Source organism: Sphingobium sp. TomMM7A, from assembly GCF_055397305.1.
This window is the reverse complement of the sequence record NZ_AP027311.1, coordinates 1,171,341-1,280,709: the sequence shown is the minus strand read 5'-3', so window position 1 is coordinate 1,280,709 and position 109,369 is coordinate 1,171,341. Positions and strand designations below refer to the sequence as shown.

Genomic DNA, 109,369 nt, shown 5'->3' with positions numbered 1-109,369 from the left:
ATTCCACGGCGCCACCGTCAGGACATGAGCAAATACTCCAGGACGGAATGCGACCGTTTCCGCCTCTTGACCCTTATTTAGCAGATTCGTAACAAAATTGCCACCCCCAGACGCAAAATCCGGGAGTGAGCCTCATGCCGAAACGCTAGGGGTAGTTCGTCAAGGACGATCTGGCATCAATATGATGATCGGAAACGATGGACTTTCAGCGTCTGGACACGCCGCCCTGCTCGTCACCGAAGCGTTCGATCAGCTGCCAGAGCCGGGTTCGGGCGAAAAGAACTTCTCCAGCTTGTTCTCGACGCCCTTCATATCATCAGCGTCGGCAGGGGCGTCGCCCTTGACGGTGATGTTGGGCCATTCAGCCGAGAATTTGGTGTTGAGTTCCAGCCACTTCTCCAGGCCATTCTCCGTATCGGGCAGAATGGCTTCGGCAGGGCATTCAGGTTCGCACACGCCGCAATCGATGCATTCGTTGGGATTGATGACCAACATGTTCTCGCCCTCGTAGAAACAATCGACGGGGCAGACCTCGACGCAATCCATATATTTGCAGCGGATGCAGTTGTCGGTCACGACATAGGTCATGGATCAGCACTCTATAGGGGTTCGACAGCGGCGGCCCTGCTATGCTCGGCGCGCGCGAAGGTCAATGAGGATATTTTTGTCTCCCTAATCGCCCAGCTTCAGTTCCTCATAACATGTCTGAGCTTCTGGCGCTGGCCCCCTGCGTCCCGGAAGCTCCACGACACGGACCACGCGTACCCCGCTGGGGTGGGGAAATGTGATGAGATCGCCCGCGCGCACGGGCGAATGGGCGCGCTCGATGCGGCGGCCATTCAGGCGGATATGACCCTCTTCGGCCAATTTCTGCGCCACCGACCTGCTTTTGGCGAGCCGGGCGAACCACAGGAATTTGTCGATGCGCAGGCTCGGTCCATGATTGCCGAGGGGCGCGCCTTCAGCCATTGCGGCCAAGAAGCTCCGCCAGGCCCGCAAAGGCATTGTTGCCCACTGGCGCCGCCGCTCCAGTCGAAGCGGGGCGGGAAGGCGCGCCACGCGCAGGTGCGTTGCGCCGGTTAGGCCCACGGGCATGCTGCTGATCCGGCCGCGCCTTCTGCCGCCCACGGAAGGTCCAGTTCGCGCCGCCTTCCGTGGCTGCCTCGACAGGGCGGAATCCAGCCAGGCGCATCAATTGCAGGAAAGCAGGTTCGTTGAGGCCGAGCGAGACGATCTGTGGGCTTTGCGCGGTGAAGGCCTCGCCCTTCGCGATCGCTTCATGGGCGGCGCGGGCCATGCGTTCCGCCATGTCGATTCGCAGCATCTGATCGTCGAAGCCGCGGAAGCCAGCTATGCGGGCACCCATCTGTTCCGCCTTTTCGCCCGTCGGGATGAGCGTCAGGCCGGGCAGGGGCAGGGGAAGGCATGGTTTGGCGATGCGTGCCGCCAGCAGCGCCGCGCGCCATCGTGCCGCTCCGGGCTTCAGAAGTCCCGGATGATAGATGTCGAGTACCCCAATATCGATGCCTGCACGACGCAGAAGATGACGCTGGTCCTTGTCCAGATGGTTGAGCGCCGAATCGAGATCGATCCTCGCCATGACGCCGCCAGCGTCGGCCAGTTGAGCGAACACCGCCCGTACCACCGCAGGAACTGCCGGATCGGCCGCGCTGGCCGCCATCTTCACGAGGGGCAGAAGATGCTTTTCCTTTTGCGCCTCCACCCAGCTTGCGAGGCGCGCGGTCACCTGCTTCTGCACATCCTGGCCAAGCGCCAGAAGGCCGCGATCAAGCCGTATTTCCGGCGCCAGCAGCGACGGGCCAACGAGCAGCGCCGCCACGGCATTGCCCTGCCAACCGATACCCGGCGCCTGTCCCGGCTCGTCCATCAGCACGAAATCAGTGTCGGGCGCGCCCAGCAATTCGTCAGCCTTCACTCGTAATATCCTTCCAAGACGGCGTTCCGCCGCCGCCAGCAGCATCTTTCTATCCTGATGCCGCGTAGCCGGATCGACCGAGAAACGAAATCCGTCAAGTCGCCCGATCGTCTCACCATCGACGCAGACCGTCCCGTCCTGCTCCACATCGACGGGCAAATTGCTGGCGTCCTGCCCCATGTCGCGCAACAGTATAGCGGTGCGGCGGTCGACAAAACGCTGTGTCAGCGCCGTATGCAAGGCGTCGGAAAGCCTTTCCTCCAGAGCGCGCGTCCGCTCTGCCATCTCCGCCGGATGGGCCAGCCAGTCGGGGCGGTGCGCGATATAGGACCAGGTGCGGGCGGCGGCGATCCGTCCCGATAGCGTGTCGATGTCGCCCTGCACCGAATCGAGCCGCGCCAGTTGCTGAGCAAACCAGTCGCGCGGGATGTGGCCCTGACCCTCGGACAGGAACCGCCAAATACGGCCTACGGTGCGCGCATGATGTTCCGCGCCCAGCTTCTGGAAATCGGGCAGCCCGCATGCGGCCCACAGCCTTTCGACGGCCTTCTTCCCCTTAACCCGGTCGATGACCAGCGGATCGTCGGACAGCCGCCGGAGCACCGCCAGGTCCACCGCTTCAGGCGCCGCCCGCAACTCGTCGCGATCAGGCCGCGTCTCCAACTCCATGATGAGGCGGCTGACGCTGTCCATGCGCGGCTGCCCTTCGCGCCAGAAGAGTTGCTCGACGGGCGGGAAGCGATGCGCTTCGATCGCCTCTATCTCTTCGGGCGTGAAGGCCGCGTCGCCATCTTCATGGCCAAGGCTACCGAAGGTGCCGTCCTTATGATGACGCCCAGCCCGACCCGCGATCTGGGCCATTTCCGATACGGTCAGCCGCCGCGTCCGCCGCCCGTCGAACTTGCGCAGCGATGCGAAGGCGACATGCGCCACGTCCAGATTGAGCCCCATGCCGATCGCGTCGGTCGCGACCAGATAATCGACCTCGCCATTCAGGAACATCTGCACCTGAGCATTGCGGGTGCGGGGCGAGAGCGCCCCCATCACGACGGCAGCGCCGCCACGAAAACGCCGCAGCATCTCCGCCACGGCATAGACTTCCTCCGCCGAGAAAGCGACGACAGCCGATCGCTTCGGCAGGCGCGACAGCTTCTTCGCCCCGCCATAGGACAGCGTGGAAAAGCGCGGGCGGCTGACGATCTCCACACCCGGCACCAGTGCTTTCACCACCCGGCCGATGCTGGCGGACCCCAGAATCATCGTTTCTTCCCGACCACGCGCCCGCAGCAGTCGGTCCGTAAATATATGCCCACGCTCAGGATCGGAACCCAGCTGCGCCTCGTCCAGCGCGACAAAGGCATAGTCACCATCCAGCGGCATCGATTCGGCCGTGCAGAGATAATAAAGCGCGCCCGGAGGGACGATCTTCTCTTCCCCCGTGATCAGCGCGACCTGACCGGGGCCTTTGATGGCGACAACCCGATCGTACACTTCGCGCGCCAGCAAACGGAGCGGAAAGCCCATCATCCCGCTGGAATGACCGCACATGCGCTCGACGGCCAAATGCGTCTTGCCGGTATTGGTGGGACCCAGCACGGCTGTGACGGGCGATCGGGCAAATTGAGCCATGATCCTCTCTATGTCGGGGATGAGTGCAGCGAGAGCAAGGGGAAGGGCGCGATTCTCCTTTGGGCTATGCAGCTTGCGTTGTTCAACGGCTGAAGGGCACGTTTCGTCGCGTGAATATGGTTAAAAAATCCGTCTTTATTTGACTTTAACCCTATGCGTTCACAACAATGCCCATGAACGCGCGGCGGGGGTCGGGCGAAATTTCAGCCCGTGGGGGGCTTTTTCAAGTGTTTCACGGTAGCCAGTTCAGTCCTCAGCAGGGGGGCGCATCCGCTTCCCTTTGGGTGACCGACGCCATCGGCAAGGGGGCGTTCGCGACCGCCGATGCGCGTGACTGGCGCACCCGCCTGCGCGACTGGGCTGATGAGGTCGAACTGGTCCCCGATCTTGGCCAGCGAGTGGGCAGCCGTACATGGTTTCGCGGGCTTGCTACCTGTTTTGGGCTTTGCGCATCGGCGCTTTACCTCTCCCCCGGCTTTCAGCCTCTGCCTGGCGAACCGGAGCCACTGCTCGCTCAGCCGCAGTTCGAGGAAGTGCGCAGCCAGATGATCACGCCGCTCGCCATGGGCGCGGACAGCGGACGGCGCATGGGGCCGACCGACGCCGTCCAACCTCTGCGCGAAACGCCCGAACGTCCGCAGATCGAATTGCGCGCGCAGATAGGTGGAAGTGATTCGCTTGGCCGGGCCTTGGCGAGGGCGGGGGTCAGCAATGCGGACGCCGCTCAGGTCATGGCGCTTGCCAGCGGCGATATAGCCAAGGGCCTGAAACCGGGCACGCCGCTCGACATCGTGCTTGGCCGCCGCGCCAGCCGCGACATGCCCCGGCCGCTGGATCATCTCGCCTTCCGCGCCCGGCTCGACCTGGCGCTGGAGATCAATCGCGTGGGCGGGCTGCTGCAAGTGAAGCGCACGGCCATCCATGTCGATGACACGCCGCTGCGCATTCAGGGCGTGATTGGCGACAGCATCTATCAATCCGCGCGCGCGGCTGGCGCACCGCCCAAGGCGATCCAGAGCTTCCTGCGCGTCATTGCGCAGCAAGTCGATCTGGGGTCGATCCACAGCGGCGACCGCTACGACATCATCACCGAATATCGCCGGGCGGCAACCGGGGATGTCGAAGTAGGCGACCTGTTGTTCGCTGGCCTCCACCGTGCGAGCGGCCGGGGCATCGACATGCTCAAATGGACCACCGACGGCCGCAGCCAATGGTTCGAAGCGTCCGGCGTCGGGGAACGGCGCGGCGTGCTGTCCGCGCCGGTGCAAGGCCGCATGTCCTCTGGCTTTGGCATGCGCCGCCACCCCATCCTTGGCTATACGCGCATGCATGCGGGCATCGACTTCGCCGCCGCCTATGGCTCGCCCATCTATGCGGCGACCGATGGCGTCGTGTCCTATTCGGGACGTCATGGCGGTCATGGCAATTATGTCCGGCTGGAACATGGCAACGGCCTTGCCACCGGATACGCCCATATGAGCCGCATCGCCGCGCGCTATGGACAGCGCGTCCGTCAGGGGCAGGTCATCGGCTATGTCGGTTCAAGCGGCCTTTCGACTGGCCCGCATCTCCATTACGAACTGTATCGCAGCGGCCGAACGGTGAACCCGCTTTCGGTCAAATTCACCACGACGGCTCAGCTTGCCGGGGGAGAACTGGCGGCTTTCCGGAACCGGCTGAGGCAGTTGAAGAGCCTACGCGTCGGCGTGCCGGTTACCATCGCGCAAAGCAAGCCGCAGGCTGCTGCGCCCACCCTATAAGCATTTAGCTGCTTCCCGTAATTGGGCCGCTTCGCTAACCCGCCTCCATGACCAAGATCACCGCCCTGCTGCTCGCCGGATCGCGCCCCGGTTCCGATCCTCTGGCGCAGGCAGCCGGGGTCGCGGTAAAGCCTCTCGCGCCTGTGGCGGGCGAGCCGATGATCAATTACCCCGCGCGGGCGCTGCTCGCGCATCCATCGGTCGGACAGGTCGTCATTCTCACGCAGACGCCGGAGCTATATCGCGCCGATCCCGCCACAGCCTGGCTTGGCGAAGACCCGCGCGTCCGCTTCGAACAAAGCGGCAGCGGTATAGCGTCCACATTGCTGGGCCTCCTGCAACGGCCAGACCTCCCTTTTCCGCTGCTCGTCACCACGGCGGATCATGTTCTGCTCGACGCCGACATGCTCGACCAATTTGTGGCCGAGGCAGAAGGGGCCGACATCGCGGTGGCGATGGTCGAACGGGCGACCTTGCTTGCTCGCCACCCCTCGTCGCGGCGGACCTGGCTCAAATTCAGGGACGGCTGGTGGTCTGGCGCCAACCTCTTCTGGTTGGGCAGCGCCAAGGCGCGCGCCGTCATCGCCCTCTGGCAAGAGGTTGAGCAGGACCGCAAAAAGGGTTGGAAGATATTGGCCGCATTCGGGCCGATCGCCTTGCTCGGTGCGGGGCTGCGCCTCTCAACGCTGCGCGGGGGCATAGCGCGCATCGGCCGCCGCTTTGGCCTCGTCGCCCGACTGGTGCCGATGCGCAAGGCGGAAGCCTGCATCGACGCGGACAAGGTTGAGGATGTCGTGCTTATCGAACAGATATTGAGCGGCCGTGCTTAATTCGTGCTTTTATACCGCCACCTCTCCTCTCATCCGTTCGCCCTGAGCCTGTCGAAGGGCTTCACTTATCTTTTCAGAAAGGAAAGGGCTTCGACGGGCTCAGCCCGAACGGGTCGAGAGATTCAGATTGAACGCTCTCTACTCTAACCGTCAAAAATCGCTTCATGCTTTTGCTGCTTTGATGGGTAGCAAATGGCGGAACGAGGCGCTAAGGGCCTCTGGCGCGCGCCCCCATATAATTATCGGCGCGGACGGAGGACATCTTAAACCATGGCCGAATTCACCCTGCCCAAGAACAGCAAGATTTCCGGTAAGGGCGTGACCCACAAGGCGCCTGACGGTGCAAGCAACGTCAAGAGCTTCAAGGTCTATCGCTACGATCCCGACTCGGGTCAGAATCCGCGCTATGACACGTTCGAGATCGACCTCGACAATTGCGGTCCGATGGTCCTCGACGCGCTGCTGAAGATCAAGAATGAATATGATCCGACGCTGACCTTCCGCCGTTCGTGCCGCGAAGGCATTTGCGGTTCCTGTTCGATGAACATGAACGGCAAGAACGGCCTTGCCTGCACCACCTCGATCGAGGAGTGCGCGGGCAAGGAAGTGCGCGTCACGCCGCTGCCGCATATGGACGTGATCAAGGACCTGGTGCCTGACTTCACCCACTTCTATGCGCAGTACAATTCGATCAAGCCCTGGCTGCAAACCGTCAGCCCCGCGCCCAGCGGCAAGGAACGTCTCCAGTCGCCCGCAGACCGCGAAAAGCTCGACGGCCTGTATGAGTGCATTCTGTGCGCCTGCTGCTCGACCAGCTGCCCCAGCTACTGGTGGAACTCCGACAAGTTTCTCGGCCCCGCCATCCTGCTTCAGGCCTATCGCTGGCTGGCTGACAGCCGTGACGAATTTACCGGCGAGCGCCTCGATGAGCTGGAAGATCCCTTCCGCCTCTATCGCTGCCACACCATCATGAACTGCGCGAATGTCTGCCCCAAGGGTCTCAGCCCGGCCAAGGCGATCGCGGAGACCAAGAAGATGATGGTCGAACGGCAGCTTTAATCCAGTGGACGATAATGCTGGTCCTGTAAGCCTGGTGCTGGAAGGTCCGTGGGCTGACTGGCTGCGTTGGAGCGATCCGGTTCCGGAGACGTTCCTCAGCACATCGGTCGGCCCCAGCTATTCGCAAGGTGCGGGTGATCGCCGCGCCACTGTGATGCTGGAAACCCGTCCGTCGCACGCCAATCGCAACGGCGCGCTGCATGGCGGCTTTCTCGCGGCCTTTGCCGACCATGCTTATTTTGCGGCGCTGGCGGCCATGGGGCGTCCCGAGCAGGCTGCTGCCGTCACTGTCGATCTTTCCATGCAATATTGCGGCTCCGGTAAAGTCGGCCAGCCGTTGCGCGCCGATGTTGAGGTTTTGCAGGAAACCGGGCGATTGTTCTTCATGCGGCTGACCCTGCATCAGGATGACGGGCTGGTCGCTTCCTCGACCGCCACGGTGCGAAAGGTGCCGGTCCCCAAATGAGCAGCGTAATCGAGCGTTATCGCGCGCTCGTCGCGGCTGGGGAATTGCGTCGTGATCCGGATCAGCAGGCCGCAGCGGCGCGGCTGAACGCGCTTCAGCAGGAATTGGAAGCGGCTCCCCCTCGCGGATCGACCTTGTGGAAATTGCTGCGAAAGGCGCCCGAACCGCCACGCGGGCTCTACATGTGGGGTGGCGTCGGCCGGGGCAAGTCGATGCTGATGGACCTGTTCTTCGACACCGTGCAGGTCAAGCGCAAGAAGCGCGCCCATTTCCATGAATTCATGCTCGACGTGCATGCGCGGCTGGCGGAGGTTCGCAAGGCGGAGAAGGGCGATCCCATCCCTCCGGTCGTGGACTCGCTCGCCGAAGAGGCGCGGCTGCTCTGCTTTGACGAGATGGTCGTGAATAACATGGCCGACGCCGCCATCATGTCACGCCTGTTCACCGGGCTGCTGGACAAGCGGGTGACGGTGGTCACGACCTCCAACCGCGCGCCGGATGAACTCTATAAGGACGGCCTCAATCGTCAGCTTTTCCTGCCGTTCATCGACCTCATCAAGGATCGTCTGGACGTCCTGACCCTCGATGGACCGACTGACTACCGGCTCGACCGTTTGGGCGACGCGCAGCTTTGGCATTCGCCCAATGGTCCAGCGGCGACCAAGGCGCTTTCCGAAGCGTTCTTCCGCCTTACCGATTATCCGGTGGAGGATCGGGCAAAGGTTCCTGTGGAGGACATAAAGGTGCAGGGTGGGCGCACCTTGCATGTGCCAAAGAGCCTGAAGGGTGTGGCAGTCTTTTCCTTCAAGCGCCTATGTGCTGAGGCGCGCGGCGCGCCGGATTATCTGGCGATCGCGCGGCGCTTTCATACCGTCATCCTCGTCGGCATCCCGGTGCTGGGGCCTGAGAACCGCAACGAAGCCGCCCGCTTCGTCACGCTGATCGACGCCTTGTACGAATATAAGGTCAAGCTGCTCGCATCGGCCGATGCGGAACCCGCGCAGCTCTATCCTCGTGGCGACGGAGCGTTCGAATTCGAACGCACGGTTTCGCGCCTGATGGAAATGCAGTCGGACGACTATCTCGCCCTCGGGCACGGCCCGAAATAGTGCCGGTCGGCGCTGCGGGGCACTCATTCATCACATTGAAAATGGCCCGGACGCTTCCTTATGAGAGGAAGCGCCCGGTAGGTGGCCGCTGCGGGACAAGTCAGCGCCAGGGTAGAAGCGCGTAACGAACAGGGGCAAAAAACTCTTAATGAAACTGCGAATGAATTGCAAAGATAAATGTCTCAAACCCCGTTTAGTTGGTTGAATCATTAATGAGATCGGCTTAAGCGGGCGGGCAATCCCAATTTCCGTGCTTGGAGGATGATTGCATATGGCCCGTAAGAAGATCGCGCTGATCGGCGCTGGCAATATCGGTGGTACGCTCGCGCATCTCGCCGCTCTCAAGGGTCTGGGCGACATCGTCCTCTTCGACGTGGTCGAAGGCGTTCCTCAGGGCAAGGCGCTCGACCTGTCGCAGTGCGGCCCGGTCGAAGGTTTCGACTCGAAGATCATCGGCACCAACGACTATGCCGACATCAAGGACGCCGACGTCATCATCGTTACCGCCGGTGTCGCCCGCAAGCCGGGCATGAGCCGCGACGATCTTCTGGGCATCAACCTAAAGGTCATGAAGTCCGTGGGCGAGGGCATCAAGAATAACGCCCCCAACGCCTTCGTCATCTGCATCACCAATCCGCTCGACGCGATGGTGTGGGCGCTGCGCGAATTCTCCGGCCTGCCGCACAACAAGGTCGTCGGCATGGCAGGCGTTCTCGACTCCGCACGCTTCAGCCACTTCCTCGCTGAAGAATTCCAGGTGTCGGTGAAGGAAGTGACCAGCTTCGTTCTCGGCGGTCATGGCGACACCATGGTGCCCGTCGTCGAATATTCGACCGTCGCCGGCATCCCCATCCCCGACCTCATCAAGCAGGGTCGCTCCACCAAGGAGCGCATCGACGCCATCGTTCAGCGCACCCGTTCGGGCGGCGGCGAGATCGTCGGCCTGCTCAAGACTGGTTCCGCTTTCTACGCGCCCGCCACCAGCGGCATCGCGATGGCTGAAGCCTATCTGTTCGATCAGAAGCGCCTGCTGCCCTGCGCGGCGAACCTGACTGGTCAGTATGGCGTCGACAACCTCTATGTGGGCGTGCCCGTGATCATCGGCAAGGATGGCGTCGAGCAGGTCATCGAGATCGAGCTGGACGATGAGGCCAAGGCGAACCTTCAGGTGTCGGTGGACGCGGTCAAGGAACTGCTGGAAGCCTGCAAGGGTATCGACCCTTCGCTCGCCTGATCTGACAAGCTGCACCGACATGCCCCAGGTGAGTGAGCAGCCTGGGGTATGACGCCTTCACTTGAAGTGCCACCTCCACAGAATGCAAAGGGACTGACATGTCCATTCTGGTGAACAAGAACACCAAGGTCATTACGCAGGGTATGACCGGCGCTACCGGCACCTTCCACACCGAACAGGCGCTGGCCTATGGCACGCAAATGGTCGGCGGCGTTACGCCGGGCAAGGGCGGCACGACCCATATCGGCCTGCCCATGTTCGACACCGTCGCGGAAGCCAAGACGAAGACCGGCGCCGATGCATCCGTCATCTACGTTCCGCCGCCATTCGCAGCTGATTCGATCCTGGAAGCGATCGATGCGGAAATCCCCCTGATCGTTTGCATCACGGAAGGTATTCCGGTGCTGGACATGGTTCGCGTGAAGCGTGCCCTGTCGGGTTCGAAGTCGCGTCTGATCGGTCCGAACTGCCCCGGCGTCCTGACCCCCAATGAATGCAAGATCGGCATCATGCCCGGTTCGATCTTCTCCAAGGGTTCGGTTGGCGTCGTATCGCGTTCCGGCACGCTGACCTATGAAGCCGTGTTCCAGACCACCAATGCGGGCCTGGGCCAGACCACGGCTGTCGGCATCGGCGGCGATCCGGTCAACGGCACCAACTTCATCGACGTGCTGGAGCTGTTCCTGGCCGATGACGCGACCGAATCGATCATCATGATCGGCGAAATCGGCGGCGACGCGGAAGAGCAGGCTGCCCAGTTCCTGATCGACGAAGCCAAGAAGGGCCGCAAGAAGCCGATGGCTGGTTTCATCGCGGGCCGCACGGCGCCTCCGGGCCGCCGCATGGGCCATGCCGGTGCGATCGTGTCGGGTGGCAAGGGCGACGCGGAAAGCAAGATCGCGGCGATGGAAGCAGCCGGGATCAAGGTTGCCGCCAGCCCGTCCGAACTGGGCTCGACGCTTGTCGAAGTCCTGAAGGGCTAAGCAAAGGCAGACAAGGTGGCCGGGCTGCACCCCGGCCGTCTTGATACCCGCTTCGCGACTGCACGCGGTCGGTATGGGACTTAAGGCATGGGTTACGAGAACCAGGACTTTGAAACGGAACGCGGGCCGAGCTGGGCACGCCCCAATTGGCCGCTGTCGGACACCGATGATCTGACCGGTGCGCTCGATCCGACGCAGATGCAGGTGGCGGTGAAGGCTGCCGCCAAGGCTGCGGGCAAGTCAGTCTCTGACGCCGACGCAGTCAGCGCCGCTGACGATGCGATCCGTGCGCAGTTGCTGATCCGCACCTATCGCGTGCGGGGCCATCTCGCGGCCAATCTCGATCCCCTGGGGCTTACTCAGCGTGAACTGCCCGCAGACCTGACCCCGGAATATCATGGTCTCACCGACCTTGAGCGGAAGATATATCTGGGCGGCACACTGGGCCTGCAATATGCCACAGTGCGCGAGATCGTCGCGATCCTGCGTGCCAATTATTGCGGCAATGTCGGCCTGGAATATATGCACATCGCCGATGTCGAGGAACGCGTGTTCCTCCAGGACCGGTTGGAGGGCAAGGACAAGGAGATTCACTTCACGCCTGAAGGCAAGAAGGCGATCCTGTCCAAGGTGATCCAGGGCGAGCAGTACGAGAAATTCCTTGGCCGCAAATATGTCGGCACCAAGCGCTTCGGTCTGGATGGTGGCGAGTCCATGATCCCCGCGCTTGAAGCCATCATCAAACATGGTGGTGCGCTGGGCGTGCGCGAAATCGTTTACGGCATGGCCCATCGCGGCCGCCTGAACGTACTCGCCAACGTGATGGCCAAGGGCTTCCGCGTCATCTTCCACGAATTTTCGGGCGGCACTGCGAACCCCGAGGATGTCGGCGGATCGGGGGACGTGAAATATCATCTCGGCACCTCCACCGACCGCGAATTTGACGGCATCAAGGTGCACATGTCGCTGGTGCCCAACCCGTCGCACCTCGAAACCGTCGATCCGGTGGTTCTGGGCAAGGTCCGCGCGCAGCAGACTTTCCGCGATGATCTGGAGAAGCATGAGCAGGTCCTGCCTGTGCTGATCCACGGCGACGCGGCCTTTGCTGGTCAGGGCATCGTCTGGGAATGCCTCGGCTTCTCCGGCGTTTCCGGTTACAATACTGGCGGCTGCATCCACTTCATCGTCAACAACCAGATCGGCTTCACGACGAGCCCGCAATTCTCGCGCGGTTCGCCCTATCCGAGCGATGTGGCGAAGGGTGTTCAGGCGCCGATCCTGCACGTCAATGGCGACGATCCGGAAGCTGTGACCTTCGCGTGCAAGCTGGCGATCGAATATCGCCAGACCTTCCATCGCGACATCGTGATCGACATGTGGTGCTATCGCCGCTTCGGTCACAACGAAGGTGATGAACCGAGCTTCACGCAACCGCAGATGTACGCGAAGATTCGTCAGCATCCCCCCGTGAGCGACGTCTATTCGGCGCGGCTGAAGGCGGAAGGCGTGGTGGACGATGATTTCGTCAACAAGGTGACGGGCGACTTCGTCAACCATCTGGAAGAAGAGTTTGAAGCGGCCAAGAGCTACAAGGCCAATAAGGCCGACTGGTTCGCTGGCCGCTGGTCGGGTTTGCACAAGCCGGCCGACGCCGAAACATCGCGCCAGAATGTCGAAAGCGCGATCAGCCAGAAGCTGTTCGATAGCCTGGGCAAAACGCTAAGCACGGTTCCGGAAGGTCTGAACGTCCACAAGACGCTCAAGCGCGTGATCGACGCCAAGGCGGAGATGTTCAAGTCGGGCCAGAATTTCGATTGGGCGACTGGTGAGGCGCTCGCTTTCGGTTCGCTTCTGTCCGAAGGCTATGGCGTCCGCTTGTCGGGTCAGGATTCGGGACGCGGTACGTTCAGCCAGCGTCACGCGGTCTGGGTCGATCAGGATAGCGAGAGGAAATATGTCCCGCTTTCGACCGTGCCGCATGGCCGGTTTGAGGTGCTGGATTCGCCGCTGTCTGAATATGGCGTGCTCGGCTTTGAATATGGTTTTGCGCTGGCTGACCCCAAGAGTCTGGTGTTGTGGGAAGCGCAATTCGGCGACTTCGCTAACGGCGCGCAGATCGTGTTCGACCAATATATCGCCTCGTCCGAGACGAAGTGGCTGCGTTCGAACGGTCTCGTCTGCCTGCTGCCCCACGGCTATGAGGGGCAGGGGCCAGAGCATAGCTCGGCGCGTCTGGAACGCTTCCTTCAGCTGTGTGCGGAAGGAAATATTCAGGTCGCCAACATCACGACGCCGGCCAATTATTTCCACGTCCTGCGCCGTCAGATGCTGCGCCCCTTCCGCAAGCCGCTCATCATCATGGCGCCGAAGTCGCTGCTGCGGCACAAGCTGGCGGTGAGCAAGGCCGAGGATTTTGTGGGGGAGACGCATTTCAAGCGCATCCTGTCCGATCCGCATGCAGCGGCGGACGCTGACACGAAGCGGCTGGTCCTGTGCTCCGGCAAGGTCTTCTATGATCTGCTCGAAGCGCGCGACGCGGCGGGTGACAAGGATGTTCAGATCGTTCGTATCGAGCAGATCTATCCTTTCGCCACCGAAGCGTTGGCCACGCGCATCAAGCGCATGACCAACCTGGAAGAGGTGGTCTGGTGCCAGGAAGAGCCGCGTAACAATGGCGCATGGTTCTTCGTCGAACCTTATGTCGAGGAAGCGCTGGGCCTTGCCGGCAAGGCGCCGATGCGTGCGCGATACGCGGGCCGCAAGGCTGCTGCTTCGCCTGCGACGGGCCTCGCCAAGCGCCATGTCGCCGAACAGGGCGCCCTTGTAGCCGATGCGCTGGGTCACAGCGTTCGTGAAGAAATCCGCCGCCAGAAGAAAGGCTGACACAGCTCATGGCAACTGAAGTCAAAGTCCCCACGCTGGGCGAATCCGTTACCGAAGCGACCGTTGGTCAGTGGCTGAAGAAGCCCGGCGAGGCGGTGAAGGCCGATGAGCCGATCGTCAGCCTGGAAACCGACAAGGTGGCGGTGGATGTGCCCGCACCGGTCGCGGGAACCTTGGGCGACATCATCGCCAAGGAAGGCGACACGGTGAACGTCGGCGCGCTGTTGGCGATGATCAACGAAGGCGGGGCTGCTGCTGCGACGCCCGCAGCTGCCCCGGCTTCCGCTCCGGCTGCCAAGGCGGAGGTTGCGATGCCTGCTCCTGCGGCTTCGGCGCCTGCTGATGAGGATGAGGGCGGCAATCTGACGCTGTCTCCAGCGGTTCGCCGCTTAGTGCTGGAGCATGGACTCGACCCGAGCAAGATCAAGGGCACCGGCAAGGACGGCCGCCTGACGAAGGATGACGTGATGGCCGCCGTGGCTGCGGGCACGGCCAAGGCGACGGCGTCAGCACCGGCTGCCGCGCCTGCTGCCGAGGCGCCTGCTGCTGGCCCGAGCCGTCGTCAGGAGCGCGTCAAGATGACGCGCCTGCGCCAGACGGTCGCCAAACGCCTGAAGGAAGCGCAGAATAACGCGGCGCTGCTGACCACCTATAATGACGTCGATATGACAAATGTCATCGAAGCGCGGGCGAAGTATAAGGACCTGTTCGAAAAGAAGCATGGTGTCCGTTTGGGCTTCATGGGCTTCTTCACCAAAGCCGTCTGCATGGCGCTGCGCGACATTCCGGGCGTCAACGCGCAGATCGAAGGCGATGAGATCGTCTATAACGACTTCGCCGATATTTCGGTGGCCGTGTCGGCCCCGAACGGCCTGGTCGTGCCGGTGATCCGCAACGCTGAAAGCCTTAGCGTCGCTGACATCGAAAAGACGATTGGCGGCTTTGGCAAGAAGGCCAAGGAAGGCACGCTGACCATGGAAGATATGAAGGGCGGAACCTTCACCATCTCCAATGGCGGCGTCTTTGGTTCTCTCCTGTCGAGCCCCATCATCAACCCGCCGCAGTCGGCTGTTCTGGGCCTTCACCGGATCGAAGATCGTCCTGTCGTCCGCGACGGTCAGATCGTCATCCGTCCGATGATGTATCTGGCGCTCAGCTACGACCATCGCCTGATCGATGGTCGTGAAGCGGTGACCTTCCTGGTCGCGGTCAAGAACGCGATCGAGGATCCGACCCGTCTGCTGATCGACCTGTAAGATCAACCTTTAATTCCGTTCGGGCTGAGCCTGTCGAAGCCCTGTCCTTTCTAGGGGACGAAAGAAAAAGTAATGCCCTTTGACAGGTTGGGACGAGACAAGCGGCTCGGAACAAGGGCGAACGGAGATTGAGATGGCTGACTTCGATTATGACGTCCTGGTGATCGGCGCGGGTCCGGGGGGCTATGTCGCTGCCATCCGCGCGGCTCAACTGGGTCTCAAGACCGCGTGCGCCGAGAGCCGTGAAACGCTGGGCGGCACCTGCTTGAATGTCGGCTGCATTCCGTCGAAGGCGCTGCTGCACGCATCGGAGCTTTACGAGGAGGCCGCAGGCGGCGCGCTCGCAAAGCTTGGCGTCAAGATCGACAAGATGAGCCTTGATCTGGATACCATGCAGGGCCAGCGCAAGGATGCCGTGAAGGGCCTGACGGGCGGCATCGAATTCCTGTTCAAAAAGAACAAGGTCGACTGGTTGAAGGGGCGTGCGAGCTTTACCGGCGCGAACACGGTCGATGTCGCGGGCAAGGCCGTGACCGCGAAAAATATCATTATCGCGACGGGTTCCTCCGTGACGCCGCTGCCGGGCGTCGAAGTGGAAAATGACAAGGGCCTGATCGTCGATTCAACCGGCGCTCTGGAACTGGACAAGGTTCCGGATCACCTCGTCGTCATCGGCGGGGGCGTCATCGGGCTGGAACTGGGGTCGGTCTGGCGCCGTCTGGGCTCGAAGGTGACGGTCGTCGAATTTCTCGACCAGATCCTGCCGGGCATGGATGGCGAGGTTCGCAAGGAAGCGAACAAGATCTTCAAGAAGCAGGGCTTCGAATATAAGCTCGGCACCAAGGTCACGGGCGCTAAGGCACATAAGAAGGGCGTCAGCCTGACGGTTGAGCCTGCCGCAGGCGGGGCTTCGGAGACGATCGAGGCTGATGTCGTGCTGGTGTCGATCGGCCGCCGTCCCAATACAGATGGACTGGGTCTCGACAAGATCGGCCTTGAGCTGAATGCGCGCGGGCAGATCGAAACCGATCATGACTTTGCAACCAAGGTCCCCGGTGTTTGGGCCGTCGGCGATGTGATCCCCGGCCCGATGCTCGCGCATAAGGCTGAGGACGAGGGCATTGCCGTCGCCGAGAATATCGCCGGGCTGACGGGGATCGTGAACCATGCGGTGATCCCGTCGGTGGTCTATACCAAGCCTGAGATTGCAGGCGTCGGCCTTACCGAGGAAGCCGCCAAGGAGCGCGGTGCGGTCAAGGTCGGCAAGTTCCCGATGATGGCGAATAGCCGCGCCAAGACCAATCATGAGCCTGATGGCTTTGTGAAGGTGATCGCCGATGCGGAAACCGACAGGGTCCTGGGCGTGTGGATCATCGCGACCGTGGCTGGCACGATGATCGCGCAAGCGGCACAGGCGATGGAATTCGGCGCATCGAGCGAGGATATCGCCTATACCTGCCACGCGCATCCGACGCATAGCGAAGCGATCAAGGAAGCGGCAATGGCAGTCATGGGCAAGCCGATCCACATGTGATCGGCGCCTTTGGCGAAGTTGGAAAGGGCCGCCGCTGTGCGGCCCTTCTGCTTTTCAGGCGCTGGCGATGCGGGGCGTGGACGCCGCCGCTATGGTTGGTGAGGATAGCGCGCGCCGGATGCAGACCCGGTTCCGGCCACGAGCCTTTGCGTCATAGAGTGCCTCATCCGCGCGAGCGATGGTGTCGTGGATTGACGTGTCGCTGCGTTGAGTGGTCGATAGGCCAAAGCTGGCAGTCAATGGACGGCTGAGCCGTAGTTGCTTTGCAATCGTCGCGGTGAAGCCTTCGCGCAGCTTGTTCGCGATCTCCGCCGCATGTGCTGCATTGATGCCCGGTAGGAATAGGACAAATTCCTCTCCACCGAAGCGGGCCACGACCGCGCCCTCCGGAGCCAATGTGGTTAGAAGACGAGAAAGCGCCCTGATCACCTGGTCGCCGGATGCGTGACCATATTCGTCGTTGATGGTCTTGAAATGGTCGATGTCACAGACAATGAGACTTCCTGCGGGCAGCCCATCCGATTGCCTACGCTGGATGGCGTCATCGAATCCCCGACGATTGAAGAGGCCGGATAACGGATCGACCATGGCTTCCCGCTGATAGCGACCCAGTATGTCGATCACCTGCGTCGCAAGAGCAGCGAACGCGAGAAACAAGCCAAATATGCATGCAAGCGCCTGCATCAAAAAAGCATATTCGCTGGTGAGGAAGTCGCCATTCTCCGACAGCGTGAGCGGGACAGTGGTGCCGCGAACGAAATTATCCAATGCGACGAGCGATGCAGCGGCGAACAACGTCCGATCGGCCCCTGTACGCAAGTGATCCTTCGCCGCGACAAGGGGAAGTCCGATCAGGAGAAAGCAGCCAAAGTCCGAGGCGACCAGCTCGAGCGGTAGATTGTCCATCGCATAGGCGAGGATGCACAGCAGGATCGAGCCGCCCCAGATCATCAGCCGCGCCGTCAGAAGCCAGGACGGTCGCCAGCGTTGCAACAGGGCCTGACCGAAAAGCAGAAACCCGGTGGCAAACAGCAGATCAGCAATAATGCTCCAGACAGGGTCAGGCATCGCGGCAAAACCGACGGGTGCCGCAAATCCTGCGGCGACGCAGAAGAAGGCCGCGCTCCACCAGGCAGCGGCCCGCACATGCCAGTTACAGATGATCAGGAACGCGATACCAAAGCTGGCCATCATGATCGGCAGGAAGAAAGCGAAATTTTCTCCCATGCTGACTGCCTTTACCTGATGTTACCCGGAGGATCGGCAGGCACGAAGCCGCCGTTGGGGCGGCGGTATAAGCCTTTGTTTAAAAAATACTTCCAAAATCGACGAGATGTTCATCCGCTATGGATCAAACGGCCAACGATCAGCCTGGCCAACCTTCAAGAAGCGGCATCAGTTCATCGAAATGATCTATGACCGCGTCTGCTTCCAGTTGTTCGACGGGGCCGTCGAGGAAGCCGAAGCTGACCGCTATGCTTGGTACTCCCGCGTTACGAGCGCCCGCGATGTCGTTGATCGTGTCGCCGAGGAATATCGTGCGGCCGCCGCCAGCGCGCGCGATCATCTCGTGGATCGGCGCCGGGTCCGGCTTTGCTACGCCAAGTGTGTCGCCGCCGATGACGCTGACGAAACGTTCGGAAAGGCCGATCTGATGGAGCAGGGGAATAGTGAAGCGTTCAGCCTTGTTCGTGCAGATCGCAAGCTTCGCGCCCGCTTTGTCCAAAGCCTCCATCGCGTCCATGAGGCCGGGATAGGGGACCGAATGGATGGCGAGATTCTGCTCATAATAATCGAGCAATGTCGGCAGCATCCGAGCCAGCAGGGCGTCATCATAGCCGCCCGATGCGGTTAGCGCTCGTTCCAGCATGACTTTCGCGCCCTTGCCCACGAACGGGCGGATGGCATCGACGGGAAAGGGCGGGCGGCCATCGGTCGCGATCGCGTAATTGACTGCCGCGGCGAGGTCGCCGCTCGTGTCGAGCAAGGTGCCGTCGAGGTCGAAGCCCACTATATCGAAGGGAATGCTGGTCATGCGCGGCTCATGCTGCCTCTCCGGTGGCAAAGGCAAGGCAAACGTGGCAGAGAGCGATCAGATTCATAACCTTCCTGCTAAGAGGACGCGTTCCGCCGTGACCGCCACCCGCCCACTCGCCGTCATCATCCTTGCCGCCGGGCAGGGTACGCGCATGAAGTCAGCCAAGCACAAGGTGCTCCATCCGGTCGCGGGTCGGCCAATGTTGCTGCATCTGTTGGCCAGTGTCGCGGAGCTTCAGCCCGAGCGGCAGGTCGTCGTGGTTGGCGCGGGCCGTGAGCAAGTGGAAGCCGCCGTCGCCGGAACTGGCGCGGTGATCGCCGTGCAGGAGCAGCAGTTGGGTACTGGCCACGCGGTTGCCCAGGCGCATGACGCGCTTGCCGGTTTTGCGGGTGACATTTTGATCCTGTATGGCGATGTGCCGCTTGTGCGGGCGGAAACCATGCGGGCCATGCTGGACCGGCTGAACCTGGGAGATGACCTGCGCGCGGTGGTGCTGGGCTTCAGACCCGAGGACGCGGGCGCCTATGGGCGGATCATTACCAACGGCCAAGGCATCATCGGCAAGATGGTCGAATATAAGGATGCCGACGCGGCGGAACGGGCGGTGACGCTGTGCAACTCCGGCCTGATGGCTGTACGATCCACGGATCTTTTTGTCCTGCTCGACAAGATCGGCAACGACAATGCGGCGGGCGAATATTATCTGCCCGACATCATCATGTTGCCCGGCGCTCAAAGTGCCGTCATCGAAACCGAGGCGTGGGAAGTGGCTGGCGTGAACAGCCGCGCGGAACAGGCGGTGATCGAGGCTGCTTGGCAGGACCGGCGGCGTAGCGAGGCGATGCGTGATGGCGTGACGCTGGTAGCGCCGGAAACCGTATTCTTCGCGCATGACACCGAACTTGGCCGCGATGTCATGGTCGAGCCGAATGTCGTATTTGGGCCGGGCGTGACGGTGGCCGACGATGTGGTCATCCACGCCTTCTCGCACATTGAGGGCGCAACCATCTCTAAGGGTGCCGAGATCGGCCCCTATGCGCGACTGCGTCCCGGTGCCCAAATTGGCGCGAAGGCTAAGGTCGGCAATTTCGTCGAAGTCAAAAAGGCGGAGCTGGGCGAAGGCGCGAAGGTCAATCACCTGTCCTATATTGGCGATGCCACCATCGGGGCAGGCGCCAATGTCGGCGCGGGTACGATCACCTGCAACTATGATGGCTTTTTCAAATATAAGACGGAAATCGGCGCGGGGGCGTTCATCGGCTCCAACAGCGCGCTAGTCGCTCCGGTCAAGATCGGGGCAGGCGCGATCGTCGGCGCAGGGAGTGTGGTGACTAAGGAGGTGGAGGCGGACGCTCTTTGCCTCGTCCGGCCCGCGCAGGAGGGCAAGCCCGGATGGGCGGCGCGGTTCCGCGCTGGAATGCAGGCGCGCAAAGCGGCCAAGTGAAATCCCCATCTGGTCGTAGAGGGTGCCTTTGGGCGCTGCTGATGCTGGGCCTGATTGCGGCAGGCTCTTGCATCTGGCTTATCGCTAATGCGCGGGCCACGCCGGTGGTGCGCCGGATGGAGATCGCGCTACCATTTCCGGAAGGCGCGCCGCGACGGTCGTTGACGGTCGCGCTGATGACCGATTCTCATTTGTCGGGACCGGATAACAGTCCCGATAGGATGGCGCGGATCGTGCGTCAGGTGAACGGTCTGAAGCCCGATCTTATCCTGCTGGGCGGGGACTATATCGGCGATCATAAGGGCGGTGCGGTTTATGATCCGGTCGCGAGTATCGCGCCCTTTTCAGCTCTTCGTGCGCCGATGGGTGTACTGGCGGTGCTCGGTAATCACGACGCGCGCCGTTACGCGAAGATCAGCCGCACCCAATGGCGCGCCCTCTTTCGGCGGATCGGGATCACCCTTTTGACCGATCAGGCCGTGCGCCGGGGGCCGCTGGTGATCGGCGGGTTGCGCGATATTTACACTGACCGCCCGGATGTCCCCGGCGTGTTGCAGGAGATGGAGGATATGGGCGGCGCTCAGATACTCCTTTCCCACGGGCCTGACGTTTTCCCTTCCCTGCCCGACAGGTCGTTGCTGGCGATGGTGGGGCACACGCATTGTGGTCAGGTGGCGCTGCCCTTTGCTGGGATTGTCTATGTGCCGTCCCGCTTCGGCACCCGCTATGCTTGCGGCGTCTATCGTGACGATGCGAAATCCATGGTCGTGTCGGCGGGGATCGGCACCAGTGGCCTGCCGATCAGGCTGCGTTCGCCGCCAGATGTCTGGCTGGTTACAATTCGTCCAGAATGACTGTCTACCCTGTCGCTGATCCGTCGATCATGGCATAGGTGGGCGCGAAACGGGTTGGTCGTTTGTTTGCATAGCTTTGAGGCTCAGGATTCATGTGCGGTATCATCGGGATCATCGGTAAGGACGACGTTGCGGAGCGGCTCGCCGAGGGGCTCAAGCGGCTGGAATATCGCGGCTATGACAGCGCGGGCGTTGCGACAGTCTATGAAGGCGCAATCGAGCGGCGGCGGGCCGAGGGCAAGCTTGCCAATCTCGTGAAGGAATTGTCGAATAAACCGCTGCCGGGAACGACGGGGATCGCGCATACCCGCTGGGCGACGCATGGGGCGCCGACGACCAGCAACGCGCATCCGCATGCCACGAAGGAAGTGGCATTGGTGCACAATGGGATCATCGAGAATTTCAAGCCGCTTCGCGAGGAATTGATGGCGCGCGGACGGCGTTTCGATAGCGAAACGGATACGGAAGTTGTCGCGCATCTGGTGAGCGAATTGGTGGAGCAGGGCACTTCGCCAAAGGACGCGGTGGCGCAAGTGCTGCCCCGCCTGCATGGCGCCTTTGCGCTGGCTATCCTGTTTCGCAGCCATCCCGGCATGCTGATCGGCGCGCGGCTGGGGTCGCCGTTGGTCGTGGGTTATGGCGAGGGTGAGACCTATCTGGGTTCCGACGCGCTGGCGCTGGCGCCGCTGACGCAGCGCATTTCCTATCTGGAGGAGGGCGACTGGGTCGTCATCACCGCAGAGGGCGCGGAGATTTTTGACAAGGACAACAATCCTGTCGAGCGGCCGATCACCATTTCAGGGGTGACCGGCGAGCTGATCTCCAAGGGCAATCACCGCCACTACATGCTCAAGGAGATTTACGAGCAGCCGGTGGTCGTCGCGCAGACGCTGAAATCCTATCTCCAGCGGATGGAAGACCGGGTGTCGCTGCCCATTCCGGATTTCGACCTGGGCGCGATCCGCCGCGTTACGATCGTTGCGTGCGGCACCAGCTATTATGCCGGGATGGTCGCCAAATATTGGGTTGAGCAATTCGCCCGCGTGCCCGTCGATATCGATGTGGCAAGCGAGTTCCGCTACCGCGCTCCGGTGATGGAGGATGGCGGGTTGATGATCGTCATCAGCCAATCGGGCGAAACCGCTGATACGCTGGCCGCGCTCCGCCATGCCCGGAGCGAGGGGCAGAAGATCGCGGCGGTCGTCAATGTGCCCACCAGCACCATGGCGCGGGAGGCTGACTTGCTGCTGCCGACCCATGCCGGGCCGGAAATCGGTGTCGCGTCGACCAAGGCCTTTACCTGCCAGCTGGCGGTGCTGGCGGCATTCGCGGCGAATCTGGCGCGGGCCAAGGGTAGGCTCGACGCGAAGGCCGAGAAGGAACTTGTGCGCCACCTCGCCGAAGCGCCCGCCGCGCTGAACGGCGCGCTGGCCTATGATGAGTCGATTGAGGGCATGGCGCACCTGATCGCGGGCGCGCGGGACGTGCTGTATCTCGGCCGAGGTCCGGACTATCCGCTGGCGCTGGAAGGCGCGCTGAAGCTCAAGGAAATTAGCTATATCCATGCCGAGGGCTATGCCGCCGGTGAGATGAAGCATGGGCCGATCGCGCTGATCGACGACAAGGTGCCGGTGATCGTCCTCGCGCCGAGTGGGCGGCTGTTCGAGAAGACCGTCAGCAACATGCAGGAAGTGCAGGCGCGCGGCGGCAAAGTGGTGCTGATTTCCGACTATGACGGCGTGAAGGCGGCGGGCGAGGGCTGCATCGCTACGATCACCATGCCCAAGGTTCACCCACTGATCGCACCGATGGTCTATGCCGTGCCGGTGCAGTTGCTGGCCTATCATGTGGCGGTGGCAAAGGGGACCGATGTCGATCAGCCGCGCAATCTGGCGAAGTCCGTCACTGTCGAATGAAGGGAAAGCGGTCGCGGATGTGGTGGTTGAAAAAGCCGCCCTTCGAGGTCGCTTTGGCCATCTCTCCAGCCAGATTTTCCGGCACATCGAAATAGCTGTAACGCTTTCCGCTGATGAACTGGACGTCCAGCCGGTGTTCGGCCGCGTTATAGTGAAATTCGCGAATGGCTGTGGATGGCACGGCTTATGTAATGATCGATGGCCTAAGATGTTTCATGTTCGAGCGGTGGCATGGTTTCGGTCCCGTACAGCTGTCCTTTCTCCGTCATCCCAGCGGCAAGCTGGGATCTCGTGAGCGAGGTCGAGCGCCATCGACCGAGATGCCAGCATGCGCTGGCATGACGAAATGAGGAGGGTAGGCTTTCGACCATTTGTTGCCGCTCCGTGGTCAATTTCCCGTTCCAATGAGCCTACGTTCCGTTAAGGGATAATCCATGTCGATGGATTGGAATCCTCTGGGCGTAAGATCCCAAGGCGTAGAATGGCCTTTGGACGATTCAAAAAGTAGCCGCATTTTTCCTCGTTGGCGCAGAATCGGCGAAGTTCACTTCCACGCCCCCCTTATTCCAAGCCAATTCATGGCTTTGACGTTTATGAGGTGGATGTTCACGGCCGAACTGCGCGCTTCGCAGCAGGGGAGGCGTCTCCGGGGGCATATGATTTCTACATTCCAGATAATTTCCAAACCATGCGCCAGCTTATTCGTATCCCACTGACCGGCAAACATATCGCTGCCGTCCATAGCCGGTTGGCTGCCGTTGCAGGCGCCATCATACTCGGTCTGGCGGCTATTGTTTTTGCTCGGATGGGTGAGGTTTCTCAGAATATTTTTCTGCAAGTGGTGACGATCTCGCGCTATGCGCCTCTCATCGTCACGCCCTTGGTCTTCGCGGCAGTCGCCTATGCCACGCTGCGCTTCTTTCCAGCTGCTCGCGGGTCTGGCATCCCGCAGGTGATGGCTGCCAGTCATAACCCAGACCTGCATGCAGGGGGGGACTTGTTGTCGCTGAAGACGGCTGGGGCCAAGTTATGCGGCACGATCAGCATGTTACTCGTCGGTGGATCGGCAGGACGCGAAGGTCCAACCGTACAAATCAGCGCGGCACTCATGGTCGCGGTTCATCGCTGGCTTCGGGTGCCCGTCTCGAGCGGTATCATTATCGCGGGGGGCGCGGCAGGCGTGGCGGCAGCTTTCAACACCCCGCTTGCCGGGGTTGCGTTTGCGATCGAGGAGCTGGCATCTGCGTTTGAGCAGAAAGTGGCCCTTATGGTGATGGCCGCAGTGATGATCTCGGGATTGGTGAGCCTCGGTCTGGCGGGAGACTATGTGTATTTCGGGGCGATGAACGGAAATCTGCCGCTCCGGGCTATGCTTCTCATTGCGCCGATAGCGGGAGTGCTTGGAGGCTTTTTCGGCGGTATTTTCTCCCGCATTCTTATCGCGGCTACATGGCCGCGCCACCCAGTGCTGATCCGTATTCGGTCTCGCCCCGTCATGTTCGCGGCGGGATGTGGGCTAGTCGTCGCCATCACGGGCTGCGTCACGAATGGCCTTACATGGGGCACCGGCTATGAAACCACCAAACTTCTCCTCGTTGGCCACGGTTCGACCATGAGCTTTGGCCCGGCGAAGTTTATCTCCACCCTTGCTACAGCGCTCAGTAGCGCTCCTGGCGGCATATTTGCCCCGTCGCTGTCGGTCGGAGCTGGTCTTGGTCAGTTGATTTCCTCCGTTTTCCCCAACAGCCCTTCAGGCGCCGTGGTACTGCTTGGTATGGTTGGATATTTTACGGGTGTTGTTCGGGCGCCGATGACTGCTGTGATCATCATGATGGAGATGACGGCCGACCGGACCATGATTTTACCCTTGTTCGCGACGGCGTTGATCGCGGATGCCGTCAGCACCATGATTTGTCGCCAAAAACTTTATCACGCTCTGTCCGGGCAGTTCCGCTCCACTTCACACGAGGCGAAGCGGGCTTAGATAATGTCCATCTTGCCCAGGCGCCTTCCGCAGGTGGATGAGGTGGATGGCTCCCGCTCACGGCATCTAGGTGCCAAGATGGGTTTGCTGTCATGCAACCCGAGCCACCCGCCATGGAGATTAGCATGATCGGCCTGGATTTGGCCAAGAACGTTTTTCAGGTTCACGGTATCAGCGCGACCGGTGAGGTCGTCATTCGCAAGGCGCTGCGGCGATCCCAGATGCTGCCGTCTTCCAGAAGTTGCCGTCTTGCTTGGTAGGCGCAGAGGCCTGCGGGACGTCGCATCACTGCGCGCGCGAACTGACTAGGCTGGGTCACGAGGTGCGGCTGATGCCGGCGGTGTACGTGAAGCCTTATGTAAAGCGCGGCAAGAACGATGCCGCCGACGCCGAGGCGATCTGCGAAGCGGTCACACGCCAGACAATGCGGTTTGTGCCCATCAAGTCGCGCGAGCAGCAGGCGGCGTTGTCGCTGCACCGTGTGCGTAGCCTGTTGATCAAGCAGCGCACGCAGTTGGTCAACATGATGCGCAGCGTGCTTGCCGACCGAAGCGGCGAATGTCGTCGTAGTGCTGGCAGGGCAACTGCTCCAGCTTCATGTCCAGTTGCGCAAGCTCGACCTGCGTCTCGCCGCCTTACAGCGGACCGACGACAGGGCCCGACGCCTAGCGACGATCCGTGGTATCGGACCGATCGGCGCGACCGCGCTCGCCGCGTCGGTGACCGATCCAGGCCAGTTCTCGTCAGGGCGCCAGTTCGCTGCCTGGCTGGGGCTGACCCCACGGCAGAGCTCCAGTGGCGGCAAGGAACGTTTAGGGCGCATTACCAAGATGGGCGACAGATATCTGCGGTAGCTCCTGGTCGTCGGCGCAATCGCGCTGATCCGATACGCCAAGGAGAAACCCGGCACGGTCGATCCGCGTTTCGTCGCTCTGCTCGCCAGAAAGCCCGCGCGCGTCGCCTCGGTCGCCATTGCCAACAAAATGGCGCGGATCGCATGGGCGGTCATGGCGCGCGGCGGCGTGTTCGAACGCGGGCATGCGCCTATGCTGGCGGCAGCATAGATCAAGAACTTAGCTGAGGAGATCAGCTTCACGAGGTTGTGAGAGCGAAGGATGTGATGGCAAAACCGATAGGACCTTGTTCGCGGACACCATCAGGGCCAGCAGTCTACACCGACTGCATCAACAGGCCGGACAGACGACTGCACCTGACGGAACGCCAGTCATCACTTTACGCTTGCAACGCGGGAGCCATCCACAGAAGACCGTCTGCCTTCGACAGGCTCACGGCGAACGGTGATGTAATTTACACGGAAAGAAGCTGAGCCCCTAACCGTCCTTCCGAAAAGACGTCGGCGAACGCCCAAATTCTTGTGCGAAACAGCGGGCGAGATAGCCCGGATCATTGAAGCCGCACGCATAAGCGATCTCGCTGACGGTCAGGCTGCGGCACGCCCTGTCCTCCAGCATCGCGCGGACGCGGCCCAAGCGGATCGTGCGCAGTTCGCGCCCGACGCTGCTGCCCGTCGCGGCGAACAGGCTGTGGAGATAGCGGACCGAAATGCCGTGCTGCGCGGCGATGGCCGCAGGCGTCAGGTCCGGGTCCGCGAAGCCGCTGGTCAGCGTCCGTCGGATCTGGTGCATCAGGCGGCGGCGATGTGTGGTTTCCTCGCCCGCCATCCCATCGCACATCAGCGCCAGGCAGCCGCCAAGCTGGTCAGCGATCAGGTGAGCGGGCAGGGGCCGTCCTTCCTCCACGGCATGGGCGACGCTGTGCAACAGCCCGTCGATCGCAGCGCCCCATGGCGATGATCCGATCAGCGGGCGGATGGTGCAGGCATAGGGATCGGCGAGCCAGCGTTCGATCCAGGCGCTGGGCAGGGCGACCAGATAGGCTTCCGAAAATGCCGATGTGACAAAGCTGAAATTATCGAGATGGCTGAACAACAGGGCCTCGCCCGCGCCCAGCGTGGCTTCGCGCCCGTTCTGGCGCAGGGTGATGCCGCCGCTGCGCATATAGACAAGGTCGAAGCGCGGCGAGGCGCCGTGGCGTCCGCTGGCGTCGTGCACGCCTTCCTGGCTGGTCGCGTTGATGACGGAGAATTGCACGTCGCCGATATGCTGCTGCCGCAACTCGCCGCGGAATGTAGTGCGATCCGGCACGCGAATGTCGATGGGCGTCACATGCGCCTGCACCTGCCCGTGCCAATGGTCAAAGGCGGGCGCGCCGTCCAGCGCGGCGGTCGATACGTGATAGCCGGGGCCATTCACCCGCAGTCCGTCTCCTTCCCGCGCCGTAGATCGCACGTTCGGTCGCGACGATAGCGGGAAAGGCGGGGACGCGCCACAAGGACGTTAGGTTAGAGGTCGAGAAGCAACAGCGGCGATAGCGCCCGCGAGCAGCAGGGGGTGAAGAGCTTTCCTTCGTCCCGTTCCTCGTCGGTCAGATAGCTGTCGCGATGATCCGGCACCCCTTCCAGCACGCCGGTGACGCAGGTGCCGCACACGCCTTGTTCGCAACTGATCGGCACGTCGACCCCCGCATCGGCCAGAATGCTGGCAACCGACGTGCCGGGTGCGATCGTAAAGGTCGCGCCCGTGCTGGCAATGCGCACATCGAAGGGCTTGTCGCCTGCTTGTACCAGCGGTTCGGCGGCTTCGAACAGTTCGCGATGGATGTTGGCATCCGCCCAGCCAAGTCGCTGAGCCTCGTCCCGCACGGCGTTCATGAAGCCTGCCGGGCCGCACACATAAATATGGGTGCCTGGGCCGGGCGACCCAAGCGCTGCCGCCGGATCGAAGCGAGGCGATTCGTCATGCCGACTGAAATAGATGCGTCCGCCCGCCGCGTCCACGGCGCTGCCGAAGGCGGCGCTTGCCGGGCTCCGGCAGCAATAATGCAAGTCGAAAGACTTCCCTCCGCTCGCCAGTGCCGCTGCCATGGACATGATCGGGGTGATGCCAATGCCCCCGCCGATCAATATATGGCGGCTACCTCCTTCGGCCAGCGCGAACAGGTTGCGCGGCGTGCCGACATTTACCTGCCGCCCCGGATGGAAGGCGTCATGCACCCGAGCCGATCCGCCGCGCGATTGCCGTTCGCGCAGCACCGCAATCTGGTAGCGGTGTCGCTCGGCCGGGTTGTTGCACAGCGAATATTGCCGCACCAATCCTTCATCCAGCAGGACGTCGATATGTGCCCCTGCCGCGAAGGGCGGCAGCTCGCCGCCGTCAGCCCGCGCGAGGTCGATCTGCACGATATCTGGAGCCAGCAGCATGCGTCCGGTGATTTCGAGCGTCAGCCCGTCAGCCAGCTTTGCCATGACCTGCCTCAGACCACAGGTTCGACCGGCAGTCGCGTGCCAGCCTTTCGCCTCAGCAGGTCGAGCGGCGATTCCGCGCCGGGCTGCGGCAAGGCGCCTTCAGCCTCGTCGGCGATGAGCTTCTTCATGATCCGGCGGGCGCGGGTTGCCGCGACGTCGGCTGACGCCATGACCGGTCCCATCTCATCGAGCGTCCGGGTCCCCATCATGCGCTGCTGTTCTTCCAGGATCGGCTTGTCCTGCCCGACGAAGGCGATCTCGATCGCGGCGCGCCACATCTCGTCGACCGACGGATCGTCCACCTTGTAGTTGCGGGCGAAGGACCAGAAATACCAGCTGGAGGTCGCATCCTTGGGCGTCAACAGGTCGCACCCATAGAGCCAGACGCCCTCATCTCGCGTCTTGCCCACCGGGGTTACGCCGACGTCGAGCAGCAGGTTGCCCGGCGGGTCCCAGCGCATATAGGCCCAGTGATCGACATTCCCGGCGTAATTGTCGAAAGCGGCGCCCCAGGCGGGCGGCGCCGCGCCGTCATGCGCCCAGCGGTTGGACCAGACCGTGGTGCCGCTTTGGAGTGTCTCCAACTTGCTGCGGGTGAGTGCCTCGCTGTTCAAAACGCCCTCATGCACAAACTCGGCATGGGTCAGGTCGAGCAGGTTGTCGCTGATCAGCTCGTAGTTGGCCGCGACCTCCATCATGCCTTCGATCCGGCGGAAGGACGGGTGATTGTTGCAGGAAAAATCGGGGATCGTGCTTTCGTCGGCGTGATCCGCATCGCCGAGCCACAGCCAGATCATGTCGTAGCGTTCAACCACGGCATAGCGCTTCACCCGCATCTTCGCCGGGATGATGCCATCGATTAGCGGCGTTCTGGTGCAGCCGCCGGAGGTGCCGAAACGGAAGCCATGATAACCGCACTGGACATCATCGCCGATCAGCTTTCCGGCGCTTAGCGGGGCAAAGCGGTGCGGGCAGACATTGCCGAGAGCGACCGGATCGCCATTTTCCGTGCGGTAGAAGACGATCGATTCATTGCAGATCTGACGTTCCAGCAGGGTGCGCCCGATCTCGCTGCTCCAAGCGGCTACATACCAGCAATTCTTAAGGAACATCTGCCTCTCCGCATTATTTCAGCCTGTCGTCGGGCCGTTTTTCGCTGTCAGGATAGATCGGCGCGTCCGGGCTTGCGCGGACAGGAGAGCACAAAAGTTGGGACTAGGAAGCAGCGCCGTAAGGGGTACGCGCATGGAGGCTTCCATGGATCAAGACTGCGATTTCGAGAACCCGCTCCGATCGAGCATTTCGGCTGTAAACTAATCGTCAGCTACTTCCTCGGGCCAGTAAAGCCGGGCGGGATTGGCGACGAGCAGACTATGCTGGAGGCTGGCGGTGGGCGCGATGCGCGGGATCATATCGACCAGCGCTCCGTCGTCGGGAATTGCCTTTTCCATGTTCGGGTGTGGCCAATCGGTGCCCCAGAGCACGCGGGTTGGATAATCCGTGACCAGAGGGGCGACGGTCCTTGCGAAATCGTCCCACGGCGGGCCTTGCGGGTCTAACCGATCGGGACATGTGACCTTGGTCCAGATGTCGTCCCTGCTGTCGAGCAGGGCGCGAAAAGCGCGCATGTCGATGCCGTCCGGCCCTTGGGTGACGTCCGGACGGCCCATATGATCGATGACGATGAGGGTGGGAATGGCGTCCAGGAAAGGGCGCAGTTCTTCCAGAAGGTCGGGTTCAAAATAGACAACTACATGCCATCCAAGCGGCTGGATGCGGCGAGCGATTTGGAGGAATTTATCCTTCGGCGCGTCATCGACAAGACGCTTGAGGAAGTTGAAGCGTACTCCGCGAATGCCGCCTTCGTGCAGCGTTTCAAGTTCTGCGTCGCTGATTTCCGGATCGACCACCGCGACGCCGCGCGCCTTGCCGTTTGACTGCGCTATGGCGTCCAAAGTCGCGGCATTATCCGTTCCGTGGCAACTCGCCTGGACGATGACGTTGCGGGAGAAGCCCAGCCGGTCCCGAAGCGCGAAGAGCATATCCGGCCCTGCGTCATCTGGAAGATATTTCGCCTTGGGACTGAATGGAAACCGCGCCATTGGTCCAAAGACATGGCAATGCGCATCGACCGCGCCCGGGGGTGGCCTGAAACCAGGGGCTGACGGAGTGGAGTGCCAGCTAACAACACGATTCGTCATGCAAAAATCTCTCCGTCCATCAGCTTTCGGGCGGTGCGCAGCAAGGCGGCGCTGACGACCCTGTCCTGATCGTCCAGTTCCATGACACAGGTGGTTTCGCCCGTGGGATGCTCTACCGAAAGGCTTTTGATCCTGCCATCGGGGATGGCGGCAAGCTCTGCCGCTGGCGTGCCTTCAATGAGGCAGGTGGTGGCGACGCTGACTGCGCCCAGCACGCCAATGGAGGCGTGGGCGCGATGGGGAATGAAGCTGCGCACGGTGATCGCGCCGCCGTGGCGCGGGGGTGCTACCAGCATCATCTTGGGCACCGACTTTTCCTTTACATCGCCAAGGTTCATGCGCTCTCCAACGGCGAGACGGATTTTCTCGATGCGAGCCTTCAGGGCGGTGTCTTTGTCCAACGCGTCGCGATCTTCATAGCCGGTTATGCCCAAGTCCTGCGCCTTCATGACGACGCAAGGCATCCCGTTATCGATCAGGGTGACGCGAACGCCTTCGATCTCGTCAAAGACATTGCCGGTTGGGAGCAAAGCGCCGCAGGAAGAACCGGCGGTGTCGCGGAATTCCAGCGGGATAGGGGCAGCGGTGCCGGGGACTCCGTCGATCTTCGCGTCGCCGTCATAGCGGACGATACGGCTCGGGGTTTGCACGGTCGCGATCGCGGTCTGGCCGGTATTTTCCATGTAGATGGCGACGCGGGTCTCCCCATCCCGTGCCTCGACGAGGCCGCGCTCGATAGCGAAGGGGCCAACGCCAGCGAGAATGTTGCCGCAATTCTGCGCGTCGGTGACGATGGCTTGATCAACGAAGACCTGGAGAAAGAGATAGTCGATATCCACGCCGGGCCGCGCCGACTTTTTGACCACGGCAACCTTGCTCGTCAGCGGGTCGGCGCCGCCCATGCCGTCGATCTGACGGGGATCGGGTGAACCCATGATGCGCAGAAGGAAGCTGTCGCGAATGGCGGGGTCGGCGGGCAAGTCTTTGGCGAGGAAATAGCCGCCCTTTGACGTGCCGCCGCGCATCCACATGACACGGGCGGAGTCAGACATATTTGAGGCCCATTTCTTCAAGGCGCGGCCGCATGTTGTAGATGTCGAGACCGAGTTCGCCAGCAGCCAGGCGAACACGCTTGGCTTCTTCGGCGGCTTCGCGGGCCTGGGCCTTTTCGAGGACAGCGGCGGCGTTGGCGCGTGGGACGATGCAGACGCCGTCATCGTCGGCGATGATGATGTCACCGGGATTGACGAGGGCGTTGGCGCAGACGACGGGGATGTTCACGCTGCCGAGCGTCGCCTTTATCGTGCCCTGGGCATGGACTGCCTTCGACCAGACGGGGAAGTTCATTTGCGTGAGGTCGCGGACGTCGCGCACGCCTGCGTCGATGACGAGGCCGCGACAGCCGCGCGCCTGGGCTGAGGTTGCCAGGAGATCGCCGAAATAGCCGTCGGTGCAGGGGCTGGTGGGCGCGAGGAGGAGGATGTCGCCTTCGCGGAGCTGTTCGATCGCGACGTGGATCATCCAGTTGTCGCCGGGAGGGGCGGAAATGGTGACGGCGCTGCCGGCAATGCGGGCGCCGGGATAGATCGGGCGCATGTACGGCGCGAGGAGTCCGGTGCGGCCCTGGGATTCGTGGACGGTGGCGACGCCGCAATGGGCGAGGGCGTCGATGATGGAAAGGTCCGCCCGGTCGATATTCTGGACGACGATGCCGGACATGCGATTTGCTCCTTTGGCGAAAGCATGAAGGAAGTGGCGAAAAGAAACGGGTTGCTCAAATTTAAACTGTGTCGTTGGCATTAGTTTTTGCTAAGTGTTCGTGATGGCACCTGATCAGTTCAATATCCGTCACCTGTCCGCCGTCGCCGCCGTGGTCGCGCAAGGGACCGTTAGCCTGGCGGCGCGTGCCGTCAATCTGACGCAGCCTGCGGTGACGCAGGGGATCGCCAAGCTGGAGGCGCAGCTGGGCCTGCCGCTGTTCGAGCGGCATCCGGGCGGCATGACGCCGACGGAAGCGGCGACAAGGCTTGCCCCGCGTCTGGAGGCGGCGTTGCGGCTGATTGGTAGCAACCGGGCGACGGCGGCGCAGATACGGGCCTTTGTCGCGCTTGCGCGGGCGGGGAGCTATGCGGCGGCGGCGGTCGAGGCAGGGGTGACGGAGCCGTCGCTGCATAGGGCGGTGGGCGACCTTGGCCTCGCGATGGGATACAGGCTGGCGGAGCGGCGTGGGCGGGGCGTAGCGCTGACGAATGCGGGGGCAGCGCTGGCGCGGCGGTTGCGGCTGGCGCTGGCGGAATTGCGGTCGGGGCTGGAAGAGATCGAGGCGCTGAAAGGGCAGGAGAGCGGGCGGGTCGTGGTGGGCGCAATGCCGCTGTCGCGCGCAAGGCTGCTGCCCCGCGTGATCAGCCGGTTTCGGCGCGAGTTCCCGCAGGTGCATATCAGCGTCCATGAAGGATCACATGCCGAACTGGTCGGTCCCTTACGCGACGGCGAGGTGGACATGATGATCGGCGCGCTGCGTGATGCGTCGGTCGGGCAGGACCTTGTGCAAAAGCCGCTGTTCGAGGATCGGCCGACGATCATGGCGCGGGCCGGGCATCCGCTGGCCGGAGGATGGGACGCGGATGCTCTGCGGCGTTTCCCATGGATATTGCCGCCGGAAGGGACGCCGTTGCGGCAGTTGTGGCGGGAGATGGTGGAGACGCTGGGCGGCGAATTGCCTGCCGTGCCGATCGAATGCGGATCGGTGATGACGATCCGCGAGCTGCTGGTGAACGGCGATTATCTGACGATGCTGTCGGTCGATCAACTGGCGCTGGAACTGAACGCCGGGATGGTGATCGACATCGGTCCCGCGCCCGGCGCGATCAGCCGCATGATCGGGCTGACCACCAGAACGGACTGGCGGCCGACCCGCTTGCAACACTGTTTCATGGCGGCGATCGATCAGGAAGTTGAAGGCATAAGTTCGTAAAAACTTATGAGGATGCCGGGGATTCGATTGGCGACGCCGATAGGGATGGGCCATCCCTTGGCGCATGGAGCAGGAAGTCGGTCTGATCGGATTTGGCGAGGCGGGTTCGACCTTTGCATTGGCAGGGGGCTGGGCCGCGCGGGCGCATGTATTCGATAGCAAGACCGAAGATGCGGCGGCGCGCGACGCGATGATCGCCAGCTATGCGGACGCCCATGTGCTGGGCGCGCGCTTTCTGGAAGATGCGCTTTCCGGCGTGGCATTGGTGATTTCGCTGGTGACGGCCGATCAGGCATTGGCGGTGGCCGAGGCGGCGGCGGAGTGCATCGCGCCGGGCACCATCTATTGCGACATGAACAGCGTGGCGCCGCAGACGAAGCAGGAAGCGGCGGGGACGATCGAGGCGGCGGGTGGGCGATATGTCGACGTGGCCGTCATGGCGCCGGTTCGTCCGGCGGCGCTGTCCGTCCCGTTGCTGTTGAGCGGCGGTGCGGCGGAAGAGGCCGCAACGCGGTTGCAGGCGCTGGGCTTTGCCAATGTGCGCGTGGTTGGAGACGCGGTGGGCCGTGCATCCGCGATCAAGATGATCCGGTCGGTGATGGTCAAGGGACTGGAGGCGCTGACGGCGGAATGCGTGCTGGCGGCGGAGGCGGCGGGCGTGCGTGATGAGGTGCTGGCGTCGCTGGATGCGAGCGAGAAGGCGCGGCCTTGGGGCGAGCGGGCGGATTATAATCTGGAGCGGATGCTGGTTCATGGGCTGCGCCGTGCTGCCGAGATGGAAGAGGTGGTGAAGACGCTGGATGCGCTGGGCACCGGGGCTGCGATGACGCGTGGTGCGGTGGAGCGGCAGCGGGCGATCGGGGCGCTGGGCGTGACGGATGTGCCGGATGGGTTGAGCGGGAAGCTGGAGGTGGTTTTGGCGCGGGGTGAGGATGCGGGGGGTGATGGTTGTGGGATTGCGGCTTGAGGGAGTTTCGTCATCCCAGCGAAAGCTGGGATCTCAGGCGGGCGGGGTTCGGCCTGGAGGCACGAGATCCCAGCTTTCGCTGGGATGACGGAAGATGCTGGGATGACGGAAGATGCTGGGATGACGGGAGTTAGGCGAGGGCGCTTCCCCCCTTCGTCACCCCGGACTTGATCCGGGGTCTCGCTGGCTGAGTGCGCGGGGATGGAGAAGCGGGACCCCGGGTCGAGCCCGGGGTGACGAGCTTGGTGGGGGCAGTGGAAGGCATGAGATGACTGGCCGATGACGGCGATGTGTGAATGCTGTGATTGAAGGACTGAGAGACGAATGAGCCTGATTATCGACTGCCATGGCCATTATACGGTGCTCCCCAAGGGGCATGATGGCTGGCGGGAGGAGCAGAAGGCGGCGTTCAAGGCGGGCGTTGCTGCGCCGCCTTATCCGGACATCAGCGATGATGAAATTCGCGACACGATCGAGTCCAACCAGTTGCGCCTGATCAAGGAGCGGGGCGCGGACCTGACGATCTTTTCTCCGCGTGCTTCGGCGATGGCGCCGCATGTCGGGGATGCGGAGGTCGCCCGGGAGTGGGCGATGCGGTGCAATGACCTGATTGCGCGGGTGGTGGGGCTGTATCCCGAGACGTTTGCGGGCGTGTGCATGTTGCCGCAGTCGCCAAAGGCCGACATGGGCAACAGCATTGCCGAGCTGGAACGGTGCGTGACGGAGCTGGGCTTTATTGGCTGCAACCTCAATCCCGATCCGGGTGGCGGGCATTTTCAGCATCCGCCGCTGACGGATCGTTACTGGTATTCCTTTTACGAGAAGATGGTCGAGCTGGACGTTCCGGCGATGATCCATGTGTCGGGCAGCTGCAACCCGGCGATGCATGCGACCGGCGGCTATTATATCGCGGCGGACACGATCGCCTTCATGCAGTTGCTGGAGGGGGATTTGTTCGCGGATTTCCCGACGCTGCGCTTCATCATTCCGCATGGCGGCGGCGCGGTGCCCTATCATTGGGGGCGGTATCGGGGGCTGGCGGACATGCTGAAGAAGCCGAACCTCGACACGCATCTGATGAACAACATCTTTTTCGATACCTGCGTCTATCATCAGCCGGGCGTCGATTTGCTGGCCGATGTGATCGACAACAAGAATATCCTGTTCGGATCGGAAATGGTCGGCGCGGTGCGCGGGATCGATCCGACCACCGGCCATTATTTCGATGATACCAAGCGCTATGTCGATGCGCTGGATATCAGCGATGCGGAACGGCACGCCATATTCGAGGGCAATGCCCGTCGTGTCTTCCCCCGTCTGGACGCGCAACTGAAGGCGCGCGGCCTGTGAGCTTCCACACCCCCCATTTATCCCTGTGGGGGGTGGTTCCATCTCCCGTCCTTGCTGTGGAAGGACGGGGCGGGAGATGGATTTTTCTTTGTCTGGAGAACCGCCGATGAGCGTTGATATCCATGAATATCTGGCCGAATTCGATGATATCCCCGGTACGCGCGTCTATACCGGAAAGCGCGCGCGGCAGGGATATTGGATGAACCAGTTCGCGATGAGCCTGATGAAAGGCGACAATCGCGAACGGTGGAAGGCGGACGAGCGCGCCTATCTGAACGAATGGCCGATGACCGAAGATCAGCGGCAGGCGATTTTGGATCGCGACTATAATCGTTGCCTGGATCTGGGGGGCAATATCTATTTCCTGGCCAAGGTATTTTCGACCGACGGCATGTCCTTTTTGCAGGCGGTGGGAACCATGACCGGCATGAGCACGGAAGAGTATCAGGCCATGATGGTCGCCGGAGGGCGATCACCCGAAGGCCAGCGTTCGATAAGGGAGAAACGTTGATGGCCCGCATTACCGCTGGCGTAGGGACCAGCCATGTGCCGGCGATCGGCGCGGCGATGGACAATGGAAAGGTGGGAGAGCCCTATTGGGCGCCGCTGTTCGCCGGATATGACTGGTCGCGGCAATGGATCGCGCAGGAAAAGCCGGATGTCGTGATACTGGTTTATAATGACCATGCGTCGGCGTTCGACATGAAGATCATTCCGACCTTCGCGATTGGTTGTGCGGATCGCTATGGCATTTGCGACGAGGGATGGGGGCCGCGGCCGGTGCCGGACGTGGAGGGGCATGCGGACCTGGCCTGGCACATCGCGCAGAGCCTGATCCTGGATGAGTTCGACATGACCATCATCAATGAGATGGATGTCGATCATGGGCTGACCGTGCCGATGAGCCTGATGTTCAATCAGCCAGACAAGTGGCCAGTGAAGGTCGTTCCGCTGGCCGTCAATGTCGTCACCTATCCGCCGCCGTCGGGCAATCGCTGTTGGATGCTGGGCGAGGCGATCGCGCGGGCGGTGGAGAGTTTCCCCGAGGATCTGAACGTGCAGGTGTGGGGCACGGGCGGGATGAGCCACCAGTTGCAGGGGCCGCGCGCGGGTTTGATCAATGCGGAGTGGGACAATCGCTTCCTAGACCTGTTAAGTGCCGAAGATAATGGGCAGTTGCGCGCCATCCCGCATATCGAATATCTGCGGGAAACCGGATCGGAGGGGATCGAGATGGTGATGTGGCTGATCATGCGCGGTGCGCTGGGCAAGAAGGTCACGCCGCTGCATCGTCATTATCATGTTCCCGCATCCAATACGGCGGTCGGGCATCTGGTGTTGAAACCCGACGATTCATAACGACAATCGAAGGGATGGATGATGGCGCGCGCCGACATCGAGGATGCCTTGGTCAGGCTGGAGCAGGTGCATAAGCAGCTGGGGGAGCTATCCACCGGTGCGGAGCCGGGTTGGGAAAAGCAATATCTGCAGGCCCGGCGCACGTTGCAGGAACAGATCAACCGATTGTGCCAGGCGGATGCGCAGCTGAACCTGTCCGATGAGGATAGACGTCGGTTCCGCGATGCCTTTGGCAAGTTCCGGACGGCGACAGCGTTGCATCAGGCGGATTGGCCGGTCGTCGATATCGACCGGCAGAACCCGGGATATAGTCAGTCTGCCGCCAATGTGGGGCAGACCTATCAGCAATTCATGACGGTGATGCGCGCGCTCATGCAGCGATAGCCAGAGTGCGCGGCCAGTAAGATGAGGAGTTGGTTTATGAGAATCGCGCTGGCCGGTGCGGGGGCTTTTGGTGAAAAGCATCTGGATGGCCTGAAGACTATCGACGGCGTGACCGTCACCTCGCTGGTTGGGCGCAATCTGGAGCCGACGCAGGCGATCGCGGCAAAATATGGGATCGGGCATGTGACGACTGAGCTGGCCGAGACGCTGGCGCGCGATGATGTCGATGCGGTGATCCTGTGCACGCCGACGCAGATGCATGCGGGACAGGCGATTGCCTGCATGGATGCGGGCAAGCATGTTCAGGTTGAGATACCGCTGGCCGATAGTTGGGCCGATGCGCAGGCGGTATTGCGCAAGCAGGAAGAGACGGGACTGACCTGCATGGTCGGGCATACGCGGCGCTTCAACCCGAGCCATCAATGGGTGCATCGGCAGATCAAGGCAGGCGCGTTCAACGTTCAGCAGATGGATGTGCAGACCTATTTCTTCCGGCGCAAGAATATCAATGCGAAGGGCGAGGCGCGGTCATGGACCGACCATCTGCTGTGGCACCATGCGGCGCATACGGTGGACCTGTTCGCCTATCAGGCGGGGCGGATCGTGGACGCGCATGCGATGCAGGGGCCGATCCATCCCGAACTGGGCATCGCGATGGACATGTCGATCCAGCTGAAGAGCGAGAGCGGGGCGATCTGTACCCTGTCGCTGAGCTTCAACAATGATGGGCCGCTGGGGACGTTCTTTCGCTATATCGGCGACACGGGGACCTATATCGCGCGCTATGATGATCTGGTGAACGGCAAGGAAGAGCCGATCGACGTGTCGAAGGTGGACGTGTCGATGAACGGGATCGAGTTGCAGGACCGCGAATTTGTGAGCGCCATCCGCGAGGGGCGGGAGCCTAATTCGAGCGTGGCGAGGGTGTTCGATTGCTATCGGGTGCTGGGGGAGCTGGAGAAGCAGCTGGGGTGAGCGCGCCAGTCGCGGGGTGAGCGGCCCGTGTGGCGGGCGAAGAAGCGGGAGAAGTAGGCGGGGTCCTCAAAACCCACGGCATAGCCGACCTCCGCGACCGACAGGTTGGAATAAAGGAGCAGGCGGCGGGCTTCGAGCAGGGCGCGCTCGTCGAGCATGGCGGCAGGGGAGAGCCCTGCGGCGCGGGCGCAGGCTTGGCGGAGCGCGGTTTCGCTGACGCCCAGCGCGCGGGCGTGGGCAGCGACAGGCTCCCGCTTGCGAAAACGCTGTTCGATCCGATCGCGCAGACGGGCGACGAGACGGGCCTGGCGGCCGCCGCTGCTGGCGCTGGCGTCGGACAGGGCGGCGTGGCGCAGCGCCTGGACCATGAGCCAGAGGAGGAGCGCTTCGACCGCCGCGCGCTGGGCAGGGCCGGACCATGCAAGCTCGCGGGCGAGCGCGCCGATGCGGGTTTCCACTTCGGCGGCGCTGGGCACGGCGATGGCACGGGGTGCGCGGAAGAGCGGTTGGAGGTCGGCGTCACGCTCCAGCAGGTGGTGGAGGTAGCTGTTGGCGATGGTGATGACCCAGCCACGGGAGTCGCGGTGCCAGGAAAAGCCGTGGATGATCCCGGCCGGCATCAGCAGCAGGCAGGGCGCTTCAAATGTGACGCTTTCGCCATCCGCCCGCATCGATCCGCCGCCTTCGGCGATGAGGATGATATGGTTGAGATCGCGATGGAGATGCGGTTGGATCGTCCACTCACTGGGGCGGGAGCGGTCGTCCAGACTCTCGACATGTACGAAGCCTTCCGCAACGCTACGTTGCGGTTCTCCATAGAGGTAGAAGCTGGGGACGGGGGTGGTCATGGCTACGTCCGGAAAGCTGCTGGATCGTCCAAGTCATAGGCCAGTTCGCCCATGTCCCGCAAGCAGCATCGGGCGCATCATGCGCGGCGTCGGAAAGCTGCGAAGAGGATGTCATGAAGACGCAAGTCGCCATCATAGGCGCGGGGCCTGCCGGGTTGCTGCTCGGCCATTTGCTTCGGGCGGAGGGGCTGGAGGTCGTCGTGGTGGAGCGAGCCTCACCCAGCTATGTCCTGGGCCGCATCCGCGCAGGCGTGCTGGAGCGGACCACGACGGATTTGATGGACCGGCTGGGCCTTGGCGAGCGGATGCATCGTGAAGGGTTGCCCCATGACGGCTTTCACCTGGCCAGCGGCGATCGGTCGATCCGCATCGATATCGCGGGCCTGACCGGACGGCAGGTCATGGTATATGGCCAGACGGAGATTACCCGCGACCTGATGGAAGCGGCGGCCGGGCGCGGTCTGGAGATCATCTACGAAGCGGCTGACGTGGCATTGCATGACGTTGACAGCGACGTGCCGTACCTGACCTATAGCAAGGATGGTCGGCAGGAGCGGATAGATGCTGAATTCATTTGCGGGTGCGACGGCTTTCACGGTCCTTCGCGGCGAGCCATACCGGCTGGCGTAGCGACCGCCTATGAGAAGCTATATCCGTTCGGTTGGCTCGGCATCCTGGCGGATGTGCCACCGTGCGATGACGAACTGATCTATGCCAATCATGAGCGCGGCTTTGCGCTGGCGTCCATGCGATCGGGGACGCGCAGCCGCTATTATATTCAGGTGTCACTGGATGAACGGATCGAGGATTGGCCGGACGATCGGCTGTGGGATGAGCTGGCAGTGCGGCTGGGGCCTGAAGCGGGTGCGCGGATGGTGCGCGGGCCAGCATTGGAGAAGTCGATCGCGCCGCTGCGATCCTTCGTATTCGAGCCGATGCAATATGGGCGGCTGATGCTGGCGGGGGACAGCGCGCATATCGTGCCGCCGACGGGAGCGAAGGGGCTGAACCTCGCGGCGTCGGACATATTCTACCTTTCGGCGGCCTTGACCGGATGGTTCCGGCGGGGGGACGGGGACGCGATAGCGGGCTATTCCCAGCAGGCGCTGGCGCGGATCTGGAAAGCGGAACGATTTTCCTGGCAACTGACGCGGCTGATGCACCGCTTTCCGGAAATGGATGCGTTCGACCGGCGAATGCAGGTTGCTGAGCTGGACTATATTGCCTCTTCCAGGGCGGCGCAGGCGGCTATCGCGGAAAATTATGTGGGATTGCCGCTTTGAAAAGGACTTAGGGTAAAACAATGAAGACGATCCCGCGGTAATCACGCGGAACATTCAAAGGTCTGATCGATACATTTAGCATAAGATATTTCACAGATTGTCAGCTTGCCGGGGCGCGGCCTTTCAAAGCGTGACCGGATCCGATCTGCGCCACGTTCCCTGCCGTGCGGTCTCGTGCTGCTGCTCGAATTCCGCTTTGACGGCGATGAACAATTGCGCGGCTCGGACGAAATCCTTGGTCCGCAGCGACTGCTTGTGCACCGCTCACATGCCGAAGGCAGGGCGCAGGTTCTCCGGCATCTGTCTGCGGAGGTAATAAGCGTCTGTCTTGGGGTGCCGCCCCGGCTGTGCCATTCTCGTCTCGCTGCACCAGCGAGAGGTCAAGAAAGGCAGCATCGCAGCATTCTGCGCCCAAATAGGCAAGTGGTGACCCCTACGGGAATCGAACCCGTGTTTCAGCCGTGAGAGGGCCGCGTCCTAACCGCTAGACGAAGGGGCCTTTGCCGCTCGGGCGGCTGGCAGGCGGTGGCGTTTAGGGGGAGAGGGGTTCGCCGTCAAGCGAAACCACTTGTCCTGTCCGGCCCATAAAAAACCACCCCATGTATTACATGGGGTGGCCAAGGTTCAGGGAGGAGACGCCTCCAAAAGGGGGAGGCGCCCATACGACACACCCGAAAGGGGGGCAGGTGCGCCGTATGTTTGGAAGATAAAGAAGGTCCCGCTCACTTTCAAGTGGCGAGCAGAAACCTTTTCCATCGCATTATTGATGCAGGTTAATTTATAGCGTCATGCGTCGGCGGTCTGGGGCGCTGCCGGGACGGAAATGGGACCTTTGCCCTGCGTGATCTGCGACTCGAAAACTTCGCGGATCAGCTGCAGCGAGAAAAGATGCGCGTAGATAAGGGGCAGCATGCCGTTCTGGCTGATCTTCCGCAGTTGATCGCCACGCATGTCACGCAGCTTTTCCTCGTTCACCATGCGGAAGCCGCGATAGACGAAAGGCTGATCGTTGCCGGGCACCTGGATGGCGACTTCACCGTCCATCAGCAGATCCAGTTCCTTCAGGTCCTTCATGAACTGGCCAGTCCGCGCGGCAGCCTGTTCGAAATCCTCGCAGAATTTGAGGACGCCCTGGGTGAGTTCGGTTGGCTTACCATCTTCGAAAAGGGGCTGGCCTTCCTCAAACTCGCCGACCGCTTCGCTGGTCGGATCGAAGCAGAGCGACAGTTCGTCGGTGTCGGGGCGCAGCTTCGCCAGCATCCATGGATAGCGGCGGACATAGGCGGGGACATAGGCGGGACCGCGCAGCTTGCCTTCATCGTCGAGGAAGGTGTTGACGCCTTCATTAAGGCCCATCAGCGCCAGCGGCACCGCTTCGTCGCCAGCCGAGAAGATGATCGGCACGAACCGTTGGGCCGCGACGAATTCATCGACGGTCAGGGGAACGGCATGCTGCTTCGTGAGGAAAGGCGCGGACTCCACCGAGCGGCTGCGATAGCTCGCATGATCGACGCTGCTGAGCGGCAGCAGGTCGTTGTAAAACACGGGGAGATTGTTGGCGGGCGCGCTAGCCATGATGTTGTTCTTCCATCCTATCGAAGCAGCGCATGTTGGCTGCGCTACCTTTCCTAAAAACTGGGTGTGGGCGATAAAGACCTTGTGGGTGGGAGGCAATTGCTTTGTCGAGCCAGCCCAGCCCCCTCTAGCCCTCTTCGGGACGGGGGATCAGCTTGTCCGGGTTCATGAGGCCAAGGGGATCAAGCGCAGCCTTGATCGCGCGCAGGGCATGTAGCCGGGCAGGACTGGCAAGGCGGCCGAGTTCGGCCCGTTTCATCTGGCCGATGCCATGTTCCGCCGAAATGGAGCCGCCCGCCGCGACGACGGCATCATGGACGAAGGCGTTGATCGACTTCCCTTCTGCCGCGATCCAGGCAGGGCCGTCCGTCGTTCCCTTGGGCGCGCGGACATGGAAGTGGACATTGCCATCGCCAAGATGACCGAAGGAGGAGGCGGTGGTTCCCGCGAAGGTGCGTTCGGCCGCCGCGGCCATGTCGATCATGAAGGAGGGCATGCGGGCCACGGGCACGCTGATGTCAAATTGCAGCGCCGGTCCTTGCGCCCTCTCCGCTTCGGACAGTGATTCGCGCAAGCGCCAGAACGCCGCTGCCTGAGCATCATTGGCGGCGATCGTGGCATCGACAGCGAGTCCTTGTTCGAGCGCTTGCGCCAGCGCTCCTTCAAGGCGCTCGCCCGGAGATGGACTGGACAGGTCGGCATGATCGACTTCGATCAGCACATGCCAGGGCGTGCGCGTCTCGATCGGGCAGCGGGTGCCGGGAATGTGGGACAGGACATGGCCGAGGCCATCGTCAGCAATAATCTCGAACCCCTCGACGCTGTCACCCAATTGCCTTTCGCTCAGGCGGAGCAGGGCGAGCGCATCGGCGGGCGAGCGGACGCCCACCCAGCCGACTGCGCGGATCGCGATCGCAGGGACGAGGCGGAGCGAGGCGGCGGTGATGATGCCGAGCGTTCCTTCCGCGCCGATCAGCAATTGTTTGAGGTCATAGCCGCGATTGTCCTTCTTGAGCGCGTCGAGGCCATGCAGGATAGTGCCGTCGGGGAGGACTGCCTCCAGCCCCTCGACAAGTGCGCGCATCGTGCCATGGCGCAGCACCTGAGTGCCGCCGGCATTAGTCGATATCAGGCCGCCGATCGTCGCCGATCCCTTCGCGCCGAGGCTGAGCGGGAAGCGGCGCCCGGCTTGCTCCGCAGCATCGTGCAGGGTTTCGAGGATTACGCCTGCTTCGCATATTGCGAGATTGTCGTCGGAAGAAAGGGAGCGGATGCGGTTCATCCGGCGCAGCGACAGGATAAGTGCCGACCCGTCATCCGGAGGAGTCGCGCCGCCGACCATTGAGGTATTGCCGCCCTGAGGAACCAGGGGCACGTGAAGATCGGCTGCGAGTGCGACGGTCGCGGCAACTTCCTCCGTACTGGAAGGCTGGAGAATGGCGGCAGCGGCGCCGTGAAAACGTCCTCGCCAGTCTGTGAGCCAGGGAGCGATGTCGTCCGCATCGGTGACGACGCTCTTTGGCCCCAGCAAGGCTATGAACCTGTCGATGATGTCTTGCCCTATCATACTGCAATGCTATGCCCCGGAATTCATCGACGGTTCAACCACCGGCCCATAGCGTGCCGCCCCAAAAGGGGTTCGATTTGCTTCATTCCGTCCTGTTGCTCCTTGTCGCGCCCGTGAGTGAGCCCGTGCAATTGGCGCAGATGTCGATCGAGCAACGGATCATCATTCGCGTGCCAATGGCGAAAAAGGGACGAGCGCCCGCGCGCATTGCTCCGCAGGCGGGGCGTGCGTGGAAGGAAAAGAAGGGGCCGCGCTGCATCGCCTTGCGGTCGATCCGGTCAGCCAGCGTCATTGTGGATAATGGCGTCGATCTGCTGCTGGCCGATAATCACCGCTATAGGGCTCGGCTGGAGCGGGGGTGCAGTTCGACAGGCTTCTACTCGGGATTTTATGTCGAGCCGGATGAGGATGGGTCGCTTTGTTCCGGGCGCGATGAATTGCAAGCGCGAAGCGGGCTTAGTTGCGTGATCGACAGTTTCCGGCGATTGGAAGAGGCGGACAGGGACGATTGACCCCTGTCGAAACGCGCTCCGATGCGCGATTTTCTTGACAAGATACCAATATTTCCGCAAGGCGCGCGCGATTTCCGTGACGCATGAGCGCGTTGCGGAAGAGCCTCTGTCCCGGACAATTGAATGACTTTTGCCGATCTCGGCCTTTCCGATGAACTGTTGAAGGCCGTTAACGAGGCCGGATACGATACGCCCACGCCGATTCAGGCGCAGGCGATCCCCCCCGTGCTGATGATGAAGGATATTATCGGCATTGCGCAGACGGGGACGGGCAAGACCGCCAGCTTCGTTTTGCCGATGATCGACATTCTGGCTCATGGCCGGGCTCGTGCGTTGATGCCGCGTTCGCTCATTTTGGAGCCGACGCGCGAATTGGCGGCGCAGGTTGCCGAGAATTTCGAGAAATACGGGAAATATCACAAGCTCAACATGGCGCTGCTGATCGGCGGCGTGCAGATGGGCGATCAGCTCAAAGCCCTGGAAAAGGGCGTCGATGTGCTGATCGCCACGCCGGGCCGACTGATGGACCTGTTCCAGCGCGGCAAGATATTGCTGAACGGCTGTTCGATGCTGGTCATCGATGAAGCTGACCGCATGCTGGACATGGGGTTCATCCCGGACATTGAGGAAATCTGCACCAAATTGCCCTCGCAGCGGCAGACACTGCTGTTTTCAGCGACCATGCCCGCGCCGATCAAGAAGCTGGCGGATCGGTTCCTCAGCAATCCCAAGTCGATCGAGGTGGCGCGGCCCGCCACTGCCTCCACCAACATCACCCAGAGGCTGGTGAAGGTTGATTCGCGCAAGAAGCGCGAAGCCCTGCGCGCGATGCTGGAGCAGGAGGAAGTGCTGAGCGCGGTGATCTTCTGCAACCGCAAGACCACGGTTCGTGAACTGAACAAGAGCCTGCAGCGCTACGGTTTCAAGTCGGGCGAGATCCATGGCGACATCGATCAGTCTTCGCGAATTGCCGAACTGGAGCGGTTCCGGGCGGGATCGGTGAATATCCTGGTAGCGTCCGATGTCGCTGCGCGCGGGCTGGATATCAAGGGCGTCAGCCACGTCTTCAATTTCGATGCTCCCTGGCATCCCGATGACTATGTCCATCGCATTGGCCGTACCGGGCGTGCGGGGGCATCGGGTGTCGCCTATACCTTTGTGACCCCGGAAGATGCCGAGGCGATCGATAATATTCAGAAGCTGATCGGGCAGAAGATCGAAACGATCGACACCCCCGCTGCTGCCGCTGCAAAGGTGGATAAGGCCGAAGAGCCGCGCCGGAATAGCGAGCGGAAGGTGGAGCGCAAGCCCGCCAAGCGCAAGGATGACGAACCGCGGGAAGAGCCTCGTCCTGCCCGCCAGCAGGATAATGGTTCAAAGTCGCGCCGCGCCGATGTTCGGGATGAAGGTCCGGATGAGGGCTGGAACGGACCTGTGCCTGAATTTCTTTCGGTGGGGTTCGAGGGTTAGGACGTCTGTGGAACGTCCTTCCTGCCGGTGGGTAAGAAGGACGGCCCTACAATAGCCCCATCGCGCGCAGGCTGCTGTGTCCCTGCGATCCGATGATGATATGATCATGCACCGCGATGTTGAGGCGCTTGCCTGCCTCCGCAATCTGGCGCGTGATCTCAATGTCCTGACGGCTGGGTTCGGGAGAACCGCTTGGGTGGTTGTGCACCAGGATCAGCGCTGATGAGCCAAGGTCGATGGCGCGGCGAATGACTTCGCGTGTGTAGATGGCGGCCTGGTCGATCGAGCCGTCGCCCATATGTTCGTCGCGGATCAGCATGTTGCGGCTGTTGAGATGAAGCACGCGAACGCGCTCCACCGGCAGATAGGCCATGTCGGCACGCAGATAGTCGAGCAGGGCTTGCCAGCTTGCAAGGACCGGACGCTGTGACACCTCATTGCGGAGCATGCGCAGAAGGGTGGCATGCACGATCTTGACAGCGGCGATGCTGGTGTCGCCCATGCCGGGGACGCGCGCGATCGCCTGCCAATCGGCGGTCATCAAGCCGCCGATGCCGCCAAATTCACGCAGCAACGCCTTCGCGAGCGGCTTGGTATCGCGGCGGGGAATGGCAAGGGCCAGCAGATATTCGATAAGCTCGTGATCGTGCAGCGCATCGCCGCCGCTCTCCGCCAGCTTCTGCCGAAGCCGGGCGCGATGCCCCACGCCGTCATGGCTGACCACAACTTCCCTGTCCGCCAATGCCTTATAATCCCCCGTTCAGAGAAATGGGCCTATGCGTTGCGCAAAAATCGGGCAAGGATATTTAGGGAGCGTCAGACGTTATGCAGGCGTTACGGATCGAGTGTGAAAGCCGGGGTTGGCCATAAGCATGGAAGTTGAGGACGGCGAAGAGGGAGTTCGCCGCGGCTGGTTACGCTGGCTGGGCGTAGGGACGGGGTCTCTGGCGCTGATCCTTGTTGCGTTGTGGACCCAGCGAGCGCCGATCGCGGAAAATTTCATTGGGCGGGAGATGAACCGGCGCGGCGTCCAAGCAAGCTATGACCTGAAGGACATTGGCCTGCGCACCCAGCGTATCGAGAATATCGTCCTTGGCGATCCGGCGAATCCCGATCTGACTGCCTTGTGGGTGGAAGTGGATCTGGCCTTCACAGGCCTGTCCCCGCATGTCGCGGCCGTGAGGGCCGGGGGTGTGCGGCTGCACGGTTCTTATCGTGATGGGTTGCTCCGGCTCGGAGAATTGGACAAGTTCCGCGATCCTGCGTCTAAGGCGCCGTTCAGTCTACCGGACATCGTCCTCGCGCTGCGCGATGCGCGCATGCGGCTTGAGACCGACGCCGGAGTGGTCGGGATGCAGATCGACGGCAAGGGTAATCTAAGGTCGGGCTTCGACGGCCGCCTTGCCGCTGCCATGCCACGGGCGGCGTTCGCGGGGTGCAACGTGGCGGGCATGACCGCCTTGCTGGATGTCGCGATAAGGAATGAGCGACCGCATTTGGTTGGACCGGCGCAGGCGACGGCCCTTGGATGCAGGAACAGCGCGACCGGCGCGGCGAAGCCGAGAGCGGACATGGACGTCTGGATCGGCAAGGCGCTGGATCGGTGGAACGGCCATGTCGTGCTGGGAGCGGAGGCGTTGAAGTCCTCTGGCATGGTGCTGGCGAAGCCCGTCGGGCGGATCGACTTTGATGGCAATGCGTCGGCGATGGCTGGCCGTGCGCGGATCGGCGCGGCGGCACTGGGTATGGCGGGTCTCAAGGCAGGTCAGTCGGAGATTGTCGGCACTTGGAGCGTCGCAAAAGGTAAGTCACAGGCCAGCGGGCGTTTGTCGGCGCATCAACTGAGCCTTCCCGGACGTGATCCTCTGGTGGGATTGAAGCGGTCTGCGGCGGGCACGCCTCTGGCGCCGCTGGCCGAACGGCTGGCCGATGCGGTGCGCCGCGCGGGGGTGGATAATGTGCTGCGAACCAGCCTGGCCTTCGCGCAGAGCGGCCAGGGTGGGAGCGTGGTGCTGACGAACAGTGGATTCGAATCGCGCAGCGGCGCGCGTGTGACGATTCCCGGTGATGGCAGGGTGACCATTGCCTGGCCGGGCAAGGCGGGAGCAGCTGTCGACTGGGCGCTGGATGGCGCGCTCACGACGGACGGGGGTGGGCTACCGAAGGCTGCACTGCGGCTGGCACGGCGGCCGCGTGGCGGATTGGGTGGGCAGCTTTTTATCGACCCATATGCCGCTCGCGACGCCAGGCTGGCGCTCGACCCTGTACGTTTTACCGCCGGACCTCGGGGAGATACGCTCTTTTCAACAGTGGCAAGGCTGGACGGCCCTTTGCCCGGCGGGCGGCTACGCGGCCTCATGATGCCAGTCGTGGGACAGCTGAATGCTGATGGCTCGATAGCGATCAACCGGCGCTGCGTGCCGTTGGCGTTGGAGGAGGCGCAGTACGGCAGCTTTTCTGTCGGGCGTACCCGGCAGACACTGTGCCCAATCGGCGGTGGCGCTCTGGTCGCGACGGGGCCGGGCGGGGTGAGCGCGGGGGCCGAGATTCGCAATCTCAACCTGCGAGGACGTAGCGGCCAGAGTCCGATGCGGCTGTCGGCGGAGCGGGCAAGGGTCGCCATCGGTCAGGAGGGCTTTTCGCTATCTCGGGCGGAACTGGCGATCGGGCCTGAAGCATCTCCGGTACGGCTGGTCGCGCAAACGCTGACCGGCAGCGCTACGGCACAGGGTTTGGCGGGAAAGCTGGCAGGGACCAACGCGCGAATCGGTTCCGTTCCGCTGATCGTGGAGGATGGCGCGGGCGAATGGAGCTTCGCCCAAGGAGCGTTGAAGCTCGCCGCGGCCGTGATGGTGCGCGATGCTCAGACGCCGGGACGGTTCGAGCCGCTGAAGGTGCCGGACTTCGCGCTCAGCTTGCGGGACGGCCGAATCCTGGCGACAGGAACGTTGCGGGCGCCGCGCAACGATGCCTTGGTGGCGCGTGCGGACATCGCGCATGACCTGGGCTCCGGCCGGGGCAACGCCGACCTGACCGTGCCGGGGTTGGTGTTCGGTCCCAATTTGCAGCCAGAGGACGTGACCCGCCTGGCGCTGGGAGTTGTCGCCAACGTCAATGCGACGGTAACGGGCGAGGGACATATCCGATGGAACGGCACGGATGTGACCAGCGATGGCGTGTTCCGCACCGACAACGCCAAGCTGGCGGCGGCGTTCGGTCCGGTGGAGGGAATGTCCGGCGAATTGCGCTTTACCGATCTGCTGGGGCTGGTGAGTGCGCCGGGGCAGGAAATGCGGATGAGGATGGTCAATCCCGGCGTCGAAGTGCGCGATGGCCTTGTCCGCTACCGGCTGGAGCCTGGGCAGAAGGTTCGCATCGAGGGCGGCGGCTGGCCCTTTTCCGGAGGGCAACTGGTTTTGTTGCCGACGACCATGGACTTCAGCGCCGATGTGGACCGCTATCTGACGTTCCGCGTCATCGGCATTGATGCGGGTGCCTTCATCCAGACGATGGAGCTTGAGAATATATCGGCCACAGGCACGTTCGACGGGATCATGCCGCTGATCTTCAATGCCCAGGGCGGGCGCGTCGCGGGGGGCGTGCTGACCGCAAGGCAGCAGGGGATGCCGCCGCTCATCATGCCCGAAGGGGTGCTGCCCACGGTGCCGTGCGATCCCAACCGCCAGTCGGGAACGCTGTCCTATGTCGGGCCGGTCTCGAACGAGCAATTGGGCGTGATGGGCAAGCTGGCCTTCGACGCGCTCAAGAATATGCAATATAAATGCCTCACCATCCTGATGGACGGCGCGCTGGATGGAGAGATGGTGACCAATGTCGTGTTCAACGGCGTCAACCGGGGGAAGCTGGGCGATGTGCCGGCGGGTATGGCGCGCAACCTGACCGGATTGCCCTTCATCTTCAATGTGCGCATCGCGGCGCCATTTCGCGGCCTGCTGGGCACGGCAAAATCCTTCATCGATCCCACTATGCTTATCCAGAACAGCATAGGGGATCAGATGCAGGAGAAGATTCGCCAAGGGATTGCAGTTAACCCTGCGGAAAGCGACACTGTGAGAAACAGGGAACAGAAATGAAGACACAAGCTATCTTTGCGGCGGGTTTCGCCGGTTTGGCCCTGACGGGCTGCATCCAGGTGAAGGCACCGGACAAGCCGATCGAAATCAACCTGAATGTAAAGGTGCAGCAGGAGGTCGTCGTACGACTTCAGCGCGATGCACAGGATCTTATCCAGAATAACCCGGAGTTGTTCCCGCAATGACACGCAAGCTTTTGATGATCGTCGCAGGTGCCGCCGTCGTGCTGGCCACGGGCCTTGTTGCGAGCGCGCCTGCTCGCGCGCAGTCGGGCGCGGTTGCCGCTGCAATGGCGGAGGGCGCGGTGGGCGAGCAGGCGGACGGCTATTTGGGCATCGCTGGATCGGTGAGCGCGGCGGTGCGATCGGAAGTCGAATCGATCAACATCAAGCGGCGCGCGGCCTACACCGACCTTGCCAGCAAGCGCGGCGTCACGGTTCAGGATATGGCGGCAGCCACGGGTTGCCAGACATTGAGCAACCGCGTGAAGCAGGGCCAGGTTTATCGCGTGGGCGCTGGACCCTGGCAAACCAAGGGTGCCGGGCCGATCGCCCTGCCGAGCTATTGCGCGACTGCCGGGTAATTACGCGACTGCGGGGTGTTTCGCCGCTGTGCCCGGCGGAAGCGCAATTCTCCTGTCCAACTACGGTTGACTATCCCGAAAGCCCTTTCTAAACGGGCCGCGCCTTGACGGGTGCAACCGCACGCGCCATGCCGCCTGACGTTGGCTTATCTGCCTGAACGAAAAGGAACGGCCATGACGCAGGATGTGCCCGGGCAAGACCCGGCAGATGAGGACGAGCGCATCACTTCCCTTGAGGAGCGGATCGCGAAGGCCGAACGAGCCGAAAAGGTCAGGCAGGGGACCACTAAGCAACAGGGCGATGATGGATCGCGCCTGGGCAACAGGGTTCTCGCAGAACTGATCGGCGGTCTTGCCGGTGGTGCCGTGGTTGGTGGGACTTTGGACTACTTTCTGCGAACATCCCCTTGGCTCCTGCTGGCGTTCCTCGGTCTTGGGATCGTGGTTGCTTTCAGGAACATCATCAGATTGACGACGACGAAGCGTCCCGGCGAATAGGGGCGCTTTTATCTTAGTCCGAATACCAGACGTTACAGGGGTCAACGTGGCAGAATCCGGCAAAATCGATCCGATGCACCAGTTTGCGATCGAACCGCTGTTCGGTACGGATCACTTGTCGCTTGGCGGCTTCAACATCGCTTTCACCAACAGCGCGCTCTACATGGTGGCTGCTGCTGTGGTGCTGTGGATTTTCGTGATCGGCGGCATGAAGCGTGAGCTGGTGCCCGGCCGTTGGCAGATGGCGGTCGAATATATGACCGGCTTCATCAAAAGCCTGCTGATCGCCAATGTGGGTGAAGGCGGCAAGAAGTATATTCCTTATGTCTTCTCGCTGTTCATGTTCATCCTGTTGGCAAATCTGCTTGGGCTGCTGCCGCTTGGTTTGATCGGTCTGCATCCCTTCACCTTCACCAGCCACTTCACGGCTACCGGCGTTCTCGCGATCCTGAGCTTCTCGATCGTGCTGATCGTTGGCTTCTGGAAGCATGGCTTGCACTTCTTCTCGCTGTTCGTGCCCCATGGTACGCCGCTGCCCATGATCCCGGTGATCTTCCCGATCGAGCTGGTGTCCTTCATGGTGCGGCCGTTCAGCCTTGGCCTGCGACTGTTCGTTGCGATGACCGCTGGGCACGTTCTGCTCAAGGTGCTGGCCGGGTTCGTCATCAACAGCTCCAACGCGGGTGCCGGATATGGCCTGACGGTCGGTTCCGCCAGCTTCATCCTGATGATCGGTATCAGCGCTCTGGAAGTGCTGGTGGCGGTGATCCAGGCCTATGTGTTCGCGCTGCTGACTTCAGTTTATCTGAACGACGCCGAGAACCTCCACTAAGTTTCCACTATTTTTCCAACCATTTGTTCGAGTTTAGAAAAGGGAGTTTACGACATGGACGCAGAAGCCGCAAAGCTGCTCGGTGCTGGCCTGGCCGCGATTGGTGCGGGCCTCGCCTCGCTCGGTGTGGGCAACGTGTTCGCATCGTTCCTGGAAGGCGCGCTGCGCAATCCGGGCGCCGCTGACGGCCAGCAGGGCCGCCTGTTCATCGGTTTCGCCGCAGCCGAACTTCTGGGTCTGCTGGCGTTCGTTATCGCCATGATCCTGGTGTTCGTGGCCTGACAACCGCTTGGCGGACGGGCAGGGCGGCTGTCGCTGTCCCGCCCGTCCGCATGAATTGACGGCGCCCTGATCGGACGGACCTATAATGCCTCAAATCGCGCAAATTGCCGAAACCTATGCATCTCAGATTTTCTGGATGCTGCTGACATTCGGCTTTGTCTTCTTCGTCATAGGCCAGGGTATGGTCCCTAAGGTTCAGGCGACGGCCGACGCGCGCGACGCGAAGATCACAGGTGATCTGGACGCAGCCAAGGCTGCCTTCGCCCGCGCCGATGAGGCAGAGGCTGATTATCGCACCCGCGATGCGGAAAGCAGGGCTGCGGCCCAGGCAACGCTGGCCCGTGCGAAAGCGGAAGCTGCTAAGGCTTCCGAAGGACAGCTTGCTGCCGCCGACGCTGAAATCGCCACGCGGATCGGCGCTGCCGAAGCCCGCATCCAGGCGGCCAGCCAGGCAGCGATGGCAGAGATTGAAACCGTCGCCGCCGAAGCGGCGCGCGACATGGTCGCTCGTATTTCCGGCGTGAATGCGTCGGACGAAGCGGCCCGCAACGCAGTAAAGGCGGCACTGGCCCATGGCTGAGGCAGCAGCACAGCATAGCGAAGGTACGCCTCCGCATCTTGACGACGCAATTCACTCCGAAGGGATGGAGCCGGTAGGCACCGTCGCGCATGAAGGTGTGGCGCCGCATACTGATCCGAAGGCCGTTGGCATGGACGCGACCGCCTGGGTCAGCCTGGCGATGGCGGTCTTCATCCTCATCCTCCTGATCAAGAAGGTCCCCGCGCTGATCGGCAATGTGCTCGACGGCCGGATCGCCCAGATCAAGGAACAGCTGGCGGAAGCTGCGAAGCTGCGCGCCGAGGCTGACGCGCTGAAGGCTGAATATGAAGCGAAGCTGGCCAATGCGGCTGGTGAAGCCGAAGCGATGCGCAAGTCGGCCGAGAGCGAAGCGGCAACGCTGCTCGAAGATGCCAAGGCCAATGCGGTAGCGCTGGTCGCCCGTCGCCAAAAGATGGCCGAGGACAAGATCGGTGCAGCGGAACGCTCTGCCATTGCGGGCATCCGTACAAAGGCAGTCAACGCTGCCACCAGCGCGGCTGCGACGCTGATCGCGCAGAACCATGACGCGGGCGCGGATCGGCAGTTGGTGGATAGCGCAATCAAGGGTCTTGGCCCCAGCATCTGAAGCCGACGATTTCGTCTTAAAAAGGGTCGATGCGGTTTGTCGCACCGGCCCTTTTTTATGTCTGGATGTGGATCGGCCTTGTGTGTTCCCAGCTAAGATCTCGCGCGATGTGCCGACCATAGAAGATTGACCGGCAAGCCCGCTGTTGTCGATGACCATGCGGAGCTTGGTGTCGCTCCCCTGCGTCCGGTTATGAGCAGTTTGAATATCGTGCACGCCGACGATCCGGATCTCGGAAACGATTCCCTGGCCATGCGGATGTCGAGCATCTCCGGGTTGCCGAGGATCAAAGTCTCTACGGTTATTTCCGGTCATCCGCGCTCCGATGTTGGAAGGGGGCCGGATGTCGCGGGCGCCTGATCACGCGTGAACAACGCCGAAGATGGTCAAGGTGGTTCGCGCTGATTTAGACTCCAAGGTTCAGGAAGCGGCGCCCAGCCATTGCGCTTGTCTGTGTCACCGCTATCTCTGCACCCATGTCGCATCCCCAATCTCCCGACCGTTTTCATGAGGACAAGGCCAGCTTCACCGTACGCGGAGCAGGCACGCCGGATATCGAGGCAGGGGTAGAGGCGATCCGTACCACGCTGAAGGCTCTGCCGACGCGGCCGGGTGTTTACCGGATGCAGGATGCTCGCGGTGACGTTCTCTATGTTGGCAAGGCACGGGCGCTGCGCAATCGGGTGGCGAATTATACGCAGGTGGATCGCCTGCCAAAGCGATTGCAGCGCATGGTGGCGCAAACGCGGTCGATGACGATCGTGACGACTAACAGCGAGGCCGAGGCGCTACTGCTGGAAGCGCAACTGATCAAACGGTTCCGGCCGCCTTACAATGTGCTGTTGCGGGACGATAAAAGCTTCCCCTTCATCCTGTTGCGGGAAGATCATCATTTTCCCCGGGTCCAGAAACATCGTGGCGCGCGCAAATATAAGGGGCGCTATTATGGGCCGTTCGCCAGCGCGGGATCAGTGACGCGGACGATCAATGCGCTGCAAAAGCTGTTCCTGCTGCGAAGTTGCACGGACAGCTTCTTTGCGAACCGGTCGCGCCCCTGCCTTTTGTTTCAGATCAAGCGTTGTTCGGCGCCCTGTGTCCAGCGGATCGACGAGGCGGGCTATGCAGAGCTGGTGAAGGATGCGCAGGATTTCCTGGGCGGCAAATCGACTGCCGTGCAGAAGAAGCTGGGCGAGGCGATGCAGGCCGCTTCGGAAGCGATGGATTTCGAACAGGCCGCCGTTCTGCGCGACCGGCTTAAGGCGTTGACCTTCATTCAGGGTAGTCAGGCGATCAACGCCGAAGGGCTGGGCGATGCGGACATCTTCGCGCTGGCGACGAAGGGTGGGTCGATGTGCATCCAGGCTTTCTTCATTCGGGGCGGGCAGAATTGGGGACATCGCAGCTTCTTCCCTGTCCACACGGCTGAAGTGGCAGAAGAGGAGGTGCTGGCGAGTTTCATGGCGCAATTTTACGAGGAAGTGCCGCCGCCTAAATTGATCCTGTCCGACCGCGCGCCGATGGAATGCGAACTGATGGCGCAGGCTCTGACGGAGCGGATCGGGTCCAAGGTACGGATCGAGGTTCCACAGCGCGGCGATCGGACGCGGCTGATCAAGCAGGCGCAGCGCAATGCGGTGGAGGCGCTGGACCGAAGGCTGGCCGAGACGACGACGCAGGCTAAGATTCTGGAAGAGATGGTCGAGACATTCGGGTTGGATGGCGTGCCTGACCGGATCGAGATTTATGACAACAGCCATATCCAGGGAAGCCATGCGCTGGGCGCGATGGTGGTCGCGGGGCCGGAAGGTTTCCGCAAGAATGCCTATCGCAAGTTCAACATGAAGAACCCCGAAACATCTAACGATGACTTCGCGATGATGCGGGAGATGTTCGAGCGGCGTTTCGGCCGGGCTGCGCGGGAAGATCCTGATCGCGATAGTGGGGAGTGGCCCGACCTGGTGCTGATCGATGGCGGCAAGGGGCAGTTGTCGGCGGCGCGGGCGATCCTGGAAGATTTGGGGATCGAGGATATTTGCATGATCGGTATCGCGAAGGGGCCGCATCATGGGCGTGATGGACGGGAAGTGTTCCATATGCCGGATGGGCGGGAGATCAGTTTCCCGATCAATCATCCGGTGCTGTTCTATCTGCAACGGCTGCGGGATGAGGCGCATCGTTTTGCGATCGGGGCGCACCGGCAGAAGCGGAGCAAGGCGATTTCGACCAGTTCGCTGGATGAGGTGCCGGGAATTGGTCCGTCGCGGAAGAAGGCGCTGCTGATGCATTTTGGAACGGCGAAGGCGGTGAAAAGTGCGGCGCTGGAAGATTTGCTGAAAGCGCCTGGTGTTTCGAAAGCGGTGGCGCAGCAGATTTTTGATTATTTTCATGGATGAGATGGCGAGAAGAATCGTCTTCTGAAATCGTGTTTCGGTGTCGAAACAATGAGCGGGGCATGTTATTGACTTTGCCCCTGATTTTTCCTGTTGCTCTTGCGTAATGAAGGCGGGCCTGCGATGGTCCGGTCAGACGCTGACAATCATGGCGCGGGTTCGGGAGAAGGGGTCGTGAGGAAGATGAGCTTTCGTTCATCGTCGCGGAGTGATTTCGCTAATTTACTACGTCCGTTGCAATCTATCATTGCTCTTGCCCGGATATGTCATTTAGATTCACTTCACCCTTATTAAGTGAAGTCAACAGATACTTATCCGAAGACATATATCCAGCCATATAAGATAGGCGGGCGGAGTTGTGAGAGCATGATCAGAAGACATGCCGAACTGCTACGAACCTTGGGGAGGGGGCGTTCTTTCGCGCTCTCCGCGCTTCGGCCATGGCGCATGCTGGACGTCACGCGGCTTGTGCTCGCCAGCGTCTATGGCTTTGTAAGTTTCGCCTTCGCGACGCCCCGGTCCTGGGCTGAGGTCGCGGAGAACGGCATCATCGCCGCCATGCTGCTGCTGGCGGTGGGTGCGTTGATCCTGTCCGGGCGGTCCTGGGTCACGGAATTGCGCATCCGCAAGCCGGTGGTGTGCCTGGATGCTCTGCTGTTCCTGGCGCTGCTGGTCGTGACCAACGCATCGACCAGCCCCTATTTTCCCGGCAGCCTGTTCGTCGTGGTCGAGATCGCGCTGATCGTCCGGCGGCGCTTCCACCTGTTTGTAGGGGCGTTTGCAGCGATAACCGCGATGCTGATCGTGTGGGTGAATGATTGGGTCGCGGTTCCATCCGAACCGGATGCCGAGCGGGTTGCGTTGCGCGTCCTCTACCTTGCGGTGGTGATCACGGTGACGGGCATGTTGCTAGGCCCGCGCCGCGAAAAGCTGCTTCAGCAGGAGCGGGCAAGGAGGCTGACGGAAGGCAGTCTGACGCTGGCGAAGGGCGGGGCTGGCGCCTTTCTGTTGCAGGCGTTGAAGATCGCGACGGGCGGTGAAAATGGCGCGTTGCTGTTCCGTACCGCCAGCACGGAACCCTATCGTTTTGCATCAAGCCGCTCCGGCGACAGCATGCCGGAGGCCAGCGATGCATTGCTGGCGGTCGAGACGGGATGGCATGACCGCCGCCGTGGCGCGTCGATCAGTCTTTCGCAGGACGGTGTCAGCCAGATCGAGCCTCTGACGCGGAGTGGTCGGGCCTGGGCGGTTCTGTTGGATGCCGAAACGGTGATGACGCTGCACGTTTCGCTGGGCACGTTCGAGGCAGTGGGCGCGGTTCAACTGGACGACCCGACGCATGAGGATGTGGCGGCGATCGCGCAGCGGGTGTTCGAAAGCGCGTGCGAGGAGCTGATGGTTCGCAACAGCCTGGACCTGGCCCATGTCATCGCAGGCGCGCGGGAGCGTGAGCGGTTGCAGCGGGAGTTGCATGACAGCGTGCTGCAGGCGCTGGCCAGCATCCGTTATCAGGCCGCGCCGGTGCTGAACGGGACGGTAGAGGACGCTATTCCCGTGCTGCGCACTATCGATCAGATCGCGAAGGATCAGATCGGCACCATAAGATGGATCATCAATCCGGTTCGGGATGAGGATGATTTTGCCTACCTGCCTGAAACACTGTCGATGGTCGTCCGGTCACTGGCGCAGCAATGGGGAATCCAGTGCGACCTGCGGGTGGAGGAGGGCAATTGCGCCACCAGTGCGATGATCGGCCGGGAACTGAGCTTTGCCGTGCGCGAGATCGTCGCCAATGCGGTGCGCCATGCCGGAGCACGGACGATGGAATTTTCCCTGCGACCGGCGGGCAACCGGATCGCGTTGCATGTGACGGATGATGGGGTGCCCAATCTGGCGAGGCTGGGGTCGACCGGCGCGGTGCAGTCGCGATCGTTGATGCGGCGGATACAGGGATTGGGGGGCGAGGTGTATTTGCACAATCTGGGGGGGCGGACGATGATTCAGATTACTGTGCCTCGGAAGTGAGGGGTGGCTGCCGTTGAGCGGAACAATGTGAATGTCGCAGTTTTGGTGACGTTGCGCGTTTTCCCCTCCACCAGCTTCGCTGGTCCCCCTCCCCATGCAGGCATGGGGAGGATTAAAGGGGAGAACCATTTGGGGTGGTGAGGCGTTTTACCGTGGGTTAACCAGAATGATTGATAGTCGGCCATTCTAGTTGGCGGGGCGGAGGTCCGGGTTTCCATGGTGCGATTGGTTCAGGATCATCTTTACCGCAAGAGCGTGGCGCTGGTGCTATCGTTGCAGCTAAACCTGGAGCGCATCATTGCCGCCTGGGTCGTGATCGCGGCCTTTGCCTGCGGGCTGCGGTTGGCCTTTCCGGCTACACCCTATGCGGGAGTTCCCTGGACGAGCGAAGCGGGGCTGTTGCCCTATCTGCTGGTTGTAGGCGCGCCGGTGGGCACGCTGCTGCTGGGTCTCAAGCTGTTTCCGGCCGGGCGCGTGCATGCGCAGCCGAGCTTTCGGTTGGCGAAGGTCGGCCGGTGGCGCAAGATCGACTGCCTGAAGGCACGCGAGATGTCGCAATTCGGGCTGTATGGCGTGATGGCGTCGCTGCTGCTGGGCATCGCGCTCAACGTGCCGGTGCGGACGCTGGAGTTTTTGAGCGCCGTGCCAGCGCTGGGAAGCTATGCGCCGACATGGTTCGTCAGCCTGTATACGGTGATGCTGGCGGATGTGGTGCTGCTTTCCTGCCTTTACATGTTCGCCTTTGCCATGGCGTTGCGCATGGTGCCACTATTCCCCCGCTTTCTGGTGATGGTGTGGGGAGCGGACCTGCTGGCGCAGTTGGGCATTGCGCAGTTGGTGGCGCGCATCGGGGATGTGCCCCATGCCGTTGAGCTGGCGCTGGTCGACCTGCTGACCGGCAATATCAAGAAGGTGCTGATCAGTGCGGCGCTATGGCTGCCCTATCTGCTGCTGTCGGAGCGGGTGAACGTGACTTTTCGCAACCGGGTGAGCGCTTGAAGAGCGTTGGGGTGATCCCGAACTGATTGCGTGCTTCGGCAGGGCAGGGAGCCGGGCCGAGTCGTTTTCCAAAAAATGCGGGTGATTCGCGGGCTGCAAGGCGCGGCGGGTTGTTGCTGATTCGCGATGGAGCGTGAGGTGCGACGCCGAGCGGTGGTGCGAGGCTGTACCCTTAAAAGGTGACGGGGCGGAAGGGTTGGTGGAGCTATTGGTGGCGAGCATGTGGTCCGACGGATCACCAAGAGCCATGGATATATATCGTTAATTAGACCTTTATACTGCTAAGAAGCAAAAGTATAGATTTGCGTTATTCGTAGTTTTATTGTTATTTGTTCAAGATATATTGGTAGAAACGGAAAAATGCCTAAAAGTAAATGGGCGAATTTCTGTAGATTTCAAGCGATATATAACCAAGGATATATTAAGCAATTCGGCAGAGTTACTTGCAAAGTCCGATATTGAAATCAAAAATGGTTAACAGAAAATTGCCGTAAAACATTGTAAAATATGGTCTTTTTTTACCATGTTGACTTGCATCAGCTTTGAGCCAATTTGGGGACAAGTTCTACGGGAACTGCCCAACTGCCTGGCGAGTGGAGAAACCACTGCTGGGGTCGCCAGGTGGCAAAGGCCCCTCCGCAGAACTGTGCGAGAGCAGCCGGGAAAATGGTTTCCGGTCAAATAGGGGTAAAAGACATGACTTTCTTCAAGAACCTTTGGAATGATCAAAGCGGTGCTTCGGCAGCGGAATATGCGCTGATCCTGGCGATCGTGGGTACGGGTATTGCGGTTGCCGCCTTCACGCTCGGCACGTCGATTTCCAACGCGATGGACAAGGCATCGAACTGCATTAGCCGGGCTCCCAGCAACGCCGCTTGCTGATAGGTTCAATGTTTTCGAGACGGTCGGCGGTTTGTCGACCGTCTCAACAGACCTTACAGTTCCGGGGGGAGTAGTTGTGGGGCAGCGCAGATCTCTAATAATCCTTGGCTTCGCGATCTTGCTGGGCCTGGCGGCGGTGTTCATCGCCAACAGCTATTTGAGCAAGGCCGAGCAGGCGCAGGCCACTCCGCAAGGGGGCATGGTCAAGGTCGTCGTTGCGTCGATGCCTTTGGCCTTTGGCACGGCGGTCACTCCGGAAAAGATCAGGGTGGTCGATTGGCCCGCGGCTTCCGTGCCGCCGGGCGCTTTTCGCGATCCCGTACAGCTGACCTCCCTTGGCAAGCAGCGGGTTGTGCTGCGCCAGATCGAGCCGGGTGAGCCGATCCTGACATCCAAGCTGTCCGCAGAAGGAGGCCGTGCCACCATGTCCGGTGTGCTGCGGCCCGAAATGCGTGCGGTCGCGGTCCGCGTGAGCGATGTGGCGGCGGCGGGCGGCTTCGTGCTGCCGGGCGATACTGTCGATGTGTTCGTTACGCGCACGGCGCAGGACGGCGCGGGCGGCAGCCAGCAGATCACCGACGTGCTGCTGCAAAACACCCGTATCATCGCCATCGACCAGAATGCCAATGACAGTTCGAAAGACCCGGCGGTCGGCAAGACCGCGACGCTGGAGGTCAATCAGGTCGATGCGCAGAAGCTGGTCCTGGGCCAGCAGGTGGGCCAGCTGACGCTGGTGCTGCGCAATGTGACGGACCAGCCCAATCCGGCGGTGCAGACGGTGGGGATCGAGGATCTGCGTGACGGCGCCTATGTCGGGGGTTTCTCAGGCCCACGCGCGCGGATCGCGGAGGCTGGCTTCGCGCCGGCTCCGATGCCCAGGATGCGTGCGCCCCGGCGCAGCGTTCCGAGAAATGTTTCCGCATTGCCCGCGACCGCATCGGTCGAAATCGTGCGCGGCACGACCGGCACCAGCTATGAGGTGAAGCGCTATGGTTCGCGGTAAGTCCATGAGGGCGCTGGCGCTGGGGGCAGCGCTGGCCGCAGGGGCGGCGACGCCTGCCCCGGCCCAGATCGCTTCGCTGACCGCCAGTAATGTGGATCATGCAGGGCAGCTGGACGTGCCGCTCAACAAGAGCCAGGTGCTGACGGTTGATCGCGCTTTTTCCAAGGCGCTGGTGGGCAATCAGGAAGTTGCGGACATATTGCCGCTGACCAACCGGTCGCTCTATGTGCTGGGCAAGAAGGTGGGGACGACGAGCCTGACCCTCTATGACAGCCGCAACATGTTGATCGCGGTGGTCGATGTGGCGGTGGGGCCGGATGTCGTGACGCTGAAGCGGCAGCTGGCGGAGTTGATCCCCGGCGAGCAGATCGGCGCGCGCATCTCCAACGATGCGGTGGTGTTGACGGGCACGGTGTCGAGCGCTTCGGCGGTGGACCGGGCGGTGCAGATCGCCAGGACTTATGCCGGTGGTGACGAGAAGGTCGTCAACATGCTGTCGGTGGGTGCTTCGCAGCAGGTGATGCTGGAGGTGCGCTTTTCGGAAGTGAACCGGCAGGCGGCGAAGCAGATCGGGCTGAACCATAGCTTCACGGGCAACCGGACGGCGGGCAGCATCGGCAATCTGGCGGGGGATTCGATCATCCCGACAAATAATGACGGTGTTCCCACCATCAAGCTGGACGGTTTGTCCGATGCGTTCGGTGTCGGGACGTGGGCCTATAAGATCGGCAGCCTGAACCTGTTTTCCGCGCTGGATGCGCTGGAGAGGAAGGGGCTGGTCAAGACGCTGGCGGAACCGACGCTGGTGGCGCTTTCCGGTGAGACGGCGTCGTTCCTGGCGGGCGGCGAGTTTCCGATCCCGGTCGTGCAGAATGGCGGTGGCGGCGGGGGCGGCGGTGGCAATAATGGCATTACCGTCGAGTTCAAGCCGTTCGGTGTCAGCCTGGGCTTTACGCCTACCGTGTTGAGCGACGGGATCATCAACCTGGTGGTTGAGCCGGAAGTGAGCTCGATCGATCCTTCGGCTTCGGTGTCGATCAACGGGCTGGTGGTGCCGGGCTTGCTGACGCGGCGCGCGAAGACGGTGGTGGAACTGCGCGATGGGCAGTCGTTCGCCATTGCCGGGCTGCTGCGCAACGATTTTCAGGATACGGTGCGGCAGTTGCCGATATTGGGTTCGATCCCGATCATTGGATCGCTGTTCCGCTCGACCGGCTTTCAGAAGCAGCAGACCGAGTTGGTCATGATCGTGACGCCCCGGCTGGTGAAGCCGATGCGGGCGGAGGATGTGAGCCTGCCGACCGACCGGGTGGGCAATCCCAATGAGCTGGACCTGTTCCTGATGGGGCGGACGGACAAGGCGGTGGGGATTAATCCGCTTAACCCTGACGCGATGCCTCCGGAAAAGCGCCAGGCCGTGCCTGCTCCTGCTGCCCCGGCACCGGCTCAGGCCCCAGCGGGCGCGAGCCAGAGCGGATATGAACTATGAGCGGGAGTGAGACCATGCGCAGACTGTCCCTGGCCGCCATGCTGGTCGTTCCGGCGCTGGCGGGATGCACGGCGAACGACCCGACCTTTGGCGGGGCGGTGCGGAATAACTATGCGCTGCAGGTGATCAACCCGGAGCCGCGCTATGAAGGCACACTCGTCGAAGGGGGCGAGGGCAAGCGCAGCGCGGCGGCGGTGGAACGCTATCGCACCGACAAGGTGAAGAAGCCCGCGACGATCAGCACGACCTCCGGCACTGGCGGCGGGTCCGGCGGCGGCGGTGGCGGCTCGGGCGGCCGGTAAGCGGGGAGGGGTTCGATCCATGTCTGCCCGTCGGAACAGCCTGCTAAGGTCAACCAGCGGTGCGGTGGCGCCGACTGTGGCCCTGTCGCTTTTCGGTTTGATTGCGGCGGGTGGCATCGCGTTTGATTATGCGCGAATGGCGAGTCTGGATTCGGAGCTGCAAACGGCGGCTGATCAGGCTGCGCTGGCGGCGGCGACGCAGTTGGATGGTAAGGGGAACGCTTGTAGTCGCGCAGCTAGCGCGGCCAGCGGGCTGATCCGCAATGACACTCGCTTCGCAAACGACAGCGCCGGGTTGGCGGTCACCATTGCGAATGAAGGCACTTGCGACCGCACCGGCTTCATCAAATTCTACACGAACAAGGATCGTAGCGACACAGGCACGCTGACCGACGCAAACGCAAACTTCGTCGAAGTCACCGTCAACTCGCGTACGGCTTTCTTTGCGTTGACGCCCATAGTTTCGGTGTTTTCATCGGGAGCGCTTTCGGCCACGGCCTATGCCGGGGTCGGTCAGGCAATCTGCAAGGTGCCGCCGGTGATGATCTGCAACCCTCAAGAAACGGGCGGGAACACATCATTTGATGTGTCGCAGTTTATTGGCAAGGGATTGAAGCTGGTTTCTGTCGGCAATGGCGGCGGAGCATGGGTGCCGGGCAACTTTGGTTATCTCGACACCGGGGGCGGCAGCAATGGAGCGCCGGGGCTGCGCGAGGCGTTGGGGTGGACGTCGCCGCCTGGGGATTGCGTTGAGGCGACCGGCGTCGATACAAAGCCAGGGGCGACGGTAAGCGTAACTGATGCCGTCAACACCCGTTTCGACATCTATGACAGTAATGTAGCCTGCCCCACGGGAGGGAGTTGTCCCGCCTCCATCAATTCAATCAAGGACGTCGTTCGTCCTGCAAATGCCAACGGCAACAATGCCTGCGGCTTTCACAATCAGGGATGGCAGGAGGTTGGCGCAGCCGGGCAATATCTGCCTTCTTCGGCTACGACGGCTCTGCCTACAACCACGACGCCACTGGCCATGGGACATCCGCGTGACATGTGTCATGCGGCCCTCTCTTCCGCGACCGGCTATTGTTCCGGTCCGATAGGCGATGGCAACTGGGACCGGGACGCTTATTTCAGGACCAATTATAATTGGTCATCGACTGATTGGCGCACCAATACCGGCCTATCGACATCGGTGGCGGTCACAGCAGCTAATTATGCAAGCCGTTATAATGTCTATACTTGGGAAATAGCTCATCGTGGTCAGTCGATCGGCGGGGCAACCATTCTGGGGCCGCGCACGGCGTCGGGTAATGGAGCGAGCGCTTTGACTGCCTATGGCGCGCCGGTATGCAGTTCGGCACAAGGTTATGGAACAGGCTCAGTTCCAGGAGGAACAGTAGTCGATCGACGGCGCATATCGGTAGCAGTCGTCAATTGCACGGCCAATAATGTCCGGGGTAATTCGACCGGCGTTCCCGTCGAAGAATGGATGGATGCCTTCCTTGTCGAACCCTCCTACAACAGGGCGCGGACCAGCGCGGGTGACGTTTACGTAGAGCCGATTGCTGAAACCTCGGCTGGAGCCAACGGCCAGACGCAGGCGCAGGTTATCCAGCGCTCTGTGCCTTATCTGATCGAGTAATGGAGATGATGCGCGTTCTTCTCGCCCGTCTGATGACTTGCACCCGCGCTGCCGCTGCTGCCGAGATGGCGCTGGTGACGCCGATGCTTATTATCCTGATGTTCGGATCCTTTGAGCTCGGCAATTATTTCCTCAGCGAGCATGTGGTCGCCAAGGCGGTGCGGGATGGGGCGCGTTATGCCGCTCGGCGCCCGTTTACCTATTTTGCGTGTCCCAACACGGTAGACGCTGAGGTTCAGACCAAGACCAAAAATCTTACCAGAACGGGCCAAATTTCAGGCGGAACAGCAAGGTTGGTGGATTGGACCAATCCCAACACAGTAACGGTGACATTGAGTTGCACCACTATCAGTGGTGGAAACTATTCAGGCATATACAAGGGCATGGCAGATCTACCCAAGGTAAAGGTGTCGGCAACTGTGCCCTACAGATCATTGTTCAACAATCTCGGCTTCACCAGTTCGACATTGAATCTGGTATCGGAATCCGAGGCTACGGTGCAGGGATTGTGATGCGACATGTAGTTCGCTTGATCCGTGACAAAAAGGGCGCCTCGGCCGCTGAGTTTGCCTTGATATTGCCGCTGCTGCTGATCTTCCTGTTGGGCATCATTGACGTCGGGCGCCTGATGTGGACATGGAACGAGGCCGAGAAGGCCACTCAGATGGGCGCGCGCTACGCCGTCGCAACGGACATGATCCCAAATGGCCTTGCCTCGTATAGTTTCGTTGTCAGTGGAGGGCTTTCACAGGGTGATGCCATTCCAGAATCGTCCTTTGGCGGAGCGAGTTGTGTCATTACGGGAGGCGCCGTGAGTTGTTCCTGCAAAACAGGCGCAACTTGTCCCGGAACACTCGTCAGCAATAGCGCGACGGCACTCACTGCTTTCAACAACATCGTTGATCGTATGCGGCGCTTCATGCCGCAGATCACGTCCAGCGCCGTCCAGATCGACTATGACTATTCGGGGCTCGGCTATGCAGGCGATCCAAATGGATCGGACGTTTCGCCCCTCGTGAGGGTAAGCATCAGACCCAACACATTGACCTTTCGTCCAATCCTTCTGTCTCTTTTCAACGGCACCATTTCCCTACCCAGCTTCAGCGCCGCCCTCACCATGGAAGATGGCCAGGGCACGGTATCAAATTGAGGAACAAGATCTTGGGCATCGTGACGAACACAGCGGAAGCGGCCGAGAGCTGGACACTCAATGTGGGGGATGAGGGGATTCATCTGATCCTTTCGGAGCAGGAGGTGGCGGCTTCCGATATTCTTGGGGATCAGTTGAGTGGGCAGTCCTTGACCTTGTCCATGTTGCCTGCCGGGGCGCCGTTGCCGCAGTCGTTGGTGGCGGAGGCGAAGGCCGTCATATTGGAGGTGCAGCCGGACGATGACGCGTCGACGCGGCGGCTGGCGGCTTTGCGGGCGGCTCATCCGGCGCTGCTGGTCGTTGCCGCCGTGCGCAATGCGGAGATTCCATTGGTGCGGGCCTTGCTGCGCAGTGGGATCAACGATGTGGTGGCGCTGCCTTTGCAGGCGAGCGAGCTGTCATCGATCATCGACCAGCTGCGGGGAGAGATTGCGGCCAAGGGCGGGCGTGACGTCAAGACGGGCGCGCTGGTGTCGATCATCAAGAGCGTCGGCGGCGTGGGCGCGACGACGATCGCTACACAGGCGGCCAGCCTGCATGCGCGCAACGCCAAACAGACGGGCGAGCGGGTTTGCCTTTTCGATTTCGATGTGCAGTTCGGCAATGCGGGGACGTTCCTGAGCATCTCCTCTCCGCTGACGCTGGCGGACCTGTTGCAGGGCGGTAGCCGGGTGGACCGGGAACTGCTGGGCTCGGTGACCGTCGAGACGCCTACCGGGCTGCATGTCGTGACGGCGCCGACGGACATCATGCCGCTGGAGGCGGTGAATGCCGATCAGGTGTTCCGCGTGATCGAACTGGCGCAGCGCAATTATGATACCATCTATCTGGACCTGCCGGGCAACTGGACGAACTGGTCGATGTCGCTGGTGGCGCGGTCGGAAGTTATCTTTCTGGTGTGCGAGCTGACCATTGCGAGCTTGCGGCAGGCGCGGCGGCAGATCGCTCTGCTGCGGGATCAGGATATCGATCCGGCGCGCATTCATGTGATCGCCAATCGGGTCGAGAAGAAGCTGTTTCGCGCGATTGGGCTGGAGGATGCGGCGGCGGCGCTGGATCATCCGGTGAACCTTAGCATCGCGAACGACTTCCCGCTGGTCAGCTCTGCGCTGGATCAGGGGGTGCTGATCCAGGAATTGAAGGCGCGCAGCCGTATTTGCAAGGACATGCAGGATATCGTCGATTGCACGATGCAGGCGGTCGAAGCGCGGCGTCAGGCGGAGAAAGGGTGATGTGGCAGATCCGAAAAGGCGACAGCCGCTTTGGCGATTCCCGCGATGAGGTGGGGCCGACCGATACTGAGTTGGTCCACTGGGAAGAGGACCGGCATACCGAGCTGAAGGTCGCGCTGCACCAGAAGCTGATCGACCTTATCAACCTGTCGGCGCTGGAGAATATGTCGCGCGCGCAGGTCGAGGCTGAAGTGGGCGAGATCGTCCATGAGCAGTTGGCGTTGCAGAAGCATGCGCTGAACCTGGAAGAGCGCAAGCGGCTGGTGTCCGATATCCTGGATGAGCTGTTGGGACTGGGGCCGTTGGAGCCGCTGCTGAAGGATAATAGCGTCACCGATATTTTGGTGAATGGGCACAAGATCGTCTTTGTCGAGCGCGGCGGGCGGCTGGTGGAGACGGCGGCGCGCTTCAAGGATGAGAAGCATCTGCTGCGCATCATCCAGAAGATCGTGGCGGCCGTGGGGCGGCGCGTGGACGAGGCTTCGCCCTTTGTCGATGCGCGTCTGGCGGACGGTTCGCGCGTCAATGCGGTGGTGCCGCCGCTGGCGGTCGATGGATCGCTGTTGTCCATTCGTAAGTTCGCCAAGGTGCCGATCAGCATGGCGCGGCTTTCGGAACTGGGCAGCGTGCCCGCGCCGATGGCGCAGGTGCTGTCGGCGGTGGTGGCTTCGCGGCGCAATGTGCTGATTTCGGGCGGTACGGGTTCGGGCAAGACGACGCTGCTCAATGCCATGTCTGCGAGCATTGATGAGGCCGAGCGGATCGTGACGATCGAGGACTCGGCGGAGCTTCAGTTGCAGCAGCGGCATGTTGTTCGGCTGGAGACGCGGCCGCCCAATATTGAGGGGCGGGGCGAGGTCACGCAGCGCGATCTTGTGAAGAATGCGCTGCGTATGCGGCCGGACCGGATCATCGTGGGCGAAGTGCGCGCCGGGGAGGCGTTCGACATGCTGCAGGCGATGAATACGGGGCATGATGGGTCGATGACCACAGTCCATGCGAATACGCCGCGCGATGCGCTGTCCCGTGTCGAGCAGATGATCGGCATGAGCGGGATCGACATTTCGCCACGATCGGCACGGGCGCAGATTGCTTCGGCGCTGAACGTCATCGTGCAGGTCGGGCGTTTGTCCGACGGGCGGCGGCGATTGCTCAGCATTTCGGAGATTACCGGCATGGAGGGTGAGGTCATCACCATGCAGGAGATCTTCCGCTTCAAGATGACGGGCCGTGACGAGAACGACATGGTACGCGGTCACTTCGAGGCGACCGGCATCCGCCCGAAATTCATGAGCGATCTGGCCGACCGGGGCATTCATCTGCCCGCCGAACTTTTCCGTCCTGATGCGGTGGTGCAATGATCAATCCGATCTACATCCGTGCCTTTGTGCTGGTGCTGCTGTTCGCGGCGGTGATCCTGACGATCGAGGGCGTGCATAGCTGGTTCCGGGCGCGCGCCGGGACTGAGCGGGTCGTCAACAAGCGGCTGAAGATGATTGCGGCGGGGTTTGAGCGCAGCACGGTCCTGTCCCGGCTGCGGCGCAATGACGATAGTTTGAACTTCAATCATGACAGCGTCTTTGGGCGGATGGCTTTGAGCGTGGTGCGGTCGCTGCATGGGGCGGGATTGAGCGTGCCTGCGCGCGTCGTGCTGTCCTTCATGGCGATTGCGACGGGCGTGCTGTTCCTGATCGTGGTGATCGGCGCGCTGGCGGCGGGCTATGGCATGACGGCGGGGATGATCGTGATGGCGGGGGCCTTTGCCGTGTCGCTGGGCGTGCTGCTGCCGATCATGGTGCTGAGCCGGTTGAGCCAGCGGCGGCGCAAGAAGATGGAAGAGCAGTTTCCGGTCGCGCTCGATACATTCGTGCGGGGCCTGCGCGCCGGGCATCCGATCGCGGCGGCGCTGGACCTGCTGACCAAGGAGATGCGCGACCCGATCGGCAGCGAGTTCGGCATCGTCGTCGACGAGGTGACCTATGGCTCCGACCTGCGCGATGCTTTGCAGCGCATGGCCGAGCGGTGGGACATGAACGAGATGCACATGTTCGTGACGTCGCTGTCGGTGCAGGCGGAGACGGGCGGCAATTTGGCCGAGATATTGGAAAATCTGTCGCTGGTGATCCGGGAGCGGGCGAGCCTGTTCCTGAAGGTGCGGGCGCTGAGTTCCGAAGGGCGGATGACGGCGGTCATGCTGACGGCGTTGCCGATCCTGGCGTTCGTGGCGTTGTTCCTGCTCAACCCGGCCTTCTACCTGGATATCGCGCAGGACCCGATGTTCATCTTTGGCTTTTCCGGGCTGATCATCCTCTACATCATCGGCTTCGTCACGATACGCCGCATGGTTGATTTGAAAGTCTGACCTGATGCTGGACCTTGCCCTTATTTCGCAATTGCGGCCGGTGTTGCTGGTGCTGCTGTTCGTCGCGATCGTGGCCATCGTCTATGGCGTGACGGAGGCGGTCGCGCGTACGTCCAGGGTGCGGAGTCGGCTGGACGTTGTGAGCGACGTCGGTAGCGCGGTGCAGGGCGGTGGGCAGTCGCTGCGTAACGAGCGCAACAATAGCGAATGGAAAAAGCTGGTCGATCGGATCGAGAAGCTGGGCATTTCGCTGGCGGATACGAAGAATGACAGCCTGCGCAAGCGGTTGATCGCGGCGGGCTATCCTTCGCCCGAGGCGCCGAAGATCTTTACGTTCATCCGGTTGGTGCTGACGCTGGCGCTGCCTGCTGTGCTGGTGCTCATGTCGCTCAACAAGCCCGAGCCGCCGAGCCCGGTGAAGTTGTATTTCATGGCGACTGCCGTTGCGGTGCTGGGGCTGTATCTGCCGAACCTCTTCATTTCGGCGAAGGCGGCGCGGCGGCAGGAGGCGATCGTCCACGGCTTTCCCGATGCGCTGGACCTGATGCTGGTGTGCGTCGAGGCGGGGCTGGGGCTGGAAGCGGCGATGGATCGGGTGGGGCGCGAACTCGCCATCTCGCACCCGCTGGTGTCGCAGGCGCTGGGTAAAGTCGTGCTGGAACTGCGCGCAGGTATGAGCCGGGCGGATGCGCTGCGGAGGATGGCGGATGATGTGGACGTGGACGAAATTCGGTCCTTCGCGACGCTGTTGATCCAATCGGACCAGCTGGGGTCTAGCGTCGGGCAGACGTTGCGCGTCTATGCAGCGGAGATGCGGGAGAAGCGGCGGATGCGGGCGGAGGAGAAGGCGCATCGCTTGCCGGTGCTGCTGTCAGTGCCGCTGGTCGCGTGCATGCTGCCGGTGATGATCGGGGTGCTGATGCTGCCCGCCGTGGTGCGGGTGGTGAGGGAAATCCTGCCGGTGTTGAGCCGGTAGCGGAAACCAAGAGGGGGACGGGGCATGATGAGACAGGCAGTGGCGATATCGCTGATGCTGGCGTGCGCGGCATGCAGTTCGGCCAACCGGGACGTGGCTATCCGACCCGTGAACGTTGAGGCGGCGGCGACCGGGAAAGAAGCCATCGCGCGGGGGCAGCTGCTGTTTTCGCGGGGAGAATATGCGCTGGCGCTGGATGCTTACCGGCGGGCAATGCGGCAGGACCCGGCCGATGCAAACGCGCTGAACGGCGTTGCGATCAGCTATGCGGCGATGGGGCGGCATGATCTGGCGCGGGATTATTTCGAGCTGGCCCTGGCACGCGCTCCCATGGATGAGCGCATCCATCGCAACTTCGCGCGCAGCCTGAATGCGCAGGGTTTGCAGGGAGAAGCAAACGCCTTGCTGGCTGAGATCGGACAGGGCGTGCAAGCCGGTAGTGCGCGCCGCCCGACGCTGGCGCAGATCGCGATGGACGGTGGCAAGCGTCCGGCGGCACCCGTGCGGGCGGCCGGGCTGGAGCTGGAGCGGGTTTCGATGGGCGAGGTGCGGCTGCGCACAGTGTCAACGGGCGTCGCACAGGCTGCGTTGCCGGGCAGGGCCATCGCGCAACTGAATACCGCGATCGTGACTGTTGCGGACGGGACTGGCGCGGCGCCTGCCATCTCCCTCTCGCGGTCGTTGGCGGCGCCGATCACGACCCTGCCCACGCCCGTGCAAGTCACGGTGGCAGGGTGTGGCAAGTCCAAGGATGGGACCAGTGCGGGAGCGTCACGCCCCTGCGCGACGATGGCGGGCGGGGATGAGCCGGACAGCCTGTTCCAGAAGCTATGGGCGTGGAGCGGAGGCCGGGGATGAGCATCCTGCTGCTGCTGGCGGCTGCGGCCATATCCCCCGGCGCGACGGCAGCCGAGACGGTGCCCGCAGCGGTTCTGGACTATGGCCGATTGATCGATGACGCGATCGAAGGCGGGCGGATCGTACAGGCCGAATTGATGCTGAGCCAATGGCGCGACGGGGCGCAGGCGCAGGATAAGCGGGGCATCGACATCGCGGTCGCGCAAATGGCTCTGGCCAAGGGACAGGATGCGGAGGCGGAGGCGCGCTTTTCCGCGATCGGTCAGGCAGGAACGGCGGATTGCCGGATCGATGAGGGATTGGGCATCGCAAGGTTGCGGCTGGGCCGAGCGGCTCAGGCAGCAGAGGCGCTGCGTCGTGCGGTCGATCAGTGTGCATCGCGTTGGCGGGCCTGGAACGCGCTGGGCGTCGCTTATGACAAGGCAAAGTCCTGGGCCCTGAGTGCCGCCGCCTATGAGCGGGCCTTTCAGTTGACCGACAGGCCGGTGCAGGTGCTGAACAATTATGGGCTTTCGCTGATGGCACAGGGACAGGCGGACAAGGCGATCGCCATATTCGACAAGGCGCGGGACATGGCGCCCGATGACGCGCGCCTTATCGCGCATAGCGATGCCGCTCAGGTGATGGCCGGACGCGACATAGAAAGGCGCACTGCCGATGACGCCAATAGCTGGGCCAAGCGGCTGAGCGATGCGGGTCAGGTGGCGTTGCGCATGGGGGACGCGGTGAAGGCGCGGGCTTATCTGAGCCGCGCGGTCACGGAGTCCGAGAGTTTTCAGCCGGAGGCGACTGCGGCTTTAGCTGGGATGGGGGCAAGGCCATGACGAAGGACCTTGTCCTGATTGCGCTGTCGTTGGTTTTATTGGGCGCGGCGATCGAGGATATTGCGCGGTTGCGGATATCCAACATCTTTCCGCTGCTGGTGATGGGGTTGTTCGTGCCTTGGGTAGCGTTGGCCGGATGGGAAAATGACATCTGGCAGAATGGCACGCTGTTTTTGGCCGTGTTCGCGCTCGGATGCTTAATGTTCGCGATGCGATGGATGGGCGGGGGCGACATCAAGCTGCTGGCGGCGTGCGCGCTGTGGTTCGATTGGGGCGCGGCGCTGCCCTGGTTTGTTTATGTGACGGTCGGTGGGGGTGTGCTGGCGCTGCTGATCATGGCCGGGCGGCGGATGGTGCCGAAAGCGGTGCGGGACGGGTCATCGCTGGCGATCTTCGCGCCGGGCGGGCCGATCCCTTATGGGGTGGCGATTGCGCTGGGGACGGTGATGGCGCTGTATATGGCGGGGCCGAACCCGAGCGGGGTTGCGCATCTGCCTGCGTTTGTGAGGGGCCTGAAGTAGCGCAACATTGGCATTGTTGAGGGGCTGACGCGGAAGCTCGCTGCGCTCGCGCCCACCCTACCCCCCGCGGGAGGGAATGTGTTGGATGGAGCGGATCGACTGTAACGGATTATGCTGTCGAATAGCCTTTCGCAAATGATGCGACAAAGTAAAAATATTCTGTTAAGAGGCGTAATCGAGCGAAATCAGCCCGCAAGCCTTCGTATTGACAGAGAGACCATCGCGCTCCCGCTTGCCTGCTGAAGTGTGCCCATGGAAGATCTGAATAATCTACTGGAAAATGAACAAATCGAGCTTTTAAAAGAGCAGGCGGCGACGTGTATTTTCGCGCGTTCCGCTCATCGATTTCGTGCCAGGAGCTATGCCCGGCGCATTCGTGCCCATGACTATCCTTACAGATCAGGCCCGGTGAATAGTGGAAAAGCTTTTGCCCCATATCCCTTTGGTGGCGAAGGACAACATTCATGAGTCGGGTTGTCAACACGACGGCGAGCGTGGCTGAGATCGAGAAGATTTGCGCCGCGCACAGTTTTCGCATTTCAACGATAGAAACCTTGGCGTCGGGTGGTTCGAGAGTGGTTTTGCTTGACGGAAGGGACGCCGAACAAGTTCGCCTGTTGTTAAAGAATAAAATTCTTACTGGCGAGATTAAGCGCTCGGCCGCGCACGTTTCGCGCCAACCTCCTGCATCCTACAGGTCGCGGTAATGCAGCAAATCATAAACTTACAACGCCGACAACAGCTGGCAGAATGTAGTGCGGCAGGTGCAATCTGCGAGATGGACCGGCAGCAACATGATGCCCTCGCTCGTGCTTACGAGAAGATCATCGCGGTCTTGAAACGTGACCGCTTTGAAGCAGGCGGTCGCCGCGTCAGAAGGGCGTGAACTGGTCGTAAGGCGACAGTCCCAATCTCGTGATGCCAGCGTAAGTTGATGGCGTTTTGCCCAGCCTCCTGAGATCCCAGTGTGCGCTGGGATGACGGGTGTTGGGTGGTGGATCAGGGACTGGGCGTGGAGGAGGGGTAGCGCGCGCCGGGTCAGGCGCGGGCCAACAGTCCCTCTACCAGGCCTTCGAACAGGCGGCGGCCGTCGGTTTTGCCGTGGGCGGCCTCAATCACGCGTTCGGGGTGGGGCATCATGCCCAGCACATTGCCTGCTTCGTTGAGGATGCCGGCGATGTTGCGGGCGGAGCCGTTTACGGCTTCGCCATAGCGCAGGGCGACGCGGCCTTCGCCTTCTAAGCGGTCGAGCGTTGCGGCGTCGGCGAAGTAATTGCCGTCATGATGGGCGACGGGATAAGTCACTGTCTCGCCAGCGGCATAGCGGCTGGTGAAGGCGCTCTGGGCGTTTTCGACGGTCAGCGCGACATCGCGGCAGACGAAATGGCCGCCTGCGTTGCGGAGCAAGGCGCCGGGCAGCAGGCCGCTTTCGGTCAGCACCTGAAAGCCGTTGCAGATGCCCAGCACATAGGTGCCGCGTTCGGCCGCCTTGGCCACCGCCTGCATGACGGGCGAGCGCGCGGCCATGGCGCCGGAGCGCAGATAATCGCCGTAGGAGAAGCCGCCGGGCACGCCGATCAGGTCGATGCCTTCTGGCAATTCGGTGTCGCGGTGCCAGACCATGACCGGCTTTTCACCGCTCACCGCCTCGAAAGCCACGGCGAGGTCGCGGTCGCAATTGCTGCCGGGGAAGACGATGACGGCGCTCTTCATGGCTCAGGCCACCTTTTCGATGCGGTAGTTTTCGATGACCGTGTTGGCGAGCAGCTTGCGGCACATGGCGTCGATATCTTCGTCGCTGGTGCCGTCGGCCAGGTCCAGCTCAATGAGCTTGCCCGCGCGCACGTCGTTGACGCCCGAGAAGCCCAGACCGTCGAGTGCGTGGTGGATCGCCTTGCCCTGCGGGTCGAGAACCCCGCCCTTTAGGGTGACGAAGATGCGGGCTTTCATGAGGCCAAAAACTCCGTGGATTGCTATGGCGCACCCCCTAGTCCCCTGCGCCGCGCCAAGCAAGGCATTATCCCTTTATTAGCGAGACGGCGCTATGGTTTCGGGACGGGATAGAGGGTTTTGAATATGGCTGGTCTTGCACTGGCGATGTTTGTGGGGCTTTTCGCCTTTGGGCAGCAGATCGTCGGCTATGACGATCCGCATGGCCGTGTGCAGCTAGCCCTGCTGGCTACCTTTGCCTTCGGTGTTCTGATCGGATACCGGGCTAGCGCCTGAGCTTAACTGGAAAAGCTGTTCGCTTCAGCGGTCCTCTGCTTTAGGGCGGGGCGATGAGCGGCGATTATCTCTATTATGCATGCGCGATCGTGGCGGTGGTCCTTTCCGGGCTCGCCAAGGGCGGTTTTGCCGGGGCAGGGGCGCTGGCGATGCCGATCATGGCGCTGGGAATCGATCCGGTGCGGGCGGCGGCGATCATGCTGCCTATCCTCATATTGCAGGATGCGGTGAGCGTCTGGTCGTTCCGGCATAGCTGGGATCGGCACATATTGAAGGTGATGATGCCGGGCATGATCGTCGGCGTGGGGCTGGGTTACCTGTTCGCTGCGCGGGTGCCTGAGACGGCTGTGTTGGGCGCGCTCGGTTTCATTTCTACGCTGTTCGGTGCGCAGAGGCTGTGGGTCGAGCGGGGCGGGAAGGTTGTGCTGCCGTCCAGTTCGCCGAATTGGGTCGGGACGTTGCTGGGCGTGGCGAGCGGATTTACCAGCCAGATCGCCCATGCGGGCGCGCCGCCATTCCAGATGTGGGTGCTGCCCAAGCGGCTGGCGCGCGACACGCTGATCGGCACCACGGCGATTGCCTTTGCCATCATGAACTGGATCAAGGTGCCCGCTTATGCGGCGCTGGGGCAGTTTACGCGGGCCAATTTGATGGCGACCGCGATGCTGGCGCCGGTGGCCATTGGGGCGACTTACGCGGGGGTGGTGCTGGCGCGCAAGGTTGATCCGGCGCGGTTCTACACGCTGATCTATGTGCTGATGGTGCTGTTGGGGGTGAAGCTGATGGTGGATGCGGTGGTGGGATGAGCGGCGCGCTATTCCCCTCCACCGCCTTTGGCGGTCCCCCTCCCCATCGTTGATGGGGAGGATTTGAGACGGTCAGTCCTTGCTGCGCTTCTTGCGGTGGGTGTCGAGGTCGAGCACCGTTGTGTCCGCGCCTTCGGGCAGGAGGCCCAAGCGGCGGGCGACTTCCTGATAGGCTTCGACTTCACCGCCGAGGTCGCGGCGGAAGCGGTCCTTGTCCAGCTTTTCGCCGGTGTTCATGTCCCACAGGCGGCAGCCGTCCGGGCTGATTTCGTCGGCCAGGATGACGCGGCTGAAGTCGCCGTCCCACAGGCGGCCGAACTCCAGCTTGAAGTCGACAAGGCGGATGCCGATGGCCGCGAACAGGCCGCACATGAAGTCGTTGATGCGGATCGCCATGTCGGCGATGTCATGCATCTCTTCCTGCGTGGCCCAGCCGAAGCAGGCGATATGCTCTTCGGACACGAGCGGGTCGCCCAGCGCATCGTCCTTGTAGCAATATTCGATGAGGGTGCGGGGCAGCTGCGTGCCTTCCTCGATCCCCAGCTTCTTGCTCAAGGAACCGGCGGCGACGTTGCGGACCACGACCTCGATCGGCACGATTTCAACCTGGCGAACCAGCTGTTCGCGCATGTTGAGGCGGCGGATGAAGTGGGTCGGCACGCCGATCTGACCGAGCAGGGTGAAGATATGCTCGGAGATGCGGTTGTTGAGTACGCCCTTGCCGGAAATCGTGCCCTTCTTCTGCGCGTTGAAGGCGGTGGCATCGTCCTTGAAATATTGGATGATCGTGCCGGGCTCAGGGCCTTCGTAAAGGATCTTTGCCTTGCCTTCGTAGATCTGGCGGCGACGGGCCATGCGCGTTCCTGTCTTCCCGAGAAAAGAATGTGCCCCGGCAACGCGAATCGAAGAGGATCAGCGGGTGCCGGGGCTGCTGGCTGGCCCATAGACCAAAGCAGACAGGGGTGCAATTAGCGCGCTGATCTGGCGGCGAACTGTCGTGAGTTCAGTGCGCGATTTCGACGTCTGCCGCCTGCTCATCGTCGCGACGTACGGCCATCAGGCGTTCGGTGAAGCAGCGGCGCCACCAGCTGATGTCCTGTTCCTCGACGCAATCCATCATCGAACGCCAGCGCCGCTTGCGTTCATCCAGTGGCATGGCGAGGGCGCGGTTGATCGCGTCGGACATCTCCTCCGGGCTGTAGGGGTTGATAAGGAGCGCGTCCTTGAGCTGGGTCGCGGCGCCAGCGAAGCGGGAGAGGATGAGGACGCCGGGATTGGTCGGGTCCTGCGCGGCGACATATTCCTTGGCGACAAGGTTCATGCCGTCACGCAGCGGAGTGACGAGGCCGATCCGTGCGGCACGGTAGATGCCCGCCAGCTTGTCGCGTGGATAGCCCTGGTTCACGTAACGGATAGGCGTCCAGTCCACGTCGCTATATTCGCCGTTGATGCGCCCGGCGGTGGCGTCGAGCGTCGAGCGGATGTGCTGGTAGCTTTCCACTTCTCCTCGCGAGGGCGGGGCGATTTGCGTCAGGACCACTTTGCGATGATGTTCGGGATGGTCCTTGAGGAAGCGGGCATAGCCGCTGAATCTTTCCTCCAGCCCTTTGCTGTAGTCGAGCCGGTCTACGCCGACGATCATCGCGCGGTCCTGCAATGAGCGGCGGACTTGTTCGAACATGTCCCGCGCGGGTTCGCTGACGGCGGCGTTGGAAAATTCCTGCGCGTTGATGCCTATGGGGCAGGCGATCGCCTGAATCGTGCGGTCGCCCAGCGTGACGAAGTCGCCATTTACCGTCCCGTTCATCTCCCGCTCCACATAATGGCGGAAGGATTCGAGCCATTCCTCGGTATGGAAGCCGATGACGTCATAGGCGAACAGGGTCTGCACCAGCTTGGTATGATGGGGCAGGGACACCAGCAGACGCGTGGGCGGCCATGGGATGTGGAGGAAGAATCCCATCCGGTTGTTATGCCCCTTGTCGCGCAACATCTGGCCGAGCGGAATCATGTGATAATCCTGCACCCAGATAATGTCTTCGGGCTCGATCAGCGGGCTGGTCGTGTCGGCGAAGCGGTGGTTGACGCGGTTATAGCCGCCCTCGAAATCGCGGGCATATTCGGCAAGGTCGATGCGGAAGTGGAAGAGCGGCCACAGCGTCTTGTTGGCATAGCCGTTATAATATTCGTCGACGTCCTGCTCTTCGAGATCGATCGTTGCCGTCTTTACGCCTTCATCTTCGGAAAAGCCGATATGGCCAGTGAAATTTTCGGTGACTTCGCCTGACCAGCCGACCCAGATGCCCCGGCTTTCGCGCAGCGCCTGTGCCAGCGCCACGGCAAGGCCACCCTGATTGCCGGACTTGTTGGGCCTGCTGACCCTGTTGGATATGACTATCAGGCGGCTCATCGCATAACGCTCCACGGCTTGCTCAACAGAACGGCGCAGTTGATGATGCCGACCAATGAGTAGGTCTGGGGATAATTGCCCCACAATTCCCCTGTCGCGGGATCGATATCCTCCGACAATAGCCCGGCGGCGGTGCGGCGGGACAGCATTTCTTCAAACAGCAGCCGCGCTTCTTCCGTGCGGCCGGTGCGGTGCAGGGCCTCTATCAGCCAGAAGGTGCAGACGTTGAAGGCGGTGACGGGCTCTCCGAAATCATCCGGCGTGCTGTAGCGCAGCATGTCATTGCCCCGGCGCAGGTCCTTTTCCAGTGCCTTCAACGTGCCCACAAACATCGGATTGTCGGCTGTCAGGAAGCGCAGGTCCAGAAGCTGAAGCAGCGAGGCGTCGCGGGCGTCATCCTCGAAATTGGCGGAGATGGCGTTGCTGCCGCTGCGCCAGGCCGATTGCAGGATGCGCGCCTTCATGATCTCGGCCCGTTCGCGCCAATAAACCTCCCGCTCGGGCAGGTCGAGCGCGGCGGCGGCGTGGGCGAGGCGGTCGCAGGCGGCCCAGCACATCACGGCGCTGTAGCTGTGCACGTGAGCGCGGGTGCGCAGTTCCCAAAGGCCAGCGTCGGGCTGGTCATAGACCGACCATGCGCGTTCGCCGACCGCTTCCAAGGATTCGAAGTCGGACATGCTCGCCATGCGAAGCAGTCGCTGGTCGATGAAACCCTGAACCGAGGACAGCACGATCTGGCCATAGGCATCGTGCTGAATCTGGGAATAGGCGGCGTTGCCGACGCGAACCGGCCCCATGCCGCGATAGCCGGGAAGGTTCTGCGCCTCGCGTTCCTCCAGCGTGGCGTTGCCGCGCACGTCATAGAGCGGCTGGATGTGACCGCCCTTTGCGCCGTCGACGATGTTGCGGAGGTAGACGAGGTAGCTTTCCAACACGTCGAGCGCGCCGAGGCGGTTCAGTGCCTCCACGGTATAATAAGCGTCGCGTATCCAGCAGTAGCGATAGTCCCAGTTGCGCCCCGAGTCGGCATGTTCCGGGATGCTGGTGGTCAGCGCGGCGACGATCGCGCCGGTTTCCTCATGCTGGCAAAGCTTGAGCGTGATGGCCGAGCGAATGACCGCTTCCTGCCATTCGGCGGGAATGGCGAGGCCGCGGACCCAAACCTGCCATTCGTGGATGGTGTCATCCAGCATCCGCTCAACTTCGGGGCGAAGCGCATCCGAAAAGCTTTCGTCCGGCCCGAGGAAGAAGTGCATGTCATGTTCGAGCCGGAACCAGCTTTCCTGGGAAATGAGGCCGATGGGCGCGTTGGTCGACATGCGCATAGCCATATAGGACAGGACGAGCCGAATATGGTTTGAGCCATAGCTGATCGGCACGCTTTCCGAATTCCAGGACGTGGTCGGGCGAAGCCGCACGCGGATACGGGGGCTGCCTGCCACGGGCCGGACGATCCGGGCGAAGGCCACGGGACGGTACATGCGGCCCATGTGGCGATGGCGCGGACAGAAGTCGTAAAGCTCTATGGCATTGCCGTGATCGTCGGTCAGGCGGGTTACGAGGATGGGCGTGTTGCGGATATAATGTTGTTCGACGCTGACGCAGTTTTCCAATTCAATTGCCCAGAAGCCGCGCGCGTCCGGCGCGTCCCAGCTCTTATCATCAAGAAGGGCGGAAAAGACTGGGTCCCCGTCCACGCGGGGCACGCACGCCCATATCATCCGCCCAGCGCGATCGATCAGCGCGGATGCCTGGCAATTGCCGATGGGCCAGAGATCGAGAGTGCGCTCGTTTCCGGCGGAATGCGTTTTACTGGTCCTGACTATCGGTCTGCCCCCCTGGCTCATTCGAACGAGGGGGCGCCAGCCATGGCTCAGCCGGGCCTGACGACCCCCCGCGCGAGATAATGCCTGACAGCGGCAACCTGTTCCAAAGAGAATGCGGCGAGTGTCGTCCGGGGCGGGCCGACCAGAATGCCCGCGCCGCCCAGTTCAGTGGCAGCGGCAAAGCCTTCCTCATCCGTGACATCGTCGCCGATGAAGAGCGGGCGTCCCCCTGCCATGGGAGTGCGGGCCATCAGCGTGTGGACCGCGCTGCCCTTGTCCGCGCCGCCGGGGCGCAGTTCGAACAGCATCTTGCCCGGTTGCACGGCGAGGCCAAGTTTGGCGGCGAGGTCGCTGGCCAGTTCGCCCGCCTGCTCGCCCCATTGGGGCGCGCCACGGAAATGCAGGCCAACGCTGATCGATTTGCGTTCCACCAATATGCCGGGCTTACCGTCCGCAAAGCTGTGGAAGGCCGCTTCGGCATCATCGACCGCCGGGCGACGAGGGGCGGCTTCGACCTGTTCGCCCGGCTGGGCGAATTCCAGTCCGTGCGTTCCGGCAAGCAGGAAGTTGGCGAAGCCGAGATCGCGCAGGGTGACGATCGACCGGCCGCTGACGATCGCCAGACGGCCTTGCAGCACATCGCGCAATTCGCCGAGCAGGGTGAGCAGATCGCCATCCACGACCACGCCGTCAGGTGTGGCGGCGATCGGCGTGAGGGTGCCGTCAAAGTCGAGAAACAGCGCCGCGCCGGTCAGCAGCGAAGCGGGCGGCGGCGGGAGGGCGATGACAGGAGGTGGGTTGGAATCGGACACGGGCGCAAATTGGCGCGTGGCGGCGAATGTGCAAGCCCCGAAGGCGAAGGAGGTGAATTTTTCGGGGATGTAATCCCCGTTTCCGTTTTGTCGTTGCGCTGCTATTCCGATCGCGATGACCGATTTTCGCGACCCGTTCGACGCTATCAAGGATCACCCGTTCGACGAAGCGCTGTCCCAGCGCTACCTCGTCTATGCGCTTTCCACGATCACGGCGCGGTCGCTGCCGGATCTGCGCGATGGATTGAAGCCGGTGCACCGGCGGTTATTGTGGGCGATGCGGCTGCTCAAGATGGAGCCGGGCGGCGCGTCGCCGGATGTGCTGGTCGCTAATCCGGCGCGTAACACGACTTCTTATAAGAAATGCGCGCGCGTCGTGGGCGATGTGATCGGTAAATATCACCCGCATGGCGATACGTCGGTCTATGACGCCATGGTGCGACTGGCGCAGGATTTCTCGCTGCGCACCCCCTTGGTCGATGGGCAGGGGAATTTCGGCAATATCGACGGCGATAATGCCGCGGCCATGCGCTATACCGAGGCGCGGCTGACGCAGGCGGCGGCCGACCTGATGGCCGGGCTGGACGAGGGGACCGTCGAGTTCAGGCCCACCTATAATGGCGAGGATGAAGAGCCGGAGGTTTTTCCCGGCCTCTTCCCCAATCTGCTGGCAAATGGCGCAAGCGGCATTGCGGTCGGCATGGCGACCAGCATTCCGCCGCATAATGTGTCCGAGCTGATCGATGCGGCGAGCCTGCTGATCGAAAATCCGGATGCCGAACATGCCGACCTGATGCAGGTCGTGCGCGGGCCGGATTTCCCGACTGGCGGCGTGCTGGTGGATAACGCTTCCATTATTTCGGAAGCCTATGCGACGGGGCGGGGATCGTTCCGCACGCGGGCGCGCTGGCACAAGGAAGATGGCGGGCGCGGGACTTGGGTGGCGGTGGTGACGCAAATCCCTTTCCAGGTGCAGAAGTCCAAGTTGATCGAGCATATCGCCGCGCTGATCAACGACAAGAAGCTGCCGATATTGGCGGATGTGCGGGATGAGAGCGACGCGGAGATTCGCATTGTCCTTGAACCGCGGGCGCGGACGGTGGATTCCGATGTGCTGATGGACAGCCTGTTCCGGCTGACTGACCTGGAGAACCGCTTTCCGCTGAACCTCAACGTACTGGACGCGAGCCGGACGCCGCGCGTTCTGGGGCTGAAGCCGGTGTTGATCGAGTGGCTGAAGCACCAGATCGACGTCCTGGTGCGGCGCGCGCAGCATCGGCTGGACAAGATCGCCGCGCGGGTCGAACTGCTCGACGGCTATATCATCGCTTATCTGAACCTCGACCGGGTGATCGAGATCATCCGGACGGAGGATGAGCCCAAGGCGGTGATGATGGAGGAATTTGGGCTGAACGACCGGCAGGCCGAAGCCATCCTCAACATGCGGCTGCGTTCCTTGCGCAAGCTGGAGGAAATGGAGCTGCGGCGCGAGCATGCGGGGCTGCTCAAGGAACGGGATGAGCTTACCAAGCTGGTCGAGAGCCCGACGCGCCAGCGCAACCGGCTGAAGAAGGATCTGGCGGAACTGCGCAAGCGCTATTCGCCAGAGAGCGATATCGGCAGGCGGCGGACTTTGGTGGAGGAAGCGGCGCCCGCCCGAGAAATTCCGCTGGAGGCGATGATCGAGCGCGAGCCGATCACAGTGATCCTGTCGGAGCGCGGCTGGATACGGGCGATGAGCGGTCATCGCGACCTTTCTTCGGCGGACACGTTGAAGTTCAAGGAAGGCGACGGGCCGAAAATCGCCTTCCATGCGCAAACGACCGACAAGCTGCTGCTGGCGACGGCGAGCGGGCGCATATTCACGCTGGGGGCGGACAAGTTGCCGGGCGGGCGCGGGTTTGGCGATCCGGTGCGGTCGCTGGTCGATATGGATGATCAGGGCGACATCGTGGCGCTGTTCCCAGCGAAGACAGGAAGCGAGCTGTTGCTGGCTGCATCGGACGGCAGGGGCTTTGTCGCGGCGGTCGCGGATGTCATTGCCGAGACGCGTAAGGGCAAGCAGGTGGTGAATGTGCGCTCGGGCGCTCGCTTGACGGTGGTCCACATCATTGGGACAGAGGCGGACAGCGTCGCCGTGGTCGGTGAGAATCGCAAACTGCTGGTGTTCCCGCTGGTCGAAATGCCGCGCATGTCGCGCGGGCAGGGCGTGCAGATGCAGCGTTATCGCGATGGCGGCCTGTCGGATGCCGTCACTTTCCGGATGAGCGATGGCTTAAGCTGGGCGATGGGCGGAGGAAGCGGGCGCACCCGAACCGAGGCCGACATGACGCCGTGGCGCGTTGCGCGCGGGGCGGCCGGGCGGATGCCGCCGGTTGGCTTCCCGCGAGACAACCGATTTTGATGAATGCGTAACGAGCCGCATATCTTCTTGAAATTACATCGGGTCATTTCCTGAAAATTTACCACTGGTATCTAATCCGGTGGCATGAAAACGGTGCCAGCGCGTATTCGGCCAGGTCAAAGGCTGGACGACAACCTCCTCGCGAGGTTCGAGCGCACGCATCTGCGCTGCCTGGCGGAGATGGAGCATTGGTTGGAGGCGATGCCGCACGCCGCAGCCATGTTATGTTTTAAAGACAATGACTTGTCGATCGTTGCTGTTAACAAGACTTTTTATCACAGCTTCCTGGACAGGGGCGATACCGGCGCCGAGTCGCCCTATTGCAAGGACTGGCGCGAACGGATCATTGAGGTTGCGCTTTCGGAAAGCGTCTCCGTCACGTTTGAATTGCGGCGTGATGGTCCTTTGGGGCCGGAATATTTCTCCTGCACCGCCGGGCTGCTGCCCTCGACTGACGAAGCGGCGCACCTCATTCTCTTCACCGCGCTGGACCGCACTAGCGATCGCGTGACCGAACGGAATTTACGCCGCGAATTGCTATCCGACGGGTTGACAGCGCTGCCGAACCGTACGGGATTTGGCGAGGAGATCGAAGACCGACTGCGCAATTCTCCATGGCCGAGCAATTCGCAGTTCGGGATCATCGCGATCGATCTCAGCCGATTTAGCCGGGTTAACGAATCGCTGGGGCCGATGGCGGGTGATGAACTGCTGATCACGGTTGCCAAGCGTTTGAAGTCGAGCCTGCGGCAGGGCGATGTGCTGGCGCGGATCGGCGGCAATGACTTTGCGATATTTGCACGATTGAACAATGGCTTGTCGGACTGTCTTCATATCGTGCAGAGGGTAAGGGATGCGCTGAATTCGCCGATCCGCCTGAGTGATCTGCAAATTCGGGTCGACTGCGCGATCGGATGTGCTCTGGCGACCAGCCTGGACGATGACCCCGACGATATAATCCGCAAGGCGCAGGCGGCGGTGAAAATCGCCAAGCGTAGCGGCAAGGTGGAGATCTACCGCAACGGCGTGCTGAAGGAAGCGCAGCGGCGCTTTTCCATTGAGAGCCGCCTGCGCACCGCGTTGACACAAGGTGAGCTTACCTTGGCATATCAGCCGCTCATTCAGTTGCAGACGGGGGAGATTACCGGATTTGAAGCGCTCGCCCGGTGGAATGACCCTGAACTGGGTCATGTTTCCCCGTGCGAGTTCATTGCGGTTGCCGAGGAAAGCGGCCTCATCACGCCTCTCGGCCGGTGGGCGGCTTATGAGGCGGCGCAGGCGCTGAGCCGGTGGGACGCGAAATTCGGACAGGCAATGCCGGTCGGGGTCAATGTGAACCTGTCGCCGATCCAGATGGCGCGCGATGATGTTGCGTCGATGTTCGAGGAAGCGCTGCGCTATTCAGGCGTGTCGGGCAGGCGGCTGACCGTCGAACTGACGGAAAGCGCGATCATCGCCGATCCGGACAAGGCGCGGAAGCTGCTGGTTGCATTGAAGGACCTGCAAATGCCGATCGCCATGGACGATTTCGGCACGGGCTATTCCAACCTTGCCAGCTTGCACAGCCTGCCGATCGACATTTTGAAGATCGACCGCAGCTTTGTGACCAACATGCTGGATGACAAGGACAAGCAGGCGATCGTTCGCACGATCCTGTCGCTGGCCGAATCGTTGAACCTGCATGTCACCGCCGAAGGGGTGGAGACGCAGGAACTGGCCCATGGGCTGCAATCCATGGGATGCAGCCACGGGCAGGGCTTTTACTTCGCGCGCCCGATGCCGGAAAATGATGCGTTCGATTATTGGCGCGCGCGCTGGAATTTCGAAACGGTCTGATCCGCGATCTGATCGACCCGGCCTGCCTCCGGGAAACCTTCTTCTACCCAGATACGCTGCACCTCGCCCAGCGCCTTGGCGACCTCGGGGCCGGGCGGCAGGCCGCGCGCGATCAGGGCGCCTCCGCCGATCGGAAGTTGCGGTGGCGTCCAGCCTTCGAGCGAGGCGATGCTGTCGAGGGATGCCATGGGGTCGAGCAGGATGCGGTCGATTGCACCTTCGACGCCGATGATGAAGGCGAGCGCCCTGAGCGATGGGGCCGCCTTATGGGGTTCCAGCGCGAGGACGAGACGCTTTCGCGCCTTGTTGGACAGTTTGAGACGGGCGCCCACGGCATCGGCGGTGCGCGGGTCGGGGGGGAGCAAGGCAGCCAGGCGGCGCAGCGCAGCGTACGGAATGCCAGCGTCGGCTTCGCGCGCCGTCAACTGCCCCAGTCGAGCAAGTCCGTCCCCGTCGATTTCCGGAAGAACAGGAAGGAGGATGCCGCCTTCGATCATCAATTGGAGCGAGGCGAAAGGATCGGGAAGGGCGAGGAGCTTCATCAGCTCATCGGCGATACGCTCACGCGACAGGGCCATCAGGCTGTTGGCGGCGGTGCGGCAGGCGGCATATGCCTGCTCATCCGGCGTGTCGCTGCCGAAGCGGGCGAGGAAGCGGAAATAGCGCAGGATGCGCAGATGATCCTCTGCGATCCGCTCGGCCGCGCTGCCGATGAAGCGGACACGGCCTGCCGCAAGGTCATCCACGCCGCCGAAAAAGTCGGTCACTTCATGGGTGTGGGGATCGGCGTACAGCGCATTGATGGTGAAATCGCGCCGTGCCGCATCCTCCCGCCAGTCGGTGGTGTAGGCGATGGTCGCACGGCGGCCGTCCGTGCTGACGTCGCGGCGCAAGGTGGTGATTTCGACCGGCCATCCCCCGATCACCGCCGTGATCGTGCCATGGTCTATGCCCGTGGGCACAGCCTTTATCCCGGCGGCCTTCAGGCGCTCCATCACCTCTTGCGGCTCCAGCGCCGTGGCGATGTCGAGATCATTGACGGGAAGTCCAAGCAGTCCGTCGCGCACCGCGCCGCCGACATAGCGGGCAAGGCCCTGTTCCGCCCCCAACGCGGCGAGCAGGCCGTCAAGGCCGGGCCGGTGGCGCCAGTCGGCGTCAGGCAAATAGGCGGTCAAGATCAAGCCTCCGCGACAGGTTGGCGAGTATGGCGGCGGTGATGCCCCAGATACGGCGCTCATTCCACATTATTTCATAATAGTGCCGTTCAACACCTTGATAATGGGCGGAATGGCTGACCCGGTTTGCGGGATCGAGCGCAAAGGAGAGGGGCAGTTCGAACCAATCAGCGACCTCGTTTGCCTGTGGCATGAGCGGTAGGTCGGGCGGGATGACGCCCAGCACGGGCACAATGTCGAAGCCGGTGAAGGTGTGATAGCGGTCGGTCGTGCCGATGACGTCCACGAAGCTAGGGAGCAGCCCGATTTCTTCGTGCGCCTCCCGCAGCGCTCCGGCGATCTCGCTGGCGTCTTCCTGATCGACGCGGCCGCCGGGGAAGGCGATCTGCCCCGCATGTTTGCGCAGGGAAGCCGCGCGCTCGGTGAGGATGAGGCCGGGCTCCGGTCGGTCAGTGATGGCGACGAGCACGGCGGCGGGCGCAAGAACGAGTTCGCCGTCGATGCGGGGATCTCGTGTGTCCGATAGCATGAGCCCGACTTCGCGCGCATGTCCTTCGGCAAGCGCGGCGCGGACGCGGTCGGCCAAGGTCATGCGGAGCCGTCCAATGGGTAGAAGGCGCCATTGCTCCAGAGGCCAACCGGATCGCTTGCTTCGTCCAGCGCGAGGTTCATCAGCTCATAATAGACGCTGCGGTTAACCAACGCCTCAAGCCCGCCACGTACGTGCAGATAGGGGTGCGGGCCATCGGCCGTTTCCCGGATGACGAGCGGGTTTTCGGGGCCTGCGGGGATCAGGTCGCCTGTGTTGAGGCGAAAGGCGAGGGCGCGGTCGCGGCCTTCGCCCTCGCTCTTTAGCTCGACGGCGAGGAAGGGGGCGTCGTCCACCTCTATCGACAGCTTTTCAACTGGCGTTACAAGGACATAGGAGCCATCCTTTTCACGCCGCAGGATCGTCGAGAAGAGGCGGACCATGGCTTCGCGGCCGATGGGCGAACCCTGATGAAACCATGTGCCGTCGCGGGCGATGCGCATTTCGCTGTCGCCGCAATGGTCGGGATTCCACTTTTCGACGGGCGGCAGCCGCTTTTCCTCGACCAGACGGGCTATGTCGGCCAGCGACAGGTTGGCAAGATCAGGTGGCGGGTCCATCGGCATGGCGTCGAGATAGGATCGCGTGGCGCCGAAGGCAAAAGGGAAATCACATTGGAGTGGTGATTCGCGGCCCAAGCATCCCTTCGCCGCCGATCGCGGCTCCATCGACCGAAAGAGCGAGTAGTCGGCGCGCTTCATAGGGGCCGGGGCAGGTCCAGCCGCCCGTGGATGCAGCGGAAAAGCCCCAGAAGCGGCCATAATATTCGGGATCGCCGATCATCATCAGCGGATCGCTATGGTGGGCGCGAGCGGCATTGACGACCGCATCCATCAGCGCGCGGCCGTGGCCGGTGCGTTGGAGGGTGGGGGAGACAGCGACCGGGCCGACCATGATGAGCGGTGTGTGCGTTCCGTCGGCATGGGTGAGGGCCACTGGCCAGCTTTGGAGCGAACCGGCCAGCTCGCCATGTTCATCCATCATGCCGAAGGACAGCTCAGGCACCCAAGGCATGCCGTCGCGGATCAGATAGGCGGTGCGGCCGTGCCTGTCGGGGCCAAAGGCGGCGTCGAGCAGTTGCTCAATCGCCTCTTCCGCCACGATGTTAAGGGGCACAATATGAGACACGTCTTGCCGATCCGCCGTCAATGGCGCATGGACCGCGCCGGAGCGGCGGGATTAACGCCTGTTCCGCAAAATTAAAGTCTATTCTGGCCATCGCCAGCAGCAGGAAAGCCATGGACCGCGGATTTGACGATTTTCTGACGCTGGAGGTCAATCATCTGGACGTCGATGTCCTGACGGGCATCTATTCGGAAGAAACCCATCTGCCGCAGCCGCTGCGCATTTCCATCCGCGCGCAGTTGAAGGTCGCTGACCATTATGAGCTGGATACGCCGTTATCCCGTTCGAAAAATTACATGGACCTGAAGCATGCCGCCACGAGCGCATTGCCGGAAGGGCAGCATTTCACGCTGATCGAGGCTGTGGCGGACCATATCATCGACACCATCTTCCTTCAGGATGACAAGGTGCTGCATGTCGAGGTGAAGATCATCAAGCTGGCGCTGAGCGAGAAGGGTGAGGAAATCGGCATTACTCTGGGTCGGTGGCGCAAGTGAGCTGACGGGCGTTCAGCCCTTCACCAGTCCGATCTCGCGCAGGCGCTCGGTCAGATAGTCGTGCGCGATGATCGGCGGGTCCCGGCGCGGGTGGTCCGCATCGACGCATTGCGGCAGCGGTTCGATCAGGAAATCCGGGCGTAGGTGCAGGAAGAAGGGCATGGAATAGCGCGCGACGCCGCGCCGCTCCGGCGGAGGATTGACGACGCGGTGGCTGGTTGATCGCAGGCGGTGGTTGGTCAGCCGCTGGAGCATGTCGCCGACATTGATCGCCAGCGCGCCGGGGGGCGGTACGACGGGGAGCCAGTTGCCCTGGCGGTCCTTGATCTCCAGGCCGCCTTCCTCGGCGCCGAGCAGCAGGGTGATGAGGTTGATATCCTCATGCGCGCCTGCGCGGATGCCCGGGGCTTCGGGCGAAACTGGCGGGTAGTGGAGTAGTCGCAGGATCGAGTTGCCGTTTTCGGTGGCGTCGTCGAACCAATGTTCGGGCAGATCGAGATAGAGGGCGATCGCGGCGAGAAGCTGGGCGCCTAGGCGGTCGAACTCGGCATAAAGATGGCTTAAAGTGGGTTGAAGTTCGGGTATTTCTTCGGGCCAGATGTTTGGCGGCATGGTGGCGCCAAGGGGGTGTCCGGCGGGCAGGTCGCGGCCGACATGCCAAAATTCCTTGAGGTCATTCTCGCTCGCGCCCTTGGCGATTTCCCTGCCGAACGCCGTGTAGCCTCGCTGGCCGCCATTGCTGCTGGCATCGTAGCGGCGCTTTACATCCTCCGGCAGGGCGAAGAAGGCGCGGGCGAGCCTCCAGCCATCGTTGATCAGGGCGGCATCCATGCCGTGGTCCTTCACCATGGCGAAGCCGAATTGCCGGAACGAATCGCCGAGCGCTGTTGCAAAATCCGGCTTAGCCATCGCGGTGAGGGACAGCAGTGGAACCTGTTCCAGCGGTGCGTGCGGCAAGTTTCGGCTTTCCTTCTGTCAATTGGCGCCGTCCGATCCTTGATCGGCCCGGGCGGCTGATGCAAGGAGGCGATCATGAACTATTGGCTCATGAAATCGGAACCCGATGTCTTTTCCTATGACGACCTGGTCGAGAAAGGAAAGGCGGAGTGGGATGGCGTTCGCAACCATGCCGCGCAGCTGAACATGAAGGCGATGCGCAAGGGCGACCTGTCCTTTTTTTACCACAGCAATATTGGTGTGGAAGCGGTCGGCATCATGGAGATTGTCGAGGAAGCCGCGCCCGACAGCACCGACGAAAGCGGCAAGTGGATCGCCGTGCATGTCGCACCGAAGGAAAAGCTGAAAAAGCCCGTCACGCTGAAGGCGATGAAGGCGGACCCGGCGCTGGCCGATATGGTGATGCTGCGGCAGTCGCGCCTGTCCGTGTCCCCCCTGACCGAGGCGCAGTTCCGTCACATCGTGGCGATGTCGGAGGCTTGACGCATGGCCGGTTGCGCGAGGCGCAACTGGTGATCCGCCTTTTGCGATTGCGCGCATGTGTCTGGCCCATAGGTTCGACACCGACAGAACAGAAATGCAGAGGTGTTTGATCGGCATTCACAAGGAGAAAACCTATGCGAATGCTGTCGAAATTCATTCTTACCGGTGCAGTCGGCACCGTCGCCGCTGCCCTTGCCCCCGTCCATGCGGAAGAAGGTAAGCAGCGCTTCACCCATGAAGGCTACACCTATGTCTATCAGGTGAAGGATACAAAGACGGGTCGGCTCGTGTCAGGTCGCCGCTATCCGGATGCCGTTGCGTTTAACCTGGCGATCAAGAACGGCAAGGTGTCCGGCGTGTCTGGCGGCCGACCGGTTGCGTTTAAGGTCGATGAGGCTCGCGGAGCCGCCTCGGAGTAAGCGGCGGTACTTTAGGAATTTGCACAGGGCGGCTTCCAATCGGGAGCCGCCCTTTTATTTGTTGGCAGATTAGCGGCAGCGGCGCTTGCTATCGATTTCCTTGCCGAGCAGCGCGCCGCCAGCAGCGCCCAGGATCGTGCCGGTGGCCCGATCACCGCGCGTGTCGATGGCACGGCCTACAAGGGCACCGCCTACGCCGCCGACGATAAGGCCGGTCGTGCCGTTGGACTTGCGACAATATGTCCGTCCGTCGCGGCCGCGCCATTCGCGATAGTGGTGATGCTTCCGGGCGCTGGCCCCGTCGGTCGGGATCGCCATGGACACAGGGATGGCCATCGAAAGGGCCGACAGGGCGATAATGGCTTTGCGCATAATTCTCCTCCGAAACAATGATTTGCTGTTGAACCCGCTCATAGTGGAGGAGGTTGCATGAACCTGCGGCAACAAGCTAATATGTTGATTATAAATCCGTATTTTTAATTTTTATGATCTGAAGCAGGATGTTGAGCCGATCACCTTCAGGCTGATCTCGCAAATTTGTTCAGGAAGGCGTGTGGGCGGTTCGGGCCGGCATCGCGACGGGCGCCGCACAAGTGAAAAATTTGCCATCTATAGACATGTTAAAGCCAATCGACGGCGCGCTTCAGGCTCGCTAAGGGGAGTCGCGATGACATGTTTCCGGTCGCCTTTCGCTCATGCATGACAAGTCCAAACGTGGCCGGGCAGTCGCCATGCCCCGGAGCGAATTCCGGGCGCGGGCGACGGAATATCTGGATTTCCTGGCCGCCTGGGTGAAGAAGCCGCGCCAAACCGCCTCGGTGGTGCCGAGCAGCCGCTATCTTGCCCGGCTGATGGTAGCGCATATCGACCCGCTGGATGGCCGGGTGATGGAACTGGGCGGTGGGACTGGCGTGTTCACCCGCGCGATCCTGCAGACGGGCCTGCCGCCGGAAAAGCTGGAGGTGGTGGAGATCAATCCCGCCTTTGCGCGCGGGCTGCGGCGGCACTTTCCGCATGTGTCGGTGCTGGAAACGCCAGCGCAGATCGTATCGACGGCGGCGGCCGGTGAGCCGGGGCAATATCAGACGGTGATAAGCGGCCTACCGCTGCTGGCGATGGACCGCCATGTGCATGCCGACATTCTGTCCGAAGCATTCCGCATGCTGCGGCCGGGCGGCAGCTTTATCCAGTTCACCTATTCTACGCGGCCGCCGGTCAGCCGTGACGTGCTGCATGCGCTGGACTTGGAAGTCGCGCGCGTGGGACAGACGGTGCGCAATTTTCCGCCAGCAACAGTGTTCCGCTTTCATCGCCAGGGCGAATAGGCCGGTTGCGCTTGGACCCGGCGCCCCTATCTTGGCGTGCAGATAAAAAGGGGCTTTTGCGCGCATGGCGTCCATCATTACCGTTTCCGGGCTGACGAAAAGCTACGCATCGGGTTTTCAGGCACTTAAGGGCATCGATCTGGAGATTGAGGAGGGTGAGATTTTCGCCCTGCTAGGCCCCAATGGCGCGGGCAAGACGACGATGATCTCCATCATCTGCGGCAATGTGCGGCCGAGCGGTGGAACAGTGACCGTCGCCGGGCATGACATCGTACGCGACTATCGTGGATCGCGCTCCGCGATCGGACTTGTGCCGCAGGAACTGCACACCGACGCGTTCGAGCGGGTGATCGACACGGTACGCTTTTCCCGTGGGCTGTTCGGCAAGCCGCGCAACGATGCCCATATCGAGAAGGTGCTGCGCGACCTGTCGCTTTGGGACAAGCGCAACAACAAGATGCTTGAACTGTCGGGCGGCATGAAGCGGCGGGTGATGATCGCCAAGGCGCTGAGCCATGAGCCGCGCGTGCTGTTTCTGGACGAGCCGACCGCTGGCGTGGACGTCGAGTTGCGCCGGGACATGTGGAAGCTGATCGGCGAGCTGCGGCAGACCGGGGTGACCATCATCCTCACCACCCATTATATCGAAGAGGCCGAGGAAATGGCCGACCGGGTGGGCGTGATCAACAATGGGGAACTGATCCTGGTCGAGGAAAAGACGGCGCTGATGAAGAAGCTGGGCAAGAAGAGCCTGACCGTGGCGCTTAACCAGCCGCTGCATCAGCTTCCGGCAGAGCTGAGCCAATGGGATTTGTCGCTCAAGTCCGACGGCCATGAGATCGAATATATTTTCGATACGCGTGCCGAGCGTACGGGCGTGTCCTCATTGTTGCGGACGCTGGGCGACCTGGGCATCGGCTATAAGGACCTCAACACGCAGCAGAGCAGCCTGGAGGATATTTTCGTCAGCCTGGTCCATCAGGAGAAGGTGGCATGAGCGGCTTCAATTATCGGGCGATCTGGTCGATCTATAAATTCGAACTGCACCGGTTCAGCCGCACATTGCTGACCGGCTTGCTGGTGCCGGTGATCACGACATCCCTGTATTTCGTGGTGTTCGGCGGTGCGATCGGGTCGCGGATGACGCAGATTGACGGCATCGATTATGCGGCGTTCATCGTGCCCGGCCTCATCATGATGTCGATGTTCACTGAAAGCATCTTCAACGCGAGCTTCGGCATCTACATGCCCAAATTCGCGGGCACCATTTACGAGCTGCTTTCCGCCCCCGTATCGGCGACGGAAACGGTGATCGCCTATGTCGGCGCGGCGGCGACCAAGGCGTTGAGCGTGGGCACGATCATATTCGTGACGGCGCATCTGTTCGTCGATGTCCATGTCGAGCATCCGATCGCCATGGTGGCGTTCATGGTGCTGATCGCGGTCAGCTTCTGCCTGTTCGGGTTCATCCTGGGCATCTGGGCACAGAGCTTTGAGCAGTTGCAGGTTATACCGCTGCTGCTGATCATGCCGATGACCTTTCTGGGTGGCGCTTTCTATTCGGTGCATATGCTGCCCGAGCCATGGCGCACGGTGACGCTGTTCAACCCGATCGTCTATCTGGTGTCGGGCTTCCGCTGGACCTTTTTCGGCCGGGGTGACGTGGGGATCGAGTTCAGCCTGTTGTTCATCGCCGGGATGCTGGCGGTGTGCCTGGCAGTTATCGGATGGGTATTCCGTACCGGCTACCGGCTGAAGAAATGAAAGGAGCGGCCTTTCGGGGCCGCTCCGTCGGCTCTCAGGCGACTGCGCTCTCGGGCGCGACTGCGAAGAGGGTCACGCCCTTATACTTGTCGTCGGTCTCATTATAGAGACCGTACATCGCCTCGAACGTCTCATCGAGCACGGTGACGTCGTTGAGGCCCGCCAGCTTGAATGTGCCAAGCTTCAGTTCGCGTGGCGGACCACCTTCGCGTTCCACCGTCACGGCGTCGATGAACATCTCATCATGGCGCGTGTAAAGGATGTGGGGCGCCAGCTTGACGACCAATTTATTGTAGGTCGCCTTCAGGCATTTCTGAAGCGCGATGGCTTCGAAAATGGTCGTCGGGGCAGTCATGATTTTCGTCATTACCGATTCGCAGGCTGTCTTCAATTGCTTTGTGCGCCGCAATATCGACGCAAAGTGCATCCGGGCGCTTTTCAGGATGAGCTGACAAGACCGAGCCGTTCCCGCATCGTCCAGCGCATGAGCAGCAGCAGCGCAACCGCACCAAGGCCGCTGGCGAGGCCCAGCCATATGCCGAGGCCCTTCATCCCGAGCGGGAAGGCGAGGACTGTTCCCACTCCAACGCCGATGATCCAGTAGCCGATCAGCGCGAAGATCATCGGCACCTTCGTATCATGCAGGCCGCGCAAAACACCGGCGGCGACCGCCTGTGTGGCGTCCACCAGTTGAAACAGCGCGGCCACGGCTAGGAAGCTGACCGCCAGCGCCGCCGTTCGAGCATTGGCGGGATCGTTCAGGTCGAGGAAGGCGCCGATCAGCAGGCGGGGCACGGTGATAAGCAGGATGGCGGCGGCCAGCGCAAATCCGAAGCCCAGCAGGAGGGCGAGCCAGCCCGCGCGCCCAATTTCGGCAGCATCGCCGCGTCCCTGAGCGAGGCCGACTCGTACCGTGGCGGCCTGACCTATGCCCATGGGCACCATGAAGAGAAGCGCGGCGATCTGAATCGCGACGGCATGCGCGGCGAGGGAATCGCGGCCGATTAGGCCCATGAGCAGCGCCGAGGCGTTGAACACCGTCGTCTCGAAGCCGACAGTGATCGCGATCGGCAGGCCGAGCGCCCAGACGGCGCGATGCCGATCCCTGTCGTGGGTCCAGAAGCGGCCCATCACCCGATAGCGGCGGAAGCGCCGGTCGATCAGGATCACCGCCAGAAGGCTCAGGAAAAGGAAACAGGAGGAGAGGGTGCTGGCGAGGCCCGCTCCCAGTAGGCCAAGGGCTGGCATGCCCAGCTTGCCAAAGATCAGAACCCACCCCGCCAAGAGGTTGAAGGGCATGGCAAGCAGCATGACGACCACGGCCCAGACCGGCCGCTCCAGCGCCGACATGAAATTGCGCAGTGTCGAGAAGGCGAGGAAAGGAAGCAGCGCCCATTGGAGCCCGCGCATCATAACGCCGGCCTGATGGGCAAGGTCAGGCTGCTGTCCCATGGCCAGAAGGATGGCTTCGCTATGCCAGAGCAGTGCACAGGCGGGCAGCACGAAGAGAAAGGCGGCACGCAGCGTCTGTTGGACCGTGCGGCGCACGTCGCGGACGGAATGGCGGCGGCGGCCACGTTCATTGGCGATCAGCGGCGCGGCTGCTGTGACAAGGCCCATGCCGAATATGAGCAGGGCCTGGAACAGGTTGATGGCGAGCGCGCCCGCCGCGACGCTTTGCGCGCCCAGACGGCCGATCAGCAAAAGGTCGGTCGCGGCTATCCCTGCCCAGGCGACATTGCCCGCGATCATCGGCAGCGCAAGGGCGAGCAGGGCGACGGCCTCGATCCGCCAGGGGGAAGGGTGCTGCGGCGTTCCCATGTTATTCATTGATCGAATGTCCGGCGTGCCGCGTGCTTCAGTGCTTTTTGAATAGGTGCAGCACCGCAACAATGATCCCGCCGATGACCAGCCCGACGATAGCTCCGCCGATTGCGTTCACGGTCCAATCGAGGAAGGGACCGATGGCGGGCGCGGTAGCCGCCACGCTTTGCGCAACATGGTGGATGGCGCCGGGGATCAGGTCCCAGTGGAACTCATGCAACCCGTGAACGATCAGGCCGCCGCCGACCCACAACATGGCGGCTGTACCAACCACGGACAGGATCTTCATCAGGATGGGCATGGCATGGACCAGCCCGCGTCCCACGCTGCGCGCTGTTGGTGACGGGCGTTCGGTCAGGTGCAGGCCGATGTCGTCCATCTTCACGATGAAGCCGACGACGCCATAGACGCCCGCTGTGATGAGGATGGCGACGACGACCAGGATCAGCGCCTGTTCCCAAAGCGGTTCTGCTGCCACGGTGCCGAGCGCGATTGCCATGATCTCGCCGGAAAGGATGAAGTCGGTCCGGATGGCGCCCGAAACCTTCTGGTCCTCCAGCTCTTGCGAACTGTGGGTGGTGAGCGCTTCCTGCGCGACGTCATGCCCGCCTTGAACCGCCTCCAGCAGCTTTTCGACGGCCTCAAAGCAGAGGAATGCGCCGCCCAGCATCAGCAATGGCGGGAGAAGCCAGGGCGCGAAGGCGCTCAGCAGCAGGGCGGCGGGGAGGAGGAACAGCAGCTTGTTACGCAGCGATCCGCGCGCGATCTTCCAGATGATCGGCAGCTCGCGATCCGGCGTCAGCCCCATGACATAGCGGGGCGTCACCGCCGCGTCGTCGATGACGACCCCGGCCGCCTTCGACCCGGCCTTACCTGCGGCTGCGGCGACATCGTCCAGAGACGTGGCTGTGAGCTTGGCTATTCCCGCTACGTCGTCGAGCAGCGCGATGAGACCCGAAGGCATTTGCTGGATTTCCCCTTTTGTCGGTCGATGGCGATGTGCGGCCATTACGGCCCCGTCTCATAGAGGCCGGGTCGGTCAGGGGCAACAACCGCGCCAGTCGGAACAGGTCAGGCTATGCCGCGATAGTTGCCGGGCGGGTCGCTTGCCGGGAAGGATTCGTCCACCTGCTCGTCGATCATGTCCCAGTCGCTTGGGGCGATATGCTGTTCTGCGGGACCGGCGTCCCGGATGATTCCCGACGATCCCACCGGCGCGCGATCATCAAGCTCAGCTGGGGCCTTCCGGTCTTTCCAGCTACGCCATGCCACAGCGCCCAGCCCGCCAAGAAATGCCAGCTTCAACAACCCCTTCATGATGATTTCTCCTGCCTGTCATGAACATGGACCCAGTCGGCACGGTCCTGGGTAACGCCATGGGGATGAAGGGAAAATTCGCCCTCTTCATCGGTGCCGGGTTCAGCATGGTCGCCTCCCGGGTGAGTCGTGACCGCCCACCGCTCCCGAAGCGCGGCGTTGATCATAGCGCGCCATTGAGCTTCGTCACCTGCCTCGCGCATGGCGGGGTCAGGGTCCTTCATGATGGCGAGGATGCTGGCCGCGTCGGCTACGTGCGCCTGCCACTGATCGGGTTCATGCGCGGCGAGATGGCGGGCCAGCCGTTCGATAAGGGTGCGCTGTTCCATAGCCGGGGAACGCCCGCCCATCAGCTTCCGTTCCGCCAGTTTCGTGACGCAAGCGCAGCGTTGTGAACGCGATGGCCGAATGATCGTTGGAAGGCGGTGAGGGGGCTGCTGACAGGAGATGGATCATGCCGCGTGGCGACAAGGGCAGTTATACCGACAAGCAAAAGCGTGAGGCCGAGCATATCGAGGAAGGATATGAAGATCGCGGCGTTTCCCGCAAGGAGGCGGAACGGCGGGCCTGGGCCACGGTGAACAAGGAATCCGGCGGCGGAAACAAGTCCGGGTCGGGGCGGGGGAAGCCTGACACTCATGTTTCCTCGCGCAAGGGCGGGCGAAAGGGCGGCACCGCTTCGGCTGGGCGGTCGGCGGCGGATCGATCTGCGGCGGCGAAGAAGGGATGGGAAACGCGGCGCAAGAAGGCTAGTTAGCGCGCGTCCTTGCTTTGCTTTTTCAGGCGTATCTCGAACAGCTTTGGCCAATATTTACCCGTGACGAAGATGCGGTCGCGCTTTTGGTCATAGGCGATGCCGTTGGGTACGCCTTCGCTATCAGCGACGCCGCTTTCCCGGATGAGGGAGGCTATGTCGATCCAGTCGATGACATTGCCGGTCGCGGGATCGATACGGGCGATGCGGGTGTCATACCAGATGTTCGCCCATAGCTCGCCCTTCACATATTCCAGTTCGTTCAGGCGCTCGACCGGACGGCCGTTGAAGGTCACGGTGATGCGGCGCGTCTCGCCAAGTGTTTCGGGGTCGAGGAAGCGAAGCTGCGAGGTGCCATCGCTCATGATCAGGCTTTGGCCGTCCTGGGTCAGGCCCCAGCCTTCGCCTTCATAGCGAAACTGGGAAAGCGGCGAGAAGCCATTGATTTTCCAGACGAAGCCCTGACGATGGCGCCAGGTTAGGCTGATCAGCCGGTCTTTCCAGTTGACGATGCCTTCGCCGAAATATTGCGGAGCGAGGGTGCGGCTTTCGAGGACCTTGCCGTCCTCAAGCGAGACCTTGCGGATTTCCGACCGTCCTTCAAGGCCGGTGCTTTCGTAGAGGGCGCCGTCGTGGAAGAAGAGGCCCTCAGTAAAGGCCATGGGATCGTGAGGATAGGCTTTGACCAGTGTCCAGGGCGTATCGGCCCATGCGGGCACTGTGATACTGAGAGCCCCGATCAGGGCGAGCAAGAGGCGCTTCATTCGGCGGCTTGCTCGGCGATCGCGGCGGCGAGCCATGGAGGCAGGGTCGCGGGATCGATGTCTTCGACGCGGCGCAGCTCGATAGATAGACCAAGGTCAGGCAGCGCGGCGCGTTGGCGCTTCTCGTCGGCGTTGGCCAAGGGAACGGCGACAAGGCGACGGCTCACCTTGCTGCGATAATGCATGCGGGCGGTGTTTTCCTGACCGACATAACAGCCCTTGTCGAAGTCAACGCCACGCAATTCGCCTGCATTGGTTTCCAGCCATAGCGTTTGGTCCTGACCAAGCTCGCCCGCGCCTTCGAACACGCCGAGCGACAGGCGGTGAGCGCGGAAGGGGGCGGAGGCGTCGTCCGATGCGAGGGGGGCGAGCCAGCGATGGCCGAGGTCGGCGAGGCGCGGGTCGAGGGGCTTGTCAGTGGCTGCGAGCGACCAGTGGACCGCGAGTGATCCCTCCCGCGCGATCGTCACCTTGCGGCGGAGGCGGTAGAGGGTGAGCCGCTTGGCCAGCGCGTCGGCCTGCGCCGCCTGGCAATCGATCAGCACATCGTCGCCATCGGCCCATAGAATGAAGTCGTACAGTGCCTTGCCCTGCGGCGTCAGGAGCCCGGACCAGCGTGGTTCGTCCGCTTTGAGCGTCAGGACATCGCGGGTCAGCAGGCCTTGCAGGAAGGACCGCGCCTCTTCGCCTGAAATTCTGAGTAGCGCGCGGTCGGTTAGGGTGGTGCCGGTCATCGGCTTTAGGTAGGACAGACGCCGACCATATCCAAGCGGCGAGCAATCATGTCCCAGAATTTCGACCTGATCCTGAAGAACGGCACCGTCCACACGCCCGGCGGGTCCGAGCAGACCGATGTCGGCGTGCGCGGCGGCAAGATCGTGGCGATCGGATCGTCCCTTGGCGACGCGGGCGAGGTGATCGACTGCACGGGGCTGGACGTGCTGCCCGGCTGCATCGACAGCCAGGTCCATTTCCGCGAGCCGGGCCTTGAGCATAAGGAAGACCTCGAATCAGGCAGCCGCTCCGCCGTGCTGGGCGGGATCACTTCTGTGTTCGAGATGCCGAACACCAACCCGAATACGGACAGCGCCGAGCGTGTGCATGACAAGCTGGCCCGCGCTCACCATCGCATGTGGTGCGACCATGCTTTTTATGTCGGGGCGACGGCGGACAATGCCGAAGCGCTGAAGGAGTTGGAGCGTATTCCGGGCACGGCTGGCGTGAAGATCTTCATGGGGGCTTCGACCGGCAGCCTGTTGGTGGACGACGACGCGGCTCTGTCGCGTGTGTTGGCGAGCGGCACACGGCGCGTCGCCATCCATGCCGAGGATGAGGCGCGGATGAATGCGCGCAAGGATTTGCGGGTGGAGGGCGATCCTTCCTCTCATCCCGTCTGGCGCGATGATGAAAGCGCGATGATCGCGACGAAGCGCATCATCGGCCTTGCTCGCAAGGCGCGGCGGCGCATCCATATTCTGCATGTGACGACGCCTGCGGAGCTGGAATATATCGCCGGGCATAAGGATATCGCCACCTGCGAGGTGACGCCGCAGCATCTGACGCTGGCGGCGGAGGATGCCTATCCGCGTCTCGGCACCTATGCGCAGATGAACCCGCCGATCCGCTCGGCGGCGCATCGCGATGGCCTGTGGCATTGGCTCAACCAGGGCGTGCCCGATGTACTGGGCAGCGACCATGCGCCGCATACGATCGAGGAGAAGGCGAAAACCTATCCTGGATCGCCGAGCGGCATGCCGGGCGTCCAGACGCTGGTGCCGTTGCTGCTCAACCATGTGGCGGAGGGGCGTTTGTCGCTGCGGCGGTTTATCGAACTGACCTCTTCTGGGCCGCAGCGCGTGTTCGGGCTTGTCGGCAAGGGGCGGATCGCGCTTGGCTATGATGCCGACTTCACGGTGGTGGACCTCAAGAAGCGGTGGACGGTGGGCAGTGATTGGCTTTCCTCGCGCTGCAACTGGTCGCCCTTTGAAGGCATGGACCTGACCGGCAAGGCCGTGGGAACCATCGTGCGCGGAAACCGGGTCATGTGGGAAGATACGCTGGCCAATGAAGCGGTGGGCGAAGCCGTGCGCTTTGAGGCGACCGAGTTCGCCTGAACGCCCCGGCCTACGCCGCCGCCAGCCTGTTCTTGCGGGCGGCAGCGAGGCTGTCTGTCGCGAACAGGATGAGGCCCAGCCAGATCAGCGCGAAGCTGATCAACTGGCCCTGCGTCAGTTTCTCGCCATAGAGCAGCACGCCGCACAGGAATTGCAGCGTGGGCGCGAGATATTGGATGAGGCCGAGCGTCGTAAGCGGCAGGCGCTGCGTAGCCATGGCGAACAGGATTAGCGGCACCGTCGTCAAGGCGCCCGAGAAGATCAGAAGGCTGCTGGTATAGCTATCCTGCCCGAGGCTGATGCCACCATGGCCCCACAGCCATAGCAAATATGCAAAAGCGAGCGGCGCCAGCAGCAGCGTTTCCGCCCCCAAGCCAACCATCGGCGCAACCGGGGTCAATTTGCGGACAAGGCCGTACAAGGCAAAGCTGACCGCCAGACCGACGCTGATCCACAGGGTGGTGAAGGCCGCCGCCGCCATGATGGCCACGCCCACGGCAGCAATCGTGATGGCTATGGTTTGCCCACGCCGCAGTCTTTCCTTCAGCACGAGGACGCCGAGCGCGACGTTGACCAGTGGATTGAGGAAATAGCCAAGGCTGGCAGCGATGACGTGGCCGTTATTGACCGACCAAACATAGACCAGCCAGTTGAACCCGATGAACAGCGCGGATGCGGTGAGGGGCAGGACGATCCGCCTCTCGCGCAATGCTGCGCCAAGCGCGCCCAAGTTCCGCCGTGCCGCCAGGACGCCGACGATCAGGACGAGCGACCATATGACCCGCTGCGCCACCACCTCTACCGGGGTCACGGCGTGGAGCAGCTTGAAAAAGATGGGCAGCAGGCCCCAGAGCCCATAGGCCGCCACCGCAGCGATCAGGCCGGTCCTTAGCTGCTGATCATGCGGGTTCAGAAAATGCCTCCGCCCAGGAACAGGCGGAACGCACCGATCGCCGCGACGATGAGGCACAGGTTGCGGCCGCTGTTACGGGTCGATAATATCCCGATCACGGCGCCAAACAGCGCGATCGGCACCAGCAGCCAGTTGGCGATCCCCAGAAGCGGCAGGAATGCCGGGATCATCAGCAGGAGGGCGAAAAGGCCGATCAGGACCGAGAGGACGTTTAGCATCGCGATGAAATGGGCCTTGTGCCGCCCGGAGACAAGATGGGCGCGGATGCCATTCGCATCTTAATGGCATGGGAAAATTTAGCGATTTACCAAAATCACTAACGAAAAATTAACTCCTGACATTCACCTCTTGTTTACAAAGGAGTTAAGCCATGCCGCCTTTCCGTTCTGTCTATGCCCTTGCCGTGCTGCTCGCGCTGCCATTGGCGAGTTGCGGGAAGGGGGACAAGGAGGCTGATCTTAACGCCCTCGACGCCCAGCTGACCAACAATGCAGTGGACCCGGCTTTGCAGGAAGCATTGGGGGGGAAGATCACGGTCGATCCCAAATTGACGGGTCAATCCGGACGCTCTGCCATTGCGGGTTTACCGAAGCTTAGTGGCGACGCGGCCCAGGCACTGGCCGAATCGGTGAAGCTAGCGGGTGGCAAACTGCTCGCGACCCCTGCTCCAACGGCAGGTGAGGGGAAGGAACCGGCGGCTGCGCTGGCCTCCGCCGCTCAAGGTCAGGACAAGCCCGGCGGCAATGTCTTCTGCCGAAAGCAGCTGGCCTATGGCATGCAGTGGGCCAGCCGACTGCCCGATCCCTTCGGCGTGTATCCGGGCGCTAAACTGACGGAGGCGGCGGGCGCGGACAAAAATGGTTGTACGCTGCGCGCGGCCACTTTTGTGACGCCAGTGCCCCGCCAGAACGTCATGGATTATTATTATACGCAGGCGCGGCGTTCCGGATTTGACGCCGAACACACGGTTATGGGCGGCGATCATGTGCTTGGCGGCACGCGCAAGGACGATGGCGCCGCCTTCCTGCTGGTCTTCACCGATGCGTCGGGCGGGCGGACGAATGTCGATATAATCGCCGACAAGGGACGGTAAGCGCGCAGAAAGGCGCGCGCCGCCATTTTCTTTACTGCGATTTGCCTCTAGGGCGGGCGGGATGAACAATATCCTCCTTGTCATGGGCGGCGGCGCGGTTGGCGCGCTGGCGCGCTACCAGCTGGGCCGCTTTGCCGGTCACATGCTGCCGGGTGTGCAATGGCCCTGGGGCACCTTTGCCGCCAATGTGCTGGGCGGTTTTGCCATGGGTCTGCTTGCGGGCTGGCTGGCACGGTTCGGCAGCGCATCGGGTGAAGCCCTACGCCTGTTGCTGGCGGTCGGGCTTCTTGGTGGCTTCACAACCTTTTCCTCATTCAGTCTGGAGACCGTGCTGATGATCGAGCGCGGGCAGCTGGGCATGGCGATGAGCTATGCCGCCCTGTCAGTCATCGCGGCGGTCGGCGCGCTGGTCCTTGGCCTTGGCATGATGCGGAGCGTCGCATGAAGGGGCGTCCTCCCGGCAAGCCTTCCGGTCCCTCGCGCGGGGGCAAGCCCGGCGGTGGCGCGCCCGGCCGCGCCCGTGGTGGCGCAAAGGCGGCGCGGGCGCGCAAGCCTGATGCGCCGAGGTCACCGGCGAAAACTGCCGCTAAGCCTGCTCCGGCCAAGGCCGCAACGCCCAAGGTTGCTGCGCCCAAGGCTGCTGCTACGGGTAAAGGCGTTTCGCTGGATGTGCGTCAGTTCCGCGTGGGCGCGGACGATGATGGCATCCGGCTGGATCGCTGGTTCCAGCGGCATTTGCCCGACATCGGCTTCAACAGCGTATCGCGCTGGTCTCGCACGGGTCAATTGCGGGTTGATGGCGCGCGCGCCGCGCCGAGCGATCGGGTGGCCGAGGGCCAGCTGATCCGCGTTCCTCCCGCCGAGCCCAAAGCCGCCCAGACCGCCAAGCCGCGCCGCGTTCGGCCGGAATTGAGCGAAGATCAGATCAGTTTCGCACAGAATATGGTGATCCATCGTGACGCGCAGGCGATCGTCATCAACAAGCCGCCGGGCCTGGCGACGCAGGGCGGCACCAAGACTGACGAGCATGTCGATGGCCTGCTCGACGCTTTGGAATATGAGCTGGATCAGCGGCCCAAGCTGGTCCACCGGCTGGACAAGGATACGTCCGGCGCGTTGCTGGTCGCCCGCACGGCGCGGTCGGCAGCCTATTTCGCCAAGGCCTTTTCCAGCCGCACCGCGCGCAAGGTTTATTGGGCGATCGTCATGGGCGTGCCCTCGATCAATGACGGCATGATCGAACTGCCCATCGCCAAGCAGCCCGGTACGGGCGGCGAGAAAATGCATGTCGATGAGGAAGAGGGCTTGCCCGCCCGCTCGCGCTACCGCGTGATCGAACGCGCGGGGAACCGGGCCGCCTGGGTCGAACTGCAACCGCATACGGGCCGCACGCACCAGTTGCGCGTGCATATGGCGGCTATCGGGCATCCGATTGTCGGCGACGGCAAATATGGCGGCAAGGAAGCGTTCCTGTCGGGCTCGATCAGCCGGAAGATGCACTTGCATGCCCGCCGCATCCGTGTCGATCATCCCGATGGTGGCCGGGTCGATGTGCGCGCCGACCTGCCCGAGCATTTCGCGGCGAGTCTGATTTCGCTGGGCTTCGACATCAACGCGGGCGACCTGCCGCTGGACGAGGAAATCGCCCGCGCGCCGACCCGCGAGGATGAGAAGAAGGCGGCGCGTGCCCATGCCAAGCAAGTGCGCAAGGAGCGTCGTGGCGAACGGCGGTCGCGCGGATCGGGTGGTAGCGGGAGCCCCCGCAAGAAATGAGCAACCGCCTTGTCGTTTTCGATTGCGACGGCACTCTGGTCGATAGTCAGCATAGCATCTGCGCCGCCATGACGCTGGCGTTTGAGGGCGAGAAGCTGGCTGCGCCTGACCGGAATACGATCCTGTCCGTGGTCGGCCTGTCGCTGCCGTTGGCGATCGCGCGACTGCTGCCGGAAGCGGAGGCGGATTTCCATGACCATCTGTCGGAAAGCTATAAGCGCGCTTTTCAGCAGATGCGCCGCGATAATGCGGTGTCGGAGCCGCTCTATCCGGGGATAGCCGAGTTGATCCGGGAACTGGATGCCGACGGATGGCTGCTGGGCGTGGCGACGGGCAAGTCGGATCGTGGGCTGACTCTCTGCTTGGCACATCATGGCATTGATGCGCATTTCGTGACGCTTCAGACCGCCGACCGGCATCCGTCCAAGCCGCATCCGTCGATGCTGCTGACCGCCATGGCAGAAGCGGGCGCGAGTCCGGAGACGACGGTGATGATCGGCGACACCAGCTATGACATCGACATGGCGCTGAGCGCGGGGACGAGGGCTTTGGGGGTCGGCTGGGGCTATCATCTGCCCGCCGATCTCATTGCGGCTGGCGCGCACGCCGTGGCGATGGACAGCGATGAACTCAGGAACCATATCCGCGCAGCATGACCGACTTTCCTCCTCTCCCGCCCGTCGATCCTGAAAAGGTCGCGCGCCAGCGTCACTTCGCGCTTGGCATGTTCCGCCTTTCGGGTGCCCTGCTCGTGATGTTCGGCTTCCTCATCCTGATGGAGCGTTTTAGCTGGGTGCAGGGCAGCAAGGCCAAGGCGATGGGCATGATCTTCGTGCTGGTCGGCCTGTTTCAGTTCATCATCGTGCCGCGTCTGCTGCTGGCCCTGTTCCGGAAGCCGCCGCAATGAGGCGCTTCTACAAGGATGTCGCGGTGATTTCCGGCGAGGCTGGGCATGAGATCCAGCTGGACGGGCGTCCGGTGCGAACGCCCGCGCGCGCGGCGCTGGCGTTGCCGACCACGGGATTGGCGGAGGCTGTGGCCGAGGAATGGCGCGGCCAGGGTGATATGGTCGATCCGCGCTCTATGCCCTTCACGGGCCTTGCCAACGGGGCCATCGACCAGATTGCGCCCAATCGCGAGAGCTTCGCTTCGGGCATCGCCAATTATGGAACCAGCGACCTGCTCTGCTATCGCGCCGAAGGGCCTGCGGAACTGGTGTCGCGGGAGGCGGCGGCGTGGGACCCGCTGCTGGACTGGGCGCGGCGGCGTTATGACGTCACGTTTCGCGTGACCCAAGGCATCATTCCGGTCGATCAGCCGCCAGAGACTTTGGAGCGGCTGGATGCGGCGGTGAAAGTCTATGATCCTTTCACGCTAGCGGGATTGTCCACGCTCGTGACCCTGTCGGGTTCGCTGGTCTGCGGCCTGGCGATCGTCGAGGGCGGACATGATGCCGATGCGATCTGGACCGCGTCAGAAATAGATGAGGCTTGGGAAGTCGAACAGTGGGGCGAGGACGCAGAAGCCGCGGCCCGATCAGCCAGACGGCGGGATGAGTTCGCCGTGGCCCGACGCTTTTGCGAGTTGGTTGCGCGATAGATCAGAGTTGGATTTAACCGGCACCACCTTTTAATCCCGTTCGGGCTGAGCTTGTCGAAGCCCTCCACTTTCTTAAAAGAAATAGAGCCCTTCGACAGGCTCAGGGCGAACGGGGTGAGGAAAAGCTGATTAACTAGAGCGGGGGTCTAAGATTCTTGCCAGCGGTGCGTGCGCCCCTCTTCAAGCGCCCATTGCCGTGAGCTTGTTCGCATAAACCATGCGGCCCGGGCCAAGCAGCCCGAGCAGTTGCGGCAACATGTGCTGGGCGACGGCGAAGCAGCCTTCGCTGCGGCCGATTTTGCCCCATGACGCGATATGATCTTCGCTCACATAGTCGGCGCCGTGGATCACGATGGCGCGCATCTCGGCATTGTTGTTCTGCGAATCGAGCCCTGCCAGCCGCATGGCGCGGCCGTGCTGTCCTTCGTAAATTTGTCCGGTCTTGTACGCGCCCGCCGAACTCGCCAGCGAATTGGGTTCGTTGGAGAATGTTTGCAGCCAACCGGAATGTCCCGGATCGGACCCCCGGCCATGAGCCACCAGATAGGAGCTGGAATGACCGCCGACGAGATCGACGATGTGGAAGCGCAACTCACGCGAAGGGGCGTTGAAATCGGCCAGCGCGATCCGGTCGCGCAGCTCGAACATATGGGCATGTTCGTCCAGCGCCGCCTTTGCCCGGTCCAGCAGCCGAGCATAGGGTTGCTGCGCCAAGGGCGTAACCGGATGCGGGGTAACAGGCGGCGGCACTGGTGCGGCAGGCTGTGGCATGGCCGTCACGGCCGCGCGTCCGGCGCTGTCTGCTAGGAATGAAAAGGCGAGTCCGCTTAAAGCGGCCTTCGTAAAACTGCGACGATCCATGAATCGCAATATAGCAAAGCTCTGCGCCCGCTTAAAGGGCAGGGTGCAAATGGGCGGCCGCCGTTCGTCCGAAGGCGGCCAGCCTTCGGCTCAATTGGACGAGTTGCTTCCCTCGGCCGACTGGTCCAGCCGTGCGGTCATGCCGGTGGCTTCCGCATCGTCCTGGATCTGCTGTTTCTCGGTAATGCTTGGCGGCGGCGCGGGTTCCGGGGCTTGCACAGCGTTGTTGGCTGGCGGCAGCGGAGCTTCCGGTTCCTCGATGATTACATTTTCAACCGGAGGTTCGACCATATTGTTAGTCGCGGGCGTTTGCTCTTCCTTTTTCCCGCAGGCGGAGAGGGCGAGGGCGCCAGCGAGGACGGCGAGGGCAATCTTGCGCATGGGGTCTTAGTCCTTCGATGCGATGGTGGGCGCCGGGGCGGCGGTGGGATCTAGCCGGCGGCTGGATGCCTCGATCTTCTGGGCGAGCAGCTTGTCCCAGCCATAGGGGTCAGACCGGAAGTTCATGGTGCCGTTGCTGCTGGCGAAGGCGGTCCAGTAGAGCAGATACACCGCCACTTCCTTGGGCAATTGCACGCGCTGCGTCTTGCCGGTGTCGATCAGCGATTGCACCTTGCCAGCGAGGTTGGGGTCGCTTTGCAGCATCAATTCCGCGAGCGGAACGGGCTTTTCAAGCCGGATGCAGCCATGGCTCGCGAGCCGGTCATAGCTTGAGAATTTCGCGCGGGCAGGCGTGTCGTGCAGATAGACGGCGAAGGGATTGTTGAAGTCGAACTTCAACCGCCCGAGCGCGCTGCCGGGACCCGCTGGCTGAACGATCCGCTCCCCGGTCTCAGGCGTGCCGACGATCTTGTAGCCCTGGCGCAGCAGGGCGGCGCGGCCCTTGGGCCACAATTCCTTCTTCGCGATGGAGGAAGGCACGTTCCATGGCGGATTGACGACGATCGAATGGATGCTGGATGTCAGCATCGGCGTCGCATTGTCGGGCGATCCGGTGACCGCTCGCATAGAGGTGACGGGCTGATCGCCTTCGAACAGGGTGAGAACGGCGGCGGCGATGTTCACCTGCACGCGGTTGACCGGCAGCTGGCGCGGCATCCAGCGCCAGCGTTCCATATTCGCCATGATGGCGGCGATGCGCTCCTCCACCGGAACATTGAGTTCCTTGAGCGTGCGGGCGTCCAGCAGGCCGGTGGGATTCAACCCATAGCGGCGCTGCGCCCGCTGAAGCGCGTCGGACAGCTTTTCGTCGGGCTGAACGCTCTTGTCCTCGATGGCGAGGCGTTTGCGCACCGCATCGGGCGCGGATTTCGCGCCGAGGACTGGCCAGCCCCCGGCGCCTCGGATTTGCTCATAATTGGCAAGGCCCCGGCGCAGCCCCTCATAGCCCGAATAGGGCGGCGTCAGGCTGGCCGCCCATTGCGGCAGGCGGTCTTCGGCAATGGCGCGGGCAAGGCCGGGGCGCGGATCGACGGCCGCAGGGCGCAAGGCCCAGATGTCCAGGAAGTCGGCGGTATCGACCCTGCCGGTGCTGAGCGCCTTGGCCCTGTCGAGAACGGCGGTGACCAACCCGTCCCCACTCAGGACGCTGGTCGCCTTGTTGCGCGCCATCAGGCCCTGTTCAGCGCCGCCCTTCAGCCAATAGTTGAGCCAAGCCTGCTGCGCGGCCGATGGAGCCGGAATCGGCACCGGCGGCGGCGTCACCACGGCGGGCGGCGCGATGACCGGCGGAGCGGGCGCGGGCAGCGTCGGCACAACTGCAGGCGGCTGCGCGAGCACAGGTGTCGCGGCAAGGCCCATGAGGGAGCTGAGGCTGAGACGGATCAAATTGGGACGGTTCATGCTGGACCAGATAGCGCAAAGCCCTCATCGTTCAAACTTATGATCGCGGAAAAAAGATGATGCTCCATGTCGTTCACCATCCTGCCTATGTTTCCCCTGCCACAGGCGGCAGCCGCTTTCGTTTTGATAAATATGGGCTGGTTATGGAAGCACTTAGGGTAAGTGGCGCCGCCTTTACCGTCCATGAACCCGCGATCATGCCCCGCCACTGGATAGAAGCCGTCCATGACGAGGCCTATGTGGAGGAGGTTGCCAGTCTGAATGTGCCGCCCGAAAAGGAACGGCGGATCGGTTTTGCGGTGAATGATCGGGTGATGCTGCGGTCGATGCTGTCTCCCGGCGGAACCTGGGCGGCGGCAAAGCTGGCGATCGTTCATGGCTATGCCGCCAACGCGGCCGGGGGCAGCCATCATGCGCTTTACGAGAGCGGCGCGGGCTATTGCGTGTTCAATGACCTGGCCATCGCGGCGAATCGCCTGATCGGGGAAGGGGATGTGCGGCGGGTGTTGATTGTCGATCTCGACGTGCATCAGGGTGATGGCACCGCACAGCTGATGGAGGGGCGGGACGATGTTTTCACGCTGTCCGTCCATGCGGAGAAGAATTTCCCCGTGCGCAAGATGCGGTCGTCGCTGGACGTGGCGCTTCCCGATGGCGTGGGCGACGCGGATTATCTCGCGGCGTTGATGGAAGTGCTGCCCCAGACGCTGGATAGTTTTGGCCCTGACCTGATCCTGTACCAGGCCGGTGTCGATCCGCATGCTGACGACAGGCTGGGGCGATTGGCGCTGAGCGATGCGGGGTTGGAAGAGCGGGACCGCACCGTCATGCGGGAAGCGCGTCGCCGGGGCGTCCCGCTCGCCAGTACCATGGGTGGGGGTTATGGCGAGGACAGGATGGTGGTGGCAGAGCGTCACGCCGCCTGCATGATCCGGCTGGCGGAGGAGGCGGGTACGAGGCTTAGTGCATCGTCGTAGCGTTAACCGATGCGGCAGGAGCCGTCACGATCAGTCGAGCCGCGATAAGTCCTGCGGCAGCCAGCGCGATGAAGTCGCTGAATGCGAGGTAGAGACTATATCCCCAATGCGCGTGGTTGAAGACGGCTTGGCCTATGTCCAGCCACAGCACGGCCGCGAGCGCGGAAAGCAGGGCGATACGCGCCCGGTTGCCGAAGTCCGCCGCCGCGAATCTCAGCGCCAGGGCGATGAGTACCCCGGTGATCAGGGCCAGGATGAGCCCGCCGATCAGCGCGGCACTATCCGTCACCGGAAAGCCGCTATTGTTGTAGAAGATCGTCGCGATTGGTCCCTTGCCATATAGGACGGTGCCCTGCGCGGTCGCCGGATCGGGGACGATATAGACGCCGGTTCCGGTCTGCGTCAGAGACTGCGCCAGTGCCGCCTGAAGGTTCGCGCCGGGCGCTTCACCCGTGCGGTGAAAGGCAAGAGCGCTGAGCGGCGTCTGCCAGAAGAGGAAGCGGATCACGAAAAGAGCGAAGCCGCCCAATATGCCGCCCGCGATCGTTCTTACCATGCCGTCGTTCTCCCTGTTTGCCTTGAGGCAGATCAGGAAACGCCGATGGGCGGATTTCTTTCCGGCTGTGTATCAATCTCGCGGGCGCGCAGCCTTCTCCGCGATCCCGGATACGCCTTCCCGGCGGTCCAGTTCATCGAGTACAGCGTCCAGCGGAATGTCGAGGTCTGCCAGGAGAACCATCAGGTGGAACAGCAAATCCGCGCTTTCGCCGATCACGCCTTCGCGATCGGATGCCATGGCGGCGATCACCGTCTCCACGGCTTCTTCGCCGACCTTCTGCGCGATCTTGCCCCGGCCTCGTGCGGTCAGCTTGGCCACATAGGATTGGGACGGGTCAGCGGCACGCCGTCGCCGGATGGTCTTTTCAAGATCGAAGAGTGTCGAGCGCATGCTGTCCATCAAGCCTTCACCGCCAAATGCGTCAATGAAAAGTTGTTCATCGCGAACGGACGGGCACGCCCGCAGCGGCAAGCGCCTGGTGCGCTTCGG

The 109,369-nt window shown here is 62.2% G+C and carries 113 protein-coding genes, 1 tRNA gene and 1 pseudogene (1 of these 115 running past the window's edge); 71 read left to right on the top strand and 44 right to left on the bottom strand.

What is annotated here, in order from left to right; translation table 11 throughout:
• Positions 1 to 249: 249 nt before the first annotated feature.
• The 3 genes from fdxA to ACZ5ZH_RS06500 form a co-directional block, all read right to left on the bottom strand.
• Entirely contained in the window at positions 250 to 588 is a 339-nt protein-coding gene (gene fdxA, locus ACZ5ZH_RS06510; RefSeq protein WP_375196194.1) for a ferredoxin FdxA, read from the bottom strand.
• A gap of 84 nt (positions 589 to 672) precedes the next feature.
• Positions 673 to 969 (bottom strand): RNA-binding S4 domain-containing protein, encoded by a 297-nt coding sequence (locus ACZ5ZH_RS06505; RefSeq protein WP_449473352.1) that lies wholly within the window; start codon positions 967 to 969, stop codon positions 673 to 675.
• Positions 962 to 3,565: a helicase-related protein gene (locus ACZ5ZH_RS06500; RefSeq protein ID WP_464772552.1), complete on the bottom strand. Its 2,604-nt coding sequence runs from the start codon at positions 3,563 to 3,565 to the stop codon at positions 962 to 964. Before ACZ5ZH_RS06500 ends, ACZ5ZH_RS06505 begins: the two co-directional genes overlap by 8 nt.
• A 173-nt stretch (positions 3,566 to 3,738) precedes the next feature.
• Here ACZ5ZH_RS06500 and ACZ5ZH_RS06495 point away from each other — a divergent pair, with 173 nt between their 5' ends.
• The 10 genes from ACZ5ZH_RS06495 to lpdA all read left to right on the top strand — a co-directional run bounded on the left by ACZ5ZH_RS06495 (position 3,739) and on the right by lpdA (position 16,679).
• Entirely contained in the window at positions 3,739 to 5,325 is a 1,587-nt protein-coding gene (locus ACZ5ZH_RS06495; protein ID WP_464772551.1) for a peptidoglycan DD-metalloendopeptidase family protein, read from the top strand.
• Between the two features lie 47 nt (positions 5,326 to 5,372).
• A complete protein-coding gene (locus ACZ5ZH_RS06490; RefSeq protein WP_464772550.1) occupies positions 5,373 to 6,155 on the top strand; it encodes a nucleotidyltransferase family protein in 783 nt (260 codons plus the stop codon).
• Between the two features lie 270 nt (positions 6,156 to 6,425).
• Complete coding sequence (locus ACZ5ZH_RS06485) at positions 6,426 to 7,214, top strand: succinate dehydrogenase iron-sulfur subunit (protein ID WP_460986101.1); 789 nt, start codon at positions 6,426 to 6,428, stop codon at positions 7,212 to 7,214.
• A gap of 4 nt (positions 7,215 to 7,218) precedes the next feature.
• Positions 7,219 to 7,680 (top strand): PaaI family thioesterase, encoded by a 462-nt coding sequence (locus tag ACZ5ZH_RS06480; protein WP_464772549.1) that lies wholly within the window; start codon positions 7,219 to 7,221, stop codon positions 7,678 to 7,680.
• Positions 7,677 to 8,789, top strand: coding sequence for a cell division protein ZapE (gene zapE / locus ACZ5ZH_RS06475; protein WP_464772548.1), 1,113 nt, complete (start codon positions 7,677 to 7,679; stop codon positions 8,787 to 8,789). The genes ACZ5ZH_RS06480 and zapE overlap by 4 nt, the downstream gene beginning before the upstream one ends.
• Positions 8,790 to 9,060: 271 nt before the next feature.
• Positions 9,061 to 10,023 (top strand): malate dehydrogenase, encoded by a 963-nt coding sequence (gene mdh, locus ACZ5ZH_RS06470; protein ID WP_449473341.1) that lies wholly within the window; start codon positions 9,061 to 9,063, stop codon positions 10,021 to 10,023.
• Positions 10,024 to 10,121: 98 nt separating this feature from the next.
• Positions 10,122 to 11,006: a succinate--CoA ligase subunit alpha gene (sucD, locus tag ACZ5ZH_RS06465; protein WP_464772547.1), complete on the top strand. Its 885-nt coding sequence runs from the start codon at positions 10,122 to 10,124 to the stop codon at positions 11,004 to 11,006.
• An 87-nt stretch (positions 11,007 to 11,093) separates the two neighbouring features.
• Positions 11,094 to 13,889 (top strand): 2-oxoglutarate dehydrogenase E1 component, encoded by a 2,796-nt coding sequence (locus ACZ5ZH_RS06460; protein ID WP_464772546.1) that lies wholly within the window; start codon positions 11,094 to 11,096, stop codon positions 13,887 to 13,889.
• An 8-nt stretch (positions 13,890 to 13,897) separates the two neighbouring features.
• Complete coding sequence (gene odhB, locus ACZ5ZH_RS06455; protein WP_460986096.1) at positions 13,898 to 15,145, top strand: 2-oxoglutarate dehydrogenase complex dihydrolipoyllysine-residue succinyltransferase; 1,248 nt, start codon at positions 13,898 to 13,900, stop codon at positions 15,143 to 15,145.
• A gap of 133 nt (positions 15,146 to 15,278) precedes the next feature.
• Positions 15,279 to 16,679 carry a dihydrolipoyl dehydrogenase gene (gene lpdA, locus ACZ5ZH_RS06450; protein ID WP_460986095.1) on the top strand — a complete coding sequence of 467 codons (1,401 nt, stop codon included), beginning with the start codon at positions 15,279 to 15,281 and terminating at the stop codon, positions 16,677 to 16,679.
• 54 nt (positions 16,680 to 16,733) lie between these two features.
• Here lpdA and ACZ5ZH_RS06445 read toward each other — a convergent pair whose 3' ends face one another.
• Positions 16,734 to 17,906, bottom strand: a complete 1,173-nt coding sequence (locus ACZ5ZH_RS06445) for a GGDEF domain-containing protein (protein WP_460986094.1) — start codon at positions 17,904 to 17,906, stop codon at positions 16,734 to 16,736.
• 139 nt (positions 17,907 to 18,045) lie between these two features.
• Entirely contained in the window at positions 18,046 to 18,714 is a 669-nt protein-coding gene (locus ACZ5ZH_RS06440; protein WP_460986093.1) for an HAD family hydrolase, read from the bottom strand.
• A gap of 154 nt (positions 18,715 to 18,868) precedes the next feature.
• Between ACZ5ZH_RS06440 and glmU the strand changes: the two genes are divergently transcribed.
• From glmU to glmS, 3 genes are all read left to right on the top strand, one after another.
• Positions 18,869 to 20,161, top strand: a complete 1,293-nt coding sequence (gene glmU / locus ACZ5ZH_RS06435) for a bifunctional UDP-N-acetylglucosamine diphosphorylase/glucosamine-1-phosphate N-acetyltransferase GlmU (protein ID WP_449474648.1) — start codon at positions 18,869 to 18,871, stop codon at positions 20,159 to 20,161.
• 41 nt (positions 20,162 to 20,202) lie between these two features.
• Positions 20,203 to 21,015, top strand: a complete 813-nt coding sequence (locus ACZ5ZH_RS06430) for a metallophosphoesterase (protein ID WP_464772545.1) — start codon at positions 20,203 to 20,205, stop codon at positions 21,013 to 21,015.
• 92 nt (positions 21,016 to 21,107) lie between these two features.
• Positions 21,108 to 22,931, top strand: coding sequence for a glutamine--fructose-6-phosphate transaminase (isomerizing) (glmS, locus tag ACZ5ZH_RS06425; RefSeq protein WP_464772544.1), 1,824 nt, complete (start codon positions 21,108 to 21,110; stop codon positions 22,929 to 22,931).
• On the opposite strand, the gene ACZ5ZH_RS06420 is transcribed toward glmS, so the two are convergent.
• Positions 22,918 to 23,112 (bottom strand): KTSC domain-containing protein, encoded by a 195-nt coding sequence (locus tag ACZ5ZH_RS06420; protein ID WP_460986092.1) that lies wholly within the window; start codon positions 23,110 to 23,112, stop codon positions 22,918 to 22,920. The genes glmS and ACZ5ZH_RS06420 overlap by 14 nt on opposite strands.
• 507 nt (positions 23,113 to 23,619) lie before the next feature.
• Between ACZ5ZH_RS06420 and ACZ5ZH_RS06415 the strand changes: the two genes are divergently transcribed.
• Together ACZ5ZH_RS06415 and ACZ5ZH_RS06410 are read left to right on the top strand one after the other, a co-directional pair.
• The gene (locus ACZ5ZH_RS06415; RefSeq protein ID WP_460988091.1) at positions 23,620 to 24,915 is read left to right on the top strand and encodes a chloride channel protein; all 1,296 of its coding nucleotides are present in this window, start codon (positions 23,620 to 23,622) and stop codon (positions 24,913 to 24,915) included.
• Positions 24,916 to 25,028: 113 nt separating this feature from the next.
• Positions 25,029 to 25,979 (top strand): annotated as a pseudogene (locus ACZ5ZH_RS06410) (IS110 family RNA-guided transposase).
• Positions 25,980 to 26,246: 267 nt separating this feature from the next.
• On the opposite strand, the gene ACZ5ZH_RS06405 reads toward ACZ5ZH_RS06410, so the two are convergent.
• The 6 genes from ACZ5ZH_RS06405 to ligK all read right to left on the bottom strand — a co-directional run bounded on the left by ACZ5ZH_RS06405 (position 26,247) and on the right by ligK (position 32,160).
• Complete coding sequence (locus ACZ5ZH_RS06405; protein ID WP_464772543.1) at positions 26,247 to 27,188, bottom strand: helix-turn-helix domain-containing protein; 942 nt, start codon at positions 27,186 to 27,188, stop codon at positions 26,247 to 26,249.
• Between the two features lie 89 nt (positions 27,189 to 27,277).
• Entirely contained in the window at positions 27,278 to 28,240 is a 963-nt protein-coding gene (locus ACZ5ZH_RS06400) for a PDR/VanB family oxidoreductase (protein ID WP_464772542.1), read from the bottom strand.
• Positions 28,241 to 28,248: 8 nt separating this feature from the next.
• Positions 28,249 to 29,352: a Rieske 2Fe-2S domain-containing protein gene (locus ACZ5ZH_RS06395; RefSeq protein ID WP_464772541.1), complete on the bottom strand. Its 1,104-nt coding sequence runs from the start codon at positions 29,350 to 29,352 to the stop codon at positions 28,249 to 28,251.
• 201 nt (positions 29,353 to 29,553) lie between these two features.
• Entirely contained in the window at positions 29,554 to 30,441 is an 888-nt protein-coding gene (locus ACZ5ZH_RS06390) for an amidohydrolase family protein (RefSeq protein WP_464772540.1), read from the bottom strand.
• Complete coding sequence (locus tag ACZ5ZH_RS06385; protein ID WP_464772539.1) at positions 30,438 to 31,493, bottom strand: 4-oxalomesaconate tautomerase; 1,056 nt, start codon at positions 31,491 to 31,493, stop codon at positions 30,438 to 30,440. The genes ACZ5ZH_RS06390 and ACZ5ZH_RS06385 overlap by 4 nt, the downstream gene beginning before the upstream one ends.
• On the bottom strand, positions 31,486 to 32,160 hold the full coding sequence (gene ligK, locus ACZ5ZH_RS06380) for a 4-carboxy-4-hydroxy-2-oxoadipate aldolase/oxaloacetate decarboxylase (RefSeq protein ID WP_460986086.1): 675 nt from the start codon (positions 32,158 to 32,160) through the stop codon (positions 31,486 to 31,488). Before ligK ends, ACZ5ZH_RS06385 begins: the two co-directional genes overlap by 8 nt.
• 103 nt (positions 32,161 to 32,263) lie before the next feature.
• Between ligK and ACZ5ZH_RS06375 the strand changes: the two genes are divergently transcribed.
• The 7 genes from ACZ5ZH_RS06375 to ACZ5ZH_RS06345 all read left to right on the top strand — a co-directional run bounded on the left by ACZ5ZH_RS06375 (position 32,264) and on the right by ACZ5ZH_RS06345 (position 38,450).
• Entirely contained in the window at positions 32,264 to 33,415 is a 1,152-nt protein-coding gene (locus ACZ5ZH_RS06375; protein ID WP_464772538.1) for a LysR substrate-binding domain-containing protein, read from the top strand.
• Positions 33,416 to 33,479: 64 nt separating this feature from the next.
• A complete protein-coding gene (locus tag ACZ5ZH_RS06370; protein ID WP_464772537.1) occupies positions 33,480 to 34,382 on the top strand; it encodes an NAD(P)-dependent oxidoreductase in 903 nt (300 codons plus the stop codon).
• A gap of 324 nt (positions 34,383 to 34,706) precedes the next feature.
• Positions 34,707 to 35,732, top strand: a complete 1,026-nt coding sequence (locus tag ACZ5ZH_RS06365; protein WP_464772536.1) for an amidohydrolase family protein — start codon at positions 34,707 to 34,709, stop codon at positions 35,730 to 35,732.
• 106 nt (positions 35,733 to 35,838) lie between these two features.
• Positions 35,839 to 36,243: a protocatechuate 4,5-dioxygenase subunit alpha gene (gene ligA, locus ACZ5ZH_RS06360; RefSeq protein WP_464772535.1), complete on the top strand. Its 405-nt coding sequence runs from the start codon at positions 35,839 to 35,841 to the stop codon at positions 36,241 to 36,243.
• Positions 36,243 to 37,091 (top strand): class III extradiol dioxygenase subunit beta, encoded by an 849-nt coding sequence (locus ACZ5ZH_RS06355; RefSeq protein ID WP_449473307.1) that lies wholly within the window; start codon positions 36,243 to 36,245, stop codon positions 37,089 to 37,091. Before ligA ends, ACZ5ZH_RS06355 begins: the two co-directional genes overlap by 1 nt.
• Before the next feature lie 18 nt (positions 37,092 to 37,109).
• Positions 37,110 to 37,475, top strand: a complete 366-nt coding sequence (locus tag ACZ5ZH_RS06350) for a hypothetical protein (RefSeq protein WP_464775215.1) — start codon at positions 37,110 to 37,112, stop codon at positions 37,473 to 37,475.
• A gap of 36 nt (positions 37,476 to 37,511) precedes the next feature.
• Complete coding sequence (locus tag ACZ5ZH_RS06345) at positions 37,512 to 38,450, top strand: Gfo/Idh/MocA family oxidoreductase (RefSeq protein WP_464772533.1); 939 nt, start codon at positions 37,512 to 37,514, stop codon at positions 38,448 to 38,450.
• On the opposite strand, the gene ACZ5ZH_RS06340 is transcribed toward ACZ5ZH_RS06345, so the two are convergent.
• On the bottom strand, positions 38,411 to 39,298 hold the full coding sequence (locus tag ACZ5ZH_RS06340; protein WP_464772532.1) for a helix-turn-helix domain-containing protein: 888 nt from the start codon (positions 39,296 to 39,298) through the stop codon (positions 38,411 to 38,413). The genes ACZ5ZH_RS06345 and ACZ5ZH_RS06340 overlap by 40 nt on opposite strands.
• A 113-nt stretch (positions 39,299 to 39,411) precedes the next feature.
• On the opposite strand from ACZ5ZH_RS06340, the gene pobA reads away from it, so the two are divergent.
• Entirely contained in the window at positions 39,412 to 40,581 is a 1,170-nt protein-coding gene (gene pobA, locus ACZ5ZH_RS06335) for a 4-hydroxybenzoate 3-monooxygenase (RefSeq protein WP_464772531.1), read from the top strand.
• Positions 40,582 to 41,005: 424 nt separating this feature from the next.
• On the opposite strand, the gene ACZ5ZH_RS06330 is transcribed toward pobA, so the two are convergent.
• From ACZ5ZH_RS06330 to ACZ5ZH_RS06320, 3 genes are all read right to left on the bottom strand, one after another.
• Positions 41,006 to 41,080 (bottom strand) — tRNA-Glu (locus ACZ5ZH_RS06330).
• A gap of 287 nt (positions 41,081 to 41,367) precedes the next feature.
• On the bottom strand, positions 41,368 to 42,156 hold the full coding sequence (locus ACZ5ZH_RS06325) for a SapC family protein (protein ID WP_449473299.1): 789 nt from the start codon (positions 42,154 to 42,156) through the stop codon (positions 41,368 to 41,370).
• Between the two features lie 127 nt (positions 42,157 to 42,283).
• The gene (locus tag ACZ5ZH_RS06320) at positions 42,284 to 43,723 is read right to left on the bottom strand and encodes an FAD-binding oxidoreductase (protein ID WP_464772530.1); all 1,440 of its coding nucleotides are present in this window, start codon (positions 43,721 to 43,723) and stop codon (positions 42,284 to 42,286) included.
• A 77-nt stretch (positions 43,724 to 43,800) separates the two neighbouring features.
• Between ACZ5ZH_RS06320 and ACZ5ZH_RS06315 the strand changes: the two genes are divergently transcribed.
• Entirely contained in the window at positions 43,801 to 44,235 is a 435-nt protein-coding gene (locus ACZ5ZH_RS06315) for a hypothetical protein (protein WP_464772529.1), read from the top strand.
• 123 nt (positions 44,236 to 44,358) lie between these two features.
• On the top strand, positions 44,359 to 45,705 hold the full coding sequence (locus ACZ5ZH_RS06310; RefSeq protein WP_464772528.1) for a DEAD/DEAH box helicase: 1,347 nt from the start codon (positions 44,359 to 44,361) through the stop codon (positions 45,703 to 45,705).
• Between the two features lie 46 nt (positions 45,706 to 45,751).
• On the opposite strand, the gene radC is transcribed toward ACZ5ZH_RS06310, so the two are convergent.
• Entirely contained in the window at positions 45,752 to 46,447 is a 696-nt protein-coding gene (gene radC, locus ACZ5ZH_RS06305) for a RadC family protein (RefSeq protein WP_449473294.1), read from the bottom strand.
• Between the two features lie 130 nt (positions 46,448 to 46,577).
• On the opposite strand from radC, the gene ACZ5ZH_RS06300 reads away from it, so the two are divergent.
• The 27 genes from ACZ5ZH_RS06300 (at position 46,578) to ACZ5ZH_RS06170 (ending at position 72,304) form a co-directional block, all read left to right on the top strand.
• Entirely contained in the window at positions 46,578 to 49,799 is a 3,222-nt protein-coding gene (locus tag ACZ5ZH_RS06300) for an intermembrane phospholipid transport protein YdbH family protein (protein WP_464772527.1), read from the top strand.
• The gene (locus tag ACZ5ZH_RS06295) at positions 49,796 to 49,984 is read left to right on the top strand and encodes a YnbE family lipoprotein (RefSeq protein ID WP_196225806.1); all 189 of its coding nucleotides are present in this window, start codon (positions 49,796 to 49,798) and stop codon (positions 49,982 to 49,984) included. Before ACZ5ZH_RS06300 ends, ACZ5ZH_RS06295 begins: the two co-directional genes overlap by 4 nt.
• Positions 49,981 to 50,382 (top strand): DUF1318 domain-containing protein, encoded by a 402-nt coding sequence (locus ACZ5ZH_RS06290; protein WP_449473290.1) that lies wholly within the window; start codon positions 49,981 to 49,983, stop codon positions 50,380 to 50,382. The genes ACZ5ZH_RS06295 and ACZ5ZH_RS06290 overlap by 4 nt, the downstream gene beginning before the upstream one ends.
• A gap of 174 nt (positions 50,383 to 50,556) precedes the next feature.
• Positions 50,557 to 50,880, top strand: coding sequence for an AtpZ/AtpI family protein (locus tag ACZ5ZH_RS06285; RefSeq protein WP_460986073.1), 324 nt, complete (start codon positions 50,557 to 50,559; stop codon positions 50,878 to 50,880).
• Positions 50,881 to 50,926: 46 nt separating this feature from the next.
• Complete coding sequence (locus ACZ5ZH_RS06280; protein WP_196225809.1) at positions 50,927 to 51,712, top strand: F0F1 ATP synthase subunit A; 786 nt, start codon at positions 50,927 to 50,929, stop codon at positions 51,710 to 51,712.
• 54 nt (positions 51,713 to 51,766) lie between these two features.
• Positions 51,767 to 51,994, top strand: a complete 228-nt coding sequence (locus ACZ5ZH_RS06275; protein ID WP_021240110.1) for a F0F1 ATP synthase subunit C — start codon at positions 51,767 to 51,769, stop codon at positions 51,992 to 51,994.
• A gap of 85 nt (positions 51,995 to 52,079) precedes the next feature.
• Positions 52,080 to 52,574 (top strand): F0F1 ATP synthase subunit B family protein, encoded by a 495-nt coding sequence (locus ACZ5ZH_RS06270; RefSeq protein WP_464772526.1) that lies wholly within the window; start codon positions 52,080 to 52,082, stop codon positions 52,572 to 52,574.
• Positions 52,567 to 53,181, top strand: a complete 615-nt coding sequence (locus ACZ5ZH_RS06265) for a F0F1 ATP synthase subunit B family protein (protein WP_464772525.1) — start codon at positions 52,567 to 52,569, stop codon at positions 53,179 to 53,181. Before ACZ5ZH_RS06270 ends, ACZ5ZH_RS06265 begins: the two co-directional genes overlap by 8 nt.
• A gap of 126 nt (positions 53,182 to 53,307) precedes the next feature.
• A complete protein-coding gene (locus ACZ5ZH_RS06260) occupies positions 53,308 to 53,541 on the top strand; it encodes a hypothetical protein (RefSeq protein WP_464772524.1) in 234 nt (77 codons plus the stop codon).
• Between the two features lie 116 nt (positions 53,542 to 53,657).
• Positions 53,658 to 55,574 (top strand): excinuclease ABC subunit UvrC, encoded by a 1,917-nt coding sequence (uvrC, locus tag ACZ5ZH_RS06255; RefSeq protein ID WP_464772523.1) that lies wholly within the window; start codon positions 53,658 to 53,660, stop codon positions 55,572 to 55,574.
• Between the two features lie 444 nt (positions 55,575 to 56,018).
• Positions 56,019 to 57,596 carry a sensor histidine kinase gene (locus ACZ5ZH_RS06250; RefSeq protein ID WP_464775214.1) on the top strand — a complete coding sequence of 526 codons (1,578 nt, stop codon included), beginning with the start codon at positions 56,019 to 56,021 and terminating at the stop codon, positions 57,594 to 57,596.
• A 216-nt stretch (positions 57,597 to 57,812) separates the two neighbouring features.
• Positions 57,813 to 58,595, top strand: coding sequence for a DUF2569 domain-containing protein (locus tag ACZ5ZH_RS06245; RefSeq protein ID WP_464772521.1), 783 nt, complete (start codon positions 57,813 to 57,815; stop codon positions 58,593 to 58,595).
• A gap of 696 nt (positions 58,596 to 59,291) precedes the next feature.
• Positions 59,292 to 59,477 (top strand): Flp family type IVb pilin, encoded by a 186-nt coding sequence (locus ACZ5ZH_RS06240; protein WP_464772520.1) that lies wholly within the window; start codon positions 59,292 to 59,294, stop codon positions 59,475 to 59,477.
• Between the two features lie 118 nt (positions 59,478 to 59,595).
• A complete protein-coding gene (gene cpaB / locus ACZ5ZH_RS06235; RefSeq protein WP_464772519.1) occupies positions 59,596 to 60,480 on the top strand; it encodes a Flp pilus assembly protein CpaB in 885 nt (294 codons plus the stop codon).
• On the top strand, positions 60,467 to 61,969 hold the full coding sequence (locus ACZ5ZH_RS06230) for a type II and III secretion system protein family protein (RefSeq protein WP_464772518.1): 1,503 nt from the start codon (positions 60,467 to 60,469) through the stop codon (positions 61,967 to 61,969). The genes cpaB and ACZ5ZH_RS06230 overlap by 14 nt, the downstream gene beginning before the upstream one ends.
• 14 nt (positions 61,970 to 61,983) lie before the next feature.
• On the top strand, positions 61,984 to 62,271 hold the full coding sequence (locus ACZ5ZH_RS06225) for a hypothetical protein (RefSeq protein ID WP_449473270.1): 288 nt from the start codon (positions 61,984 to 61,986) through the stop codon (positions 62,269 to 62,271).
• A 19-nt stretch (positions 62,272 to 62,290) separates the two neighbouring features.
• On the top strand, positions 62,291 to 63,913 hold the full coding sequence (locus ACZ5ZH_RS06220; RefSeq protein ID WP_464772517.1) for a pilus assembly protein TadG-related protein: 1,623 nt from the start codon (positions 62,291 to 62,293) through the stop codon (positions 63,911 to 63,913).
• Positions 63,913 to 64,425 (top strand): TadE/TadG family type IV pilus assembly protein, encoded by a 513-nt coding sequence (locus tag ACZ5ZH_RS06215; RefSeq protein ID WP_464772516.1) that lies wholly within the window; start codon positions 63,913 to 63,915, stop codon positions 64,423 to 64,425. The genes ACZ5ZH_RS06220 and ACZ5ZH_RS06215 overlap by 1 nt, the downstream gene beginning before the upstream one ends.
• A gap of 65 nt (positions 64,426 to 64,490) precedes the next feature.
• A complete protein-coding gene (locus ACZ5ZH_RS06210) occupies positions 64,491 to 65,063 on the top strand; it encodes a TadE/TadG family type IV pilus assembly protein (RefSeq protein ID WP_464775213.1) in 573 nt (190 codons plus the stop codon).
• 20 nt (positions 65,064 to 65,083) lie between these two features.
• Entirely contained in the window at positions 65,084 to 66,295 is a 1,212-nt protein-coding gene (locus ACZ5ZH_RS06205) for an AAA family ATPase (RefSeq protein ID WP_464772514.1), read from the top strand.
• On the top strand, positions 66,295 to 67,656 hold the full coding sequence (locus ACZ5ZH_RS06200; RefSeq protein ID WP_464772513.1) for a CpaF family protein: 1,362 nt from the start codon (positions 66,295 to 66,297) through the stop codon (positions 67,654 to 67,656). Before ACZ5ZH_RS06205 ends, ACZ5ZH_RS06200 begins: the two co-directional genes overlap by 1 nt.
• Positions 67,653 to 68,657, top strand: a complete 1,005-nt coding sequence (locus ACZ5ZH_RS06195) for a type II secretion system F family protein (RefSeq protein ID WP_464772512.1) — start codon at positions 67,653 to 67,655, stop codon at positions 68,655 to 68,657. Before ACZ5ZH_RS06200 ends, ACZ5ZH_RS06195 begins: the two co-directional genes overlap by 4 nt.
• A 4-nt stretch (positions 68,658 to 68,661) precedes the next feature.
• Complete coding sequence (locus tag ACZ5ZH_RS06190) at positions 68,662 to 69,633, top strand: type II secretion system F family protein (RefSeq protein ID WP_464772511.1); 972 nt, start codon at positions 68,662 to 68,664, stop codon at positions 69,631 to 69,633.
• A 24-nt stretch (positions 69,634 to 69,657) separates the two neighbouring features.
• Positions 69,658 to 70,491, top strand: a complete 834-nt coding sequence (locus tag ACZ5ZH_RS06185; RefSeq protein WP_464772510.1) for a tetratricopeptide repeat protein — start codon at positions 69,658 to 69,660, stop codon at positions 70,489 to 70,491.
• The gene (locus ACZ5ZH_RS06180; protein ID WP_464772509.1) at positions 70,488 to 71,315 is read left to right on the top strand and encodes a tetratricopeptide repeat protein; all 828 of its coding nucleotides are present in this window, start codon (positions 70,488 to 70,490) and stop codon (positions 71,313 to 71,315) included. Before ACZ5ZH_RS06185 ends, ACZ5ZH_RS06180 begins: the two co-directional genes overlap by 4 nt.
• Positions 71,312 to 71,836, top strand: a complete 525-nt coding sequence (locus tag ACZ5ZH_RS06175) for an A24 family peptidase (protein ID WP_464772508.1) — start codon at positions 71,312 to 71,314, stop codon at positions 71,834 to 71,836. The genes ACZ5ZH_RS06180 and ACZ5ZH_RS06175 overlap by 4 nt, the downstream gene beginning before the upstream one ends.
• 252 nt (positions 71,837 to 72,088) lie before the next feature.
• Positions 72,089 to 72,304 (top strand): hypothetical protein, encoded by a 216-nt coding sequence (locus tag ACZ5ZH_RS06170; protein WP_460986051.1) that lies wholly within the window; start codon positions 72,089 to 72,091, stop codon positions 72,302 to 72,304.
• Positions 72,305 to 72,874: 570 nt separating this feature from the next.
• Here the strand turns inward: ACZ5ZH_RS06170 and purQ are convergent.
• Both purQ and purS read right to left on the bottom strand, forming a co-directional pair.
• Positions 72,875 to 73,549, bottom strand: a complete 675-nt coding sequence (purQ, locus tag ACZ5ZH_RS06165; protein WP_449473250.1) for a phosphoribosylformylglycinamidine synthase subunit PurQ — start codon at positions 73,547 to 73,549, stop codon at positions 72,875 to 72,877.
• Between the two features lie 3 nt (positions 73,550 to 73,552).
• Entirely contained in the window at positions 73,553 to 73,786 is a 234-nt protein-coding gene (gene purS, locus ACZ5ZH_RS06160; protein ID WP_022683267.1) for a phosphoribosylformylglycinamidine synthase subunit PurS, read from the bottom strand.
• A gap of 126 nt (positions 73,787 to 73,912) precedes the next feature.
• Here purS and ACZ5ZH_RS06155 point away from each other — a divergent pair, with 126 nt between their 5' ends.
• Together ACZ5ZH_RS06155 and ACZ5ZH_RS06150 are read left to right on the top strand one after the other, a co-directional pair.
• On the top strand, positions 73,913 to 74,062 hold the full coding sequence (locus tag ACZ5ZH_RS06155; RefSeq protein ID WP_176502204.1) for a hypothetical protein: 150 nt from the start codon (positions 73,913 to 73,915) through the stop codon (positions 74,060 to 74,062).
• Positions 74,063 to 74,115: 53 nt separating this feature from the next.
• Positions 74,116 to 74,868 carry a sulfite exporter TauE/SafE family protein gene (locus ACZ5ZH_RS06150; RefSeq protein WP_464772507.1) on the top strand — a complete coding sequence of 251 codons (753 nt, stop codon included), beginning with the start codon at positions 74,116 to 74,118 and terminating at the stop codon, positions 74,866 to 74,868.
• Between the two features lie 72 nt (positions 74,869 to 74,940).
• On the opposite strand, the gene purC is transcribed toward ACZ5ZH_RS06150, so the two are convergent.
• From purC to otsB, 4 genes are all read right to left on the bottom strand, one after another.
• Positions 74,941 to 75,723 (bottom strand): phosphoribosylaminoimidazolesuccinocarboxamide synthase, encoded by a 783-nt coding sequence (purC, locus tag ACZ5ZH_RS06145; protein WP_449473245.1) that lies wholly within the window; start codon positions 75,721 to 75,723, stop codon positions 74,941 to 74,943.
• A 148-nt stretch (positions 75,724 to 75,871) separates the two neighbouring features.
• Positions 75,872 to 77,278, bottom strand: a complete 1,407-nt coding sequence (otsA, locus tag ACZ5ZH_RS06140) for an alpha,alpha-trehalose-phosphate synthase (UDP-forming) (protein ID WP_464772506.1) — start codon at positions 77,276 to 77,278, stop codon at positions 75,872 to 75,874.
• Positions 77,275 to 78,999, bottom strand: coding sequence for a glycoside hydrolase family 15 protein (locus tag ACZ5ZH_RS06135; protein ID WP_464772505.1), 1,725 nt, complete (start codon positions 78,997 to 78,999; stop codon positions 77,275 to 77,277). Before ACZ5ZH_RS06135 ends, otsA begins: the two co-directional genes overlap by 4 nt.
• Positions 79,000 to 79,151: 152 nt before the next feature.
• Positions 79,152 to 79,916, bottom strand: coding sequence for a trehalose-phosphatase (gene otsB, locus ACZ5ZH_RS06130; RefSeq protein ID WP_464772504.1), 765 nt, complete (start codon positions 79,914 to 79,916; stop codon positions 79,152 to 79,154).
• 115 nt (positions 79,917 to 80,031) lie between these two features.
• Here otsB and parC point away from each other — a divergent pair, with 115 nt between their 5' ends.
• Positions 80,032 to 82,320: a DNA topoisomerase IV subunit A gene (gene parC, locus ACZ5ZH_RS06125; protein WP_464772503.1), complete on the top strand. Its 2,289-nt coding sequence runs from the start codon at positions 80,032 to 80,034 to the stop codon at positions 82,318 to 82,320.
• An 84-nt stretch (positions 82,321 to 82,404) separates the two neighbouring features.
• On the top strand, positions 82,405 to 84,156 hold the full coding sequence (locus tag ACZ5ZH_RS06120; RefSeq protein WP_464772502.1) for a putative bifunctional diguanylate cyclase/phosphodiesterase: 1,752 nt from the start codon (positions 82,405 to 82,407) through the stop codon (positions 84,154 to 84,156).
• Here ACZ5ZH_RS06120 and ACZ5ZH_RS06115 read toward each other — a convergent pair.
• From ACZ5ZH_RS06115 to ACZ5ZH_RS06100, 4 genes are read right to left on the bottom strand one after another with little or no spacing between them, the layout of a single operon-like run.
• Complete coding sequence (locus tag ACZ5ZH_RS06115; protein WP_464772501.1) at positions 84,120 to 85,331, bottom strand: CCA tRNA nucleotidyltransferase; 1,212 nt, start codon at positions 85,329 to 85,331, stop codon at positions 84,120 to 84,122. The genes ACZ5ZH_RS06120 and ACZ5ZH_RS06115 overlap by 37 nt on opposite strands.
• Positions 85,312 to 85,923 (bottom strand): CoA pyrophosphatase, encoded by a 612-nt coding sequence (locus ACZ5ZH_RS06110; RefSeq protein ID WP_460986043.1) that lies wholly within the window; start codon positions 85,921 to 85,923, stop codon positions 85,312 to 85,314. The genes ACZ5ZH_RS06115 and ACZ5ZH_RS06110 overlap by 20 nt, the downstream gene beginning before the upstream one ends.
• Positions 85,920 to 86,486 (bottom strand): DUF1285 domain-containing protein, encoded by a 567-nt coding sequence (locus ACZ5ZH_RS06105; RefSeq protein WP_464772500.1) that lies wholly within the window; start codon positions 86,484 to 86,486, stop codon positions 85,920 to 85,922. Before ACZ5ZH_RS06105 ends, ACZ5ZH_RS06110 begins: the two co-directional genes overlap by 4 nt.
• 43 nt (positions 86,487 to 86,529) lie before the next feature.
• Positions 86,530 to 87,048 carry a GNAT family N-acetyltransferase gene (locus ACZ5ZH_RS06100; RefSeq protein WP_460986041.1) on the bottom strand — a complete coding sequence of 173 codons (519 nt, stop codon included), beginning with the start codon at positions 87,046 to 87,048 and terminating at the stop codon, positions 86,530 to 86,532.
• Positions 87,049 to 87,158: 110 nt separating this feature from the next.
• On the opposite strand from ACZ5ZH_RS06100, the gene ACZ5ZH_RS06095 reads away from it, so the two are divergent.
• A complete protein-coding gene (locus tag ACZ5ZH_RS06095; RefSeq protein WP_196225842.1) occupies positions 87,159 to 87,542 on the top strand; it encodes a dihydroneopterin aldolase in 384 nt (127 codons plus the stop codon).
• A 12-nt stretch (positions 87,543 to 87,554) separates the two neighbouring features.
• On the opposite strand, the gene ACZ5ZH_RS06090 is transcribed toward ACZ5ZH_RS06095, so the two are convergent.
• On the bottom strand, positions 87,555 to 88,451 hold the full coding sequence (locus ACZ5ZH_RS06090) for an isopenicillin N synthase family dioxygenase (RefSeq protein WP_464772609.1): 897 nt from the start codon (positions 88,449 to 88,451) through the stop codon (positions 87,555 to 87,557).
• A gap of 123 nt (positions 88,452 to 88,574) precedes the next feature.
• On the opposite strand from ACZ5ZH_RS06090, the gene ACZ5ZH_RS06085 reads away from it, so the two are divergent.
• Both ACZ5ZH_RS06085 and ACZ5ZH_RS06080 read left to right on the top strand, forming a co-directional pair.
• The gene (locus tag ACZ5ZH_RS06085) at positions 88,575 to 88,982 is read left to right on the top strand and encodes an EVE domain-containing protein (RefSeq protein ID WP_464772499.1); all 408 of its coding nucleotides are present in this window, start codon (positions 88,575 to 88,577) and stop codon (positions 88,980 to 88,982) included.
• 134 nt (positions 88,983 to 89,116) lie between these two features.
• A complete protein-coding gene (locus ACZ5ZH_RS06080) occupies positions 89,117 to 89,401 on the top strand; it encodes a hypothetical protein (RefSeq protein WP_464772498.1) in 285 nt (94 codons plus the stop codon).
• Between the two features lie 69 nt (positions 89,402 to 89,470).
• On the opposite strand, the gene ACZ5ZH_RS06075 is transcribed toward ACZ5ZH_RS06080, so the two are convergent.
• The gene (locus ACZ5ZH_RS06075; protein ID WP_449473222.1) at positions 89,471 to 89,773 is read right to left on the bottom strand and encodes a glycine zipper 2TM domain-containing protein; all 303 of its coding nucleotides are present in this window, start codon (positions 89,771 to 89,773) and stop codon (positions 89,471 to 89,473) included.
• A gap of 323 nt (positions 89,774 to 90,096) precedes the next feature.
• On the opposite strand from ACZ5ZH_RS06075, the gene ACZ5ZH_RS06070 reads away from it, so the two are divergent.
• The 3 genes from ACZ5ZH_RS06070 to ACZ5ZH_RS06060 all read left to right on the top strand — a co-directional run bounded on the left by ACZ5ZH_RS06070 (position 90,097) and on the right by ACZ5ZH_RS06060 (position 92,490).
• Positions 90,097 to 90,726, top strand: coding sequence for a class I SAM-dependent methyltransferase (locus ACZ5ZH_RS06070; protein ID WP_464772497.1), 630 nt, complete (start codon positions 90,097 to 90,099; stop codon positions 90,724 to 90,726).
• Positions 90,727 to 90,790: 64 nt separating this feature from the next.
• Complete coding sequence (locus ACZ5ZH_RS06065; RefSeq protein WP_464772496.1) at positions 90,791 to 91,723, top strand: ABC transporter ATP-binding protein; 933 nt, start codon at positions 90,791 to 90,793, stop codon at positions 91,721 to 91,723.
• Positions 91,720 to 92,490 (top strand): ABC transporter permease, encoded by a 771-nt coding sequence (locus ACZ5ZH_RS06060; protein WP_449473216.1) that lies wholly within the window; start codon positions 91,720 to 91,722, stop codon positions 92,488 to 92,490. Before ACZ5ZH_RS06065 ends, ACZ5ZH_RS06060 begins: the two co-directional genes overlap by 4 nt.
• Before the next feature lie 34 nt (positions 92,491 to 92,524).
• On the opposite strand, the gene ACZ5ZH_RS06055 is transcribed toward ACZ5ZH_RS06060, so the two are convergent.
• The 5 genes from ACZ5ZH_RS06055 to ACZ5ZH_RS06035 form a co-directional block, all read right to left on the bottom strand.
• Positions 92,525 to 92,845, bottom strand: a complete 321-nt coding sequence (locus tag ACZ5ZH_RS06055) for a hypothetical protein (RefSeq protein WP_196225850.1) — start codon at positions 92,843 to 92,845, stop codon at positions 92,525 to 92,527.
• Between the two features lie 83 nt (positions 92,846 to 92,928).
• Positions 92,929 to 94,311, bottom strand: a complete 1,383-nt coding sequence (locus ACZ5ZH_RS06050; protein WP_464775212.1) for an MATE family efflux transporter — start codon at positions 94,309 to 94,311, stop codon at positions 92,929 to 92,931.
• Positions 94,312 to 94,348: 37 nt separating this feature from the next.
• Positions 94,349 to 95,278, bottom strand: a complete 930-nt coding sequence (locus ACZ5ZH_RS06045) for a DUF808 domain-containing protein (RefSeq protein ID WP_464772494.1) — start codon at positions 95,276 to 95,278, stop codon at positions 94,349 to 94,351.
• 107 nt (positions 95,279 to 95,385) lie between these two features.
• The gene (locus tag ACZ5ZH_RS06040) at positions 95,386 to 95,631 is read right to left on the bottom strand and encodes a hypothetical protein (protein WP_464772493.1); all 246 of its coding nucleotides are present in this window, start codon (positions 95,629 to 95,631) and stop codon (positions 95,386 to 95,388) included.
• Positions 95,628 to 95,960, bottom strand: a complete 333-nt coding sequence (locus tag ACZ5ZH_RS06035; RefSeq protein ID WP_449474644.1) for a hypothetical protein — start codon at positions 95,958 to 95,960, stop codon at positions 95,628 to 95,630. The genes ACZ5ZH_RS06040 and ACZ5ZH_RS06035 overlap by 4 nt, the downstream gene beginning before the upstream one ends.
• A 125-nt stretch (positions 95,961 to 96,085) precedes the next feature.
• On the opposite strand from ACZ5ZH_RS06035, the gene ACZ5ZH_RS06030 reads away from it, so the two are divergent.
• Complete coding sequence (locus ACZ5ZH_RS06030; protein WP_464772491.1) at positions 96,086 to 96,388, top strand: plasmid stabilization protein; 303 nt, start codon at positions 96,086 to 96,088, stop codon at positions 96,386 to 96,388.
• Here the strand turns inward: ACZ5ZH_RS06030 and ACZ5ZH_RS06025 are convergent.
• Both ACZ5ZH_RS06025 and ygfZ read right to left on the bottom strand, forming a co-directional pair.
• A complete protein-coding gene (locus ACZ5ZH_RS06025; RefSeq protein ID WP_464772490.1) occupies positions 96,385 to 97,149 on the bottom strand; it encodes a glutaminyl-peptide cyclotransferase in 765 nt (254 codons plus the stop codon). The genes ACZ5ZH_RS06030 and ACZ5ZH_RS06025 overlap by 4 nt on opposite strands.
• Positions 97,146 to 97,883 (bottom strand): CAF17-like 4Fe-4S cluster assembly/insertion protein YgfZ, encoded by a 738-nt coding sequence (gene ygfZ, locus ACZ5ZH_RS06020; protein ID WP_464772489.1) that lies wholly within the window; start codon positions 97,881 to 97,883, stop codon positions 97,146 to 97,148. Before ygfZ ends, ACZ5ZH_RS06025 begins: the two co-directional genes overlap by 4 nt.
• Before the next feature lie 48 nt (positions 97,884 to 97,931).
• On the opposite strand from ygfZ, the gene ACZ5ZH_RS06015 reads away from it, so the two are divergent.
• A complete protein-coding gene (locus tag ACZ5ZH_RS06015) occupies positions 97,932 to 99,263 on the top strand; it encodes a dihydroorotase (RefSeq protein ID WP_464772488.1) in 1,332 nt (443 codons plus the stop codon).
• A gap of 10 nt (positions 99,264 to 99,273) precedes the next feature.
• Here ACZ5ZH_RS06015 and rarD read toward each other — a convergent pair whose 3' ends face one another.
• Positions 99,274 to 100,131 carry an EamA family transporter RarD gene (gene rarD, locus ACZ5ZH_RS06010; protein WP_464772487.1) on the bottom strand — a complete coding sequence of 286 codons (858 nt, stop codon included), beginning with the start codon at positions 100,129 to 100,131 and terminating at the stop codon, positions 99,274 to 99,276.
• Positions 100,132 to 100,172: 41 nt separating this feature from the next.
• On the bottom strand, positions 100,173 to 100,394 hold the full coding sequence (locus tag ACZ5ZH_RS06005) for a hypothetical protein (RefSeq protein WP_196225858.1): 222 nt from the start codon (positions 100,392 to 100,394) through the stop codon (positions 100,173 to 100,175).
• Between the two features lie 152 nt (positions 100,395 to 100,546).
• On the opposite strand from ACZ5ZH_RS06005, the gene ACZ5ZH_RS06000 reads away from it, so the two are divergent.
• From ACZ5ZH_RS06000 to ACZ5ZH_RS05975, 6 genes are all read left to right on the top strand, one after another.
• Positions 100,547 to 101,269, top strand: a complete 723-nt coding sequence (locus ACZ5ZH_RS06000; protein ID WP_464772486.1) for a hypothetical protein — start codon at positions 100,547 to 100,549, stop codon at positions 101,267 to 101,269.
• Between the two features lie 61 nt (positions 101,270 to 101,330).
• On the top strand, positions 101,331 to 101,714 hold the full coding sequence (gene crcB / locus ACZ5ZH_RS05995; RefSeq protein WP_196225860.1) for a fluoride efflux transporter CrcB: 384 nt from the start codon (positions 101,331 to 101,333) through the stop codon (positions 101,712 to 101,714).
• Positions 101,711 to 103,042, top strand: coding sequence for an RluA family pseudouridine synthase (locus ACZ5ZH_RS05990; protein WP_464772485.1), 1,332 nt, complete (start codon positions 101,711 to 101,713; stop codon positions 103,040 to 103,042). The genes crcB and ACZ5ZH_RS05990 overlap by 4 nt, the downstream gene beginning before the upstream one ends.
• Positions 103,039 to 103,698, top strand: a complete 660-nt coding sequence (locus tag ACZ5ZH_RS05985) for an HAD-IA family hydrolase (protein ID WP_464772484.1) — start codon at positions 103,039 to 103,041, stop codon at positions 103,696 to 103,698. Before ACZ5ZH_RS05990 ends, ACZ5ZH_RS05985 begins: the two co-directional genes overlap by 4 nt.
• Positions 103,695 to 103,949 carry a hypothetical protein gene (locus ACZ5ZH_RS05980; protein WP_464772483.1) on the top strand — a complete coding sequence of 85 codons (255 nt, stop codon included), beginning with the start codon at positions 103,695 to 103,697 and terminating at the stop codon, positions 103,947 to 103,949. Before ACZ5ZH_RS05985 ends, ACZ5ZH_RS05980 begins: the two co-directional genes overlap by 4 nt.
• A complete protein-coding gene (locus ACZ5ZH_RS05975; RefSeq protein ID WP_464772482.1) occupies positions 103,946 to 104,641 on the top strand; it encodes an ATP12 family chaperone protein in 696 nt (231 codons plus the stop codon). Before ACZ5ZH_RS05980 ends, ACZ5ZH_RS05975 begins: the two co-directional genes overlap by 4 nt.
• Before the next feature lie 180 nt (positions 104,642 to 104,821).
• On the opposite strand, the gene ACZ5ZH_RS05970 is transcribed toward ACZ5ZH_RS05975, so the two are convergent.
• From ACZ5ZH_RS05970 to ACZ5ZH_RS05960, 3 genes are all read right to left on the bottom strand, one after another.
• Positions 104,822 to 105,502 carry a murein L,D-transpeptidase catalytic domain-containing protein gene (locus ACZ5ZH_RS05970; RefSeq protein ID WP_449473190.1) on the bottom strand — a complete coding sequence of 227 codons (681 nt, stop codon included), beginning with the start codon at positions 105,500 to 105,502 and terminating at the stop codon, positions 104,822 to 104,824.
• A gap of 90 nt (positions 105,503 to 105,592) precedes the next feature.
• Positions 105,593 to 105,883, bottom strand: a complete 291-nt coding sequence (locus ACZ5ZH_RS05965; RefSeq protein ID WP_464772481.1) for a hypothetical protein — start codon at positions 105,881 to 105,883, stop codon at positions 105,593 to 105,595.
• Between the two features lie 6 nt (positions 105,884 to 105,889).
• A complete protein-coding gene (locus ACZ5ZH_RS05960; protein WP_464772480.1) occupies positions 105,890 to 107,344 on the bottom strand; it encodes a L,D-transpeptidase family protein in 1,455 nt (484 codons plus the stop codon).
• Positions 107,345 to 107,403: 59 nt separating this feature from the next.
• Between ACZ5ZH_RS05960 and ACZ5ZH_RS05955 the strand changes: the two genes are divergently transcribed.
• Entirely contained in the window at positions 107,404 to 108,321 is a 918-nt protein-coding gene (locus tag ACZ5ZH_RS05955; protein ID WP_460988088.1) for a histone deacetylase family protein, read from the top strand.
• Here the strand turns inward: ACZ5ZH_RS05955 and ACZ5ZH_RS05950 are convergent.
• The 3 genes from ACZ5ZH_RS05950 to hisF all read right to left on the bottom strand — a co-directional run.
• Positions 108,305 to 108,877: a hypothetical protein gene (locus tag ACZ5ZH_RS05950; RefSeq protein ID WP_464772479.1), complete on the bottom strand. Its 573-nt coding sequence runs from the start codon at positions 108,875 to 108,877 to the stop codon at positions 108,305 to 108,307. The genes ACZ5ZH_RS05955 and ACZ5ZH_RS05950 overlap by 17 nt on opposite strands.
• A 72-nt stretch (positions 108,878 to 108,949) precedes the next feature.
• A complete protein-coding gene (locus ACZ5ZH_RS05945) occupies positions 108,950 to 109,270 on the bottom strand; it encodes a phosphoribosyl-ATP diphosphatase (RefSeq protein WP_464772478.1) in 321 nt (106 codons plus the stop codon).
• Positions 109,271 to 109,316: 46 nt separating this feature from the next.
• A protein-coding gene (gene hisF / locus ACZ5ZH_RS05940) for an imidazole glycerol phosphate synthase subunit HisF (protein WP_196225870.1) crosses the window boundary here: on the bottom strand, positions 109,317 to 109,369 show its 3' portion. It continues 712 nt past the right edge of the window; only the last 53 of its 765 coding nucleotides appear in the window; the start codon falls outside the window, past its right edge; its stop codon occupies positions 109,317 to 109,319.

Excerpts from the sequence above, each read along its gene's own strand:
- fdxA (WP_375196194.1), bottom strand. The coding sequence starts at position 588 with ATGACCTATGTCGTGACCGACAACTGCATCCGCTGCAAATATATGGAT.
- ACZ5ZH_RS06505 (WP_449473352.1), bottom strand. The coding sequence starts at position 969 with ATGGCTGAAGGCGCGCCCCTCGGCAATCATGGACCGAGCCTGCGCATC.
- ACZ5ZH_RS06500 (WP_464772552.1), bottom strand. The coding sequence starts at position 3,565 with ATGGCTCAATTTGCCCGATCGCCCGTCACAGCCGTGCTGGGTCCCACC.
- ACZ5ZH_RS06495 (WP_464772551.1), top strand. The coding sequence starts at position 3,739 with ATGAACGCGCGGCGGGGGTCGGGCGAAATTTCAGCCCGTGGGGGGCTT.
- ACZ5ZH_RS06490 (WP_464772550.1), top strand. The coding sequence starts at position 5,373 with ATGACCAAGATCACCGCCCTGCTGCTCGCCGGATCGCGCCCCGGTTCC.
- ACZ5ZH_RS06485 (WP_460986101.1), top strand. The coding sequence starts at position 6,426 with ATGGCCGAATTCACCCTGCCCAAGAACAGCAAGATTTCCGGTAAGGGC.
- zapE (WP_464772548.1), top strand. The coding sequence starts at position 7,677 with ATGAGCAGCGTAATCGAGCGTTATCGCGCGCTCGTCGCGGCTGGGGAA.
- mdh (WP_449473341.1), top strand. The coding sequence starts at position 9,061 with ATGGCCCGTAAGAAGATCGCGCTGATCGGCGCTGGCAATATCGGTGGT.
- sucD (WP_464772547.1), top strand. The coding sequence starts at position 10,122 with ATGTCCATTCTGGTGAACAAGAACACCAAGGTCATTACGCAGGGTATG.
- ACZ5ZH_RS06460 (WP_464772546.1), top strand. The coding sequence starts at position 11,094 with ATGGGTTACGAGAACCAGGACTTTGAAACGGAACGCGGGCCGAGCTGG.
- odhB (WP_460986096.1), top strand. The coding sequence starts at position 13,898 with ATGGCAACTGAAGTCAAAGTCCCCACGCTGGGCGAATCCGTTACCGAA.
- lpdA (WP_460986095.1), top strand. The coding sequence starts at position 15,279 with ATGGCTGACTTCGATTATGACGTCCTGGTGATCGGCGCGGGTCCGGGG.
- ACZ5ZH_RS06445 (WP_460986094.1), bottom strand. The coding sequence starts at position 17,906 with ATGGGAGAAAATTTCGCTTTCTTCCTGCCGATCATGATGGCCAGCTTT.
- ACZ5ZH_RS06440 (WP_460986093.1), bottom strand. The coding sequence starts at position 18,714 with ATGACCAGCATTCCCTTCGATATAGTGGGCTTCGACCTCGACGGCACC.
- glmU (WP_449474648.1), top strand. The coding sequence starts at position 18,869 with ATGAAGTCAGCCAAGCACAAGGTGCTCCATCCGGTCGCGGGTCGGCCA.
- ACZ5ZH_RS06430 (WP_464772545.1), top strand. The coding sequence starts at position 20,203 with ATGCTGGGCCTGATTGCGGCAGGCTCTTGCATCTGGCTTATCGCTAAT.
- glmS (WP_464772544.1), top strand. The coding sequence starts at position 21,108 with ATGTGCGGTATCATCGGGATCATCGGTAAGGACGACGTTGCGGAGCGG.
- ACZ5ZH_RS06415 (WP_460988091.1), top strand. The coding sequence starts at position 23,620 with ATGCGCCAGCTTATTCGTATCCCACTGACCGGCAAACATATCGCTGCC.
- ACZ5ZH_RS06400 (WP_464772542.1), bottom strand. The coding sequence starts at position 28,240 with ATGGCAAAGCTGGCTGACGGGCTGACGCTCGAAATCACCGGACGCATG.
- ACZ5ZH_RS06395 (WP_464772541.1), bottom strand. The coding sequence starts at position 29,352 with ATGTTCCTTAAGAATTGCTGGTATGTAGCCGCTTGGAGCAGCGAGATC.
- ACZ5ZH_RS06390 (WP_464772540.1), bottom strand. The coding sequence starts at position 30,441 with ATGACGAATCGTGTTGTTAGCTGGCACTCCACTCCGTCAGCCCCTGGT.
- ACZ5ZH_RS06385 (WP_464772539.1), bottom strand. The coding sequence starts at position 31,493 with ATGTCTGACTCCGCCCGTGTCATGTGGATGCGCGGCGGCACGTCAAAG.
- ligK (WP_460986086.1), bottom strand. The coding sequence starts at position 32,160 with ATGTCCGGCATCGTCGTCCAGAATATCGACCGGGCGGACCTTTCCATC.
- ACZ5ZH_RS06375 (WP_464772538.1), top strand. The coding sequence starts at position 32,264 with ATGGCACCTGATCAGTTCAATATCCGTCACCTGTCCGCCGTCGCCGCC.
- ACZ5ZH_RS06370 (WP_464772537.1), top strand. The coding sequence starts at position 33,480 with ATGGAGCAGGAAGTCGGTCTGATCGGATTTGGCGAGGCGGGTTCGACC.
- ACZ5ZH_RS06365 (WP_464772536.1), top strand. The coding sequence starts at position 34,707 with ATGAGCCTGATTATCGACTGCCATGGCCATTATACGGTGCTCCCCAAG.
- ligA (WP_464772535.1), top strand. The coding sequence starts at position 35,839 with ATGAGCGTTGATATCCATGAATATCTGGCCGAATTCGATGATATCCCC.
- ACZ5ZH_RS06355 (WP_449473307.1), top strand. The coding sequence starts at position 36,243 with ATGGCCCGCATTACCGCTGGCGTAGGGACCAGCCATGTGCCGGCGATC.
- ACZ5ZH_RS06350 (WP_464775215.1), top strand. The coding sequence starts at position 37,110 with ATGATGGCGCGCGCCGACATCGAGGATGCCTTGGTCAGGCTGGAGCAG.
- ACZ5ZH_RS06345 (WP_464772533.1), top strand. The coding sequence starts at position 37,512 with ATGAGAATCGCGCTGGCCGGTGCGGGGGCTTTTGGTGAAAAGCATCTG.
- ACZ5ZH_RS06340 (WP_464772532.1), bottom strand. The coding sequence starts at position 39,298 with ATGACCACCCCCGTCCCCAGCTTCTACCTCTATGGAGAACCGCAACGT.
- pobA (WP_464772531.1), top strand. The coding sequence starts at position 39,412 with ATGAAGACGCAAGTCGCCATCATAGGCGCGGGGCCTGCCGGGTTGCTG.
- ACZ5ZH_RS06325 (WP_449473299.1), bottom strand. The coding sequence starts at position 42,156 with ATGGCTAGCGCGCCCGCCAACAATCTCCCCGTGTTTTACAACGACCTG.
- ACZ5ZH_RS06320 (WP_464772530.1), bottom strand. The coding sequence starts at position 43,723 with ATGATAGGGCAAGACATCATCGACAGGTTCATAGCCTTGCTGGGGCCA.
- ACZ5ZH_RS06310 (WP_464772528.1), top strand. The coding sequence starts at position 44,359 with ATGACTTTTGCCGATCTCGGCCTTTCCGATGAACTGTTGAAGGCCGTT.
- ACZ5ZH_RS06300 (WP_464772527.1), top strand. The coding sequence starts at position 46,578 with ATGGAAGTTGAGGACGGCGAAGAGGGAGTTCGCCGCGGCTGGTTACGC.
- ACZ5ZH_RS06295 (WP_196225806.1), top strand. The coding sequence starts at position 49,796 with ATGAAGACACAAGCTATCTTTGCGGCGGGTTTCGCCGGTTTGGCCCTG.
- ACZ5ZH_RS06290 (WP_449473290.1), top strand. The coding sequence starts at position 49,981 with ATGACACGCAAGCTTTTGATGATCGTCGCAGGTGCCGCCGTCGTGCTG.
- ACZ5ZH_RS06285 (WP_460986073.1), top strand. The coding sequence starts at position 50,557 with ATGACGCAGGATGTGCCCGGGCAAGACCCGGCAGATGAGGACGAGCGC.
- ACZ5ZH_RS06275 (WP_021240110.1), top strand. The coding sequence starts at position 51,767 with ATGGACGCAGAAGCCGCAAAGCTGCTCGGTGCTGGCCTGGCCGCGATT.
- ACZ5ZH_RS06270 (WP_464772526.1), top strand. The coding sequence starts at position 52,080 with ATGCCTCAAATCGCGCAAATTGCCGAAACCTATGCATCTCAGATTTTC.
- ACZ5ZH_RS06265 (WP_464772525.1), top strand. The coding sequence starts at position 52,567 with ATGGCTGAGGCAGCAGCACAGCATAGCGAAGGTACGCCTCCGCATCTT.
- uvrC (WP_464772523.1), top strand. The coding sequence starts at position 53,658 with ATGTCGCATCCCCAATCTCCCGACCGTTTTCATGAGGACAAGGCCAGC.
- ACZ5ZH_RS06250 (WP_464775214.1), top strand. The coding sequence starts at position 56,019 with ATGCTGGACGTCACGCGGCTTGTGCTCGCCAGCGTCTATGGCTTTGTA.
- ACZ5ZH_RS06245 (WP_464772521.1), top strand. The coding sequence starts at position 57,813 with ATGGTGCGATTGGTTCAGGATCATCTTTACCGCAAGAGCGTGGCGCTG.
- ACZ5ZH_RS06240 (WP_464772520.1), top strand. The coding sequence starts at position 59,292 with ATGACTTTCTTCAAGAACCTTTGGAATGATCAAAGCGGTGCTTCGGCA.
- ACZ5ZH_RS06230 (WP_464772518.1), top strand. The coding sequence starts at position 60,467 with ATGGTTCGCGGTAAGTCCATGAGGGCGCTGGCGCTGGGGGCAGCGCTG.
- ACZ5ZH_RS06225 (WP_449473270.1), top strand. The coding sequence starts at position 61,984 with ATGCGCAGACTGTCCCTGGCCGCCATGCTGGTCGTTCCGGCGCTGGCG.
- ACZ5ZH_RS06220 (WP_464772517.1), top strand. The coding sequence starts at position 62,291 with ATGTCTGCCCGTCGGAACAGCCTGCTAAGGTCAACCAGCGGTGCGGTG.
- ACZ5ZH_RS06215 (WP_464772516.1), top strand. The coding sequence starts at position 63,913 with ATGGAGATGATGCGCGTTCTTCTCGCCCGTCTGATGACTTGCACCCGC.
- ACZ5ZH_RS06200 (WP_464772513.1), top strand. The coding sequence starts at position 66,295 with ATGTGGCAGATCCGAAAAGGCGACAGCCGCTTTGGCGATTCCCGCGAT.
- ACZ5ZH_RS06195 (WP_464772512.1), top strand. The coding sequence starts at position 67,653 with ATGATCAATCCGATCTACATCCGTGCCTTTGTGCTGGTGCTGCTGTTC.
- ACZ5ZH_RS06190 (WP_464772511.1), top strand. The coding sequence starts at position 68,662 with ATGCTGGACCTTGCCCTTATTTCGCAATTGCGGCCGGTGTTGCTGGTG.
- ACZ5ZH_RS06185 (WP_464772510.1), top strand. The coding sequence starts at position 69,658 with ATGATGAGACAGGCAGTGGCGATATCGCTGATGCTGGCGTGCGCGGCA.
- ACZ5ZH_RS06180 (WP_464772509.1), top strand. The coding sequence starts at position 70,488 with ATGAGCATCCTGCTGCTGCTGGCGGCTGCGGCCATATCCCCCGGCGCG.
- ACZ5ZH_RS06175 (WP_464772508.1), top strand. The coding sequence starts at position 71,312 with ATGACGAAGGACCTTGTCCTGATTGCGCTGTCGTTGGTTTTATTGGGC.
- ACZ5ZH_RS06170 (WP_460986051.1), top strand. The coding sequence starts at position 72,089 with ATGGAAGATCTGAATAATCTACTGGAAAATGAACAAATCGAGCTTTTA.
- purQ (WP_449473250.1), bottom strand. The coding sequence starts at position 73,549 with ATGAAGAGCGCCGTCATCGTCTTCCCCGGCAGCAATTGCGACCGCGAC.
- purS (WP_022683267.1), bottom strand. The coding sequence starts at position 73,786 with ATGAAAGCCCGCATCTTCGTCACCCTAAAGGGCGGGGTTCTCGACCCG.
- ACZ5ZH_RS06155 (WP_176502204.1), top strand. The coding sequence starts at position 73,913 with ATGGCTGGTCTTGCACTGGCGATGTTTGTGGGGCTTTTCGCCTTTGGG.
- ACZ5ZH_RS06150 (WP_464772507.1), top strand. The coding sequence starts at position 74,116 with ATGAGCGGCGATTATCTCTATTATGCATGCGCGATCGTGGCGGTGGTC.
- purC (WP_449473245.1), bottom strand. The coding sequence starts at position 75,723 with ATGGCCCGTCGCCGCCAGATCTACGAAGGCAAGGCAAAGATCCTTTAC.
- otsA (WP_464772506.1), bottom strand. The coding sequence starts at position 77,278 with ATGAGCCGCCTGATAGTCATATCCAACAGGGTCAGCAGGCCCAACAAG.
- ACZ5ZH_RS06135 (WP_464772505.1), bottom strand. The coding sequence starts at position 78,999 with ATGATATGGGCGTGCGTGCCCCGCGTGGACGGGGACCCAGTCTTTTCC.
- parC (WP_464772503.1), top strand. The coding sequence starts at position 80,032 with ATGACCGATTTTCGCGACCCGTTCGACGCTATCAAGGATCACCCGTTC.
- ACZ5ZH_RS06120 (WP_464772502.1), top strand. The coding sequence starts at position 82,405 with ATGAAAACGGTGCCAGCGCGTATTCGGCCAGGTCAAAGGCTGGACGAC.
- ACZ5ZH_RS06110 (WP_460986043.1), bottom strand. The coding sequence starts at position 85,923 with ATGACCTTGGCCGACCGCGTCCGCGCCGCGCTTGCCGAAGGACATGCG.
- ACZ5ZH_RS06105 (WP_464772500.1), bottom strand. The coding sequence starts at position 86,486 with ATGCCGATGGACCCGCCACCTGATCTTGCCAACCTGTCGCTGGCCGAC.
- ACZ5ZH_RS06095 (WP_196225842.1), top strand. The coding sequence starts at position 87,159 with ATGGACCGCGGATTTGACGATTTTCTGACGCTGGAGGTCAATCATCTG.
- ACZ5ZH_RS06090 (WP_464772609.1), bottom strand. The coding sequence starts at position 88,451 with ATGGCTAAGCCGGATTTTGCAACAGCGCTCGGCGATTCGTTCCGGCAA.
- ACZ5ZH_RS06085 (WP_464772499.1), top strand. The coding sequence starts at position 88,575 with ATGAACTATTGGCTCATGAAATCGGAACCCGATGTCTTTTCCTATGAC.
- ACZ5ZH_RS06080 (WP_464772498.1), top strand. The coding sequence starts at position 89,117 with ATGCGAATGCTGTCGAAATTCATTCTTACCGGTGCAGTCGGCACCGTC.
- ACZ5ZH_RS06075 (WP_449473222.1), bottom strand. The coding sequence starts at position 89,773 with ATGCGCAAAGCCATTATCGCCCTGTCGGCCCTTTCGATGGCCATCCCT.
- ACZ5ZH_RS06070 (WP_464772497.1), top strand. The coding sequence starts at position 90,097 with ATGCATGACAAGTCCAAACGTGGCCGGGCAGTCGCCATGCCCCGGAGC.
- ACZ5ZH_RS06065 (WP_464772496.1), top strand. The coding sequence starts at position 90,791 with ATGGCGTCCATCATTACCGTTTCCGGGCTGACGAAAAGCTACGCATCG.
- ACZ5ZH_RS06060 (WP_449473216.1), top strand. The coding sequence starts at position 91,720 with ATGAGCGGCTTCAATTATCGGGCGATCTGGTCGATCTATAAATTCGAA.
- ACZ5ZH_RS06055 (WP_196225850.1), bottom strand. The coding sequence starts at position 92,845 with ATGACTGCCCCGACGACCATTTTCGAAGCCATCGCGCTTCAGAAATGC.
- ACZ5ZH_RS06050 (WP_464775212.1), bottom strand. The coding sequence starts at position 94,311 with ATGGGAACGCCGCAGCACCCTTCCCCCTGGCGGATCGAGGCCGTCGCC.
- ACZ5ZH_RS06045 (WP_464772494.1), bottom strand. The coding sequence starts at position 95,278 with ATGCCTTCGGGTCTCATCGCGCTGCTCGACGACGTAGCGGGAATAGCC.
- ACZ5ZH_RS06040 (WP_464772493.1), bottom strand. The coding sequence starts at position 95,631 with ATGAAGGGGTTGTTGAAGCTGGCATTTCTTGGCGGGCTGGGCGCTGTG.
- ACZ5ZH_RS06035 (WP_449474644.1), bottom strand. The coding sequence starts at position 95,960 with ATGGAACAGCGCACCCTTATCGAACGGCTGGCCCGCCATCTCGCCGCG.
- ACZ5ZH_RS06030 (WP_464772491.1), top strand. The coding sequence starts at position 96,086 with ATGCCGCGTGGCGACAAGGGCAGTTATACCGACAAGCAAAAGCGTGAG.
- ACZ5ZH_RS06025 (WP_464772490.1), bottom strand. The coding sequence starts at position 97,149 with ATGAAGCGCCTCTTGCTCGCCCTGATCGGGGCTCTCAGTATCACAGTG.
- ygfZ (WP_464772489.1), bottom strand. The coding sequence starts at position 97,883 with ATGACCGGCACCACCCTAACCGACCGCGCGCTACTCAGAATTTCAGGC.
- ACZ5ZH_RS06015 (WP_464772488.1), top strand. The coding sequence starts at position 97,932 with ATGTCCCAGAATTTCGACCTGATCCTGAAGAACGGCACCGTCCACACG.
- ACZ5ZH_RS06005 (WP_196225858.1), bottom strand. The coding sequence starts at position 100,394 with ATGCTAAACGTCCTCTCGGTCCTGATCGGCCTTTTCGCCCTCCTGCTG.
- ACZ5ZH_RS06000 (WP_464772486.1), top strand. The coding sequence starts at position 100,547 with ATGCCGCCTTTCCGTTCTGTCTATGCCCTTGCCGTGCTGCTCGCGCTG.
- crcB (WP_196225860.1), top strand. The coding sequence starts at position 101,331 with ATGAACAATATCCTCCTTGTCATGGGCGGCGGCGCGGTTGGCGCGCTG.
- ACZ5ZH_RS05990 (WP_464772485.1), top strand. The coding sequence starts at position 101,711 with ATGAAGGGGCGTCCTCCCGGCAAGCCTTCCGGTCCCTCGCGCGGGGGC.
- ACZ5ZH_RS05985 (WP_464772484.1), top strand. The coding sequence starts at position 103,039 with ATGAGCAACCGCCTTGTCGTTTTCGATTGCGACGGCACTCTGGTCGAT.
- ACZ5ZH_RS05980 (WP_464772483.1), top strand. The coding sequence starts at position 103,695 with ATGACCGACTTTCCTCCTCTCCCGCCCGTCGATCCTGAAAAGGTCGCG.
- ACZ5ZH_RS05975 (WP_464772482.1), top strand. The coding sequence starts at position 103,946 with ATGAGGCGCTTCTACAAGGATGTCGCGGTGATTTCCGGCGAGGCTGGG.
- ACZ5ZH_RS05970 (WP_449473190.1), bottom strand. The coding sequence starts at position 105,502 with ATGGATCGTCGCAGTTTTACGAAGGCCGCTTTAAGCGGACTCGCCTTT.
- ACZ5ZH_RS05965 (WP_464772481.1), bottom strand. The coding sequence starts at position 105,883 with ATGCGCAAGATTGCCCTCGCCGTCCTCGCTGGCGCCCTCGCCCTCTCC.
- ACZ5ZH_RS05960 (WP_464772480.1), bottom strand. The coding sequence starts at position 107,344 with ATGAACCGTCCCAATTTGATCCGTCTCAGCCTCAGCTCCCTCATGGGC.
- ACZ5ZH_RS05955 (WP_460988088.1), top strand. The coding sequence starts at position 107,404 with ATGCTCCATGTCGTTCACCATCCTGCCTATGTTTCCCCTGCCACAGGC.
- ACZ5ZH_RS05950 (WP_464772479.1), bottom strand. The coding sequence starts at position 108,877 with ATGGTAAGAACGATCGCGGGCGGCATATTGGGCGGCTTCGCTCTTTTC.
- ACZ5ZH_RS05945 (WP_464772478.1), bottom strand. The coding sequence starts at position 109,270 with ATGCGCTCGACACTCTTCGATCTTGAAAAGACCATCCGGCGACGGCGT.